Consider the following 115,343-nt stretch of genomic DNA (forward strand, 5'->3'; position numbering starts at 1 on the left):
CTTGCAGGTTCTCGAAGCGCTGAAAAGCCTCGATGATGTGGCCTTCGTGCGCTATGCGTCCGTGTACCGCGATTTCAGCCATGCGGAAGATTTCGAGAACGTTATCGCGGAAATCAACGCGAAAATTGCGCGCGATACGGATGCCGGAAACTGACCATGACCACCCGCGCCGATGATGAACGATTTATGGCGCGCGCCATCGAAATCTCCCGCCGCCATACAGGTTTGACCGAAACCAACCCCTCCGTTGGATGCGTTCTGGTCAAGGATGGCCAGATCATCGCCGAAGCCGTGACCTCAATCGGCGGCAGGCCGCATGCAGAGCGCAATGCACTGGATATCGCAGGCGAAGCGGCGAAGGGTGCGACAGCCTATGTGACGCTCGAACCATGCTCCCACTGGGGACGAACGCCGCCCTGTGCAAATGCGCTGGTGGAGTTCGGCATTGCGCGTGCGGTCGTCTCGGTGGATGACCCGGATGAGCGGGTCGCGGGGCGTGGATATCAGATACTTCGTGACGCGGGGATATCGGTCGACACCGGCATTTTGCGTCAGGAAAGTGAACGGGCGCTGGCGGGCTATCTGACACGGAAGATCAAAAAACGGCCGCACGTAACTTTGAAGCTCGCCGTGTCTGCCGATGGAATGATCGGTCGCAAAGACGAGGGGCAGGTTGCCATCACCGGCCCAGAAGCGCGACATGCCGTGCATGAGTTGCGGGCGCGCTGCGACGCGATACTCGTTGGCATAGGCACGGCGCTTTCTGACGATCCTGAGCTTAACGTCCGCATTTCGGGCATGGAACATCATTCGCCGGTGCGTTTCGTGCTGGACCGGCGGCTGGATTTGCCGCTGGCGTCGAAGCTGGTGAAGACGGCCCACACTGTGCCGACCGTTGCCGTTGTGATACCGTCTGCCGCGCTGCCGGTTAACGTCGCCGCCAGTGATCCTGAAGAGATTCAGCCGATTGATCAAAAGCGAGTCGGATTGAGTGGGGCAGGCGTGGAAATCCTCGAAGTGACCGACCTCGACGATTTTCTGCTGACCCTCGGTGCGCGGGAAATGTCCGAGCTTCTTGTCGAAGGCGGCGCGGTCGCTGCACGTGCCTTTCTCGGAGCCGGACTGGTCGACCGTATTCTTCTGTTTGAAAGCCCGGTCATAATCGGTGAGGACGGTATTGAAACGCCGCTGAAGCGCGCCGATATCCCGCAGGATTATTACTTTATCGGCGAGACGACTTATGGTGCGGATCGCTGTTTCGATTATGAAAGGCCGCTTTGATGTTCACCGGTATCGTCACTGATGTTGGAACTGTTTCGCAATTGCAGCCCCTGCCCGAAGGCGTGCGTCTGCGCGTGGCCACGAATTACGACCCAAAGACTATCGACATGGGGGCTTCAATTTCCCACGGTGGCGTCTGCCTGACGGTGACGAGACTGCCGGAAGACGCCAGCAACGAACGCTGGTACGAAGTTGAAGCATGGGAAGAGGCGCTGCGCCTGACGACAATTTCCGCATGGCAGCAGGGTACGAAGGTCAATCTCGAGCGCGCGTTGAAGATCGGCGACGAACTTGGCGGACACATCGTTTCCGGCCATGTCGATGGCAAGGCAGAAATTCTGTCCGTCGAATCTGAGGGCGAGGCCGTGCGTATCCGCCTGCGCGCACCGGAACATCTGGCAAAATTCGTCGCACCAAAAGGCTCCGTCGCGCTGGACGGCACATCGCTCACCGTCAATGCCGTGGATGGACCGGACTTCGATGTGTTGTTGATCCGCCATACGCTGACGGTTACGACCTGGGGTGACCGCAACCCCGGTGATTTCGTCAATTTCGAAGTCGATACGATGGCCCGCTATGCGGCACGCCTTGCGGAATTTCCGTCGAAGTAGGATGGTGACGACAAGCAGTGCTTGAACGCGCTGCACCGCCCCGGAGCGCAATATGCCATCTTATGAACTGCTTGCGGCTTTCTTTGTAACGACTGCTCTTTTCGCGTACATTCCCGGACCCGCCATGCTTTATGCCGCGGCGCAGACCATGGCGCGGGGGCGGTTTGCCGGGTTGATGGCGGTTCTTGGCATTCATGTTGGTTGCTATGTTCATATTTTTGCAGCGGCGGCGGGGTTGTCGGTTCTGTTCCAGGCGGTGCCGTGGCTCTATCTTGCCGTGAAGCTTGGAGGCGCCTGCTATCTGATCTGGCTCGGCTTTTCGATGCTTCGCTCGAAGCTTGAAGATGGGATGGCGAGCGTCATGATCGAGCCGAAGTCGGCCAGACGGGCTTTTGTCGACAGCATTATCGTGGATATGTTGAACCCTAAGACCGCACTGTTCTTTCTGGCGTTTCTGCCGCAATTCGTCGATCCCGCAGCGGCATTTCCGGTGTGGCTGCAATTCCTGATCCTCGGCGTGGCGGTGAATTTCATTTTCTCCTCAGCGGATCTGTTGGGTGTTCTTCTGGCAGGCGCGATGGTGGGACGATTGAAGCGGTCGTCAGTAGCGCAGGCGCTTGCGCGGCGCGCGGCGGGCACGGTTTTGATGGGGCTTGGCGTTCATCTGGCGCTGCAACGGGGCTGATCGACGGGTCTGAACACGCGACCAAACGCCGCCCAGGCAGCAGCAATGCATTAAAAATACTTGCCAAGCGCTGCAAGCCATGGTTTGACCGCGCCAAAAGCCGGTATGATCGGCGTAAGCTTCAGGAAACTCCCATGTCCAAGCCCCATCTTCTCATCGTAGAAGCTCGTTTTTATGACGATATGGCCGATGCACTGCTCGATGGCGCAAAGTTTGCGCTCGAAGAGGCTGGCGCCACCTATGACATCATCACCGTTCCCGGCGCGCTGGAAATCCCGGCAGCCATAGCCATGGCGCTAGATGGCGCAGACAATGGCGGCACGGAATATGATGGCTTCGTCGCACTCGGCATGGTCATTCGCGGCGAGACCTATCACTTCGATATCGTTGCGAACGAATCCTCACGCGCCATCATGGACCTGACCGTCAGCGAATCGCTTGCCATTGGCAACGGCATTCTGACTGTCGAGAATGATGAGCAGGCTTGGGCACGCGTGCGCCGTTCGGACAAGGACAAGGGCGGCTTTGCTGCCCGTGCGGCGCTGACCATGATCGAACTCAAGAAGAAGCTGGGTGGTTGATAGCATGACGAGTGTCGAAAACGGCGCAGAGCCGCGTCAGCCTTCCATCAAGCCGGTCAACCAGCGCGGGGCCGCACGCCTCGCAGCCGTGCAGGCGCTGTACCAGATGGATGTTGGTGGCACTGGCGTCATGGAAGTGGTCGCCGAATATGAGGCGCATCGTCTTGGCAAGGAAGTGGATGGCGAGACCTATCTCAAGGCCGATCCGTCCTGGTTCCGCTCCATTGTTTCCGGCGTCGTGCGCGATCAGACCAAAATCGACCCGCTGGTACGTTCCGCTCTTCAGGAAGACTGGCCGCTGTCGCGCCTCGACACCACGGTTCGCGCCATCCTGCGCGCTGGCACCTTCGAAATCCTTGAGCGCAAGGATGTTCCGGTCGCCGTGATCGTGACCGAATACGTCGAAATCGCCCGCGCATTCTTCGAGAATGATGAGCCGAAGCTCGTCAATGCGGTTCTCGATCGTATTGCCAAACAGGTGCGCGGCGAGGCCAAGCGCTGATAAAAATGGAATGAGGAAGACATGAGCGCGGTATCGGTTGCTGGTCTTGAAGGCCAACTTTCTGAGGCTAAGCGCAATGTCTTTCTCCTGACCATCGCTCAGGCGATCCTTGGTTCTGCCGGGCCTTTGAGCTTTTCCGTTGGCGCGCTGGCGGGCTATCAGCTTCTTGGTGCAGACAAGTCTCTGGCCACCGCTCCGCTCACCGGTTTCAACATCGGCGTTGCCTTCGGTGCCATTGCGGTCGCTCTGGCTGCAAAGTTTCTTGGGCGGAAGGCGGGCTTCGTTCTCGGCGCGCTGCTATGCTCCACAGGCGGCGCGCTTGCAGCAACCGCGCTGTTTCGAACGGATTTCTGGCTGTTTGCACTGGGCCTGATGCTGATCGGGCTCGCGGGTGGCTTTACGCAGAAAATTCGTTTCGCCGCTGCCGATGCATCTCCATCCTTCTACAAGCCCAAGGCAATCTCTTGGATTCTGGCGGGCGGGGTGGTCTCCGCAATCGTCGGGCCTCAGCTGGCCATTTTCGGCAAGGATATTCTTGCCCCGGTCACCTTCTCAGGTGCGTTCATTGCGCTGGTGCCGCTTGGTCTGATTGCCGCTGGCGTCCTCACGCTCCTGAAATTGCCTGAGCCTAAGCAGGCGGTAACGACTGAGCCCGTTCGGCCACTCCTTGAAATCGTCGCAACGCGCCGATTCATAACCGGCATGGTATGCGGCATCGGCTCCTATGCGTTGATGACCTTCATGATGATCGGCGCGCCTCTTGCCATGGTCGTGGGCTGTGGCTTTCCAAGCGAGCTTGCGACGCTTGGCATTCAATGGCACGTACTTGCAATGTTCGGCCCCAGTTTCTTCACCGGCATTCTCATCACGCGCTTCGGGGCGGAAAAAGTCGTGGCCGCGGGCCTCTTCATCCTCATGGCCTGCGCAATCGTGGCGCATATGGGCGTGGAGCTCTGGAATTTTTGGGCGGCGCTCATTCTTTTAGGAGCCGGTTGGAACTTCGGCTTTATCGGGGCAACCTCCATCGTATCTTCCAGTTACCGCCCGCATGAGGCGGACAAGGTGCAGGGCTTCCACGATATCGTGCTGTTCGGCATGGTTGCCATGTCATCCTTTTCGTCTGGCAAGGTCTTCACCTCATGGGGCTGGTCGGTGATGAACCTCGTCATCTGGCCGGTCGCGGGTCTTTGTCTTCTGCTGGTGATGACGCTGATATTCAGCAAAGCGCAAAAACTAAAATCATAAAGATAAGCAACTGCTTGTTGATCTTCGCACTTGACGCGACGCCTTCCGGCAACGCAATCTCCACCCGCATGCCGTTTCTTCCTTGGGAGGGGAACAAATGGCTCACCTTGGCGTAAGGCGCTTTGCGCCTCACGCCCCGCATGTGGTTTCGCCCGCCGGGGAGGGAGTTGAGGACCCGGCACAATGGGAGGTAAGTGCGAATGACCGTCATTGCATTGGTAATTTTATGCGGTGCCCTTTCTATCGCTTATGCGATTTGGGCAACGAAAAGCGTTCTGGAGGCCGATGAGGGCACAGAGCGCATGCGTGAAATAGCAGGCTATATTCGTGAGGGCGCGCAGGCTTACCTCACCCGTCAATATCTCACCATCGCAATTGTCGGTGTAATCGTCACGATAGCGGCATGGATTCTTCTCTCAGCCGAAGCTGCTGTCGGTTTCGTTATTGGTGCCGTTTTGTCGGGCGCTGCCGGTTTCGTCGGTATGCATGTCTCGGTCCGGGCCAATCTTCGCACGGCGCAGGCCGCTTCTCACAGCCTTGCGGCAGGCCTCGATATCGCGTTCAAATCCGGCGCGATTACCGGCATGCTGGTTGCCGGTCTGGCACTGCTCGGTGTCTCCATTTACTATTTCATTCTCACCTCGGTTCTCGGTCACCCGACCGGCTCTCGTGACGTGATCGACGCGCTGGTGTCGCTCGGCTTCGGCGCATCGCTGATTTCAATCTTCGCCCGTCTCGGCGGCGGCATCTTTACCAAGGGTGCGGATGTCGGCGGCGATCTTGTCGGCAAGGTTGAGGCGGGCATTCCAGAGGATGACCCGCGTAACCCGGCCACCATCGCCGATAACGTCGGGGACAATGTGGGCGATTGCGCAGGCATGGCAGCGGACCTGTTCGAGACCTACGCCGTCTCGGTGGTCGCAACCATGGTGCTTGCCGCCATCTTCTTTGCCGGTGCGCCGGTGCTGGAAAGCGCGATGCTCTATCCGCTTGCCATTTGCGGCGTTTGCATCCTCACCTCCATTGCCGGAACGTTCTTCGTCAAGCTCGGCACCAACAACTCCATCATGGGCGCGCTTTACAAAGGCCTCATCGCCACTGGCGTCTTCTCCGTTGCGGGCCTTGCGGTTGCGACATTCCTCACCATCGGGTGGGGATCGATCGGCACAGTAGCGGGCAAGGATATCACCGGTACGAACCTGTTCTTCTGCGGCCTTCTTGGCCTGCTGGTGACGGCGCTGATCGTGGTGATCACCGAATATTATACGGGCACGAACAAGCGTCCGGTCAACTCCATCGCCCAGGCCTCCGTCACTGGCCACGGCACCAACGTCATCCAGGGTCTGGCCGTTTCTCTCGAATCGACGGCGCTGCCCGCCATCGTCATCGTCGGCGGCATCATCTCGACATACCAGCTTGCGGGCCTCTTCGGCACGGGCATTGCCGTGACGGCGATGCTTGGGCTGGCGGGCATGATCGTGGCGCTTGATGCCTTCGGCCCGGTGACGGATAATGCCGGTGGTATCGCTGAAATGGCGGGTCTGGACCCTGATGTACGCAAGGCAACGGATGCGCTGGATGCGGTGGGTAATACCACCAAGGCGGTGACCAAGGGGTATGCCATCGGCTCTGCCGGTCTAGGCGCTCTGGTATTGTTTGCAGCCTATTCGAACGACCTGTCCTACTTCGCTGCGAACGGGGAAACCTATCCTTACTTTCAGGGAATAGGTGAAATCTCCTTCAGCCTTTCCAACCCTTATGTGGTAGCCGGTCTGCTGTTCGGCGGTCTCATCCCATATCTCTTCGGCGGTATTGCCATGACTGCGGTTGGCAAAGCGGCGGGCTCCATCGTCGAAGAGGTTAGGCGCCAGTTTCGTGAAAAGCCCGGCATCATGCAGGGCACGGAAAAGCCGGATTACGGCAGGGCCGTGGATTTGTTGACCAAGGCGGCCATTCGCGAAATGGTCATTCCATCCCTGCTGCCGGTTCTGGCGCCCATCGTCGTCTATTTCGGCGTGCTGCTGATCTCCGGCTCCAAGGCCTCGGCCTTTGCAGCCCTCGGTGCATCGCTGCTGGGCGTCATCATCAACGGTCTGTTCGTGGCCATCTCCATGACCTCCGGTGGTGGCGCGTGGGATAATGCCAAGAAAAGCTTCGAAGATGGCTTCGTGGACAAGGACGGCGTTCGCCATGTGAAGGGTTCGGAAGCGCACAAGGCTTCGGTAACCGGCGATACGGTGGGTGATCCCTACAAGGACACGGCTGGCCCGGCAGTGAACCCGGCAATCAAGATCACCAACATCGTGGCACTGTTGCTGCTGGCGATTTTGGCTGGGTGAATGGTTGGCGCAAACGGCTGTCCGTGAAAGACAGCACCAGCGTCGTGTTCGGGCAAAGGCGATACTGCCTTTATCACGACTTTGACCGGGGCAATCCGTTCCAGTCTTGTCGCCGCGAAAACGCGCGGCGCTGGGACCACCGACTTCAAAGCCGGGGAAGGGAGCATCCATTTCGGAAAGTTTCAGCGCACACTTTTTACCGAGACTTCAGGTTGGCAATACCGCGTTTCTCGCGAGCCATGCCGTCATAGCCTTTTCAGCTTCAGCTCGCGTAGGCGTACCGATGCGCCCACCGAAAACCCTGCACTTCAACGCGGCAGCGACAGAGGAAAGCTGAATGGCCGCCCGGCTTTCCATTCCCTCCGCGATGGTCAGCGCAAACGTGCCGTGGAACACATCGCCCGCCGCAAGCGTATCGACAGCCTCGATTTTCATCGTGGACTGGAAATTCACTTCTGGATCACCCGGTTCGGTCCAATAGCAGCCAAGCGGGCCAGCGGTGACGGCGATAAAGGTTTGCGGGTAGCGCTGATGCAGCACCGGCAGCATCGCGGGGACTTCGGAAAGGCCGGTCAGGCGTTCTGCGGCGGGTTCAGAGAAGATGATGTGGCTTGCGGAGGGGGCGAGCTTTTCCAGCGTTTCGACCGGTGCGACGTCTCCGTCCAGAATTGCGGGCTTGCCCAGCGCGCGGGCGACGGTCAGCACATCCAGCGCCAGTTCCGGCCAGCGCACATCCACCAGCACGGCATCGAAAGGCGCGATATCAGCCTCTGTACAGGAGTGTTTGGTCTCATGAAGCTTGTGATCGTAGAAGGGTACGATCAGCCGCTCTCCCCGGTCATCGATGATGATGGTGGAGAGCGCCGAGCGGGCACCTTTCGCCACGGTCATGCCTGACGTGTCGATGCCGCTTTCCGAGAGATCACGCAGGATTCGGTTGCCGGTTTCATCGTCACCAACCGCACCCCAAAGGCTTGCGCGCCCGCCCATGCGGTGAACGGTATAGGCCGCACTCGATGCCATGCCCTCGGCAATCTGCACCATCTCATAGGGCAGGACCTTGCCTTGGCCGGTGGGCATATCATGCACGCGAAATAGCGTGTCCAGCACGGCAGCGCCTACGCATAATACGTGCTTGCCGTGGTTCTGATCTTCACTTGTAACTGTCATCAAAATTCAGATTCGCCTGCCTGTTTCCTTGTCGAAGAGGTGCACGGAAGCGGCATCGATGGCAACACGAACCGTATCGCCAAAGCGGATATCCAGCCGCTCGCGGAACAGGCAGGCGATCTCTTCGCCTTCGCAATTCAGCTTGGCGTAGATTTCCGAGCCGGTGCCTTCCACCAGTTCGACGCGTCCTTCGATGCCGGTATCCGCAGCGCGGATATGTTCCGGACGAATGCCGTAGACCAGATCGCGACCGCCTAGTGCTGCCGGGTCGGCAGTCGGTGGCAGCGGCAATGTTACGCCCTTGGCCGTGCGGAACACGCCTTCCTCGACGCGCCCGCGAAGGAAATTCATGGCGGGCGAACCGATAAAGCCTGCAACGAAGAGATTGGCCGGACGGTCGTAAAGCTCCAGCGGCGCGCCGATCTGTTCGATCAAGCCATTATGCAGAACCACGATCTTGTCAGCCATGGTCATGGCTTCGACCTGATCATGCGTCACATAAATGGTGGTCGTGCCGATGCGCTGGTGCATGGCCTTGATCTCGCCGCGCATCTGCACACGCAGCTTGGCATCGAGGTTCGACAGCGGCTCATCAAAGAGGAAGACCTGCGGATCGCGCACCAATGCGCGGCCCATGGCGACACGCTGGCGCTGACCGCCTGAGAGCTGGCGTGGATAGCGATCCAGAAGCTTTTCCAGACCGAGAATGCCTGCGGCTCTGTCTACTTTTGTCTTCGTCTCCGCAGGATTTACCTTCTTGAGTTTGAGCGCAAAGCCCATATTTTCCTGTACCGTCATATGCGGATAAAGCGCGTAGTTCTGAAACACCATGGCGATATCGCGGTCACGGGCGGGGAGGTGGCTGACCTCGCGCGCGCCGATGTGGATTTCGCCATCGCTGACCTCTTCCAGCCCCGCAATCATGCGCAGAAGGGTGGACTTGCCGCAGCCGGATGGGCCGACGAGCACGACGAATTCGCCGTCACGAATATCGATATCGATGCCGTGGATGACGTTGACCGAACCGAAGCGTTTTTGAACGTTTTGAATATTGACCGGTGCCATGATGTTTATCCTAGATTTCGTTAGCCGCCCTTGACGGCACCTGCGGTAAGTCCTGCGACGATCTGCTTCTGCGCGAACATGGTCAGCAACAGAACCGGCAGCGTGACGATAAGCGCTGCGGCAGCCAGCGGGCCCCAGCTGACCTGTTCGAAGGACAGCATGTTGTAAACCGCGACCGGAAGCGTGCGGGTTTCACGGCTGGCAAGCACGATGCCGAAAACGAAGTTGTTCCATGAGAAGATGACGGCGAGAATGAAGGACACCACGATACCGGGTTTGGCGATGGGTAGCGCGACGAGGCGGAACACCTGCCACGATGATGCGCCATCGATGCTGGCAGCTTCTTCCAGTTCCTTCGGTGTCGTTTCGAAGTAACCGATCATGATCCAGACCACGATTGGCACCGTCACCACCAGATGGATGATGATCTGCGGCCACAGCGTGCCTAGCAGGTTCAGCCATTGGAACAGCAGAAACAGCGGAATGAGGAAGGAGAGGCCGGGCGTCATGCGCGCAATCATGATGACGATGGCCGCCTTCTCAGCCTTCAATCGCGCGATGCCGTAACCTGCGGGAACGCCGATGACGAGGGCGAGGAAGGTGGCCGCGCCCGTGACCAGAACGGAATTCCAGAAGTAGAGGAAGAAGTTGTTCTCCTCGAACACCTTCACATAATTCGACCATGCGAAGCGTTCCGGGATGAGGATCGGCGGATAGGCGCCGTTGTCGATTTCGAATTTCAGCGACAGCGAGATCATCCAGAGAAAGAACAGGATGACGGGCGAAATCATCACCAGAGCGACGAGAAACAGGCTGATGCGGTCTATGGTTTTGCGGGTCATCAGCGGTCCTCCATCTCGTTCCACTGGGTGCGCGCCCGGACCATCAGAAGAACGAAGGACAGCGCGATGATGACGATGAAGAAGACGACAGCCATGGCCGAGCCGTAACCGATGTCGTAATAGGCGAATGCCGTGTTGTAGAGGTAGATGTTGATCGTTTCCGATGCCGTACCGGGTCCCCCTTGAGTCATCGCATAGATGATATCGAAGCTTTTGACGGCATCGATGGAGCGGATGATGACGGCGATCATAAGAAACGGCGCGATCATCGGCATGGTGAGGTAACGAAACTTCTGCCAGGCATTAGCGCCATCGATTTCCGCACTTTCGTAAGGCTCACGCGGCACGGCGGCGAGGCCACCCAGCACGATGAGCATGACGAGCGGCGTCCACTGCCATGTTTCGACCAGCACCAGCGACTGGATGACGGTGGACTGGTTATAGATCCACTCCAGTGGACCGATACCGATGAAGGACAGGAGATAGTTCAGCACGCCAAGCTGCGGGTGGAACATCATGGTCCAGACCAGCGCGATGGCGACCGGAGTCGCCATCATCGGCATGACGAAAACGCCGCGCAGAAAACCGCGCAGCGGGAACTGCGCATCGAAAACAAGGGCGGCCAAGGTGCCGAGAAACAGCGGTGCAATAACCGACAGCGCCGTATAGACCAGCGTATGCCACATCGATTCCCAGAACCGGGCATCGCTTGCCAGACGGATGTAGTTATAGAGACCGATGAAACTCTGCTCCTGCCCGAGCGTCCAGCGCTGCGCGCTCATCCACAGGGTAAAGACCCATGGAAAAACGATGACTGCGGCGATGACGACGAGTGCCGGAATAACGAAGGGCCAGTAGTTGGGAGCAAGCCGCGTGGGCTTGCTCCTTCTGACGACCTTTGTTGTCTTGGCGACATTTTCGATGCTGACAGACACTATTATCCCTCGCTGCGTGCCAGAACAGGCGTGAACTGTTCCGTCGCCTTCTTCAGTTCTTCGGCAGGATCAGCGCCGCCGATCATGTTGGTGAGGCCAACGCCATAGATGTCGCGGAATTCCGTGACGGGAATGATGACCGGCAGTGCGAGCTTGGAAACCTTGCCCGAGCCGACCACGGCATCCAGCCACTCGCCCGGCATTTTCACGCCTGCGCGAACCTTGGCGTCTTCCAGAATGGACTGGCGGAACGGCACACCGGCACCGGCCTGCAGCAGACGTGCGCCCATTTCATGCGAAATCGCCCACTGGCAGAAGAGGTATGCGGCTTCCTTTTTCTGGCTGGCTTCGACTACGCCGAGACCGTCACCGAATGTACCCGCGGCCTGCTGTGCCGGGCCCTTTGGCATGACGCCGTAGCCCGCCTTGCCGACCACGCGGGATTTTTCCGGGTTTTCGATTGGCGGTGCAAAGCCGACGCCATCGAACCACATTCCGATCTTGCCCTGAAGGAAGGCGGACTGTGCTTCGGCCCAGTTGAAACCGGAGACGCCGGGAGGTGCGGACTTGGTCATCAGGCGCTGATAAAGCTTTGCCGCCTCAACCGCTTCCTTGGTCTGCGTGTCGATCTTGCCGTCCACGATCGGGGTCGCGCCGTAACCCAGCATCAGCGAGGTCCAGACCGGCGTGTTGGCATTCTTCAGGCCACGGGCGACGAAACCGTAAGTGTTGGTGGACGGATCGGTCAGGGCTTCAGCCGTCGAGACCAGTTCTTCGAAGGTCTGCGGATATTTCAGGCCCTTGGCGTCGAACAGTTCCTTGTTCCAGTAGAGGATCCAGTAATCCACCGAGAAGGGCAGCGAGCGCAGAACCCCGTCGCTATCCTTGGCGAACTGCATGCCTGCCTCGGCGAAATCGCTTTCGACCAGAGACGGATCGGTCAGCGACGGGTCTTTCATGAAGCCGCTGATATCGGCCAGCCACTTGCCCTTTTCGAACTGCCGCTTCTGAACATGGTAGCTGAGGTGAACTACGTCGAAGCTCGGCTTGCCGGAAGAAAGCTCGATGACGACCTTCTGGCGCTGCTGCTGCTCAGGCGTCGCCTCGGCATTGACCTTGATGCCGGTCAGCTCTTCGAATTCCTTGATGTATTTCAGCAGGGTTTCGCTGCGCGGGCTCTTGACCAGATTGACCTCGAGCGTGGTGCCTGCATGCTTCTTCCAATTGACCGCCGCCGATGCGGAGCGGACGCCGAAGGCGGCACTTCCGGCAACGGCCGCTGTTCCGGCTAGAAAGCTCCGGCGTGTTGGATTGATGAACGAATGCGTCATTTTGTTTCCTCCTCTGGATTGCCGGAAAATCTCCTCACCCCCGGCCTCTATTAAACTCCTAGACCGCCAAGGCCCGGTCCCTCGCATTGCGAATGTGGGCGACGAGCCTTTCGACAGCGTCTTCGACGGATCGTTTCTCGATGGCTTCGAGAATAGTCAGATGCTCCACCATCACCGACTTCACATGACCCGCGATGCGGAAGCGCTCCTGATTGATGAGGCGCATCTTGATCGAATTGACGCGATAGGCGTTCGAAATGATCGAATTGCCGAGCGAGTCGATGAAGGCATCGTGCATGCCCCAATCGACTGCCTGAGCCCTTGCGTCCAGTTCAGGCGAGCCATGACCGCTATTCGCCACTTCGGCGATATCGCGGTGTTCTTTCAGCATGGCCGCGATGGTTTCGTCGGAGGCCGTTCGCGTAAAGATCGCGACGGCCTCCTTTTCAAGAAAGATGCGAAACTGAAAGGCTTCGCGGATCAGGTTGATATCGATATGGGCGACCTGAAGCCCGCGCTGGGGGACTGTCTTGATCAGCCCATCCGCCTCCAGCCTTGGGATCGCCTCCCGGATTGCGCCGAGTGGCAAGCCCGTTAGTTCCACCAGACGGCGCTGCGAGATGAACTGGCCGGGGCGAACATCGCGCGCGAGAAGGTGATGCGTAAAACTTTCATACGCCTTTTCCCGCAGGGTTGTCTGTTCGCCCGTGTCTTCCATATCGATCCTTCTCACGCAGCCTTGCGGCTGAACAGCGACTCGAATGCCGCTACGATCGTTGTACGATCTTCTGCGGAAATGGAAACCAGCGGTGGACGAACTGTGTGCCAGATGGCTTCGTCCGTGACATGCGACACAAGCACTTTGACAGCGGGTGTGACGGGATATTTCAGCAGTTCGGCGACAAGATTCTGAACCCGTGCATCATCCTTGCCCTCGACCGCCATGGCCCGAACCTCTGTGGGCAGGAAATTCGCGACGCCGGAAATGGCACCCTGTCCGCCAAGCCGGACGCCCTGTGCCAGATGGCGCTCGTCGCCGATCAGAATGATAAGATCGTTATGATCGTTCAGCAGACGCTGCGTGTGCGGCCAGTCGCCAGAAGAATCCTTGACGCCAACCACGACTTTCGGAAACGCGGTGCGCAAACGACCGACGAGCTCTACAGATAACGCCACCATGGTTACGGAAGGGATGTTGTAAACGAGTACATCCCGCGCGCCGGAGCCGATCTGTGCGAAGACCGATGAGAACCATTCGAACAGGCCGTCGTCGCTGACATTCTTGAAATAGGAGGGCGGGGCGAGCAGGATGTTGCGAACGCCAGCGTCCAGCGCAGCGCTTGCTTGGTCTGCTGCGTCCTGAGCGGAATCGACGAGCACGCCAACGACGATCTTCTGAGGCTCGACACCTGCTGCAAGCATCGCCGACAGAACCTCTGAACGCTCACGGTTGCCGATCGAACTTCCTTCGCCGGTGGTCCCGAAAAGGGTAACGCTGTCGCAGCCGGAGCAAAGAACGCGCTTTGCCTGCGCCACCATCACGTCAACGGCTATTTCGCCATCCTGCAAGAATGGTGTGGTGAGTGCTGCCGAAAGGCCAAATTTCTGCGTCAAATGCCTGCTCCTCCAAAACTGACCATACAGTGATACGGTATTAACATGTTAGTTGTAAAGACAGAATTTTCTCATGATCGCTCACATTGTTGATACGTATCCGCGAGGTTCATTCTAATCAGATCAGGCTTTGAGGAAGCGCTCGAAACGAAAGAGCGGAAATTTCGTTCAGGGCCCCGAAATGCGTGGCAAGCGGGTAACAGCGGCATGGAAGCTTGTGAAAATTCGCTTTGGAAGCCAGCTTGGCAATATGTGATTAACCTTTATTTTTTATCTCATTTGCTGTGCCAATTGTCCGTTTATGATGAGTGTACAGGCTGCCATGCATTTTCCCCGTTCAAATTTCAATAATTCCGTCAATGCCATAGAAGGGGTAGATGCCGCACAGCAAGATCAAGGGCCCACTACCGCTCAACCGCTGCCTGCGTTTACGCAAGCGCAACGCGCGGTAATGGGGCACAACGCGGACCAGATCGCCGCCAACGCGATCGAGGGTCGCGCGGATATGCCCGGCTGGCAGAATGCCTTTACGCTTGGGCCTAATGTCCGTTTTTCGCGAACGCCGCAGAATATCGTCGCCGGTAAGAAGACCACAAGCGACCCCGCGCAGGCCGAGTATCAGGCGGAGCAAGCCTTGGTGGCACCTGCGGTTGAGGTGCGCGCTGTCGATGTAGTAGCTCCCACGCCCACTCCCGTTGAGCGCCGTATCGCAAAGCCTGCCGTATTGCCCCAGCCGCCGGGTGCGACGGGCGCGCGGGCGCTGAGCTATCGTCTGCGTCGTGAACTTGCCTTGAGGCAGCAGCAGGAGATTGAGCAATCGGCACAGATTAAGGCTTTGCCAGTTTCTGCCGAGGTTGATGCTTCCTCTGAAAGCACACAGATCGACGTAGCATGTTTCCCCTCCGATGGCGGGAAGCAGCAGTCGGTGAACGTTCCGGCATTCGCCACATTATTGTCCGACGACATGTTCTGGGAAGCGATGGCATTGGATGTCGCCAACGAAATCGTGCCTCCCTCGCAGCCCTTGCGCCTTGCCGAATTGGCGCGAGCGAAGGCACAGCGCAACACCGTTGCCCCGGTTGCCGTACCCGCACCGCAGATAGAAGTGCGCAGGGCGCAGGTGCTGCGCCAACCGGCTTTGCCGACGGTACAAGTGCAGCAACAACGACAGCAGCAGATGGCCTCTGAACGTCCGGCTTTCGTCGCTCAGGAAGGCTCGGCCATCGCGCTTTATCGTGAAGTCGGTGTACGTAGTTATGCGGAAGCGACTGCCGAAGAGGTTGAAGTCGTTCAGCCAACCCGGGCTGTCGAGGCAATTCTGCCCGCAGTCGAACCGGTCGAACAGCAGCCAGCCATCGAAATCGTGGACGCGGTACAGACGCGCCGCGAGATGCGCACGGTTGCGCGCAACAATCAGCCTATGTTTCTTGATGCGCCGGTGTTCAGCGAGGGCGAGTATGAATATCCGCCCATCGACCTCTTGCAGCAGCCACAGGTTCAACAGACCACGACCATGACCCCGGAGGCGCTGGAGCAGAGTGCTGGCCTTCTGGAAAGTGTTCTGGAGGATTTCGGCATCAAGGGCGAAATCATCGACGTACGCCCTGGCCCGGTTGTTACGCTTTATGAGTTCGAGCCTGCGCCGGGTGTAAAGTCCTCACGCGTCATCGGTCTGTCGGACGATATCGCCCGCTCCATGTCGGCGCTGTCTGCTCGTGTGGCTGTCGTACCCGGTCGCAATGTCATCGGTATTGAGCTTCCGAATCCTGTTCGCGAGACGGTCTATTTCCGTGAGCTGATCGAGTCTCACGACTACGCAGAGACCCGGATGAAGCTTGCGCTCTGCCTTGGCAAGACCATCGGCGGTGAGCCTGTGGTGGCTGAACTGGCAAAGATGCCGCATCTGCTGGTTGCCGGTACGACCGGTTCGGGCAAGTCGGTTGCGATCAACACCATGATCCTGTCGCTTCTGTATCGCCTGAAACCGGAAGAGTGCCGTCTCATCATGGTCGATCCCAAGATGTTGGAGCTTTCCGTTTATGACGGAATCCCACATCTTCTAACGCCAGTCGTTACCGACCCCAAAAAGGCCGTGATGGCGCTTAAGTGGGCCGTGCGCGAGATGGAAGACCGTTATCGTAAGATGTCGCGTCTCGGCGTTCGTAATATCGACGGCTATAATGCCCGCGCAGCTTCGGCCCGCGCCAAGGGCGAGACGGTGATGTGCAATGTCCAAACCGGGTTCGACCGCGCAACCGGCGAAGCTGTCTACGAGCAGGAGGAAATGGACCTCACGGCGATGCCATACATCGTCGTCATCGTGGACGAAATGGCCGACCTGATGATGGTTGCGGGCAAGGAAATCGAAGGCGCGATCCAGCGTCTAGCGCAGATGGCGCGTGCCGCCGGTATCCACCTCATCATGGCCACGCAACGCCCATCGGTCGATGTAATTACCGGCACGATCAAGGCGAACTTCCCGACGCGCATATCCTTCCAGGTCACGTCCAAGATCGACAGCCGTACCATTCTTGGTGAGCAGGGCGCGGAACATCTGCTGGGGCAGGGTGATATGCTGCACATGATCGGCGGCGGTCGCATCGCGCGTGTCCATGGCCCGTTTGTTTCCGACGAGGAAGTCGAAAAGGTCGTGGCGCATCTGAAGACTCAGGGTCGTCCAGAATATCTCGGCACAGTTACCGAAGACGCTGACGAAGCCGAAGAGGGTGAAGAAGACGATAGCGCTGTTTTCGATAAGACTGCGATGGCCGATGACGACACCGCCGATCTCTACGAGAAGGCCGTGAAGGTCGTTCTTCGTGACAAGAAGTGCTCCACGTCCTACATCCAGCGCCGTCTTTCCATCGGCTACAATCGTGCTGCATCGCTCGTAGAGCGGATGGAGCAGGAGGGAATCGTCGGCCCCGCAAATCATGTGGGCAAGCGCTCGATCATAGTGGGTGAGCGCGATGCTCACGAAGTGCCGGGTGCGGGGGACTGACCCCCGACATATGCTGACTAATCAAAAAGGGCGGGCCCGAAACGAGGCCCGCCCTTTTTGTATCGACCAGCAAACTTCAATGATAAGGCATACTATACCGGGCTATCTCGCGGCTATCATGCGGGGCGCAGAAGCGCGGACTTTGGAAAGTAGGGGGAGAATTTTTCCTGAAATTTCTCGTTTGGTACGGGACGTCCGACGAAGTAGCCCTGTACGTGGTCGATCTGCATCTCTTCCATCAACTTCAACTGCTCCGCAGTTTCCACACCTTCTACAAGGATTTTCGGACCACGGTTTCTTATCAACCCTATTATATCCCTCAACATCGCTTTGCCTTTGGGTGTCGAGCTGTCATGGAGAAACGAACGATCGATCTTGACCGTATCGAACTCGATCAACCGTAGCCACGAGAGACCTGCAAATCCTGTTCCGAAGTCATCTAGCCAAATCTTGATGCCAAGCGTCTTGAGGTCGTTGATGCAGCGAAGCACCTCCGAGTTCATGTCCATCTCGAGACCTTCAGTGATCTCGAACGCAAGGCGGCCTCCCGATACTCCCAATTCACCCAATATGGCGGCGACCGATGTTGCAAATGCCGGATTGTTCAACTGGATAGGGGATACGTTGACGCTGAGAACGCCAGCCCGGTCGCAAGTCAAAATACTTTCGCAGGCTGTTCTGATGGCCCAGAGGCCGAGTTCCATGATGGCACCCGTCCGCTCTGCGATGGGTATGAAGATGCTCGGTGGGACCATCGTTCCGTCTAAAAGCCTTAAGCGCATCAGCGCTTCCGCGCCTTCGATCCTATTCGCCGCCAAGGCGCGGATAGGCTGATAGACGAGGGAGACCAGATTCTGCTCGATGGCGACATTGAGCAGGGCAGCCACGTTTTCCGTATCGTCGCTGGTCAGTGGATCGTTCGGGTCGAACAGTTTCACTGTGTTGCGACCGTTCTCCTTCGCAAGGTAAAGAGCTCGGTCTGCTTCATGGATCACGCGTTCAAGCTTTGGCTCCGGCATTGCACGGGTGAAGGATGCGCCGACGCTCACGGTGATGATCGAAGTTCCATCACGTCTTCGTTCATGAGCCAGGCAAAGGCCTTCGACAGTCTTGCGAAGTGTTTCTGCAATTTTCTCGATATCGCGCAGTTTGGTGAAGCGCGCCAGTGCGATGAATTCCTCACCCCCATAGCGCCCGATCACGGCATCGTACCGGCTCATGCTCGACTGCAATGTCTGAGCGACCTGCACGAGGCAGCGGTCACCTTCCTGATGCCCATAGTAATCATTGTACTTCTTGAAGAAGTCTACATCGATGAGAAAGACGGCGAAGTTCCGGTCTGCTTTCAGCCATTCGCTCCAGAGCTGACGCAACCGGTTATCGATAGCGCGTCTGTTCTCCACACCTGTCAGAGGGTCGGTATTGGAGAGGCGAAGCAGTGCCTTGCCGCGATCTTCCGCCTCCTTTTGCTGAACCTTGGCTTCCATTGCGTTGAGGAAGACATGGTAACGTTCACGGTTAAGTCGCAGGTTTACATAGGACGTAAACATGAAGCAGGAGAGATAAAACGTGCCAAAGGCTATCTGATAATAGATGTCTTCAGAAAATTGGCTGAGAGCTATGAAATATATCGCCAGAATGAGGCTGGATGCTATCAGGGATAGTTTGAAGTTGAAGGTAAAGAAGAGATTGGCGCCCATCATGAATATGGCACCAAAAATCATGTAGTACGACATATTGGTGACGTGACTGGTCGTCATGGCCGGCAAGAGCCAAGCAATATAGCTCATCACCAGCGCCGCTGCGCAGCAAATGTCCAAGTGGTCGGTCTTGACCGATGAACGGATTTGCATCTCCAGAATCATGAGCCCTACGGTTACCACGACGAAGCGAACGAAAAGTGTGTGGATGAAGACGTCTGGAATGAGGAGGGCGTCCGTTATCGAAAACAGGAGATAGATCGGCGCTGAGGCCCACAACCCACGCCGGATAGCCAGTCGCCTTTTCGTGTCTGCTTCTTCCAGGAATAATGAGCGCATGGCATCGGCCGATCTCTTTCGAGAAGCGTCCGCATGTAAATCCATCTCAACCACGTCTGTTATACTGTGCTTCATGCACTGATCCATAGGTTGCAATAATCTCGAGCAATTGCCTTTTGTTCTTATCTGTCATGTTGCCATGGCGTCATTGCACCATGGTTGTTCCAAGGCTCCAACCGAGCGCCGCACTATAGTTCAGTCCGGATTAAGTTTGTTTGAATGCGCCCCCGGACAATTGCGGCATTAGATTTACCTTAAACGCACCTACCTAGAAATAAATTCCCCATACGTAAGTTTTCACTGCTTGCGCCACTCGTCATAACCTGCAAATTATTATAGCGTTAACAATGTGTTAATTAGGAGATATGCTAGTGTCCCAGCTCAAGAATATTTTATTCGATGGAGAGAGTCTGATCACTCCAGAAGCAATATCAGAAGAAATTTTTGCTAAACGAGACGCGCGATTTCACGAGCAACGATCCCTCGGACAAGCAGAGCTTGTTCTCATTCTCAATTTGGCACAACAGCAATTTCTTAGGGGAAATTCGCCGGCAGAAATTATACATGCAGTCGCGAAAAGATTGCATGATCTGCGTAAAAAATACTATTCCAGCGTGTGGGGTGAGTTGATTCCGATCGCTCAACATCATCCTGTCGCCGAATATCTCCTTCAAGATCCTTTCAGCAACTGGTCGTTCGTAAAGCCAAGAGGCTATTCCGGCGACGCGCAGCTTCTGGATTTCATCTACGGGCATGAAAGTATTTCCGCTAAGGTGACGGCAGCATCTCCTCTGGGTGCTGCGCTTTATGAATGCACGCGCAACTCCTTGTCCTCCGCTGCTGTGCGTGAGCGCCGGGATATTCTAACGCGCTACGTCGATCATTTTGCTGCACAAAATGGCCCCGGGACCGAAATCCTGACCATCGCGGCGGGGCACCTTCGGGAAGCCAATCGCTCCGAGGCTCTGGCAAATGGGCAGGTCAAACGGTGGGTAGCGCTTGATCAGGACCCTATGAGCATCGGCGCCATAGCCCGCGACTTCGGTGGCACTGCTGTTGAAGCTGTCGATGGGTCGGTTCGTGGCCTTCTGGGTCGCAAGCACGAACTCGGTCAGTTCGACTTCGTTTACGCTGCGGGCCTTTATGACTACCTTGCAGACAAGGTGGCAATCACGCTGACACAGCGTTGCCTGGATATGCTGAAGCCCGGCGGCACTTTCCTGTTCGCCAATTTCGCCGAAGGTATCGATGACGATGGTTTCATGGAAACGTTCATGAACTGGGCACTTTTGCTGCGTTCTGAGGTGGATATGTGGAATATCATCAACGCCAGCACCGGAAATGATGGTTTCGAAGCGGAGGTTTTCCTCGGCGAGAACCGCAACATCGTTTATGGGGTCATTCGAAAACTGTCCTGATTGGACAGGCCGTCGATTTTAGGGCTGCAAGGCGCTTTCTGCCCTTGCGGCTTTTTCATTTTGCGGTGATTTCTCTCTGTAACGAAGCGCCGTGGACTGATTTGCACTGGCATGATTTGGAGTGAATAATGGAAAAGACGCGTTACTATTCCGACTTTGGCGGCTTGCCAGGGCAGACGGAACTTCTCTCGAGCAAAGCGGTCTTCACGGACGCTTATGCCGTCATTCCAAAGCGAGTCATGTCCGATATCGTCACCAGCGTTCTTCCGCACTGGGAGAACACGCGGGCGTGGATCATTTCCCGGCCCATGACCGGCTTTTCCGAGACCTTTGCGCAATACGTCATGGAGGTGCAGCCAGGTGGCGGTAGCGCACAGCCTGAACCCGATGCACGTGCGCAGGCAGCGATCTTTATGGTCGACGGTGAGATGACGATCACCTTTAATGGTGAAACACATGCCATGCGGTCCGGTTCTTTCGCCTATATTCCTGCAGGAAATGGGTGGTCGCTGCACGCGAAGGGTTCCTCTCCGGCAAAGTTTCATTGGGTGCGGAAGGTGTTCGACGTCGTGGACGGTTTAGACTTGCCGCCCGCAATCTTTACGCATGAAGACGAGCATGAAATGTCCGCAATGCCGGACACGGATGGCAAATGGGCCACGACGCGGTTCATAGACCCTGCCGATGGTCGCTATGACATGCACCTTAACATCGTTACGTTCCAGCCGGGCGCGACAATTCCCTTCATGGAAACTCACGTCATGGAACATGGGCTTTTCGTGCTGGAAGGCAAGGCTGTCTATCGCCTTAACAATGACTGGGTGGAAGTGGAAGCGGGCGATTTCATGTGGCTTCGCGCTTTTTGCCCGCAGGCCTGTTATGCTGGCGGTCCGGGACGCTTCCGCTATCTGCTCTACAAGGATGTCAACCGCCACGTCAAACTATGGTGATGTTCCGCGCGCTGCAATAAGTGAGCTCTTATTGAGTGTTCTCTAAAAATGATTAGGGTGCAGAAAACTGCTTCGTCACGTTTTAAGAGCCCTTCAGAGTAGATATCATGACACCAGAACTGGACGCTAATATTTTCGCCTTGGCCCCCGTTGCCATGTGGGTCGAGGATTTTCGGGCGTGAAGCGTCAGTTCGATGCCTGGCGAGCAGAGGGTGTAACTGATCTTCGTGAATTCCTGCGCGCGGATATTTCGCGCGTTGCGGAATGTTCCCGGAAAATTCTTGTTGTCGAGGTCAATCCGAAAACACTGGAGCTATTCGAGGCTCGGGATTTCGACCATCTGATCACAAACCTGCATCGCGTCTTTCGAGATGACATGCTTGAAAGCCACATCAACGAGCTTTCTTGCCTCTGGGATGGCGAGGTTAGCTTTTCAGGTAACGCGGTCAATTATTCTTTGAGCGGAAAACGGCTCGATATTCAGCTTCGAGGCGCAGTAATTCCAGGCCACGAAGAGACACTGGACCGTATCCTGCTAACCACAGAGGATGTAACCGACCGAGAACAGTCCCGCCGACAGGAAGCGAGACACCGACTCTATGCCGAAGGTATGTTCGAGCATTCCCCGGTATCGCTTTGGGTGGAGGATTTCAGCCATATCAAGCGGTTGATCGATGACATCAAGCAGCGCGGGATCGTTGACTTCCGCGTCTTCATGGATGTGCATCCGGAGTTCGTTCGTCAATGTATGAGTGAAATTCGGGTGGTGGACGTGAACAAAGCCACGCTCGATCTTTTCTGTGCGCCGGATCGTCAGACGCTTCTGCAAAATCTCGGCGTGATTTTCCGCGACGAGATGCACAAGCCGTTCCGTGAGCAGCTGGTTGATTTGTGGAGTGGTCATCTTTTTCATCAGCGCGAAGTGGTTAATTACGCTCTGGATGGTTCGGAACGTCACGTATTGCTGCAATTTTCCGTCTTGCCCGGTTACGAGCACGACTGGTCCCTCGTACAGGTCGCGCTGACCGATATCACTGCGCGGAAGAAGGCGGAGGCTTACCTCGAATATCTCGGCAAGCATGATGTCCTGACGAAGCTTTATAATCGCGCATTTTATACCGATGAGTTGAACCGGCTGGAACGAAATAGTCTGCGGCCAGTCTCAGCCATCATCATCGATCTTAACGGATTGAAAAATGCCAACGATACGCTGGGACACGATGCTGGAGACATGTTGTTGCGCCGTTTGGGCGAGGTCCTGAGCGGCGTTGTCTCGCCGCCCAATCATGCGGCAAGGATCGGCGGAGACGAATTTGCGATTCTGATGCCGGGTGCGGACAGGAATGCAGCTACGACGATGGTGGATACCGTCCACGAGCTTTTGAAAATCAACAACCAGTTCTATTCCAACGCCCCACTTGGCATTTCGGTTGGCGTTGCGACGATTGAGCCGGGCGAAACGATGGAGGCGATGATCAAGCGGGCCGATCTCAATATGTATGAGCAGAAGAAGGCTCATTATGTCGCGCTGGCCAGACGCGCCGACCTCGCATCCAGCAGCAGCAGAAAAGCAGGAATTTAAAAGCCCTTCCAGATTTCCCCGCGAAGTGCAGGAAAATCTGGAGCCGTCCAAGCTATTACACGAGCAAATCCTGCGATTGCGCGTTTTGTTGTACGTTCGCTGTTGCAGGGTCGTCCAGCGAATAGGCATGAATGTAATCGATCTTCATTTCCGATCCGTTCGGTAGGCCGTTTGTCGGTGTGCCAGCCATGCCGCCTATGGCGAGATTGACCAGCATATACATCGGGTCATGCATATCTGCGGGTGTATCGATCTGCGCCACGGCAACATCATCGAAATACCATGTGATGTGCTGCTCATCCCACAAGAGCCCGTAATTATGGAAACCGGCAGTGCTCGCGACGCTGATATTGTTGATCGTCGATGTCTGTTCACCCGACGCACTGGAGTGGGCGGACATGATCAGGGTGTTGGGATTTTGACCACGCATTTCTATGACGTCGAGCTCCGGCGGCCATTTTCCGTCCGTGGGCAACAACCAGAATGCGGGCCACGCTCCCTGCTCACCGGGCATATCGGCCCTGATTTCAAAATAGCCATAGGTTTGCGAAAAGGATGGGTGAGTGGTCAACATGCCCGACGTGTAATCATAGCCGTTGACAGCGTCGGAGATCGCATCCGGTGTTGGCGCCGCCCGGATCGTCAGAACGCCGTCGCTAACAGAGAAAGGGTTCACCGAAGCCGTGGGCTGGTAAGCGGGATTGATATACCACTGCTTTTCGGAGTTGGTGTGCAAGCTTCCGCCCTGTTCTCCCGCCCACCAGAATTTTGGTTCCCACACGCTGCGCGTCCCGTCGCTCAGCGATAGCGAATTGAACTCATCTGAAAACGTGGATGAAAGCTTGGAACGGTCGAGACTTAACTTGAACTGATGGGCACTGAGATCATTCGATGAGGTGTTTGCGAGCACGATGCTTTCACCATTGTCGAAGTTGAGCCAGAGATCATTTCCTTTTTGCGTGGCACTGCTCATCAGTTGGTCGAACGACGTTACCCCATGGCCATCGAGACGAATGGTGTCGTCTGCGCCAAAGTCGGTAATCAAATCCGTACCATTGCCTTTTTTGAAAACAAACGTGTCGGCGCCACCGCCGCCGATCAGAACGTCATTGCCTGCGCCACCGTCTATCGTCTGGCTGCCGGTACCGCCGGTGATGATGTTGTCCAGTTCGTTACCGAAGGCGTGTCGCCCATCTCCCGTCACGACAAGATTTTCAAAATTGTCGGGAAGCGTGTAGCTCATCCAGGTATTGATGGTATCCGTACCACTATCCGGCGCCTCAATGGCTCGGTTGATTGAGGAATAGAGGTAGTAGATATCGTCTCCGCTGCCGCCGTGCATCGTCACATTGACGCTGCTATCGCCCCACATGGAATCGTTGCGGCTTGTCCCATAAAGATCGGGACCGGACCCTGTCGCTGAGAAAAAGCCGGTAGAGGTGTCGCTGTAAAAGAGCTGCTTGCCAAGAGCATTCGTAACCGATCGTGCCATGGAAAAACCTCCTGTTGAGACTGACCTCCCTCAAATTCCTCCGAGCAGAAGTGTAACAGGCGGCGCGTGGCTAAATAGGGCGAAAATGCGATAAATCAGTCGTAGCTACCGGCGAAATCTAACGGGTACGTCGTCGTAAAGATGCAGGATTTACGGCTTGCGGTGTCGAGCTGGACTTCAGATCGAGGAGCCGCCAGTCAAATCTGGAAACCTAATTTCTAGTTCAGCAATCGTGCCCCATCTCGTTCTTAAATAGCGCTGCCCCTCGAGGCGGATAATGCCGCAAAGACTGCCCGTCGTGGCAACCTGACCCTTCTTCAAGCCGCCGAGGTGATCTATCGGCAAGTTGGCATATGCCAGAAGCGGAGCGAGGGCATCACCCTGCGGATGTTTTGGAATGGCTGCGAAAAGAATACCGTCATCCCCCTCGATCTCAAGCGGCGGCAGTTCCGCACCCTGGCTGAGAAGACGGTCAACCCACTCGGCTTCGATCTGCGGACCTAGCACGAAGGAGTGATTTCCCAGCCTGTCTGCAAGAAATAAAGGAAATGGAGCCTTGTTCTCTTCCACCAGCCGATAGCTGACGAGTTCCAGGCCCAGATGAACGGAAGCGATACGATTGACGATATCCTCGCGGACGTAGGGCATCGTTGGCTCCGGTTTCGGAATGTCTTCCGCCAGAACGAAACAAATCTCCACTTCGACTGCGACCACGCCCGGTTTGGGAACGATGAAATCTGTTTCTGAAGTGATCTCGAACAAATCCAGAAGCGGTGCCGCAACCGGTCGAGTGTTATTGATTGCGACTTTCCAGCCAGACACGCCCTTGCCGATTGCTCCAGTTGCTATCGCCTGGGCGGCCATTCCAGCCTCCAGGCTTTCCGGCAAAAGCCCCGCCTGTTCCAAGTTGGAAACAGGCAGCGCCGATTGCTGCTTTTCAGCTTCGGCCAGGAGGACGCCAAGTCTGATGTTCGCCTCTGTCATCGTGGTCATGTGAAATCCTCCCGCAAAGTCACCTGAGCGTTTCATTGCAGGCATTTCCGAGAGTGGCAAGGCATGTGGTTGCATGGTGCAGCAAATAGTTCAGCGACCAAACACCTTAATGAGGAGTGACGCCGGTCTCACATTGAACTGCCAACAGTTCATACATTGTGGTTGCGTTTACCATTCCACCGAATGATTTCATGTCATGACGATGAGGGATCAATATTAAAGCTTAAATTAAAACCTGAGCCTGTAATTTCCGCGCAAAATATGGGGAAGGTTACGGGCCACATGGTCTTGCATGAAAACGGAATAGAAAAGGCGAGCGAGGAACCACTGCAACGCCGCACCAAGGTGGTGTGGTACCACTCACTGTTCTGGAAAATCACCGTCTTTCTCGTATCAAGCATCGTCCTGGCCTATCTCATCGGTGCAGCGGTCGGATGGTTGATGGTGGAGCGGGATTCGCTCGACCAATGGCGGCGGGAAGCCGAGTTGAACGCGCAGGTAACCACCTCGGCGGTCCGCAGCATCTACACCTTCATTGCAATCGAAAGTAATGAGGCTGGCCAGATCACAAAAATCGTTAGCGAGCGTCCGCTCGGGGACGATGCCTCCATCCTCGACACCGGTTTCAATCCTTCCGATGTACTAGGCCTCGCGGCTGCTCAGACGAAAAACAACGTTTGGCTTTTCCAGAAGGAAAGCGGTTCAAAGGAATTCTCCAGTTCTGCTGATGCCTTTGGCACTGCGCGACAGGCGACATTGACGTTACCATCATCTGCCGTATCTGATAGGTTTTTCGTCGGATTTGCAGATTTGGGCGATGTTCGCCATTTCATCGCATTTGTTCCAGTCGTCGGTCCAAAGGGGGAGCTTCAGGGTGCCCTTGTGACATCCATCGGACAGGCTTCGGTTCTTTTTGAAAGCCAGACAAGGCTGCTGCAGAATTCGCTGGTGTTACTGCTTACGATACTGATCGTGACCGGTGGTGTCGTTACGCTGATCATGCGCAAGTTGTTCACACCTGTGCCATCGCTTATCGAGGCACTCAGCCGTATTGCCCATAACGATACCCAGTCGGTTACCCCATTTCAGAAGCGAAATGACGAGATAGGTCGTTTTGCTGTTGCGATCGAAATGGTGCGCGAAGCCGTTGCCGAACGCGAAAATCTTCGTCAGGTGCGCGATGTCGCCATACAGATGGAGCATCTCGCTCACCACGATACACTGACCGGCCTTCCAAATCGTGCTTTCTTCAACAAGCGTCTTGAGGAAGAGATCAAGGGGCTGGGGGCCGGCTCTCGTTTCAATATCATGTTGCTGGATCTGGATCGGTTCAAAGCCATCAATGACGGTCTGGGACACGCAAGCGGAGACGCGCTGCTGGTCGCCTTCGCCGACCGGCTATCTTTGTTGCTGGGACCGCACGACATGGCCGCGCGGTTGGGGGGAGACGAATTCGCGGTACTGCAAATGGTTCGGAAAGATCCAGTTCCAGAAGCCAGCCGCTTATCCAAGGCGATTATCGAGGCCGCATCGCGTCCCTTCTCTCTGCTGGGTAAGGAAGCCCTGGTGGGAACGAGCGTCGGCATTTCGACTGCACCGTCACAGGGGCAGGACGTTTCGGAGCTACTGAGGAACGCTGACGTTGCACTCTATTGTGCAAAATCAGAAGGACGGGGAACTTTTCGCTTTTTCAAGAGCGGAATGGAAATGTCCAAGGACCGCGAAAACATTCTTCAGCAGGATATCGAACTGGCGCTGCAGCGGGGAGAGTTCGAGCTTCACTATCAGCCGATCTTCTCCTTCAGCGATCCTCATCCCGTCGAATTTGAGGCTTTGATCCGTTGGAAACATCCGGTGTCGGGATGGATATCGCCCGTCGACTTCATTCCCATGGCGGAAAAAAGCGGCCAGATCGTTGCGATAGGAGAGTGGGTCTTGCGCAGGGCATGTGCAGATGCAATGCGTTTTCCCAACAATGCTCGCGTTGCCGTCAATGTCTCTGCGGTCCAGCTTCAGCAGGGCGATTTTGGTGCAAAGGTGAAAGCTGCGCTTCAGCGCTCCGGGCTTGAATCATCCCGTCTTGAAATCGAGCTGACGGAGACCGTTCTTTTATCCGAGGCCGTTGCAATGAATACGCTGTCGGAAATCAGAGAGCTTGGTGTGGACATCGCACTGGATGATTTTGGAACAGGCTATTCCAGCATCAGCTATCTGATGGCTTTGCCGATCAGCAAGATAAAGATTGACCGAAGCTTCGTCGCGGATGCCCAATCCCGAGAAGGAAACCGAGCAATCGTCCGCGGAATAGTGCGTCTCGCGGAAGGGCTCGGGCTCAAGACGACCGCGGAAGGCATTGAGACGCAGGCGCAGCTTTCATTCATGCGCGCGGCAGGGTGCGACCGTGTGCAGGGGTATCATCTGGGCCGCCCGATGAAAATCACAGAGGTCGAAAGTCGCTACCAGCCATCGGCTGGACGAAAAATCCATCGCTAGGAGCGCGTGAAATGCAAAATCATTCAATGTGGCATGTGCCGCGAAAGTGCCTTTCACTGTTGACGCTGCTACCGATAGCGACCGCGCTATTGCTAACTCCCGTCCGAGCCTCGGACGTCAAAAGCCCGACCTTGGAGCGAATTAGAGAGACGAACACCATCGTCATTGGTCACCGGGAAGACGAGGTTCCTTTTGCCTATAGAGCGCCGAACGGGAAGGTGATCGGCTATTCCGTAGAAATTTGTGAGTATATAGCGGACCATATCAAGAATGAATTGAAGCTGGACAGGCTTGATATCGCTTATCTCACCGCAACAACGGCCACACGGTTTTTGCTCGTAAAGGCAGGCAAGATCGATCTCGAATGCAGTGCCACGACCAATACCGCGGAGCGCCGCGGGCTGGTAGAGTTTTCCTATCCGCACTTCATAACGGCCACTCGATTTGTATCGAAGGCTTCCAGTAATCTTCATCGGATTCGCGATCTTGCCGGGCGGACGGTGGCGTCCACCACCGGCACGGTAAATATAGAGCAGCTTCAGAACCGCAATCGAGCGGATGGCCTCAATATTTCTGTCCTTCTCGCAAAGCGGAATTCGGAAGGCTTTACCATGGTTGAGACCAATAGGGCGTCCGCTTTCGTCATGGATGGCGTCCTTCTTGCAGCGCAGGTCGCATTTTCAAGCGCTCCGAAAGACTATGTTATTTCCGAGGAAACATTCGGTTCTCCTGAACCCTATGGGATATTGATGCAGAAGGACGATCTTGCCTTCAAGAAACTGGTAAATGAGGCGCTTCATCAGCTCTTTGTCAGCGGTGAGATCAGTCGCATCTACGACAAATGGTTCATGTCGGCTATTCCACCGGATGGCCGTAATTTCAACCTTCCGCTCTCACCGGATTTAAGAGCAGCCTTCAGCGAGCCGAAGGAGTACCTGCAATGATTGCCCGGGCGTTCGCATTGTCAAAACTCTGCATCGGGCTCTCTACATTTCTTATAAATGTAAGTGTGAGCCATGCAGAATTCGACACGCCCACTCTCCAGAGGATTACAGAGACCGGAAAAATCCGGATTGGTTATGGCGTTACTGCACCGTTCGCGTTTCAAACGTCTGACGGTGAAGTGGTTGGATACTCGATCGACATTTGCAGGCGTCTGACGGAAAGGCTGAAGGACCGATTGCAGCTTCCCGCCATCGAAATCGACTTCGTTCCGAGAACACCAAGCAATCGCATTCAACTGTTGAATGACGGTCTCATTGATATCGAGTGCAATGCCAGCACGAATACCGAGGAGCGGCGTAAAAGCGCCAGCTTTTCCTACAGTCATTTCTATAGCGCCAGCCGATATGTCTCGCTTGCGAAGAATGGGCTTTCGGCATTGGATGACCTAAAGGGGCGCTCCGTCAGTGTGACGTTGGGAACGGTAAATGTCGGAGAGATCAACGAAGTCAACCGAGCCCGGAAGCTGAATATGTCGCTTGTGCCAGTCGAGGCCATTCAGGCCGCCTTTGATATGGTATCGGACGGGCGGGTATCGGCCTTTGCGATGGACGAGGTGTTGCTCAGCATGATGATCGCACAATCCGGCGCGGCCGAAAATTATCGGTTATCCTCGGAAACTGTGACGCCTACACAGCCATTCGGCTTCATGATGCGCCTGAATGACCCCGCTTTCACCCAGGCTGTGAACGAGGAACTGCGGGTTATCTATGGCAGTGCTGAAATGGCCGGGATTTATCGACGCTGGTTTGAAGAACCAATGCCGTCACTCAACCTCAACCTCCATATGCCTATGAGCGACAGATTGAGGGCCAACTTCGAAAATCCAGAAGCTCCTTAAGGCGAAAACTCAGGAACCATTGTTTTAGGGGTCGCGTTCCTCTTGGAGAAGGCGCGCCATGAAAGGCATGGAAGCGGCAGGTTCGGGGTAACGTCGATGGCGTGTTCACCCAAAGAATATTTGAACCTAATACCGTTTCGCTGGTTCGGTGCGCTCCATTGATCTCGCCACGGAGGTAGACACATGGAAAAGACCGAGACGCGAAAGCTCGCCGAGGAATATATGCTGCTCGGAGGCACACGTCAGGTAATGATCGATGATAACAAGACATTTGTTCGTCAGTACGATCATGAGCCGGAAGAGGCAGAACAATTCTGGCAGGAGCACATCGCGCCTCTCGATAAAGCGCGACGCGATGACGTCGAGTTCTTCCTGCCGTCTGCAAATTCAGACCAGTCGGAATAAATCCCACCCCTAACGAACCACTCAAAAAGGAGAAAGCCATGACGGCTATCAACTCTGCGAAAATCGTTATACTCGCGACCGATGGATATGAGCGTTCGGAACTTCGTGTTCCCTATGAAGAACTCCGAAAAAGAGGTGCCGATGTCAAAATCGCCTCCGTGAAAGAAGGTCAGATCAAAAGTTGGGATGACACCGACTGGGGCGATTCCATTGCTGTCGATCTTTCAGCAAAGGATGTTCACATCGAGGATTTCGATGCGCTTGTTCTTCCCGGTGGTCAGATCAACCCCGACAAGCTTCGAGCCGACGAGGATGCAATGCGTGTCGTGAAGGAATTCGTCGATTCTGGTAAGGTCGTTGCTGCTATCTGCCACGCCCCCTGGCTGCTGATCGAAGCCGGCGCGGTAAAAGGTCGTGAGGTGACCTCGTTCGGCTCCATCAAGACCGATGTCGAAAACGCTGGTGGCATCTGGAAGGATGAAAAGGTTGTAACCGACAAGGGTATCATCACTTCGAGGTCTCCAGACGATCTAGACGCCTTTGTCGCAAAGATCGTGGAAGAGGTTGAAGAGGGACAACACGACCGTCGCGCCGCCTGAGAACTGTCTGCTTTTCTGGAACGGGAGCCGCTGCTTTTGTCAGCGGCTTTTGTTCGTCTGCGGCAAACTTTCGATATTCACCGTCCACAATGCGACGTCGCATGGGGCTGCGGGATGCCTTTCGCTGTATTTCGAACAGATTCGCTGCAGTTTTTACTTTTTAGACGGCTTTAACTAACCAATACACATAAGAGATCGTTAATTTGCATCGATTGGCGGAATAATACTTTTTTAGAAACCTGTTCGTGTTTTGTCTCGATTAAATCAGCTGTAGGTCTCCGCATTCCTACGTTCCATGGGTCTCTAGCCCGTCCGGGTTAATTCGCCATATTTGCGCCGCAATTCAGTCATTATTGCGTCGCTTTAAGCGATGAGATTGCTCACTTTCCGGCTTAAGATTAATTTTTCTCCATAAACCTCACGTCTTTTTTTAATTGTCTTAGTGTGCGATGCCGTAAATTTGCTGCACCGCACAATAAGCTTTATGCTCTTGATGTTGAAGTTTTTGATTTGATGTCGACCATTTTTTTCAGAATTCTTAGAAATCTATAAGAAGATATGGAGTATAAATTCTCCATTTATACATAATTATTGCGAGGCTTGCGCTGGGCGCATGGTTCTCTTCCAAAATGCTTTTTGATTGAGCAGTTTGAATATTAGTTTGAAAACTTTTGTGAGGAATTTGGTTCCTGGTCGGAATGCAGCGCGAACACTGCTGCCTCACAAAAAATTTAAAAGCACCAAATTCCGGCCACACCCGTCCTGTCTGATCTAACTCGAATTGACGCGCCCAACGGGTACCGACCATCGCAAAACATAAATGGAGTTCTCTCTATGAAGTCCGCGACTCGATCGGCTGTTTCGCCGCTTGTTAGCTCTGACGATATTGACGTCAGCTTTCCGATCGGAGGAATCGCAAAACGCAGTTTCGATGTAACATCGGCTGTGCTTGCGCTTCTCGTGCTTAGTCCGATATTTTTGATGATCATGGCCCTTGTGAAGTTTTCGGACAAAGGGCCAGCATTTTATGGGCACCGCCGTGTCGGCCATAATGGTCGTACGTTCCATTGCCTGAAGTTCCGCACCATGGTCATGAATGGTGACGAGGTTCTGCGCCAGTATCTCGCTTCCAACCCTGAAGCGGCTGATGAATGGAAAGCCACCCGCAAGCTCAAGGACGACCCTCGCGTCACTGCGATTGGAACCGTTCTGCGTAAGCTCAGCCTTGATGAGTTGCCGCAGCTCATTAACATCATTCGTGGTGAGATGAGTGTTGTCGGTCCGCGTCCTGTCGTGGACGAGGAGCTGAACTACTATGAAAATGCTGCTCGCTATTATCTTAGCACGCGCCCTGGATTGACCGGGCTGTGGCAGATCAGCGGTCGCAACGACGTGTCCTATAAGGCCCGCGTGGATTTCGACACGCAGTACGTCCAGAACTGGTCCATGATGCAGGATATGGCTATCATCGTTCGCACGGTGCCTGCTGTCTGCATGTCGCGCGGAAGCTATTGAACCAACTCCCATGGTTCTGCGTTTCGACGCGTATTATTCACGCCGCTCATGAGCGGCGTCTGCGACTGGAGTGATCCGGTCGCAGCAGGGTTGTGAATAAGCAACTGTATTTATGGAGTTTCATATGGTTGGCACTGCCGCCGATTTTTACAGTCATTTATGGCGCAAGCTTCCAGCGTTGGCTGTAGCAGCCACCTTGGTTTTCACCGGTCCGATTCACGCTTTCGCTCAGGATTCACAATATCGTCTCGGTACGGCAGACAAACTGCGGATACGCGTGGCCGAATGGCAACCTGCAGATGGCACCGTACGCAATTGGGATGTCATCAACGGCGATTATTCTGTCGGGTCTTCTGGTTCCCTTTCTCTCCCATTCATCGGCCAGCTCGATGTGGAAGGCAAGACGACAGGTGAGGTCGGTGAAGAAATCGGAAAGCAGCTTCAAAGCAAGTTCGCCTTGCGTAATCTGCCATCGGCATCCGTCGAGGTTTCACAGTTCCGCCCCGTCTTCCTGACTGGTGATGTGCAGACGCCTGGAGAATATCCCTATGCACCCAACATGACGGTGCTAAAGGCCGTCAGCCTTGCAGGCGGTCTGCGCCGTTCCGACGCGGGACAGCGCTTCGCACGTGACTTCATCAATGCCCGAGGCGACGCTGCCGTCTACGACGACCAGCGCGGTCGTCTTCTGGCGCGACAGGCGCGACTGGTGGCTGAGGTCAGCGGCAACAAGGAAATTGCAAAAACGTCAGAGATGGAGAAAATCCCCAACATCGATGCACTTCTCGAAAGCGAAAGTTCGCTTATGAAGTCTCGAACCGAGCGTTATACGCTGCAATTAAAAGCCCTGGCTGATCTTCGCCAGCTTTTGGAAAGCGAAGTCGAGTCGCTTCAGAAGAAATCCGAGACCCAGCAGCGCCAGCTGCAAATTGCTCAGGAGGACCGTGAAAAGGTCAATCGCCTGAACGAACAGGGCCTTGCGCTTGCACAGCGCCGCATTTCTGCTGAAGAACGCGCGGCGGAAGTCGAGTCCAACCTTTTGGATATCGACACAAATGCCTTGCGCGCAAAGCAGGATATCAACAAGGCCACGCAGGACGAGATCAATCTGAAAAACGATTGGGAAGCCCAGCGCTCCAAGGAACTTCAAGACACCCGGGCGGAATTGCAGAAGCTTTCCCTTCAGCTTTCCACCAGCCGCGAGCTGATGTCCGAAGCTCTGGCACAGTCTGCCGAAGCTCTTCGCTTCGATCCATCGGGCAAGTCCGCCTCCATCAGCTATGTCGTCGTGCGTGAGGAAAGCGGGCAGTCGAAGGAAATCAAGGTTGAGGAAAATACCGCGCTTCAGCCCGGTGATGTGGTGAAGGTTGCCTCCGAAGTGCTGATGCAGTGAGGCCTTCATGCGGATTGCAAAATCGGCTCTGATCGATCCCGAAAGAAACGAGATTTACGGAATGGCGGCCATTGCGCTGTCATTCTTCGCCTTCGCGTATTCTTCGCGCTTTGGGCAGATTTCGATCCTTGCCTACTACGCAGTCTGGTTTCCCTTGGTGCTCGTAGACTACAGGCGGGTGCTCGGTAATTATTTCCGCTATCTGTGGATTTTCGCCTTCGGCATTCTGGCCGTTCTCTCCAGCTTCTGGTCGGACGCGATGTCGGTTACGATGCGCGCTTCGATCCAGTACATGACGCATATCGTTTGCGCGTTGATCGCCATGCGCGTCATCTCCATTCGCACGCTGACGCGGGGTGCGCTCATAGGCATCATTGTCGTGCTGCTCTATTCGCTCCTGTTTGGCATCTATCTTTTCGATGCTCTGGATGGCACCTACAGTTTTGTGGGCGCGTTTTCTTCCAAGAACCAGCTCGGCTTTTATGCCTCTCTCGGTGTGCTGTTTGCGGCGGCATCCGTTCTGGTATTGCGCCAGCGTGGCATATGGCTTGGAATTGCAGGTTTCGCGGGGCTGATTTCTGCCTACAGCCTGCTTGCATCGCAATCCGCCACCTCGGCCATCACAACCGCGGCAGTCGTAGGAATGATTGTCGGCTTTCTGCCGCTCTGGATGCTTTCTCCGGCCAATCGCAAGATGTTCTTTTTCGTCCTTGTCGGTGCCGGTGGTCTAGTAGTGGTTGCTGCCTTGCAATTCGGTTTGCTGGATGCGGTTCTCGGCATTTTCGGCAAGGATTCTACGCTGACGGGGCGGACATATCTCTGGCAGCAGGGAATAGAAGCTGCCGCGCATGCCCCAATTTTTGGCGTGGGTTATCAGGGTTTCTGGGTGCCAGGCTTCTTCGATGCCGAGCGTCTGTGGGATGATTTCTTCATCACAGGTCGTACCGGCTTTCATTTTCACAACACCTATATCGAGGTGGTGGTTGAAAACGGCTTCGTTGGTCTGGTGCTGTTGTGCATCATTCTTTACGGAACTCTTCTAGGTCATCTTCGCAGGCTGTTGATGCATAAGCAGGATCCACAAGCGCTTATTCTGTTCGCCTTGTGCGCGCTGTTCGTCGTGCGCTCATTCGTGGAGATCGATATTATTTTCGCCTATCAGATTGGTTCCTTCCTGCTTTTCTACGCGGCTGGAAAGCTGAGTTTGCCTGTGCGTTCAGCGAGCAGGGCAGGGGCTTTCGCGCCTAATGTTCCGATGCGGCCGATTGCTGGAAGCTGAGCGAAGCAAAAGTTTTCGTTCCATCCACAAGAGTCCCAGCAGGCCTTGTTGACTCTTTGCTGAAATTGGAACAAAAAGTGAACATGAGATTTTAGCGTGGAATGCTTTTAGAAGTTTCGTGTCATGCAGAAGCGCGCAGAACAGCTTGTCGTGGAGGAGTTGCGGGAAAGACTGGAGAGGATCACACACGGACCTTCCAGACAACAGGAGATTCTGCCTTTTGATCTGCCCGTTATCGATGATCATCTACCCGGCGGTGGCCTGAAACTTGGTAGTCTTCATGAGGTGAGCGGTGGTGGAAACGGCGCAGCAGATGGAGCGGCTTCCGCCTTGTTCTGTGCAGGCATCGCGGCGCGGCTCAAAGGCAAGGTTCTGTGGTGCGTCACACGACCGGACCTTTTCATGCCAGCATTGAAACAAGCCGGACTTTCTCAAAACAGGCTCATCATCGTTGAGTGCCGTGATGAAAAAGGCGTGCTGGATTGTTTCGAGGAAGGGCTGCGCTGCAATGGTTTCGGTGCCGTGGTCGGTGAAGTTTCTAAGCTTTCCATGACCATGTCGCGCCGCCTTCAACTCACGGCGGAAGCATCTGGCGTGGCAGCACTTGCGCTTCGCCGCTGGCGCCATCCCTCCGGTGCTGCCGATTTTGGCCAGCCGACCGCTGCGGTCACCCGTTGGCGCATTTCCACGCGGCCATCATCACCGCTGCCTGTCAAAGGGGTGGGGCGGTCGCGGTGGTTTTTAGAGCTTTTGCGCTCTCGAGGTGGTGAGACATTCGAACTTGAAGTGGAAGCCTGTGATGCAAAGGGTCGTCTCGCTATTCCTGCCGACATGGCAGACGGATCGATACCGAAGGGCGCTTGGCAAGCAGGCGCCACCGCTTGATCGACCAGTCGTCATGATCGCTCGTCAAGGCAGCCGCCGCATCGTTGCGGCGCTGGATATCGCCGCGCTGAAAGCTGGGCTTCGGCTCGGAATGCCTGTCAGCAAGGCGCAGGCTATTTTGCCCGGCTTGATCGTTGAGGAGTTGAAGCCGGAGGAAGATGCCGAAGCTCTCCGTCACCTCGCTTTCTGGTTCCTGCGGATTTATGCCCCCATCGTCGCCCCGGATGCGCCAGATGGGCTGGTGCTCGATACAACCGGGGCCGATCATCTGCATGGCAATGAAAAGCTCATGCTGACGGGTATGATAAATCGTCTTCACGCTCTCGGCTTTGCGGCTCGCGCCGCAATCGCTGAAAGCTGGGGTGCAGCCCATGCAATGGCTCGATTTGGGTCTGAAGCTGCAACCATCGTACCGCAGGGAAATTCCACCTCCATGCTCGCGCCCCTGCCGCTTGTCGCCTTACGGCTGGATGCGCGCCTGGTTGCCGACCTGAAAATAATGGGTTTCCGACGGATATCAGAACTGGCAGCAGCACCCCGCGCGCCCGTAACCCTGCGCTTCGGCCCGGAAGTGGGACGCAGGCTGGATCAGGCACATGGCATTCTTTCCGAGCCCATTGAGCCAATCCGCGTTGCAGAACTGGTGGAGGTCCGTCGCTTCTTCCCTGAGCCGATTGGCGCTGCTGAGACCATTGCCCGATACACGAAAAAGCTAGTCGAGCAGCTTTGTCTCGGGCTGGAAAAGCGTGGACTGGGCGCGCGACGGGTGGATCTCGTCTTCCATCGTGTCGATAGCGGTTTGCAGGCCATCCGGGCAGGCACATCGAAACCGGCACGGGACGTCAAGCAGCTGACGCGTCTTTTGACGGACCGTATCGATACGGTCGATCCCGGTTTCGGTATCGAAAAGATGACGATCACCGCCACTCATGCCGAGCCGCTGATGGCAGGGCAGGCGCGTTCCAATCTTCTGGACGAGGCGAGAGCGGATATAGGGGAGACCGTGGATGTCATCATCAATCGCGGGCATAAGGTCTATCGTTACGCAGCCGTGCAAAGCGATGTGCCGGAGCGTTCCGTGCAGGCAATTCCGGCGCAGGCAGCGGAAGACGAAATCGGTTGGCCAGACCATTGGCCGCGCCCGGTTCGGCTGCTTTTCAAACCGGAACCCATCCAGACCGTGGCGCTGCTGCCCGACCATCCGCCAAAAAGTTTTACATGGCGCGGTGTACGACATCTGGTGAAGCGTGCCGATGGTCCGGAGCGGGTGTTCGGTGAATGGTGGAAGCGCGACCGCGAACTGACCGCAGTACGCGATTATTTCCGCGTCGAGAACGAAAGCGGCGAACGGTTCTGGATTTTCCGCTCCGGTGACGGGGAACATGCCGAAACCGGCTCTTTGAACTGGTTCATGCACGGGTTGTTCGGATGAGCGAGAAGGTCCGCTATTCCGAGCTTCAAGTTACTTCGCACTTCTCTTTTCTGCGCGGTGCCAGCTCCTGCGAGGAGCTGTTTGCGCAGGCGAAACTGCTTGGGATAGACGCACTCGGTATTGTAGACCGCAATACCCTGGTTGGTATTCCACGCGCTTATGAAGCGGCCAAGCATCAAGGTATTCGCTTGGTCATAGGGTGCAGGCTCGATCTTGCGGACGACATTTCCGTCCTCGTCTATCCAACCGATCGGGCTGCATATGGACGATTGTGCCGCCTGCTGACCTTTGGAAAAAAGGATAGCAAAAGTGGCAAATGCCATCTCACCTGGGGCGATCTCGTTGCTTATGGTGAAGGGCTTCTCGTCATTCTTCTTTCGGATTTGGCAGATGAACGACTGTTGACGCAGTTGCGGCGCCTGAAGACGGATTTTTCGGACCGGGCCTATCTGGCGATGAATCTTCGCCGCAGGCCGAATGATCATCTGCGTCTGCATGAACTTTCCAACATGGCGTTGAGGGAGGGCGTGCCGACTGTCATCACCAACGACGTGCTTTTCCACCATCCGGACCGTCGCATGTTGCAGGATGTCGTGACCTGCATCCGCCACAACTGCACGATCGACGATGCTGGTTTCCGGCGTGAGAGGCACGCGGATCGGTATCTCAAGCCACCGGAAGAAATGTATCGGTTGTTCTCTGCCTATCCCGAAGCGCTGGCGCGGACGCGCGAAATCGTTCGGCGCTGCAAATTTTCGCTTAAAGAATTGGAGTATCAATACCCTAACGAAATAAATGAGCCTGGGCTGACAGCGCAGAAGGCCTTGGAAAAATTCGTTTGGGACGAGGTGCCGGAACGCTATCCAGAGGGCCTGCCAGAGAAGGTGGAAAAGGCGCTCAAGCACGAGTTGGCGATCATCGCCAAGAAAAAGTACGCCCCTTATTTTCTGACGGTTAACGCCATCGTTCGTAAAGCCAGAGAGAGGAAAATTTTATGTCAGGGGCGTGGTTCTGCGGCCAATTCTGCTGTCTGTTTCGTATTGGGCATTACTGCCATTGATCCAAAGGAAAGCGACCTTCTTTTCGAGCGCTTCGTTTCCGAGGATCGTGACGAGCCGCCGGATATAGATGTCGACTTCGAACATCAGCGCCGTGAAGAAATCATTCAGTGGATCTATGAACACTACGGACATGATAAGGCAGCCTTGTGCTCAGTTGTTAGCCGCTATCGCGGAAAGGGTGCCATTCGAGATGTCGGCAAGGTGCTGGGCCTGCCTGAGGATTTGACCAAGCTCATGTCCTCGCAAATCTGGTGGTGGACCGAAGGTGTAGGGGCTAAACAGGCAAATGAACTCAACATCAACTTAGATGACCGCCGCGTGCGGCTGGCGTTCGATCTCGCCCAACAATTGATTGGCACTCCTCGCCATCACAGCCAGCATCCAGGCGGTTTCGTGCTGACTCATGACAGGCTTGATGAACTCGTTCCCATTTTACCTGCCGCCATGGATGATCGGCGTATCATCGAATGGGACAAGGACGATATCGAAACCGTAAAATTCATGAAGATGGATTGCCTTGCGCTTGGCATGCTCTCCTGCATGCGCCGCGCTTTCGATCTGCTGGAGGAGCGTGAAGGCAAGAGGTACGAACTAAAAACGATACCGCTGAATGATGGCCCTACCTACGATATGATCTGCAGGGCGGATACGATTGGCACCTTCCAGATCGAAAGCCGGGCGCAGATGTCCATGCTGCCGCGGCTGAAACCGCGTGAGCTTTATGATCTCGTCATTCAGGTCGCCATCGTCCGACCAGGTCCAATTCAAGGGGATATGGTGCATCCCTATCTGCGGCGACGGGAGGGAAAAGAGGAAGTTGTTTATGAGCGACCGGAACTTGAACAGGTTCTCAAGAAGACACTGGGCGTTCCTCTTTTTCAGGAACAGGCAATGCGTGTGGCAATCGAATGTGCAGGATTTACCGCGAACGATGCGGATCGACTGCGGAGGGCCATGGCAACATTCAAGAATGTGGGAACGATCACCGAATTTAGGGAAAAGCTCATAAATGGTTTAGTGAAGAATAAATTCAGCAAGGAATTTGCAGAGCGCCTTTTTAAACAGCTCGAGGGCTTCGGCAGTTACGGTTTCCCGGAAAGCCATGCCGCATCCTTCGCTCTGGTCGCCTATGCCTCATCTTGGGTCAAATGCCACCATCCCGACATCTTCTGTGTTGCGCTTTTGAACTCCCAGCCCATGGGCTTCTACGCGCCAGCGCAGATCGTGCGGGATGCGCAAAATCATGGCGTGGAGGTGCGCCCGGTCTGTATCAATAGCAGCCGTTGGGATTGTCTGCTGGAACCACTGGGCAAGGAACGAGGTGCCGTGCGGCTTGGAATGTGTTTGGTGAAAGGTCTTTCCGATAAGCAGGCGGCTCGTATCATCGCTTGCCGGGAAGAAAGCCCCTTCGTTTCCATCGATGATCTCTGGCACCGTGCCGGTGTCAGGACGGAGACGCTGGTTTCTTTGGCTGAAGCCGATGCCTTTCTCCCGTCATTGGGGCTTTCGAGGAGGCAGGCATTATGGGCCATCAAGGCTTTGCGCGATGAGCCTTTGCCGCTCTTCGCCGCTGCGGCGCGAGAGCAGAAGAAACCTATCAATGAGTTGGACGAGCCAGAAGTCGCACTTCAGCCCATGACGATGGGTGGCGAGGTGGTGCAGGATTACGGCCATGTCGGGCTGACCTTGCGGCAGCACCCCATGGCCTTCTTGCGGCAAGATCTTGCTCGCAAACGCATCGTTACTTGTGCGCAAGCTACCAACACGCGGGATGGTGGCTGGATAGAGGCGGCCGGGCTGGTGCTTGTTCGCCAGCGCCCCGGTTCCGCAAAGGGTGTTATTTTCGTGACGATGGAAGATGAGACAGGCATTGCCAATGCCGTCGTTTGGGCGAAGACGTTCGAAAAATATCGACGCGCTTTGCTGGGTGCCAGCATGGTGGGAATTTACGGAAAAATCCAGCGAGAGGGATCGGTCGTGCATCTGGTCGCGCACCGGATCACGGATCTGTCCGATATTCTGAAAAGCGTTGGCGAGCGCGAAAAACCTTTCCCGTTACCCCATGGCAGAGGGGATGAGTTTCATCGGGGCGTGCCGGAAGATCCTCGAGTTCTGGCCAGGCGGAAAGCTCTTGCTGAAAATGATGACGGTGAGGCGCATATCACGGTGAAAGGTCGGAATTTCCACTGATTGCGATCAGGATTCTCTGACTGCGCCTCGGGTTCGTTCCTTACCGACCTCAATAACATGGCGCATGGATTTTACCGCTGCATCTTCATCTCGCGCTGCAATGGCGTGGACGATGCGCAGATGGTTAGAGGCGATTTCAGAAATGGTTTCGGGTGCGGAAGCCGGTGATGAAAGCTTGAAGGATATGGCAAGTGCTGCCTCGATCAAGCCGCTGGCCGAGCGCATGAATGGGTTGCCGGAAATGCGCGCCACCGCAAGATGGAATTCGAGATCCACCTTGGCGATGCTTTCGGGCGTGTGGTTGAGATTATCGAACTTGGCGGCTATGACGTAAAGCGAAACGATATCTTCGTTGGAGGCTTCTCGGGCCGCCGCAGCAGCAGCCGAAGGCTCCAGTGCCAGGCGAATTTCTGCAAGATGCTCGATGAATTCGGGGTCTATGCCCGCATCGCACCGCCAACCCAGTACGTCCGGGTCGAAGAAATTCCAGCTTGCCTTGTCCAGTACGCGGGTGCCGACCTTTGCTTTCGGTTCAACCAGCCGTTTGGCGGCGAGCGTCTTCATGGTTTCGCGCAAGACGGTTCTGGAAACACCGAAGCGAAGCGACAGTTCAGCATCGTTGGGCAGAAGCGAACCTTCAGGTATGCGGCCGGAAACAATGGCGCTGCCAAGCTCAGCCACCACATGAGCGTGGCTGCTGCGGCGTTTTCGCCCTGTTATCGTTGTTTCCAGCAGACCCAAAAACGCCCCCGTCAAAATTAACTCGTTGTTTTATCGCATGCGTAAAACCGTTTCGCACTCTTGCTGGAAATGCTCTAAGCCGGATGAGCTTCCGCCAGTCGCCTGTTTGAATACCAGATGATTGCGCGTTGCAATACGATGAATATGAAGAGCAGTATGCCGATGACGATTTTCGTCCACCATGATGACAGTGTGCCGTCGAACACAATGTAGGTCTGTATCAGGCCCTGTATCAGAATGCCTACGAATGTACCTGCTACAAGTCCCGTGCCGCCCGTAAGAAGCGTACCGCCAATCACGACTGCGGCTATCGCATCCAGCTCCACGCCAACGGTTGCCAGCGAATAGCCTGATGAGGTGTAGAGCGTATAGACGATGCCCGCGAGGCCCGAAAGAAAGCCGGACAGTGCATAAATACCAATCGTCGTCTTGCCGATAGGTACGCCCATCAGTTCGGCTGATTGCTGGTTTCCGCCAAGCGCATAGACGTTTGCCCCGAAGCGCGTGCGTGCGGCAACAAGCATCCCTACCGCAAAGACGATCAGCATGAGAATGGCCAGTGCTGTCAGCCTGCCGCCACCGGGGAAGCGGAAGTAGAAGCCTTGTATCGCATCGATCACCGGATGCGAGATGGGTACGGATGCAGTGGAGATGAGATAGGCCGCGCCACGCGCCAGAAACATACCCGCAAGCGTGACCACGAACGGCGGTATGGCAAGGAAATGGATCATCGCTCCCATCAGGCAACCGAACACGGTTGCGATGATAAGGACGACCGCGAAGGCGAGCAAAGGATTGACCCCATAGGAGCCAACCAGCACCGCCACGAAGACGCTTGTAAAGGCAATGACCGAGCCGATCGAGAGGTCGATACCTCCAGAAAGGATAACGAAGGTCATGCCGACCGCCGCGATCCCGAGGAATGCGTTGTCCGTCAATAGATTGCCAACGACGCGTGTGGACAGCATTGCCGGATATTCCACCACGCAAAGGGCGTAGGCGATGATGAAGATCGCGAGCGTTGTGAGGAAGGGTAGGTTGCGGGTGTGGATCATCGCGCGGCTCCCTCCTTGTTTATGCCGTGGGTGGGCGTTGGTTCTGTCTGGCGCTTCGAGAATTTGGCGAAACCTATCAGGGTCATCAACGCCGGTGATTGCAGTGTCAGCACCACGATGATGATGCCTGCCTTGATGATCAGATTGAATTCCGGCGGGAAGCCTGAAACCAGAATGCCAGTATTGATGGTCTGGATAATCAGCGCGCCGATGAGCGAAGCGGTGATCGAAAATCGCCCGCCATTCAGCGACGTGCCGCCGATGACGACGGCCAGAATGGCGTCGAGTTCCAGCCAGAGGCCGGCGTTGTTGGCGTCTGCGCCGCGGATGTCGGCGGTCACGATCATACCCGCAACGGCGGCACAAAGCCCGGACACGGCATAGACGAAGAACAGCAGGAATTTGGCGCGTACACCGGCGAGCGCTGCGGCGCGCCGGTTTATTCCCGTTGCCTCGATCAAAAACCCGAGTGCGGATTTGCGCACGAGCAGACCGACGAGCAGTGCTGTCAGAACCCAAATGATGACCGGCAGCGGAATGCCTGCAAATGCACCTGAGCCGATGGCAGAGAAGCTGTCATTATTGAAGGTGAGAATGACGCCTTCGGTGATCAACTGCGCGATACCGCGTCCCGCGACCATGAGAATGAGTGTGGCGATGATTGGCTGGATATCGAGGAGCGCAACGAGGATGCCGTTCCAGATACCGCAGGCAATGCCAACTGCAAGTGAAGCCGCGATGACGACGGGAATCGAGTGGCCGTTCGCAATCAGGGTGGCAGCTACCGCGCCGCAGATCGCGATGACGGCACCGATGGATAGATCGATGCCCTTCGTGGCGATAACCAGTGTCATGCCGATGGTCAGCAGGGCAACGGGTGCGGCGCGAACCAGAATGTCGATGAGGCTACCATAGAGGCGACCATTCTGGAAGGAGACGTTCAGAAAGCCGGGCGATATGATGGCAATGGCGGCCAGTATGATGAAGAGCGCGATGATCTGCGGGGCAAGCCGTTTCAGCCGGATGGAAATGCTTCTGGTCATGCCGCCTCCACACGTGCAGCATTGGCTATCGCCTGCATGATGTTTTCCGCGCTTACTTCATCGCCCTTCAGTTCTGCCACGTGGCGACGGTCGGAGAGAACGATGACGCGATGGGCAACGACGGTCAGTTCCTCAAGCTCGGAGGAGATAACGATCAAAGACATACCTTCGGAACAGAGCCTTTCGATCATTTTCAGGATCTCTGCATGCGCACCAATATCGATGCCGCGGGTCGGCTCATCGAGAATGAGCAGGCGCGGATTGGTGGCAAGCCAACGCGCGAGAATGGCCTTTTGCTGGTTTCCGCCGGACAGGAATTTTATCGGGCGTTCCGGGTCTGCGGGACGGATATCGAGCGACTTGATGAAGTCTCCGGCGAGCGCCGCCTTCTGGCGTTTCGAAAGCGGACGCATCCAGCCCTGACGGGCCTGAAGAGCGAGCGCGATGTTATCGGAAACGGAGAAATCGCCAATGATGCCATCCGTCTTTCGCTCTTCTGGGCAGAAGCCGAAGCCCTGTTCGATGGCTGATTCCGGCGATAGAATGGAGACCGTCTTGCCGTCGATGGTCGCATTACCACTTTCTGGTCGGTCTATGCCAAAGAGCAGAAAAGCGGTTTCGGTACGCCCGGAACCGAGCAGCCCGGCAATGCCGACCACCTCGCCGGGGCGAATTTCCAGATCGAATGGTTCTACGCTACCGCGTTTTCCGTAACCTTCAAATCGGATCGGAGATGGACCGCTTGCGACGCTTTGTTCATCGACCTGTCGGTTGTGTGTGACGTTTTGTAGCTCGCGTCCCAGCATCATGGAAATGAGCTCGCCGCGCGGCAGCTCTGAGATCGCGCGTGTTCCAACCAGCTTGCCATTGCGCAGAACCGTGACCCGGTCCGCGATGTCGTAAACCTGGTTGAGAAAGTGAGTAATGATGACGATGCCAAGACCCTCGGCGCGGAGCTGCCTTAAAACTGCAAACAGCATTTCGACTTCATGGCTGTCGAGGCTGGCGGTGGGCTCATCCAGCACAAGAACCTTGCCGGAAAGATCGACGGCGCGAGCAATCGCAATAATCTGACGGATGGCGACGGAGTAGCTTGCCAGAAGCGCATCCACATCAATCGTGAGGCCGTAACGCTCTAGAAGGGCGCGAGCGTCTGCACTCATTCGACGCTTGTCGATCAGCCCGAAACGACTTGGTTGCCGCCCGAGAAACAGGTTTTCGGCGACTGTCAGGTTTTCCAGAAGATTGACTTCCTGATAAACAGTGCCAATTCCCAGCGCTTGCGCTTCTCCCACATTTGCCGGCGAAATTTCGTCGCCCGCAAGACGGATCGCACCACGATCGCGCGTGTAAACACCGGTCAAAATCTTGATAAGGGTGGATTTACCAGCGCCATTTTCGCCCAGAAGCGCATGGACTTCGCCTGCCCGTAACGTGAAATCAACGTTGTCGAGGGCAGTGATGCCAAGGAAGGACTTGCCTATGGCACGCGCTTCCAGAAGATTGACCTGATCGGACATGTTGCAGTTTCCGCATGAAAAAAGCCGGGCCAAGCAACCCACGCGCCATTTCTGAAGTGGGAACAAGCTTTCCCAAACTAGACGTCATCCTCGGGCTTGACCCGAGGATCCACCACCGAGCCATGGATCCTCGGGTCAAGCCCGAGGATGACGAAGGGATAGATTTGCATCCTTGTCGGTAGTGTACGAAGCGGCGCAAAGGGACGCCGCTTCGTTGGGATCGCCTTAGTAGCCGAGGTCTTTCTTGGATTCATAGACCTTCATCGGATCGTCAGAAGCCGTGTAAAGCTTGGATTCCGTCTGAATCCATTTTTTCGGCTCCTTCTTATCCTTGAGATAGGAATCGAGGGCATCAAAAGCAGGGCCTGCCATATTAGGCGTCAATTCGACCGTTGCGTTGGCCTCACCGGCGGCCATGGCCTTGAAGATATCCGGCACAGCGTCGATTGAAACGACCTTGATATCGGTGCCGGGTTTCAGTCCAGCTTCCTTTATGGCCTGAATCGCACCCACTGCCATGTCGTCGTTATGGGCATAGACGGCACAGATATCCTTGCCGCCATTTTCAGCCTTGATGAAGCTTTCCATGACTTCCTTACCCTTGGTGCGGGTAAAGTCACCGGTCTGCGAACGCACGATCTTGATGTTGTTGTGCGAAGCGATAGCTTCTTCGAAGCCCTTCTTGCGGTTGATCGCGGGCGATGAGCCGGTAGTGCCCTGCAGTTCCACGACCTTGCAATCCTTGGAACCGACATCCTTGACCAGCCAGTCACCAGCGACCTGGCCTTCGTGAACCTGATCAGAGGTTACTGCTGTGAGATAAAGGCTGTCCGGCGCGTCGATCTGGCGGTCGAGCAGGATGACGGGAATGTTCTCTTCCTTGGCCTCCTTCAGAACGGCGTCCCAACCGGTTGCAACAACCGGCGCAATCAGAATGGCATCAACACCCTGTGCGATGAAACCGCGCACGGCCTTGATCTGGTTCTCCTGTTTCTGTTGAGCGTCTGCGAATTTGAGCGTAACGCCGCGCTTTTCAGCCTGTTGCTTGGTGACGGTGGTTTCCGCCGCGCGCCAACCCGACTCAGAGCCGATCTGCGAGAAGCCAACCGTCAGTGATTTCGCTGAAACGCCGGATGCAAGGCACACGGAAAACGCGACGGTGACCGCCGCAAGTGCTTTTCTCATCTTAATCCTCCCAGAGATGAAGTCAGCATGACGATGTGATTTGAGCATATAGTATTATTCTTGGGAAGAGATTTTTTAGCGATTTGTTAAATTTCCAACGCAGCGTGGGAATGATGAATTATAAATATCTATAATAATCAATGCCTTGTTTATTATTTAAATTTTTCTGTCGGCGGTCTCATCTGTGGAATGCTGAGCTTGACAATGAGGCAGACGGCAAAATAGTAATATGAATAGGAAAATCAGGGCTGCGACGTTGGTTGTGGTCGATAATTGCCGTAGATAAAGGCAAGAAAAGAAAACCTGAGGCAGGAAATACCGTGACAATCGTTTCTGACTGCTATTATGGGATGTTCGATTCCGAACGATGTCCCTGGGGTGGAAGGCGACTATGCTTAAGGCTTGTGACCGTCTGGATTTCTTTTTCGCCTCTTATCATAAGCTCGTCGCAATCCTGTTGTCCTACCCGTGCGCCATTTCCGGCTGGAGACCAAACCAATGACAGATCAGAACAATCTACCCGCAACCAAAGGCAAGCTGCGCTCGCGTGCGTGGTTCGATAACCCCGCAAACGCAGATATGACGGCGCTTTATCTAGAGCGTTACATGAATTTCGGTCTCAGCCAGGCGGAATTGCAGTCAGATCGACCTATCATCGGTATCGCGCAGACGGGTTCGGATCTGTCACCCTGCAACCGCCACCATCTTGAACTCGCTCATCGTCTTCGTGAAGGCATTCGTGAAGCCGGTGGTATTGCCATCGAATTCCCGGTTCATCCTATTCAGGAAACCGGCAAGCGCCCAACAGCCGGTCTTGACCGTAACCTTGCCTACCTTGGCCTCGTTGAAGTTCTCTACGGCTATCCGCTGGATGGCGTCGTGCTGACCATCGGCTGCGACAAGACCACGCCTGCCTGTCTTATGGCGGCGGCCACCGTCAACATTCCGGCCATCGCCCTTTCAGTCGGCCCAATGCTCAACGGCTGGTTCCGTGGGGAGCGCACCGGCTCCGGCACCATCGTCTGGAAGGCGCGCGAACTTCTGGCGAAGGGTGAAATCGATTACCAGGGCTTTGTGAAGCTCGTTGCATCGTCAGCCCCGTCTACCGGTTACTGCAATACCATGGGCACGGCAACGACGATGAACTCGCTGGCCGAAGCGCTGGGCATGCAGCTTCCGGGCTCTGCCGCAATTCCGGCACCTTACCGCGACCGCCAGGAAATCTCCTATCTCACCGGCCTTCGCATCGTGGAAATGGTCAAGGAAGATCTCAAGCCTTCCGATATCATGACCAAAGATGCCTTCATCAACGCCATCCGCGTCAATTCGGCCATCGGCGGCTCCACCAATGCGCCGATCCATCTGAACGGTCTTGCCCGCCATCTCGACGTCGAACTGACGGTCGATGACTGGCAGACCTATGGCGAAGAAGTCCCGTTGCTGGTTAACCTCCAGCCAGCCGGTGAATATCTGGGTGAAGATTATTATCACGCAGGCGGTGTTCCCGCCGTCGTCAACCAGTTGATGAACCAGGGTCTCATCATGGAAGACGCGATGACGGTAAACGGCAAGACCATCGGCGAAAACTGCCGTGGTGCGATCATCGAAGATGAAAAGGTCATCCGTCCATTCGATCAGCCTCTGAAGGAACGCGCCGGTTTCCGCGTTCTGCGCGGCAATCTGTTCTCGTCCGCGATCATGAAGACGAGCGTTATCAGTCAGGAATTCCGTGATCGTTACCTTTCGAACCCGAACGACCCGGAAGCCTTCGAAGGCAAGGCGGTCGTGTTCGATGGACCGGAAGACTACCATCACCGCATCGACGATCCGTCGCTCGGTATCGATGCGAACACGGTTCTGTTTATGCGTGGTGCAGGCCCCATCGGTTATCCGGGTGCTGCGGAAGTGGTCAACATGCGCGCGCCGGATTACCTGCTAAAGCAGGGCGTCACCTCGCTGCCATGCATCGGTGATGGTCGCCAGTCCGGAACCTCCGGCAGCCCGTCGATCCTCAATGCTTCTCCGGAAGCGGCGGCGGGCGGTGGTCTTGCTGTGCTGCAAACCGGTGACCGCGTTCGCATCGACGTAGGTCAGGGCAAGGCGGATATCCTGATTTCAGGCGAAGAACTGGCGAAACGCTATGAGGCTCTCAATGCCGATGGCGGCTACAAATTCCCGGATCACCAGACGCCATGGCAGGAAATCCAGCGCGGCATCGTCAGCCAGATGGAAACCGGCGCGGTGCTTGAGCCTGCGGTGAAGTATCAGCGCATCGCACAGACCAAGGGTCTGCCGCGCGATAACCACTAATTTGGGTTTATAAACGTGAAGCCACCGTCTGAATTTCAGGCGGTGGCTTTTCTATGCGGCACCGTGTCTGCACGGTGAAAGAGCCTTTCAAAATTAAGGACTTGATCGCGTTGGATTCCCGATCAGGTCCCGGATGACAAAGGTCAGCTTCCGGCCTATCGTTTTTCGCCGCTCAGTCCGAGTGAAAGACCGTAATTGCCGCGTCGCCTTTTATTTTAACCGCGGAAAGACGACCGGTCATGAATGCGCCGGTATCGACGTTCAGCCTGTTATTGACCAGCGCAACCTGTCTGATCGGCGTGTGTCCATGGACTGTCAGGAACGGGTTAGCGACGGTCGGCGCAGCCTGCTCGTTTGGCCGAATCCATAGCAGATGCTTGTCCAGTTGCTGCTCCAGCGGAACGCCGTTGACCACACCTGCGTGGACGAAGCAGAATCCCGGTATCGATATCAGCGAGGGCAGGGAGGCGATGAAATCGATGTGCCGTTGTGGAATGTGTTGCTGTATGAGTGCGCGCAGGTGACGACCATCGGAAGGTATCTCGCGCATTCCATAGGATCGCAAGGTCTCCCCGCCGCCGAATTCGAGCCAGAGATGATCATGCGAGGGGTTACGGATGAAATCCAGCATCGTTTCCTCGTGGTTCCCCGCAAGGCAGTATCGCTGAAGATTGCCGCGCATCGGCTGAATGAGCTCTTCGAGAACCAGTGCTGATCTCGGGCCGCGATCCACATAGTCCCCGAGCATGATCAGGCATTTCGAACCACTTTCCTGCTCCGCGTCGGCTTCGATCTTGCTTTGCAGGGCGTGAAGCAGGTCAAGGCAGCCGTGCACATCCCCCACTGCGTAGACGACATCCGGTCGTTCCGAGGAAAACAGTTTCTGTCGCATGTCGATTACCGTATTCTGGAGGAGCATTTATCATACGGTATGGTCCATCGAAATTAATCTAACATTTACGACCAGACTAATTACTCTTCCCTAAAACTGTCTATTTTCCATGTAGTTTCATGGGTGCGCTCAGCAAACGAGGGAGGAAGGAAATGCCGCTGCAAAACCGGGTTGATCCATTCGGGGACGTTCTTTCCCTGCCTCTTCGTGGGCTATTTACGGGAAATCGCGGTATCATTCATGATCCCGAAACGAAAACACTGACCTCCAAGCGCTGGACATCAAAAGCATGGTTGATATGCAGTTGCACTTATAAAGATGTGCGCCGCAATGTCATGGCGACCAGAAGCTGGACGGAGCTGTTCTTCTTCGATGAGGCAACGGCGCTTGCCGCAGGGCACCGGCCCTGCTTTCTGTGCCGCCGGGAAGAGGCGGGACAGTTCAGGGCGGCATGGGCAGAGGGCAATGGCCGGACGCGACCATCGGCCAGTGATATCGATCGCGTTCTGCATAAAGAGAGATTGCAGTTGAAGAAGAAGCGGTTAAACGTTCTGCTTTCTACGCTTGATGAACTGCCGGATGGAGCAATGATCGCTTCGGATAAAAACGCCTATCTAGTAGCTGGCGGCGAAGCATTTCGCTGGACGCCGGAGGGCTATCAAAGAGCTGGAAATTTACCATTCATCGAAGGTTTGTTGACGCCGCCATCCACTCTCAGAACCCTTGCCGCAGGTTACCAGCCGGTGCTTCATCGTTCGGTAGAAACGGCAAGCCGGAAGGCTGCATGATGATGGCTGACCTGTTTGCGGGGCTGGAGCCTTCTCAGCCGTCGCGTGAAGAGATGGCCGAACAAGCAGTGCTTATGCGCAGCTTCGCATCCTCGGGCGCCGAAGATTTCCTCGATGAAGTCGAGCATATTTCCCGGCTTGCGCCCTTTCGGAACATGGTTACGCCGGGCGGGTTTCCCATGTCGGTCGCAATGACCAACTGCGGCGACTTTGGCTGGGTTACTGATCGGCGCGGTTATCGATACGAGCGGCTCGATCCAACAACTGGTAAAGCGTGGCCATCAATGCCGGAACATTTTTTGTCGCTCGCCATCGATGCAGCCAAGCAAGCGGGGTTTCCTCACTTCGTTCCGAACGCCTGTCTCATCAACCGTTATCAACCCGGTGCTAAGATGGCGTTGCATCAGGATAAGGACGAGAAGGACTTTGCCAACCCGATTGTCTCTGTTTCGTTAGGTTTGCCCGCGACGTTTCAGTTTGGCGGTATCAATCGCAACGATCCGGTGCGCAAATACCAGCTTCAGCACGGCGATGTCGTGGTGTGGGGCGGTCCATCGCGGCTGTTTTACCACGGCGTATTGACGTTGAAGGATGGAATTCACGAGCGGACAGGGCGCTTCCGCTACAACCTGACCTTCCGGTATGCGGGGCTATAGCAAGCCCGAAACTCGGTCACTCTTTTTGACGAAACTCCAGATGTCCTTGCTGATTGCTGCTATCTCTGCGATCGACTTTTCCAGAGACTTTATTTCCTGATCGTCTACCGGCTCGACCTTGCCATAGCGAACCTGTTTGTCGTCCTCCACCAGCCGCATGAGCTGCGTGCTGGAGATGTCGCCGTTTTCATCGAAAGAGTAGATGCAGTGATTGTACTTGTTGCGCATCTTCGACTCTTTTTTCAATCGCGCCATGGCACCCAGCACTTCCTTTCGGTCAGCGGCTGATGTGGAGCGGAGCTTGGCGAGGCGCTCGACGAGATCGATACGGGCGCGGGTGGTATTCAAGGTCAGGAAAACGACGACCGCCCCTTCTTTGTCTACCTTCAACAAGTGGGCTATGACGTAAATCAGCAGACTTTCGGTGTTCGTCCAGACGTAGTTCAAACGACCGACAAGCAATAAAACCTCGGACATTGCCGCCATGACGCCCCTCCATCCACGTTTCAAAACATGATAACGCGGATGAAGGGAAATACCATTGCTCCGTTCGAGCTACCTTTCCTTGAAAGCGCGCGACATGCTGTCTTCGATCGGTTTCACGAGATAATCGAAGAAAGTACGAGAGGAGGTCTGGATCAGCACATCTGCTGGCATGCCAGGTACAGGGTGGAAACCATGCACCTTGGCAATTTCTTCGTCTGGAATCTGGACGCGGACAATATAGACATCCTTGACCTGCAAGCCTGCATTTTCTTCGATGCTATCGGCAGAAACGTAAAAGACGTTACCGGTCAAAACCGGTGTCGTGCGGCGGTTTAGGGCGGACAGGCGGATTGCTGCTGTTTCTCCCTCATGCAGTTGGTCGATGGAGGTTCTCAAAACCTGGGCTTCGATGATGAGCGGCACATGGGCTGGCAGGATTTCCATGATCGGTTTGCCTGTCGTGATGACGCCGCCAGCGGTATGGTAGTAGGAGCGGATAACCGTTCCGTTGACAGGAGAGCGGATCACCGTCCGATCCAGAACCTGCGCTGCCTCGCGCAATTGCTGGCGAACACTGTCGAGATCCGATTCCGCCGTTTCAAGAGCATCCAATGCCGCCTGCTTGTTGGAGTTGACGGCGATAACCGCTTCTTGACGGAATTTGGCGATCTCCGCATCACTCTGGTTCATTTCGCCATCAAGCCGGGCGATGTCACCCATGGAATCCGCGATGGCCCGTTCAAGCGCAAGGATGTCCGTCTTGCGAATGACGCCTTCCTTGGCAAGCTGTGCCTTGGAATCACGTTCCTGAATCAGAAGCGCCTGTTGCCGTTCAAAGGCTGCTTTCTGGCCCTGATAGCCGGTATAACGAAACTCCAGAGATTTGATGTTCTTCTCTGTGAGGTTAAGTTGTTCCTCAAGCTTATTAAGCTTGCTGTGAAAAACAACGTTTTGGCTCTGGATAATAGAGTTGATGTCGGGATCGCTGGCCTCAGCCATGACGATGTCAGGGACTTTGAAGGACTTGTCGCCCTGTGCTTCCGCCCGCAGACGGGTGACTATGGTCTCAAGGCGAAGCTGTTTCAGTTTTAACATGCGTTCGCTGGATAGTGCCGCTGTCTTGTCCAGGGTCAGAAGCACATCGCCTTCCTTCACCACGTCACCTTCGCTGACCATCATTTCCTTGATAATGCCGCCTTCAAGGTGCTGCACGACCTTGTTGTTGCCGGTGGCAACGAAGCTGCCTTGAGCAATGATAGCTGAGGAAAGTGGCGCGGTGCCTGCCCAATATCCGAAGCCGCCAAAAGAGGCGAAAAGGACGGCGAGGCCGGTGACGCTGTAAACCCTGATAGAGCGCGGCACTTCGCTATACCACTCGATCTGACCCTGCTCATCCGTCTTGTTCTTTTTTCCGAAAAGCATTGTTTTCAACCCTCTATCTGCGGAGATTGATCACCTGGCTGAGCTTTGTTGCCGGAAAGTGCCTTCAGCACATCCATGCGTTCGCCAACATCGCGACCGAGCCGTCCTTCAGGATCATGATCTTGTCTACGCATTGCAAAAGGGCTGGTCTCTGTGTGATCGTAACCGTGGTGATGCCCTGCTTCTTGGCGTGAAGCAGTGCTTTTGCCAGCGCCTGTTCGCCCTGCGTGTCGAGATTGGAGTTCGGCTCGTCCAGGACCACGAATTTCGGATCTCCGAAGAAGGCGCGGGCAAGGGCGATGCGTTGTTTCTGTCCGCCGGAGAGCGGAGCGCCATCTGCAGCGACGACTGTTTCGTAGCCCTGCGGGAAACCGGCGATCAGTTCATGAACATCCGCCAGCACGGCAGCTTCGAAGATTTGCCGATCCTCCACATCGTCGCGCATTCGGCAGATATTGGCCTTGATCGTGCCGGGGAAAAGCTGCACGTCCTGCGGCAGATAGCCTATGCTCTCACCGAACTGGCGCTGATCCCAGTTACGCAGATCCATCAGATCGAGGCGCACATTGCCGGAGGTGGGTAGAACGGAGCCGACCAACATCTTGCCGAGCGTGGTTTTTCCGGAGCCGGAATTGCCGATAATGGCGAGGGATTCTCCCTTTTTGAGCGAGAAGGAAATCCCGTTCAGTATCACCTTCTTCTGGGGAGGCGGAACGAATAGAATGCGCTCGACGTCCAGCCGTCCTTCCGGGTTGGGCAGGCGCAGGCGGGGAAAGTTCAGCGGCGAATTGATTAGCAGCTGTTTGATACGCCCATAAGCGGAGGCGGACTTGTTGAACTGGTGCCAGCCTTCAATGGCGCCTTCGATTGGGGCCAGAGCGCGACCGGACACGATGGATGCGGCAATCACCATGCCGCCCGTCAATTCACCGGATAGGGAAAGATGCGCGCCCCAGCCAAGCAGCGCGATCTGCGTTATCATGCGGCAGGCCTTGGAAACGCCTGAGAAGATGATGTTACGATCCTGCGCGGCGACATGCGATTTCAGCGAGCCTGCGGTTTCCCGGCCCCACATTTTCACAGCCTCGGGGATCATGGCCAGAGCATTGATGATCTGCGAGTTGCGCGACATGCTATCGAGATGAAAATTTGCACGGCTGATATAGCCGTTGGCTTCCGCAAACTGTTTCGCCGTAAACTTCTGGTTCAGCCATGCGATGAGGAATAGCACGGCGCAGCAGGCCATGATGATGATGCCGAGATGCGGGTGGACGAGATAAACCACCAGGACGAAGAGTGGCATCAAGGGCGCATCGAGAAAGGCGATCAGCGTGCCGGATGTAAGAAATGACCGGAGTTGCTGAAGGTCCTGTAATATCTGATAATCCTTGCCGCTCCCATGCAGCGACGCGCGCGCTGCGGCACTGAGAATAGGAGCACCAAGCTGCACCTCCAGCTCCACCGCGGTCCTCATCAGAATGAAGCGGCGGATGGAATCCATGAAAGCCTGCAGCAACACCGCGCCTACTACTGCGATGGTGAGCATCACCAGCGTATCCATGGAACGGCTGGTCAGAACGCGGTCGGAAATCTGGAAGAGGTAGAGCGGTATTGCTAAGAGGAGAATGTTGATGGCGATGGTGAAAAGCATAACGATGACCATGTTACGCCGAACTGCGGCAATGCCCTTTGCAAGGCTTGCTGCAAAGTTCACTGGTTCACTACGCTTGTGAAAGCCGCTGTGGCTTCCATCACCCCCGCCACCCCCACCGCCGCCATTCAATTCTGGCGTCCTGCCGTTTCCGCCACCGCCATTTAGTGGGCGGCGTTCGTTTTCGCGTAATGGGCCATTGTTGTTGTCGATGGTTTTTACGAACGGAATTTCAGGCGGCGATTTCAGATCGGCCTTGTTGCTGGGCGCATCGCGCATGACCGGTTGAACGTGCGGCACGTCTTTACCCGCCTCCAATCGCTCCTTTGTATGTATGCGAGGCTCAACACGCTGAACCATTTGCTCGGGGGGGGCCGGGGGAGTGGAAAGCTGGCGCAGGTTTTCGACGGCATCGTTGATCGCGGCCACGCAGGCTTCTGCCGCGTTTTTACCGCCGTCGCCGTTCTTCCCACTCGCCAGGTCTACGACCCGGCCTTGCTCGATTTTGTTTCTGGAAATGTGATCCATTTTTTGTTCCCCTGGGACGCCGTTTTTAGGCAACGGCTGTTTGCATGACGTCGACCGGATGGGCCTGCGACCAGGAAAGGTCGTGTCCAGAGGTTATGACGGCGTCTGCGCTGTGGTCTGTCGATGTGTGGTCGTCACCGAGAAAGGCGATGACTTCATTTGCTAGTGGCGCGCCCGCTGGATGAGGCTGGGTGGCATCGTTTTCAATGATGCCGCCCTGGATGAGAACCGCATCCGAATAAAGATGACCGGCCACATAGGTTGAGCCGCCGAAGCTGTCGTAATCGACGATCTGGGCTATGTTGACGACAGCGTTGCTGCCGGTATCGATATGAACATCGGCATGCTCATTGTTCGCCAGAACTTTTGAGGCAGCCTGCGTCACATCATCGGCGTCGCCCAGAACGCTTACCTGTTTAACGTAGGTGACGTCGTAGAGATTGCCGGTAATGTAGAGGACGTTGAGGCCGGAATAGCCCGCGAAATTTGCATCATGTGCAAGTCCCGCTGGCATATTCGGGTCCCTGTCGTTGATCGCATTGACGGTGTCGTGCATGTAATCCGGCACGGCGGCGAAGCGGTCGTTGCCCCCGACATTGTGGATCGAAGCTTCATTCCAGATGAGGTTGTTGCCGGACTGCACGATGCTGCCGGTGCCCGAACCGTCCAACGAATGGATCGTGTCATTGTCGTAGAGCACGGAAAGTTGAGAGATCATGTTCATGTCGATGACGTTGCCACCGACGATGACGAGATCATACTGCATGCCGATGCCGAGAAACTTGGCAAGGTCGAGAACGCTGTTGCCTCCGGTCAGCACGCTTGCATCCGCGCCGGATGTGGTAACGGTCATCGTGTCGTTGTCGGAAACGAAGTGATATTGCTCGATCCAGTGGACGAAGGACACATCGCCTTCGACATAGCTCACGCGCCATGCGTTCGGAAATATCGTTGTATCCTTGGCATCATCTGCATGGCTTGCGTCGGAACTGCTTTGCCAAGTGGTCCGCTCGAACGACGCGATGTTGTTTGCGACGGTTGCGGCGTGATCTTCCTGTCTGGAAAACACCGAGCCTATTTCGTCGTGATCGCTGTAGACATAAGACTGCGTGATCGCGTCGATCTGATGGTAATTGCCCATCACCGCCATGACGGGCGAGATGATGCCGGTTTCCGTTACTGCGACGACATTCGCGACGAAGTTGCCGCCTGCCGCGACATCGAGCTTGTTGCCAGCCGCGCTGTGGTCTTCCAGCGGAATGTCGCTTTTCTCAGGCTCTGACGCCGGTTTGGCGATGCCCCGGTCGGGCATGTAATCATTGACATCCGGGTGAGCGCTCACAAGCGCGCCGTTCATATATGTGCCGCTGATGGAATGATCTGCCAGCACAAAGTCCTGGTTGGCACGTGTTCCAAGCGAGGCGATATCATGTTCTTGCGCGTTCTCTACATAATCATGCACCGTTTTGGCGATGGCCTGTACGCCGTCATAAGTGTCCGTGCGGTGGAACGTGCTGAATGGGGTGAACTGCTGGGCTTCGTTATAGAACTCCGTGGTGCGAAGTGTAACGAAGGTCGTATCGCGGGTCGTGTTCGGACCATCCGTCATGTTCAGATAGTCGTCATCGAACAGCAGGTTTACCTGTGACAGATGGGCGATTGTGGAGCCGGGACCGGCGAAGAGTTGCAGTTCCTGCGGTTCTTCGTAAGAGAAGCCGCTGCCCTGTGGATTGAAATGAGGCGCAATCACCGCTTTGGATGCGATCTCGGAAAGCCTGCGGAGACTGGCTTCAAAAGTTTGGGCCAGATGGCTGGCGCCATGTGAGTGATGCAAGCCGTCATGCGGGGCGCGATATTTTACGCCGGGCTGGTAATCCTGAAGCTCGGTACCGTCGATCTGATAGGGAATATCGGTGTCGTGCGACGATGGAAGGCCGTGAGGGTTGTCTATCGCATGGCCCTCGATATATCGCGCGTGCAAGCGGGCTTCTTCGGTTTCCGCGTCGAACAGCCCGATAAAATGGGCGATCATGTCTGTGATTTTATCAGTATACATGATTGATCCTCCTCTCGAACACGCTGATCACGTGCCGCCTGAGAGGACTGGATCTGCCTCACACTGCGCGCACGTCAGCCTGTCTTCCGGCGTTCAAACCGGAAACTGCACCGGCGGATGCCGGTGCAGTCTTGTCGCTTGGAGAGGAAATAATCAGGCGCCGCCGTCTTCGCCCACATGGTGGGAGTCGCCGCCGATGACGCTGCCATCGAAGGAGTTGGTGAGGAGGTTCGCACCCTGCACCAGTTCCAGATGGTAACCGGAGTTCGCGAGGATTGCCGAAGCGTTCGTGGAACTGGAGCCGGTAATGTCGTCGTGGGCCTTGAGGTCCCAACCCTTTCCGTCCATATCCACGCCTTCTGCACCCGTTGCCGAGCCGCCATTGGCGGAGAGCTGGTTGTTTGCGCCCTGGTTATCCATGTTGACGTTGTAGGCGTAGTCCTGATCGGCGATGTGGTTGGCCTGAACAAGGCTGAATGCCGAGTCGTTGCCATCGCCATTCAGCGAGTTATTGAGGATGCTGTCGACATTCAGGGAGAAGGAGAAGTCGTCACCGATATTGAAGGTGAGGTCACCGCCTGCAACACCGAGATTTCCGATGTCCTTGACATGTTCTATGGTCGAGAAATCGGTATCGGTCTTTGAGAAAGCGGTATTGAAGCTGTCAGACGTCGTTTTGATGTCCGTGTCCGTATTGGAGTAGCTGAAGCTCTTATTGTCGACGTCCGTGTGGGTGATTGTTTTGTTGTCGCTGTCGCTGATGCTTGTTGATTTGGAATCGTAGCTCCAGTCGTAATCGCTCTTCACATGCGTGTCGTTGTCATTGACTGTCGTGTTGTTCGAATTGGTCGTCGTGTTGGTGTCGACGTCGGTATGCGTCTTGCTATCGTAATTCCAGTCGTAGCTATTGTTGCGGTCGTCACCGTTATCGGTCGCGACCTGGACCTTCGCATCAACATCCAGATTCTGACTATTGTCTTGGGTGTTGTAGGTATTGTCGCGATTTCCGCCATTGCCGACGCCGACATTGCTGTCTTCTACAGAGCTGTCATTTGTCGCTGTGTTGGCAAAGCCATCTGCGAGCGCACCGATTTTGGTGATGTCGTCGCCACTAGCTTGTTGTGGATGATTTCCCATTTCGTACCCTCCGAAAAAGTTCGGAGCAGCTTTTCGAAATCCCTCTCATCTTAAATGGGATTTTGCTCGCGCTCACTCCGATTGTTTCACACGGTGCAGACGTACACACTACCTCTCGCCTGCGGTTTGATCGGCCCTTTCAGGGCTCTCTGCTTTTGGGATGTGCGCAAGACGCAATAAATTAGACATGCGCGTATCCATTCTCCATCGCGAACGATGCAGGCTGTATGCTTCAGTTGTCTGGTCTTTTGCCGGTTTCCACTTGCAGCAACGCAAACACAAAGTTCTGCTCGGAAGGCCGATCAGTTGCGCTTCGTGGCAACGGCGCTGAATGTGTCGAAGTTGCCCGCTGGTTTCTAGCTGCTAAATGGGATTAAGCACGGCGGAAGAGGTGAGATGAGCCGACATCTATCGCTCCATCACCGTGCGGAACGGTGCACGAATGATACATTTCTGCAACACGATGTTAGGCCTAAAACCAACTGTCAAAAGCGAAATAAAAAATCATAAGCACAACCAAAGGATAATTTAGAATTAAAACAAAACCAAAGGCTTTTATTTTTAATATGTATTTTTCAGTATCCTTAATTAGCCCATCTTTCATCCCTGTTTTTGGCGCATTTTTTTTCGCTAATATGTGCCGTAACCCTTTCGGGCAATTTATTTTGTAGAAATTTTGTACTAGTTTTCGTGATTAATAAATAACTAGCGGTAGCTGTCCGCAACATCACTAGCCCACAGAAATTCTCGTGTGTGTTGAATGTTCCTGCAAGAATAAAACTAATACAACTGCGTAACGCTACAGGGAGGCGTATATGTTCATGGTTGCGTCCAGAGTAATAGATGCGAAGCAGACCAAGCCACTCATGACAAATGGTACAATCCTCGTCGTTGCAAATGCAGATCTTTTTTCCGAATGTCTTGTTGAGGCATTGGGAAAAAAATTTCCTGCCTGCGACGTTGTCAGCGCCGGCCCATTCGGCACCGTTCCGGATGGTTATACTAAGGATGTAAAGCTCGTACTTCTTTATCGTTTGTCTGGCTCTAGGCTGAACGAGCTTCTCGGAGAGCTTCAACTGAAGCATCCAGATTCGCAGATCGCTCTCGTCATCGACGCAATCGACATGATCGAGGCTTATCTCAAGCAACTGGTGGAAACCCGTATTATTGACGGCGTGTTGCCTCTCAATCTAAGGTTGGACGTCTTTATGGCGGCTGTGGACCTGCTGATCAAAGGCGGAGAGCATTTCCCGTCCGCTCTTCTTGGCAGGTTGACCGCAGGCCCTGAAGTGTCTTCCCGCACGGTTTACGATGCCCGTTCGGTGGTCGCAAATCGCGCAGATGCACTGGCTGCAAAAAAAGATGAGTTCTCTGCACTTACAACGCGTGAAGTGCAGATACTTGATCTGCTATGCAAGGGTACGCAGAATAAGATCATAGCCGACCGGCTTCATCTCTCCGAAAACACGGTTAAAGTTCATGTTCGAAACATTTATAAGAAGATGAATGTTCGCAACAGAACCGAGGCTGCATCCCGCTTCTTCCATAAGGATGACGGGGCTGCTGAAGGCGTAAAGTGGCGCAACTGACGCTATGGTGACTGCAAGGGCTAAACGGCAGCGCAAAGATACTGCCGTTTAACGTGTGATTGCATCCATATATTAACCCTAAATGCGCTTTGGGCTTTTCGCACGGCTTAAGTTTACCTGTCGTTTTCCGGTCGCCTGTAGTTTTTCAGGCAAACAGGATCGGAAAAATAATGCAAACCACGCTCAAGGCACAGACGACCTACAGGCAGGATCGCCGGACGGAGTTCAACTCCAAGCTTGCAGCAGCTCACGCACGCATCGAGAAGAGATTTCTGGATGGCGGCGCGGTCCTTGTTTCCGTAATGGAAATTCTCAACGATCTCATAGGCATTCTTGATGGCATGACCGCCACGTTTGACGGCAAGACGGCGAATGCTGCCGCGTCAGGCCTGCACACAACAATTGCCAATCTCGCAAACCTTCCCGAGACCGAACAGAAGCGCCGAGAAGGCTTTGAAGCTTTGGCAAGCATGTGTGCCGCGACCGGGGAGCACATCCAAGATATTCATGAAACGATCCGTTATCTGAAAACCTTTGCAGTCACAGTCAAGATAGCCGGAGCGGGCCTTTCGGAATTCGCGGGCTTTGCCGACGAGATACGCGAGCGTATTCAATCCGGTGCCGATGAGGTCGGACGGTTTGCGGCAAATCTTGAAGCTATGCGTCTGCAACTGACAAAAGCCCGGTCCTTCTCGACGTCTACGTTGGCGGATTTTAGTGCTACAATTCCGCAAATTATTGCGGGATTGAACGAGAACTCGGGCCGAATAGCGTCTCAGCATAAGGAAATGGCGGATGTTGCCGCCCAGGTTAAAAAGATTGCGCAGGGAGTGCAGGGAAAGATCGCGTCCGTCCTATCTGCCTTGCAGATCGGCGACATCACCCGTCAACGTATCGAACATATTCAAAGCACTCTTGCTCATCTTGAGGAGTTCGTTGGTTCAAACGAGGGTAGGGGCATCAGCGCCGCCGAGCAAGAAACGCTTCATGAAGCCGTCATGCAGCTTGCTTGTGCGCAGATGGATGAGACGGCTGCGGATTTTCAGAAGCAATGCAGCAAGATATTCACCAGCATATCGAGTTTTACGGACGATGCCGCCCGCATACTTTCAATGCGTGACCAACTGTTGGAAAACACATCCAGCGGCGACGCCAATATTCTTTCATTGATGGAAAAAGATATCCTGGAAGCCTGCAAACTTGCCGAGCGCGTTCAGGGAAGCAGCGCCGATGCGGACGAGGTCGTATCGTCTGTAACCCAAAGGGCGCAGGATTTGCTCAGGGGTATAGAAGTCCTTCGTTCGATCAAGATCGATATTCACTATATGGCGCTGAATTCCAATCTTCGCTGCTCCAAGCTGGGTGATGAAGGTCGCTCCGTCAATGTCGTGAGCGGTGAAATGCGTGTCTTCGCAGCCAAACTAGAGACACCGGCGGATGCCATCGTGGATGAGCTCCAACGCGTGGAGGCAGCAACTCAGACACTGGTAAAAGGAGGGCAAGGCCTTTCCGCAGATATCAGCATACCTCTCCATGAGGCGCTGGAGTCAATCAGGCTGGCGAAGTCTCAGATAGACGATGGAATGCAGGCTTTGGCTGAGGAAGGTCAAGCCGTATTCAGCCGGATTAGCGCAGCCGTCGTCACCTTGGATTTCGAAAGTGAACTCGGGGCGACCATCAGCGAGTGTTGCGGAATTGCGGCCCAGCTTTCTCAAGGCTTTGAAGCAGACGTTTCTGATTTTGCCGACAGAATAGAACCGCTTACAAGTCGTATCTTCAAGCTTTACACGATGTCGCAGGAACGTGACGTTCATCTGCGCTTTTTTCCGCCAGGTGCGTCCTCGTCTAGCCCCACAATATCATCTGTATCGTCGCCCGTGGAGGATGACGATGATCTTTTCGCCGATGCTTTATTCTAAAGCACGCCGCATAAATGTGTGCAGTCGCTCTGTAGGATCTTGGTGTGCATCGGCCCCGGTGCAAAAAAACTAGGAACGAATGGGTTTCCTGAACATTTTCTCCCTTGTAAACACAAGATAGGAGGAAATGTCCCATGTTTTCTGCAACAAGCATCCGCGAACATATGGACGTTATTGCTGCCGATGGTAGCCACGTCGGCACTGTGGACCATATGGAGGGCGAGAGCCGTATCAAGTTGACCAAAAACGACGCCGCGGATGGTAAGCACCACCTTATCCCGCTGGATTGGGTCGATCATGTCGACGCGCATGTTCACCTTAGCAAATCGGCTTCAGATGTTCGCAACGGCTGGGAAACGGTGAACTGAGCATCGTTTGTCTTAAGACGAAAAATGCGGCCCTAGAGCCGCATTTTCATTTGTTCCTACGATACCAGTCCCGGCGCTTCCATTCCGGTGCGCTCGACATATTCCTTATAACCACCACCGTATTCATGGATCCCATCGGGGGTCAGTTCCAATACTCTATTGGAAAGCTCCGCAAGGAAATGGCGGTCGTGCGATACGAAGAGCATCGTCCCCTCATATTCCTTCAGCGCCTTGATGAGCATTTCCTTGGTGTCGAGATCAAGGTGGTTGGTCGGCTCATCCAGCACGAGGAAGTTTGGTGGATCGAACAGCATTGCCGCCATGACAAGGCGAGCCTTCTCACCACCGGAGAGAACGCGGCACTTCTTCTCCACGTCATCGCCAGAAAAGCCGAAGCAACCGCAAAGCGCGCGAAGCGGTGCTTGACCGGCCTTTGGAAAACGCTGTTCCAGCCACTGCAAAATAGTGCTGTCACCATCAAGCAAATCCATTGAATGCTGCGCAAAGTAGCCAAGCTTGACGCTCGCGCCAATCGTGACACTTCCATTATCCGGCTCGGTTGTTCCGGTCACAAGTTTCAGAAGGGTAGATTTACCAGCGCCATTTACGCCCATCAGGCACCAGCGTTCCTTGCGCCGAACCATGAAGTCCAAGCCCTCATAGATCGTGCGGCTACCATATGCCTTATGGACCTGCTTGAGTGAAACGACATCTTCCCCGGAGCGTGGCGCCGGCAGGAATTCGAATGAGAGCGTTTGCCTGCGGCGCGGCGGCTCCACGCGCTCGATCTTGTCCAGCTTCTTCACGCGGCTTTGCACCTGAGCCGCATGAGACGCGCGCGCCTTGAACCGCTCTATGAACTTGATCTCCTTGGCAAGCATTGCCTGCTGGCGCTCGAACTGCGCTTGCTGCTGCTTCTCGTTCTGCGCTCGCTGCTGTTCGTAGAACCCATAATCCCCAGTATAGGTTATGAGCGAACCGCCATCGATTTCGATGATCTTGTTCACGATGCGGTTCATGAACTCGCGGTCGTGCGAGGTCATCAGCAGTGCGCCATCATAGGTTTTCAGAAAATTTTCGAGCCATATCAGGCTTTCGATATCCAGATGGTTGCTCGGTTCGTCGAGCAGCATCACATCTGGTCGCATCAGGAGAATGCGGGCCAGCGCAACGCGCATCTTCCAGCCGCCTGAAAGCCTGCCAACGTCGCCGTCCATCATTTCCTGGCTGAAACTCAAGCCCGCCAAAACTTCGCGGGCACGACCTTCGAGGGAATAACCATCCAGCTCTTCGTAGCGTGCCTGCACCTCGCCATAGCGCTCGATGATTTCGTCCATCTGGTCGAGTTGGTCCGGGTCGACCATGCGGGCTTCAAGCTCGCGAAGCTCTGCGGCGACGACGCTTATTGGACCTGCACCTTCCATGGCTTCCGCGACCGCGCTGCGCCCGGACATTTCGCCAACGTCCTGGTTGAAATAGCCGATAGTGATATTCTTTTCAGCCGCGACCTGCCCTTCGTCTGGCAACTCCTCACCAGTGATCATTCGAAAGAGGGTTGTCTTGCCTGCGCCGTTCGGGCCGACGAGGCCAACTTTCTCTCCGCGGTTCAGCGCAGCCGAAGCTTCGATGTAGAGAATGCGGTGGCTGGCGGATTTGCTGATATTTTCGATGCGGATCATGGAGCGGAAGACCAAAGGATAGAGGACGTTGCGCCCCTATGCCACGGGCGATACCCCGATGTCACCCGTTGATTGGCTCCACTACCAAAGATGTGGGCGTATCGATGTCGTTAGACCCACAAATGGGAAGCCACCGGGTTCGGCGCTTCCCATTTACGTTGCCCTTGGGAGGTGTCAGGCTTGTGGCTGTTTGGTCTTGCGCAGGTAAGGCAAAACAGTATCAAAGGAGCCGAAACGCTTGATCGCATCTTCGTTCGATACCGCGGCAGTGATGATGACATCGTCGCCCTGTTGCCAGTTGGCTGGCGTCGCCACCTGATGTTTGTCCGTCAGCTGAATGGAGTCGATGGTGCGCAGGATTTCATCGAAGTTGCGGCCCGTCGTCATTGGATAGGTGAGGATCAGCTTGATTTTTTTATCGGGGCCGATAACGTAAACAGAACGAACCGTCGCATTATCGGCAGGGGTACGGCCTTCGGAACTGCTGCCCGCGTCGTCCGGCAGCATGTCGTAAAGTTTCGCTACTTTCAGTTCCTTGTCGCCGATCAGCGGGTATCCGACTTCGAAACCAGTCGCGGTCTTGATGTCTTGCTTCCACTGGTCATGGCTCGCGACAGGGTCAACTGAAATGCCGATGACCTTGACGTTGCGTTTCTTGAATTCCGCATCGAGACCGGCCATTGCGCCGAGTTCTGTTGTGCAGACCGGCGTAAAATTCTTGGGGTGGGAAAACAGGACAGCCCAGCTGTCACCGATCCAATCGTGGAAATTGATCTCGCCTTGTGTCGTTTCTGCCGTAAAATCTGGCGCGGTCTGATTGATACGCAACGTCATTGCCTGCTCCGAAAATAGCCTAGGCGTCGATATTGTCTCCTACCACCGGCTTTGTCGCCAAACGTTCGTCTAGAACTGACGACGGTCAGGAAATAGAATTCCTCTGACGGCCAACACCCGCAATATTTTGCTCAAAGGCTTTTTGGGAATTGCAAGTTTGGCTACCGGCCGGATGGGGCGGCCGGTAGCTTTCAGTATTACCCGTCAGGAAATGACTGGATCGAGTGAGCCAGACGCGTAGCGCTTCGCCATTTCCCGCAGAGGTACAGGCGTGATTTTATTGGCCTGCCCAGCAGTTCCGAATAGTTCGAAGCGTTCCTTGCAAAGCTTGGTCATCGCGTCGCGCGCGGGCTTCAGATATTTGCGAAGGTCGAACTCGGCTGGCTCTTCCGTTAGGACACGACGGATCTGACCGGTGATCGCCATGCGACAATCCGTATCGATGTTGATCTTGCGCACGCCATTCTTGATGCCGTGCTGGATTTCCTCGATCGGTACGCCGAAGGTTTGTTTGATTGCGCCACCATAGGCGTTGATGATGTCCTGCAAATCCTGCGGAACAGTAGAGGAACCATGCATCACAAGATGCGTGTTTGGCAGCTTGCGGTGAATTTCCTCGATGACATTCATGGCCAAAACGCTGCCATCTGGCCTGCGCGTAAATTTGTACGCACCGTGGCTGGTTCCCATTGCAACGGCCAGGGCGTCGACCTTGGTTTCGCGGACGAACTTTACTGCCTCATCGGGGTCGGTCAGCAACTGGTCGTGGGACAGAACACCTTCGGCGCCATGGCCATCTTCAGCTTCGCCCATGCCGGTCTCGAGAGAACCGAGAACGCCCAGTTCACCCTCTACGGAAATGCCGCCGTAATGCGCCATCGTGGTGACCTGACGCGTAACGCCGACATTATACTCCCAGTCGCCGGGCGTCTTGCCGTCTGCCTTCAGCGAGCCGTCCATCATGACCGAGGTAAAGCCCGCCTGAATTGCCGTCATGCAGTTGGATGGCTCATTGCCATGATCGAGGTGAACGCAAACGGGAATGTCAGGATAAATTTCCACGACCGCATCCATCATGTGCTTGAGCATGATGTCGTGCGCATAGGCGCGCGCGCCACGGGAGGCCTGCATGATGACAGGAGCGTTTGTCGCGCTTGCCGCATCCATGATGGCAAGAGCCTGTTCCATGTTGTTGATGTTGAAGGCAGGTACGCCATATCCATATTCAGCCGCGTGATCGAGCAACTGACGGAGCGTTATTCGAGCCAAGGTATTTCCCCCTTTAAAAATTCCGTTTGGTAACCACCACTTTGAAGTGGTAGTCGTCCTGATCGCTGTCACCAGTCTATCGCTAGAGCGGCAAACGACACTATTGTCGCGACGGCGATAAGTATCCAGCCTTTTTTGATAATTTTCATTTCCATAAAAGCGATTTTGCGTAACACTAGCGTTCGGAGCATCGTGCGATGCGGTCCCTCGCATACTTCCATAATTGATAATGTACGGCAGATTTCTATCCGCTGTGATCAAAACAGAGAGGGCTGTCGTAGTTGGGCAAAAACCGGTCGTTTTCCGCGCAGGTTGCGAGCCTTGTTCAAGCCATCATCCTTAAGAACTTGCAAAAGACAAGGGTTGAGACGGGCGGTTGCGGCGCGCTCGATCTTTTATAAAGAGCCGCCAATAAAGGGAACTTGAGATGAAGAAACTGCTTGCATCGACCTGTCTGATGTTCGGTTTGCTTGGTGGCGGCTATGCTGCAAGCGCCGCCGAATGCGGGAGCCCGACCATCGCCAGCATGAACTGGCAGAGCGCCGAAGTGCTCTCCAATATCGACAAGATCATTCTCAACGAAGGCTTTGGTTGCAGCGCCGACATCACCATCGGCGACACGGTTCCAACTATTACCTCCATGGTGGAAAAGGGTCAGCCGGATATCGCTCCAGAAGCCTGGGTGGACTTGCTTCCGGATATCGTCAAGCGCGGTATAGAGGAAGGCAAGCTGGTCAAGGCTGCAACGGCCCTGCCGGATGGCGGTGTCCAGGGCTGGTGGATTCCGAAATATGTTGCGGATGCGCACCCCGACATCAAGACCATTCAGGATCTTCTCAAGAATCCCAAGCTCTTTCCCGACCCTGAAGACTCAAGCAAGGGCGCTATCGTCAATGGCCCGCAGGGATGGGGTGGCACCATCGTTACATCGCAACTCTACAAGGCCTATGGCGCCGAGAAGGCTGGTTTCAACCTGATCGATAGTGGCTCTTCTGCAGGTCTCGATGGTTCCATTGCAAAGGCCTATGAGCGCAAGCAGCCCTGGGTCGGTTACTACTGGTCTCCAACTGCGCTGCTCGGCAAGTACGAGATGGTCAAGCTCGGTCACGGTGTTCCTGCCGACCCGGCGGAATGGAAGCGTTGCAACACGGTTGCCGATTGCCCTGATCCAAAGCCGAACGACTGGCCGACCGACAATGTCGTTACCCTAGTATCCAAATCCTTTGCCGATAAGGCCGGACAGGATGTCATGGGTTATCTCGATAAACGTTCATGGAGCAACGAAACCGTCAACAAGCTGATGGCGTGGATGACAGACAATCAGGCGACTGGTGAAGACGGTGCCAAGCATTTTCTGAAGGAAAGCCCGGACGTCTGGACGAAGTGGGTTTCCCCTGAAGTTGCAGAAAAGGTCAAGGCTTCACTCTGACGTTTCCCCGGCACCGGATTTTCCAATCTGGCAGCCTGCGAATGGGACATGCGGCACGAGACGTCGCCGCATGTTTACGCACACCTGGCGAAAGCCATGTTGAAGGGGATATAAATGGACTGGTTTTACACGTTTCCGCACATGGATGACGACGCGCTCCGCAACCTCAAGAAGGTGATTGATGACACCTTCCGCGAATTTACGCGTGCCTGGGGCGGGACAATCGAAAGCTTTTTCTCGCCATTGCAGCATTTTCTGATTTCGGCAGAGCGTTTCATGACGCAAACACCCTGGCCGATCATCATTCTTATTATTCTTGCCATTGCCTGGTTTGCCAGCCGCAGCGTGAAAATCGTAATCGGCTGTCTCGTTACGCTGCTCGCCATCGGCTACTTCGACATGTGGCTGGATACCATGCGGACGATCTCGATGATTTTTGTCTGTACCGTACTTTCCATCGTCATCGGCCTGCCGATGGGTATCGCCATGTCTCGGTCCAATCGCTTCCAGCGCGTGGTCAATCCTGTGCTGGACGTGATGCAGACCATGCCCAGCTTCGTCTATCTTATTCCGGTCGTCATGCTGTTGGGCATCGGCAAGGTGCCGGGGCTTATCGCCGTCGTAATTTATGCCATTCCACCCATGATCCGCCTGACTGACCTCGGTATCCGCCTGGTGGATAAGGACGTGCTAGAGGCGGCAGACGCCTTCGGTTCGAACGGCTGGCAGAAGCTCTTCAAGGTCCAGCTTCCGCTGGCGCTGCCGACCATTATGGCGGGCATCAACCAGACGATCATGATGGCGCTTGCCATGGTCGTTGTCGCCTCCATGATCGGTGTTCAGGGTCTCGGTCAGCCGGTTTTGAAAGCTATTGCCAACCAGTATTTCACTCTCGGCATATTCAACGGCCTTGCTATCGTCGGCATCGCCATAATTTTTGATCGTATCAGCCAGGCCTACGGCAAACGGCTCCAGAAACATCAGGAAATTGCCCATGGCTGAACATGCTTTCGGCGGCATCAAAATCCGCAACCTTTACAAAATTTTCGGCGGAAACCCTGAAGCCCATGTAGATGCCGTGCGCAATGGACTGACAAAGACCGAACTGAACGATCGGCACGGCCATGTTCTGGGCCTGCGGGATATCAACATCGATATCCCCTCCGGCTGCATTCAGGTCATCATGGGTCTTTCGGGTTCTGGCAAGTCCACGCTCATCCGGCACATCAACCGCCTGATCGATCCGACTGCGGGCGAGGTTCTGGTTGACGGTGTGGATGTCGTGAAGATGAACCCGACCGAACTACGCGAATTCCGACGACACCAGACGGCGATGGTGTTCCAGAAATTCGCCTTGCTGCCGCACAGAAACGTTCTCGACAACACGATTTACGGCCTTGAAGTTCAGGGCATGCCACGGGAAAAAAGTGTCGAAATCGCCATGGGGTGGCTGGCCCGCGTCGGTTTGAAGGGCTTCGAACAGAAGTATCCGAACCAGCTTTCGGGCGGCATGCAGCAACGCGTCGGTCTTGCGCGGGCTCTCTCCAACGATGCCCCGGTTCTTTTGATGGACGAAGCTTATTCTGCTCTCGATCCGCTGATCAGAACGGACATGCAAACGGTACTTCTGGATATTCAAAAAGAGATAAAGAAAACCATCGTTTTCATTACGCACGATCTCGACGAGGCGTTGCGACTGGGAGATCAGATCGCTATTCTGCGGGACGGTGAGGTTATTCAGCAGGGTACGCGTCAGGATATCGTACTGCGCCCTGCTGATGAATACATCGCAAACTTCGTCAAGGAAGTGAACAGGGGTCGCGTTATCAATGTCGACGCCGTCATGACGTCCGATCGATCAGGCAGCGCAACGGGCGGCTGGTCTATCCATGAAGAAACCAACGTCGAGGATGCCGTTCGCGTTGTCACGGCGAGAGGTCTGGAGGAGGCGGTCGTCGTCAATGCTGCCGGCGAAAAAGTCGGCGTGGTCAGCCTTCGTCAGCTTGCCAGCGCCATGGTCAATGCGCCCGGCGCGTCCGAAGCGCACGTTGAGAGGCCGCAAATAAAGGGTACGGCTGCCTGATAGCTGAACAGAGTGTTCACCATCTTCACCGGGCATTCTATTGGATTGCGCATTATATGTTCCGGCAACGGACAAGATTGCTCAATCAGGTAGATGACAATGAAGAAAATTGGTTTTCTCTCCTTCGGTCACTGGGGTCCTGGGCCCCACTCCCACGCACGCTCCGCCAAAGATGTTTTACAGCAGTCCATCGAGCTTTCAGTGGCTGCGGAAGATATCGGTCTGGATGGGGCATATTTCCGCGTTCACCATTTTGCACGCCAGCTGGCGTCGCCATTTCCGCTGCTGGCCGCGGTCGGTGCGCGCACGAGCAAAATCGAAATCGGCACGGCCGTCATCGATATGCGTTACGAAAATCCGCTTTACATGGTGGAAGATGCAGGTGCCGCGGATTTGATCTCGAATGGTCGTCTCCAGTTGGGATTGAGCCGCGGCTCGCCCGAACAGGTGATCGATGGGTGGCGCTATTTCGGCTATCGGCCCTCGGACGGTAAAAGCGACGCGGATATGGGCCGCGACAGCGCGGAGGTGTTTCTCGAAGCGCTGAAAGGCGAAGGCTTTGCCGAACCAAATCCGCGTCCCATGTTTCCAAATCCGCCTGGACTTTTGCGATTGGAACCGCATTCCGAAGGGTTGAGGGAAAGAATCTGGTGGGGTGCCAGTTCCAACTCCACCGCCATCTGGGCCGCGAAGCAGGGAATGAACCTGCAAAGTTCGACATTGAAGACTGACGAAACAGGTGAGCCGTTCCATGTCCAGCAGGCAGCGCAGATAAGAGCCTACCGCGATGCCTGGAAGGAAGCGGGACATACGCGTTCGCCGCGTGTTTCAGTCAGCCGCAGCATTTTTGCGTTGGTGGATGACCGGGACAGGGCGTATTTCGGTGGTAGTAAGGACCAGGATAGCATCGGCTATATCGAAGCCGACACGCGAGCCATATTCGGCCGATCCTATGCCGCAGAACCCGATGTTCTGATTGAAGAACTGGCGAAGGATGAGGCAATCGCCGAAGCCGATACCCTATTGTTGACGATTCCGAACCAACTGGGTGTGGAATACAACGTGCATGTGCTTGATGCGATCCTCAAGCATGTTGCACCGGCACTCGGCTGGCGTTGATCTTGGAATAAAATATTGAAGCCGGAGCCGCGTTGGCGGCACCGGCTTATACCGGTTCGCGCTTATAGAGCCGCCGCTTGTCGCTTTCTGTGCTGTTACATTACGAGACACAATAAGAGGCGAACTTCCATTTTGTACTTGAGCGTCGCCGCTGTGTACTCCGCTGTCTCCCATTTCCGTGCAGTTTATGTATTGTTCTAGAAAGAGAAGCATTTGTTCTATCGTAATTTTAGAAAGCGTAAATTAGATAATTAGAAGTATATAAATGAATATATTTTAGAATATTATATTATTTACATTATAATTTCGGTTAAACATCGATTAAAGAATGTATATTGACAATATAAATGCTCAAAACTACCAATTTCACATTCAATTTTCTTTGGGAAGGAAATGACATGGCGGTGGAATCGATCAGTTCAAGCCTTGGAAATGTCGGTTTAGATGCCGTCGATGCGGACAAGAAGGCGTCAAGTCTCTCCAAGGACGCGTCGGGGAAAATTTCCCCCGAAATGGAAAGCGAGATCATAGACTCGTTTTTGCCGGGCATGATTACCAATCAGCTGATGCTCAATGGCCAACTTTTTGATTTCGCCAAAGAAGCGATCAACGAAGCGGATTCTGAATAAGCTGCATCGGCATGGGCCCCGCGAGTATCGAGTAGGAGTTGCCGGTGAGCGATGGATATCTTCCGCAAGGCATTGCGCCTGTTTCAGGTGGTTTCGATACGAAGCCGAACGTTGCTGCTCAGTTTGATGATGCCTTCATCTCTTCTCCTACCGCGGAGTCGGCGTCCAAAGCCGATGTTGCCAGTATCGGTGATACGCAGCAGCGACGGATTTCTCCTTTCGATACGACAAGCGTCGTGACGAATGATCGCTCAAACCACAGCGTGAGCGGTTTGAGTTCCGGCGAGCATCCAGGTTCGTTTCCGATTTTTCAGCGATTGACCTCGCTGTTTTCTTTGCCGGAGAGCAAGCGCTCAAGTGAGATGTCCAGCGGTGCCGACGATGGCGAAGTGTCGCCGAAAACGGGCAGGGCTATGCTGGAATTCGAGAAAATGCAGCAGGTCTCAGTGGGTTACGCACTCCTCTCCTCGCTCACCCAATCGGTCCTGTCTTCCATGAAACGTCTGACTCAGGGGCAGTAGAATGGGGGTCGGGGGATTATCGCGGGCAATTTGCGCTCTGGGACTGACGCTTTCGCTCGCAGGCTGTTCGGAAGACTTCATCGGAAACTTAAGCCAGCGCGACATGCTGGATGCGCAGGTGTTGCTGGAGCGGTCGGGTATCGACGTTGTTGCAACCAAGGGGGAAGACAATCGCTACAGCCTATCCGGAGATGCCGCTGATCGTGTGAAGGCTCTGGAAATTCTGACCAGCCAGGGTTTGCCGCGCAGTGAATTTCCCTCTGTCGCGGAAGTCTTCCCCGGTAGCGGCTTTCTGGTGACGCCATTCGAGCAGAAGATCCGAATGCGCTACGCAATCGAGCAGCAACTTTCAGAAACCCTTATGGCTCTGGAAGGCGTGTCGGACGCTCGTGTCCATGTGGTCCTGCCGGAAGACAACGGTCGCGGACTGATCAAGGAAAAAGCGCGTGCTTCAGTCCTTTTGACATATCGGGATGGGGCGGATGTTGCCGCCATCGAGACACGCAGCAGGGCTTTGGTCGTAAATGGTGTTCAGGGCCTTTCCTACGAAGACATTTCGGTCGTTGCCAGCCCGCGTCAAATTGGAATGGACCCGATCCGGTCAACGCCTGCCACGCCGGCTCAGCCTTCTGAGGTGGTTGATGGAGAAGGCTGGTTTACGTGGGCCAGCGGATTCAGCAAGCAGGGATTGTTGATCACTTTCGCTCTTTTGCTGGCTATCGGCGCTGGTTTTCTGCTGCTCATGCCGCGCCGTGAGGAAAACCCGTGACGGAGAAAGCCCAGCATGATTTTTCACGATTGCCTTCGCCGGTCGCTCTTGCCCGAGAGAAGCGGAGACTGGTGGCGTGTGCCAAGCTTCGCAATGTATCCCTCTTTCAAAGCGTTCCTGAAACGCTACGCCACAGAATTAAAAGTTCACCACGTCTGTCTCATCGCCTCTACGGCATTCTTGTCGCGGAACTTGGCCAGCCAACGCTTTCCTCGGTAGGAGCCAGAAATTTTCATCTGATGCCGGAGCTGGAGCTGGAGAGAGTTTCGCTCTTGCTAGGCCTTTCATATGATTTCGCACTGCGCGGCGGTGCGATAAGGGGCGCTGTCCTGGAAAGCGTCGGCACATTCTGCAGCGCTGAAACGGTCGCCAAGGCCCTGCATTACGCCGCAGGTTTTCCATTATCGTTCCCTCCAACTGATTTGGAGCCGATTACCGAAACGGCGCTTTTGTGCAACGGCTGGAGCCTGCTGCGCCTTTGGGCTGGCGCGGAGAGGATAAATCCCGCTTGGCGCATCTGCGATGCAAAAACGGTCGGAGCGACGTTGGGCTCAGTCCATCGTAACCTAGCCTGCGAACTCGCAACAGTAATTCTAGCTGATGCGACGCTCCATGGGCAGGAGGCGTAATGTCCAGGATCATTCGCGCGGAAGATTTCGCTCATGTCTACGAGGCGGAGCGGCTCGTTGCGGCGCTGGAAAAGCGAGCCGCCGGTTTGGAGGAAGAGCGCAGGTCTGTTCTCGAAGTTGCGCGCGCAGAGGGTTTCGCCGCAGGGCGTCGGGATGGCTTTGAATTTCTAGCCGCTCATCTCGGCGAAGCGCTCGGAAAGGCCGAGCGTGAGCTTAAAGATATGGAAGAGCGGATTGCTACGGTTGTTTTCCAGGCAATCGGACTAATCCTTGCGGATTTTACGCCGCAGGAGCGCTATCGCCAAATGGTAACGCAGGCTGTTCGGGATGAGGCGGCATCTTCGAGTATAGTTGTAAAAGTCTGCGTCGAGGATCATGACATCGTCAGCGAAGCGCTGAAAGACGTACATCCCAACATCTCTGTGCTGACGGACCAGTATATGGCGCCGGGCGAAGTTGTTCTGGAAGCCGAAGGCACGCGCAAGCACATCGGTCTTGCAGATCAGCTTGCGCGTCTTGTGGAAGCCATCAATCGTGGCTGACCTTCTCGCGAAGCTCGAACAGGCAGTAAGCGCCGTCGACACGCGACGAAGCGGCGGGAGGATCAGCAGCATTTCCGGCTTGTTGGTGCGCGCAGAACTCCCTTTGGTCCGTGTGGGTGAGCTTTGTGAGTTGTACGAGCCTGGCAAAGGCACGATCGGCTTCGCTGAGGTGGTCGGAATAGACGGCGACGTGGCGTTGCTGTCGTTGCACGGAGAAACGCGCGGTCTATCAATGCGGACCGAGGTCGTTCCTTCGGGGCGTGAACCGAGCATTGAAGTGGGGGACTTTCTGATCGGCGCTATCATCGATGCGCATGGTCACATCGTTCGCCGTGCTTTCGGAACCTCAGGGCTGTCCAGCAGATCATTCCGCTCACTATATGGTAGTCCGGTCGATCCGCTATCGCGTAAGCCCATTTCCCGCACCTTTGTGACGGGCGTCACAGCAATCGATGCGATGTTGACCTGCGGCGAGGGCCAGCGCGTCGGAATATTCGGTCCTCCCGGTGCGGGCAAATCAACGCTTATTTCCGAAATCATCCAAAACACCCAAGCCGATGTCATCGTCTGCGCGCTGGTGGGGGAGCGCGGGCGGGAAGTTGGTGAATTCGTGCAGCACAATATGCCCGATGCTCAGCCATCGAAAATGGTGCTGGTTTCGGCAACCTCCGACCGGCCCGCTCTGGAGCGATACAAGGCGGTTCTGACGGCAACGGCTATTGCCGAGCATTTTCGAGATGAGGGAAAAAGCGTTCTGCTGGTTATCGACAGTGTAACCCGCGTTGCGCGCGCCATGCGCGAAATAGGACTGGCATCTGGCGAGCCGCCTGTTAGGCGCGGATTTCCGCCCTCCGTATTTGCGGCCCTACCGCAAATCTTTGAGCGAACCGGTAACGGCGTGTCGGGCTCGATAACCGCATTTTATTCAGTTCTGGTCGAGGGTGCAGACAACGAAGATCCGATAGCGGAAGAGTCGCGGTCGCTTCTCGACGGCCATATTGTGCTGTCGGAACGCATCGCCAGATCGGGCCAGTTTCCTGCAATCGATATTCTGCAAAGCAGAAGCCGCCTGATGAGTGCTGTCACTTCAACCCGACACCAGACGGCAGCCAACCGGATACGTTCGCTCATGTCTACCTATAGCGATGTCGAGCTGCTGATACGTGTCGGCGAATACAGGCAGGGTAACGATCCTGACGTCGATGAAGCGGTCGCAAAAAGGGACGCGATTAACGCCATGCTATATGACGGCAAAGGCGGCACCCGTTCCTTTGAACAGATCGTGGACGCGGTCGAGGGTCTGGCGCAATGACGGCAAGGATCGCACTGAGTTTCGAAGATGCCGGGCTGCCGCTGGACCGTCGATTTGCCGAGAAAAAGCCGTGGCCGCTTCTGACGGGAGCGGAATGGATTTCAATTCGCCCGATGCGTATCGAGCTTGCCGCGGAGAGCATCACCGATCCAGTCTACATAAGGGCTCGCATTGGTGATGACGACATAGTGGTGAAGCTGTCGCATAATAGCCTGACTTTATTGTGCAATCGGCGCGAACCGGGGCTGGATTGGCGCAATGTCCATTCACAGATCAAGCCTCTGGTTCTTGAATGCATTTTGCAGAACGCCTTCACGAAGCTGGAGGAAATCTGCGGCTGCACAATCGAGATAACCGACGTTCAGGACGACGATCCTTCAGGTTTTGCTACCAATTTTGCCTGTGAAATCGAAGTGGATGGTATCGCTGTTCCGGCGGGTCTGCTGGTTTCGCCCGCGCAACTCGGCAAGCTTCAAAGATGGCAACACAGTCTACCCGGGGTCATGCCCTCGGTACTCCATATTCCCATTAATATACGCCACGGTAGCGCAACGATTTCCAGTGCAGAACTACGTTCGTTGCGCATCGGAGATGCGATCGTGCTGGGTGTTGCCTATGAGGCAGCGCCCGTTTGGGCCGTCACCGGCGAGCGTTTCCTGGCAGAGGTGACCGAGCAGGACGATGGCTTGCGCCTTTTGACCCCACTTCTCTCAATTCCCCCCAGTTCGATGAGGCATTTGATGGCGACGTCTGACGATCAGGAACATCATATTCACCCGGTGCAGGGTGCGGTTGGCGACATTCCGATCAGACTTGTTTTCGACGCCGGCCGCATCGAGGTCCCCCTCTCTGAACTGGAGGGTATCGGCGTAGGGCACGTCTTCGACATCGGTCGCCATCCATCCCGCAGCGTCGATATCGTCGCTCAAGGCCGTATTATCGGACATGGCGAAGTCGTTTCCGTAGAGGGCCTCACCGCCGTCCGCATCACGGCGCTCAACCCCTGATGGACTCTGGATTTCCCATTAGCCAAAGCCTTGCCGCGTTGTCGATCATTTCGATATTGCCCGTCATCGCTGTCATAGCCACGTCTTTCACGAAGATTTCCGTCGTTTTGCTGATCGTTCGGAACGCTATCGGTATACAGCAGACACCGCCAAACCTGCTGGTATTCGCCATCGCAATCGTCCTGACGGTCTTCGTCATGGATCCGGTGTTGCGCGAAAGCTGGCGGCTGCTTCTGGTTCACTCCGCAGATTTCTCTGCTGCTGGCACGATGGCCGAGGGTTTTTCCAAGGTTTCGGAACCGCTCAAATCCTTCATGCTCAGATATTCCGATCAGGAGGTCCGCGATTTTTTCGCCCAGGCATCGAAACAGGTTTGGCAGGGTGCGGAAGCAAATGCGGCCGGGCCAGACGATCTGACGGTACTTGCACCTAGTTTTCTGGTCTCAGAACTAACCCGCGCCTTCGAAATCGGCTTTCTGATCTATTTGCCGTTCCTGATGATCGATTTCGCCATTTCCGCAATTCTGGTGTCTCTGGGTATGCAGATGATGTCGCCCACCGTGGTCTCCACGCCTGTCAAATTGCTGCTGTTCGTATCCATCGATGGATGGCGCAGGCTGCTAGAAGGTCTGGTACTGACCTATGCGACTTGAGGGAATGCGCATATGAACAGCGACCAGATGGTGGCAGAAATCAGCATGTCTGCCATGGCCACTTTCGCGCTGGCTGGGCCGCTGTTGATACTCGCGGCGGTCATTGGCCTGTTGATAGCGGTGTTTCAGGCTGCGACTCAGATTCAAGAGCAGACCATCGCGCAAATCATCAAGATCGGACTGATCTCGGCGGCTTTGCTGTTTTTCGGACGGGCGCTTGCAACCCCTTTGATCGAGCATTCCATTCACATTCTCAACGACTTTCCTAACATGGTTCGTTGAGCGATGGGGGCGGGGCAGGCTGTCGATGTCAATATCGCCGTGCCCGCGGCCCTCATGCTGGGCGCCGCCAGAGCGCTTGGCATCATGGTCATCTTCCCGATTTTTTCGCTCTTCAATATCGCTGGAATATTAAGGTTTGGTCTTGCCATCGGCCTGTCGGCGCCTTCGTTGATGGTGGCTTACACCTTCATCATGAAAGGGCAGGTGACGTATTTCGACCTGTCGTTTCTGTCCGTAAAGGAATTCGTTTTCGGCTTTGTGCTCGGCATCGGGCTTGGAGTGCCTTTCTGGGCCGCGCAGGCAACAGGTGATATGACCGATGTCTATCGCGGGGCGAATGCCGCGAACCTGTTCGATCAGGTCAACGCACTAGAGACCGCACCATTAGGTTCGTTGCTGATGTCGATTGCTCTGATGCTCTTTATCGGAGCAGGTGGCTTGGTCGATCTTATCTCTATCTTCTATATGTCTTTCAGCTTCTGGCCTCTGTTGGCCGCCTTCCCTCGATTGCCTGAAGCGCCACTCGTTCCGATGATCCAGATTTTCGCCAGTATCTTCAAAGCCGGTGCAGTCCTCGCTTCGCCTTTCATTATCGTGGCAATGACAATCGAACTTTCATTCAGTTATACGGCTAGATCGGCGAGGCAATTGCAATTGAATGATGCCTTGCCGGTCTTCAAGAATCTCGCGGTTTTGGTTGTCCTTGTCGTTTACACCATGTTCATCGGCAGTTACTTCCACGAGACATGGACGAGTGGATTTACGCAGGTAAGATCCATGCTGGAGGTCGATCTTGGCAAAGAATGACGACACGGAAGAAAAGTCACTACCGCCCAGCCAGATCAAGCTCAATAAATTGCGCCGTGATGGGCAGGTCGCCCGCTCGAAGGATTTGCCAGCAGCCGTCTCGGTACTCGCCATCACATGCTATCTCGTCTGGATGAGCCAGTCGATCCTGCAGAGCTTCGCTCATTTCTTCGAAGCTCCACTGTCAGTTTTGCCGCAAACTGGGCGAGAGTTCGATATCGGTTACTTCGGTGCCCTGGTCCGATCTTCGGCAGTTGAGCTGTTGTTGATGGTCGCCGTTCCTGCGGCCCTCGGTGTCGTTGCGGTCATCGTTACCGCTATCATCGATGGGCAGGGTCTGTTGATGTCTATGAAGCATATGAAACTGGACTTCAATCGGATGAACCCCGCCGAGGGTTTCAAGAAAATGTTCTCTTTTTCCAGCATCATAGAGTTCGTGAAAAGCATGGTGAAGTTTGCCGTATTGACGACTGCCGGTGCCGCGACGCTCATCTATTTTCTCAACGCCGTTTTCTGGTCGCCACTTTGCGGTGCCGAATGCAGCCTTGCCGTCTCCAGCTATCTTATTGCGACGATGGTGGTTATCGTTTCCATCATCATCGTCATTGCGGCTGCTTTCGATATCCGCATCTCCAGAGGCCTGTTCCAGCGCGAACACCGGATGACGAAAACAGAATCCAAGCGAGAGCAGAAGGAAACCTACGGCGACCCGCACGTCCGCTCGGCACGCAGGCGAATTGGCAACGAAATCCGGCGGGGATGAGCTTGCGCATAAAAAATCGGGGCGGAAAACCGCCCCGATGAATGTTATTAAGAGTCAAAGGCTTATTTCTGCCAGCTCTTCACCAGTTCATCGTAATTAACGGTAACTGGCTTTTCCTTCTCGTTCTGGATCTTTAGCTGCGGTGCAAGGTGGCCCTTGGATACGGCATCCTTGTTCCAGTATTCGAGATCGTGCTCTTCAGCCAGCTTCGGACCCTTGTCGCCCTGAACGCCTGCGCGTTCCAGACGCTGCATGACCTTTTCCTGTTCTGCGCAAAGCGAGTCCATGGCTTCCTGTGCGGTCTTTGCGCCGGAAGAGGCATCACCCACGGCCTGCCACCACAGCTGCGCGAGCTTCGGATAGTCAGGAACGTTGGTGCCGGTCGGAGACCACTGAACGCGGGCAGGTGAACGATAGAACTCGATCAGACCGCCGAGATCTTTGGCGCGCTTGGTGAAGCTCTCGTGGTTGATGGTCGATTCACGGATGAGCGTCAGGCCGACATGAGCCTTCTTCACGTCCACGGTTTTGGAAGTGACGAACTGCGCATAGAGCCATGCAGCCTTGGCGCGGTCAGTCGGGGTGGACTTCATCAGCGTCCATGAACCCACGTCCTGATAGCCGAGCTTCATGCCGTCCTTCCAGTAAACGCCGTGCGGGGAGGGTGCCATGCGCCATTTCGGCGTGCCATCCTCGTTGACGACGGGCAGACCTTTCTTGACCGCATCTGCGGTAAAGGCGGTGTACCAGAAGATCTGCTGCGCGACTTCACCCTGCGCCGGAACCGGGCCGGACTCGGAGAAGTTCATGCCCTGTGCTGCCGGAGGAGCGTATGCCTTCAACCAGTCGAGATATTTTTGGATGGCGTAAACGGAGGCAGGGCCGTTTGTATCACCGCCGCGTGCAACGCAGGAGCCGACCGGCTGGGACTTTTCGTTGACCTTGATGCCCCATTCATCGACGGGTAGACCGTTTGGCAGGCCTTTGTCGCCGTTACCGGCCATGGAAAGCCATGCATCGGTGAAGCGCCAGCCGAGAGATGGGTCCTTCTTGCCATAATCCATATGGCCGTAGACCTTCTTGCCGTTGATTTCACGGCCGGTGAAGAATTCGGCAATGTCTTCGTAAGCAGACCAGTTGACCGGAACGCCAAGATCGTAGCCGTACTTGGCCTTGAAGTCGGCCTTGTTCTTGGCATCGTTGAACCAGTCATAACGGAACCAGTAAAGGTTCGCGAACTGCTGGTCGGGAAGCTGATAGAGCTTACCATCCGGTGCCGTGGTGAACTTGGTGCCGATGAAGTCCTTCAGATCGAGACCGGGGTTGGTCACGTCCTTGCCTTCGCCTGCCATCCAGTCGGTGAGGTTGCGCACCTGCTGGTAGCGCCAATGGGTACCGATCAAGTCACTGTCGTTGACGAAAGCGTCGTAGATGTTTTCGCCGGACTGCATCTGCGTCTGCAGCTTTTCAACGACGTCACCTTCACCGATCAGGTCGTGGGTGATCTTGATACCGGTGATTTCCGAGAATGCCTTGGCCAGCACCTTCGATTCATATTCATGCGTCGTCAGCGTTTCCGAGACGACCTTGATATCCATGCCGGCGAAAGGCTTCGCGGCATCGATGAACCATTGCATTTCCTTTTCCTGGTCCGCACGGGAAAGGGAGGAGAGGTCGCCCACTTCCTTGTCGAGGAAGGATTTCGCCTCGTTCATGCCAGCGTGAGCCACGCCGGTAATTGCCAGCAGCGCCGCTGCTGTCGTTGTCAGAAGATGCATTCGCATTTTAGTCCTCCAATTTTGCGATTGCTTCAGATGCATTTCGCCGGGTCGTCCTCCGTCCCGGTATGTCGTCGGCAGCTATACGAAGCGGAACACGCCAATCGCATAGACCACCGAAAGAGCGAGCGCCCACCACAGGCCGGGGCCGACAAAGCCGAGCCAGGCAAGATTGATGAAGGCGGAGCCGAGCAGCGAAACGAAGAGCCTGTCTCCCCTCGTCGTTTCGAACCGAAGAATGCCGACGCGCGGATTGCCGCCGGGCGAGAAATACTCCCACACCGCCATTCCAATTAGCAGGGCAAGGATCGTCAGGAAAAACAGCGCCGTAGGCAGCGTCCATGCCATCCAGGAAAAATTCATCGAAGCTTCTCCTTGTTAGACGCGGCCCAGGGCAAAGCCCTTGGCGATGTAGTTGCGGACGAAATAGATGACGAGCGCGCCGGGAATGATGGTGAGTACACCGGCGGCGGCCAGCACGCCCCAGTCCATGCCCGAGGCAGAGACGGTTCTGGTCATCGTCGCTGCAATCGGCTTTGCGGCGGTCGTCGTCAGCGTTCTCGCCAGCAGCAGTTCGACCCACGAGAACATGAAGCAGAAGAAGGCAGCAACACCGATGCCGCTTGCAATCAAGGGCATGAAGATTTTTACGAAGAAGCGCGGGAAGGAATAGCCGTCGATATAGGCGGTCTCATCGATTTCCTTCGGAACGCCGGACATGAAGCCTTCCAAAATCCACACCGCCAGCGGCACGTTAAACAGGCAGTGGGCGATGGCGACTGCGATATGCGTGTCGATTAGGCCGAATGCCGAGTAGAGCTGGAAAAAGGGCAGGGCAAAGACGGCGGGCGGTGCCATGCGGTTGGTCAGCAGCCAGAAGAACAGGTGCTTGTCGCCAAGGAAGCGATAGCGAGAGAAGGCATAAGCCGCCGGAAGCGCTGCCGCCACCGAGATGATCGTGTTCAGCACCACATAGATGATGGAGTTGATATAGCCGTTATACCAGGACGGATCGGTAAAGATGATCGTGTAATTGCGAAGCGTCGGGTTCTGTGGCCACAGCGAAAAGGCCCCCAGAATTTCAGCATTCTCCTTGAAGCTCATATTCACGAGCCAGTAGATCGGCAGCAGCAGGAAGAGGATGTAGATCGTCGGGATCAGAAAGGAGAAGCGGGACATGGTAGAATTGCTCATAACGTTCTCCTTTCTTACGCGTCTGCGTCGCTGTTGGTCATGACGGTGTAGAATATCCACGACAGGGCAAGGATGATCAGGAAGTAGATGATCGACATTGCCGCAGCTGGTCCCAGGTCGAACTGACCGACTGCCATTTTCACGAGATCGATGGACAGGAATGTCGTGGAGTTGCCGGGACCGCCGCCGGTGACGACGAAGGGTTCGGTGTAGATCATGAAGCTGTCCATGAAGCGCAGCAGCACGGCGATCAAAAGCACGCGTTTCATCTTTGGCAACTGGATGAAGCGGAACACCGACCAGCGAGAGGCGCCATCGATTCGTGCTGCCTGATAATAGGCGTCAGGGATCGAGACCAGACCGGCATAGCACAGCAGCACGACCAGGCTCGTCCAGTGCCAGACATCCATGATGATGACGGTCGCCCATGCATCGACGGGATCTTGGGTATAGTTATAATCGATGCCGAGCATGGAGAGATAGTGGCCGAGAAAGCCGATATCGACGCGTCCGAATACCTGCCAGATGGTGCCGACCACGTTCCACGGAATGAGAAGCGGCAGCGCCATCAGCACGAGGCAGACCGGTACGCCCAGGCCCGTCTTCGGCATATTCAGCGCAATCAGAATGCCGAGCGGAATTTCGATGGCGAGAATGACGAGCGAGAAGATGAGGTTGCGCATCAGCGCATCCCAGAAGCGGGGCGAGTGTAGCATCTGCACGAACCAGTCCGTGCCTGCCCAGAAGAACTCGTTATTGCCGAACGTATCCTGAACCGAATAGTTGACGACCGTCATGAGCGGGATGACCGCCGAAAAAGCGACGAGCACCAGAACCGGAATGACGAGGAACCAGGCCTTGTTGTTGACTGTCTTTTCCATGGCTCAGGCTCCTGTGCCGACGCGCCAGCTATCGGCATAGATGCCGATGGCTTTTGGATCGAAGGTGACGCGCGGCTCGGCTGGAATTTCTCCGTCTTCAGGAACGACGATGGTCAGCGGATGGCCAGCGAAGCTGGAGCGCACGACCTTCTGACGCCCGATATCCTCAACCTTGTTGATGGATACCGGCATGCCTTCGCGCCCAAGCGAGATGAATTCGGGTCTGATGCCGAGTTCCGTTTTCGCGCCCGACTCGAAAGCCGGTGCCGAGGTAAGCGCGATATTCTGATCGCCAATCTTTGCCTGTGCGCCGTCAAGCGAAACCGGCAGCACATTCATGCCCGGTGAGCCGATGAAGTAACCGACGAAGGTGTGGCTGGGGCGTTCGAAAAGCTCGGCCGGCGTGCCGATTTGCACGATCTGGCCGTCATACATGACGACCACCTTGTCGGCGAAGGTCAACGCTTCCGTCTGGTCATGCGTCACATAAACCATGGTGAAGCCGAACTGGCGGTGCAGGCGCTTCAACTGCGAGCGCAGGACCCACTTCATATGCGGATCGATGACGGTCAGCGGTTCATCGAAGAGAATGGCGTTCACGTCGTTGCGAACCAGTCCGCGACCGAGTGAAATCTTCTGTTTCTGATCGGCGGTCAGTCGGCGCGCGCGGCGCTTCGCCATCGAGCCGAGGTCGATCATCTCCAGAATTTCGTTGACGCGACGGTCGACTTCCGTTTCCGCCACACCGCGATTGCGCAAGGGAAAAGCCAGATTGTCATAGACCGTCATCGTGTCGTAGATGACGGGGAACTGGAAAACCTGCGCAATATTGCGCTGCTCCGTCGGCAGGTTCGTTACATCCTTGCCATCGAACAGAATGCGCCCGTCGGATGGATTGATAAGCCCGGAAATGATGTTCAGCAGGGTCGTCTTGCCGCAGCCGGAAGGGCCGAGCAGGGCATAGGCACCGCCATCGCTCCACTCGTGGTTCACTTCCTTCAGGGCGTAATCATTGGCCGCTTTCGCTTTGGCATTATAGGCGTGGCGGATGTGGTCGAGACTGATACGTGCCATGTCTCTGTCTCCTCACGCGGCAGCTTGTTGCGGGGTGGCAAGGGAACGGCCATTCACATCGAAGGCCATCAGGTGACGGGTGTCGAGATAGATGTCGATCTGCCGGTCCGGCTCGATATCGAGAATGCCGCGCGTCAGCATGACCCAGCGGTGGCCGGCAAAATTCAGATGGATGAAGCTTTCCGAACCCGCAATTTCAGAGACCAACGTCTTTGCTTCGAGCTTTACCGCAGCACCGTGGGTCGGCGTTGGATAGAGATGGTGAGGATGAAACGCCACTGTGACCGGACCGTCCGCGATGCTTGCAAGATGCGGCGGTACCGCAAAGACCTGAGCGCCATTATGTAGGAAAGAACCGCCATTCTTCGTCAGTTCTACGATATTCAGCGGCGGGTCGGCAAATGTTCTGGCGGAAACGAGATCGACCGGGTTGCGATACATGTCGATGGTCGGGCCATATTGTGTGATGCGGCCCTGATGCATGGTCGCGGTATTGCCGCCGAGTAGAAGAGCTTCTGATGGCTCCGTGGTTGCGTAAACGAAAATCGCGCCAGACGAAGCGAAAATCTTCGGAAGTTCTTCGCGCAATTCCTCACGCAGCTTGTAGTCGAGGTTGGCGAGCGGCTCGTCCAGAAGAACGAGGCTTGCATTCTTGACAATGGCGCGCGCCAGCGCGGTACGCTGTTGCTGACCACCGGATAGATTAAGTGGTGTGCGCTCCAGATAGGGCGTCAGCTTTAACAGATCGGCAGCTTTCCGCACCTCACGATCGATCGTCGCGCTATCCTTCTTCGCAATCCGCATGGGGGAGGCGATGTTTTCATAAACGCTGAGTGCAGGATAGTTGATGAACTGCTGGTACACCATCGCAACGCTGCGGTCCTGCACGCGTTTGCCGGTGACATCTGTTCCGTCGAAATGGAGCGAACCTTCGGTCGGCTTGTCCAAGCCAGCCATCAGCCGCATCAGAGAGGTTTTGCCGGACAATGTCGGGCCAAGCAGGACGTTGAGCGTGCCCCGCTTGAGTGTGAGACTGGTGGGGTAAATATGGTATTCACCACCCACCATCTTCGCGATGTTGCGCAATTCAAGCATTCTGTCCTGTGGCCTCCTCCAACCAGCAAGATGTCTGCGTCAATTTTCAGTATGCGGTGCCCGTCAGGGCGGTATTATCAGGCAGCTTTTGCCGTCAGGTAGTTTTCAAGTGCGGCAGCTTCCTGCTTGGAAAAATGCAGGCCCTGCTTCGTTCTACGCCATAAAATATCGTCGCTCGTTCTGGCCCATTCTTGCTGGATGAGCCATTCCACTTCCCGTTCATAAAGATCGCCGCCGAAATGCTGTCCAAGTGCCTCCACACTCTTTGCGTCACCCAGAAACACAGTAGCTTTTGTGCCATAGAGCCGCACGAAACGGCGCGCATGACGGTCGGAAAGAAAGCCATAGCGGGCCTTCAACTTACTGACTTCGGCGTCATATCCAGTCGGCGCAAAATCGCCGCCGGGCAGCGAGCTTTTGGCAGTCCAGGGTGAACCCTTTTCGCCTATGCCTTCGCCAATCTTTTCCAGTGCATGCTCGGCAAGTCGGCGATAGGTCGTCAACTTGCCGCCGAAGACGTTCAGAAGCGGAGCGTCACCGGACGCATTTTCGAGCTTCAGCACGTAATCGCGGGTTGCTTCCTGAGCCTTGGAAGCGCCGTCATCATAAAGAGGCCGAACGGCAGAGTAGGTCCAGACGATATCGTCTTTCGTCACCGGTTCTGCGAAATATTCGCTTGCGGCTTTGCAGAGATAATCCGTTTCCTCGTCGCTGATCTTCACCTGCGACGGGTCACCAAGATAATCCCTGTCCGTGGTACCGATCAGGGTGAAATCCGTCTCGTAAGGAATTGCGAAGATGATGCGGTTGTCTGGATTTTGGAAGAAGTACGCACGCGGATCGTTGAACTTCTTTTTCACGATGATGTGGCTGCCTTGAACCAGACGCACATTGTGCACCTGATTGCGCCCCGCCGCGTTGGAAAGAACATTATCGACCCACGGGCCGGAGGCGTTGACTAGCATGCGGGCCTGCACGCTTTTCACCGCGCCACTTGCCATGTCTTTCACGTCGATATTCCAGAGCCCGTTTTCACGGCGAACGGACGTTACCTTTGCGCGGCTCATGATGTCTGCGCCACGATCTGCGGCATCGCGGGCGTTCAACACCACCATCCGGGCATCGTCCACCCAGCCATCGGAATATTCGAAGGCTTTGGTGAAGAGTGGTTTTAGCGGCTTGCCAGCAGGATCGCGCCGCATGTCGAGCGACTTCGTTGCTGGCAGAAGCTTGCGACCGCCGAGGTGATCGTAAAGGAACAGTCCAAGACGGATAAGCCAGGCAGGACGAATACCGCCCTTGTGGAACGGCAGGACAAAGCGCATTGGCCAGATGATGTGCGGCGCCATTGCCCAAAGCACTTCCCGCTCCATCAGTGCTTCACGCACGAGGCGGAATTCATAGTGCTCGAGATAACGAAGGCCACCATGGATAAGCTTGGTCGCGCCGGAGGAGGTGCCGGAAGCAAAGTCGTTCATTTCGGCCAGCGTCACGGAATATCCACGGCCTGCCGCGTCACGCGCAATGCCGCAGCCGTTGATTCCACCACCGATCACGAAAATATCGCGAACTTCCTGCCCCGACACGCTTTCCACTCCCTGATGCCTGCTGCTTGAGCGGCTTCTTATTCTTCAATTCGAAAGTTGAATGCAGTTAAAGCGAAAATAAATCGAATGTCAAACGAATGCTTAACACATCTTCACGAAAAGGTGTCACGGGTCGGTTTCAATGAGATTCACCTCGTTTTCACGGCATATCGCTTTGATCGCCGGGACCGGACAGTGATCGGTTATGAAGGTGTGAACCTGTGAAAGATGGCCGATGCGCACCGGTGCTGTGCGGTCGAATTTGCTCGAGTCGGTGACAAGTATGACGTGGCGTGCATTGGCGATAATGGCCTGCGCAACCTTCACTTCACGAAAATCATAGTCCAGCAAGGCGCCGTCATTATCGATTGCGGAAACGCCGATTACAGCGAAATCGACCTTGAACTGGCGAATGAAATCAACTGCCGCTTCACCGACGATGCCGCCATCGGTGCCGCGCACCACGCCGCCCGTGATCACAACTTCGATGGAAGGAAATATCCTTAACCTGTTGGCAACATTTATATTATTTGTGATAACCATCAGCTCGTGATGATCGAGTAACGCTTCCCCTACGGCTTCTGTCGTGGTCCCGATGTTGATGAAAAGCGACGACTTGTCCGGAATGAGTTCGGCGGCCGCGCGCCCTATCGCCTGTTTCTCCGATGCTGCAATCGAACGCCTCGCCTCGTATCTGACGTTTTCGGTACCACTCGGGAAAATAGCGCCTCCGTGTATTCGATTGAGTGCCTTTGCTTCACAAAGGTCGTTGAGATCTTTTCTGATTGTCTGTGGCGTAACCGAAAAACGTGCCGCAAGTTCTTCGACCAGCACGCGACCCTCGGATTTGGCAAGATCGATGATCTCGATCTGCCGTGGCGAGAAAAACATCGATGATCCTCCGCTGCGACCGATCCGCCTCGGCCGGTTTCGTTTTCTTTCACTTTTGCAGAAAAGCGAAAGTGTAACAAGTCAGTTTCCTTGCGGTGATGGGATGGAACCTTCGGAACGGACGATACCTATAAATTTCGCGCTTGTTTCTGTCTCATTCGCGCCATTTTCCACAGCTTCGAACAGATAGTTGAGCACGGATCTGTCTGTCAGCCGGACTGGATTGCAGACTTTCTATCGTTATAATTTCGTTGGTCTTTTCGCGGCTCCGCTTCCGGAAAATCGCTCTTCGCTTGACGTTCTTAGAATCCCCGAATTTGACCGGGCGGAAAATATTGGGGTTGCGCCTTTCGCTAATTTATCCTTGTCTGCGGTCTCTCAAAACGATTGGGGAATAAAAAAATGCTTTCTATAAAAACAACAACGCGCGCCGCACTCCTGCTAGGCTCGCTTCTGATTGGCGCAAGTTCAGCACTCGCAGAAACCGTTCTGCATCGAGGCAATTCCGGCGAGCCGCAGACGCTCGATCAGGCGCAGACCTCGATCAACATCGAAGCTTTCATCCTGAAAGACCTTTATGAAGGTCTCACCATCTATGACGCTGCGGGCAAGATCGTTCCCGGTACGGCGGAAAGCTGGACGCTCTCTGATGACGGCACCGTCTACACATTCAAGCTGCGCGCAGACGCGAAGTGGTCTGATGGTACGCCGGTAACGGCTGGAGACTTCGTCTTCTCATACCAGCGCGTCGAAGACCCCAAGACGGCGGCGAAATATGCCAACATTCTCTACCCGATCAAAAATGCGGAAAAGATCAACAAGGGTGAAGCCAAGGTTGAAGAACTCGGCGTAAAGGCCGTGGACGACAAGACGCTTGAAGTTACGCTCGAGCGACCGACCCCCTTTTTTCTTGAGCTTCTCGCCCACCAGACCGCACTTCCTGTTTCAAAGGCAAGCGTCGAAAAGAACGGCACGGATTTCGTCAAGCCGGGCACTATGGTGTCTAACGGCGCTTACAAGCTCGAAGCCCATGTCCCGAATGACAGCCTGACGGTCGTCAAGAACACCAATTTCTGGGACGCTGCAAACACGAAGATCGATAAGGTGATCTTTTATCCGATCGATGATCAGGCTGCGTCCGTTCGTCGCTTCGAAGCGAAGGAAATGGACCTCGCCTATAACTTCTCCGCAGACCAGATCGACCGACTGAAGAAGTCCTACGGTGAACAGGTTCACGTCTCACCGACGCTGGCGACTTACTATTACACCTTCGACACGCGCGAAGCGCCTTACAACGACGTTCGCGTTCGCCGCGCCCTTTCCATGGCCGTCGACCGCGACTTCCTGGCCAAGGAAATCTACAGCGGTTCGCAGGTTGCTGCTTACTCCATGGTTCCTCCAGGTATGGATTCCTATGGCGATCCTGCAAAAGCAGATTTCGCAACGCTGTCCCAGCTGGATCGTGAAGACGAAGCTTTGAAGCTGATGAAGGAAGCCGGTTACGGTGAAGGCGGTAAGCCGCTCTCTATCGAAATCCGTTACAACACGAACCCGAACCATGAACGTGTTGCCACCGCCGTTGCTGATATGTGGAAGAACACCTTCGGCGCCAAGGTCTCGTTGGTGAACCTCGACGTTGCCTCGCACTACGGTTACCTGCAGGAAGGTGGCAAGTACAATGTCGCGCGTGCCGGCTGGGTTGCTGACTATGCGGATGCGGAAAACTTCCTCGCGCTCTCTGTCTCTTCCAACAAGACCTTCAACTATTCCAAGTTCAACAACGCGGAATTCGATACGCTGATGCAGAAGTCTTATGAGGAGAAGGATCCGGCAGCTCGCTCCAAGTTGCTGCATGACGCCGAAACCATCCTCATGAAGGAACAGCCGGTTGCTCCGCTGCTGACGCAGGCAGACCTTTGGCTGGTTTCCAACCGCGTTAAGGGTTGGGAAGATAACGCTGCGAACGAACACCTCAGCCGCTTCCTGAGCGTTTCCGAATAAGCAGCAGTATTGGCACGGTGGGCAAAACCACCGTGCCATGCCGGAGCCCTGAAAAACTATGATCTCATTTATTCTGCGCCGTTTGGCGAGCGCCGTGCCGACGTTGTTTATCGTCGTCACGATTTCGTTTTTCCTGATGCGTTTTGCGCCGGGCGGTCCGTTCAACCTTGAACGCCCCCTGCCACCGCAGACCATGGAAAACCTGATGAGAACCTATCATCTGGACGAACCATTATGGCGCCAGTACCTCATCTATATAGGCAACGCCGTCAGCGGCGATTTTGGCCCGAGCTATATCTATAAGGATAATACGGTTGCCGAGTTGATCGGCAAGGGACTGCCATACTCACTGGAACTCGGCTCATATGCCCTGCTTCTGGCGCTCGTTGGCGGCATTCTGACCGGAACGCTGGCAGCGCTTCGACAGAACAGCGTCTTCGATTTTTCAATCATGTCGATCTCGACGGTTGGTATAACCGTGCCGAACTTCGTGGTTGCGCCGGTTCTCACACTGATTTTCGCGGTCATTCTCGGACTTCTGCCAGCGGGTAGCTGGGGCGACGGTTCTGTGCGCTATCTCATTTTGCCGATGATCGCTCTCTCACTGCCACAGCTTGCGGTGATTGCCCGCCTTACGCGTGGCGCAATGATCGAAGCTCTGCGCATGGATCATATTCGTACCGCAAAGGCTTATGGTCTACCCGCGCGCAGCGTGGTTGTCCTCCATGCCATGCGCGCTGCCATGCTGCCAGTCGTGTCGTATCTTGCACCCTGCGCCGCAGCGCTTTTGACAGGTTCAGCCGTTATAGAAACCATCTTCACCATTCCAGGTGTCGGCCGCTATTTCGTGCTGGGCGCCATTAATCGTGACTATACGCTGGTCATGGGAACCGTCGTTCTCATCGCCATCTTCGTCATTGTTTTCAATCTTGTGGTCGATATTCTTTACGGCCTTCTTGATCCGAGGGTCAGACATGACTGATATCCCCGGCACCATTGCACCTGCCGCTACGGTCAAAAGCCGAAGCCTCTTCCAGCTCGCAGCCCTGCGCTTCCGCCGCAACAAGGCGGCGATGGCCGGTTCCATCATGCTGGTGCTGATCACCCTGTTTTCGTTTATGGGACCGCATTTTCTCACCCATACTTACGATCAGGTGTTTTCGTCCTATGTGTCCGTTTCTCCGAGCCTTGAGCCCCGGCCGGACGTGAACAACCTCCAAGACGTCATGGAGGATGTTGCAGCACGAGCGCGGGTTGAATTGAAGGAATTTGCCGTTGAAGGCCAAACCTTCACCGCAACCGTGACATCCTCCAACGAGATCGACCCGCGCACCACCCGTTATTTCGACCGTGCCAACGAATTCGAAAATACCAAGGTCGTTGCCACGGAAGATGAAGGGCGCACGCTAAAGCTCGAAGGCGATGTGAACCGCGAATACTTCTTCTTCGGCACCGACAGCAACGGGCGCGACCTTCTCGCGCGCGTCATGCTCGGCGGCCAGATTTCCATCGCGGTCGGCGTACTCGCCAGCCTCGTTTCGCTCGGCATCGGCGTCGTTTATGGCGCGACTGCGGGCTACATCGGCGGTCGTGTCGACAACGTCATGATGCGTTTCGTGGAAATCCTCTATTCGCTGCCCTTCGTGTTCCTCGTCGTCGTCCTCGTCGTGTTCTTCGGGCGCAGTTTCATTCTCATCTTTCTGGTGATAGGTGCGGTGGAATGGCTGGACATGGCGCGTATCGTGCGTGGCCAGACGCTTGCACTGAAACGGCGCGAGTTCGTGGGTGCGGCTCAAGCCCTGGGTCTTACCGACTGGCAGATCATTCGCCGCCACATCATCCCAAACACCATCGGCCCCGTTGTGGTGTTCGTTACGGTTGTCGTGCCGAAGGTCATTCTTCTGGAAAGCTTCCTCTCCTTCCTCGGTCTCGGTGTTCAGGCACCGTTGACGAGCTGGGGGGCGTTGATTTCGGAAGGCGCGCAGAATATCCAGTCTGCGCCGTGGCTGCTGATATTCCCGGCGACCTTCTTCGTACTGACGCTGTTTTCGCTGAATTTCGTGGGTGACGGGTTGCGCGATGCGCTCGATCCAAAGGATCGCTGACATGGACAAGACATCTGAAACAATCCTGACAGTTCGCAATCTCAAGGTCGATTTCACCACGCCCGATGGCACGGTGAATGCCGTGAAAGGCATCGATCTTGATGTGAAACAGGGCGAAACCCTTGCCGTCGTCGGTGAGTCCGGGTCCGGCAAAAGTCAGACGATGATGGGTATCATGGGGCTGCTCGCCTCCAATGGTCAGATTCATGGCTCGGCGAAATATCGCGGACGTGAACTCGTCGGTCTGCCGGTGAAAGCACTCAACGACATTCGCGGCGCAAAGATCACCATGATCTTTCAGGAGCCGATGACGTCGCTCGATCCACTTTACCGTATCGGTGCGCAGATCGCCGAGCCGATCATCCATCATCGCGGAAGCGGCAAGAAGGAAGCGCGCGCTCGTGTTCTGGAACTTCTCAAGCTGGTCGGAATTCCTGACCCTGAACGTCGTATCGACAGCTATCCCCATGAGCTTTCCGGCGGTCAGCGTCAGCGCGTCATGATCGCAATGGCGTTGGCGAATGAGCCGGACATCCTGATTGCCGACGAGCCGACCACGGCGCTTGACGTGACCATTCAGGCACAAATCCTCGATTTGCTGAAGTCGTTGCAGCAGCGCTTCGGCATGGCGGTTGTGCTGATCACCCACGACCTCGGCGTCGTCAGGCATTTTGCTGACCGGGTTGCCGTGATGCGCCGTGGCGAAATCGTCGAGAAAGGCACGACCGAAGATATCTTCGAGCGCCCGCAGGCGGATTACACGAAGATGCTTCTTGATGCCGAGCCGAGCGGTCACAAGCCGCCGGTTGGCAGCGAGGCTCCTGTCGTTCTTTCCGGTCAACGCGTCACAGTGGATTACGAAATCCCCGGGGGGCTCTTTTCCAAGGCCAGCGCCTTTCGCGCGGTAGATGGCGTTAATGTCAATCTGCGCCAGGGCCAAACGATCGGCATCGTCGGGGAGTCGGGATCTGGAAAATCCACGCTTGGACGTGCGCTTTTGCGTCTCGCCCCCGCAAGCGGTCGCATCCTGTTCGGAAAGCAGGACATTTCGCGACTGGACAGAAAAGCCATGCGTCCGCTACGGCGTCAGTTGCAACTTGTGTTTCAGGACCCTTATGGCTCGCTCTCACCGCGCCAGACAGTGGGCGAAATCATCACTGAAGGCCTCTTCGTGCATGAGCCACAGCTGAGCCGCGCCGAACGCGACAAGCGGGCGATCGAGGCGTTGACGGAAGTCGGCCTCGACCCCGCGGCGCGCAACCGTTATCCGCACGAGTTTTCCGGCGGCCAGCGCCAGCGCATCGCTATTGCCCGCGCGATCATTCTCAAGCCTGATGTCGTTATTCTCGATGAGCCGACGTCGGCCCTCGACCGTTCCGTGCAGGGGCAGGTGATCGACCTGTTGCGTGAGCTGCAGAAGACGCACGGCCTATCCTACATCTTTATCAGTCACGATCTTTCCGTCATCAAGGCTATTTCGGACTATGTGATCGTGATGAAGGACGGAAAGATCGTAGAGGAGGGCGAAACCGACGCGATCTTTAACGATCCGGCGGCAGAGTATACCAAGACGCTCATCAAATCGGCCTTCACTGCGGATGCCGCAGCCTGAGAAGCAATGGGCCTTGCTGATTTTGCAAGGCCCTAACAGGCCCTTTAAAAATATGATATTCTAACTCAAGTAATTGTAGATCGGTATAACCGCTGCTATAGCGTATGCAACTCTGCACCTTATGCAGGTATAAGTCGCATTTGAAATTTTGCCGGTTCAGGCAACGGTAGTCGGTATTCACCAGATGGGCATACGGGAAGACGATAAGCGTTATTCGGTTTACGCCGCGCACCGCCTTGACCTCATCCGCTATGCCACGCCTATTCTGGGGTCGCGCGAAGATGCAGAGGAAATTGTTCAGGAAGCCTTCCTGAAGTTCGTGCCGCAACAGGCCGAGACGCCGCATTCTCTGAAAGCCTATCTCTTTCGCATTGTCCGCAATCTGGCGCTCGATGTGCGCAAGCGGCGGCGTTACGATCTGCGCGAGAGGCCGGACGACACGCCTTTCTGGGGATTGCCGCAGGACCACCGCACACCGGAAGATCATGCGCTTTTCTGTGATGAGGTGAGACAGGTCACCAGCATTTTAGCGACTCTGCCGGAAAACGTGCGGGTGGCGCTAGAGATGCATCGTTTCGGTGGCTACGGGCTTGAAGAGATTGCCAAGCATCTCGGCACATCCGTTGCCAGCGTTCACAGGCTGATAAGAACCGGGCTTGCGGAAATAGCGAGACAATTGACATGAAAATGCAGCGTCTTCGTAAATCCGTGAAAAATTACCCAGCCCAAATCGTCTCTTTCATCAAAGGCTTTAGAATGCAGGCAATTCGGGCAGAAGCGAGCTTCCATGTTGGTTGAGGGTGACAAACATATGCGGGATGGAAAGCGCGTCGATCTCTTCGATGAGGCTGCCGACTGGTTCATGCGTCTGGAAAACAATGATCAGGATGCGCTACTGCTCGCGGATTTCGCTTTATGGCTGGACACAAGCTCTGACCATCGCCTTGCATGGGAAAAGACCTGTCGCGTGTGGAGTGCGCTAGGATCGTTCGAAGTCACCGAGCCGGTGAGGGATCATCCTGCCATCAGTCCATCGGCCATGCCGCGCCGTCGAAGCGGCGTTGTTCGCCGCAGATTTTCACGGGCTGCAAAGGGCGTCGCCGTTCTTACTGTACTCTGTCTTGGCATCTTGGTTTGGCCAGATGCAAGCCTGCGTCTGTGGGCCGACTATGTGACTGCAAATATGGAAACCCGGACGATAGCGCTTCAGGACGGCACCCAGGTCACGCTCGCACCGGAAAGCGCAATCGCCATCGATTATCAACCTGGCAGGCGCGGGGTCACGCTGCTGGCCGGCGAGGCCTATTTCGATGTGAAAAAGGATGAAGACCAACCCTTCACCGTTCAAGCCCGGGACATGAAAGTCGAGGTTCTCGGTACTGCTTTCGATATTCAAATGTCAGAGCAAAAAACGAGTGTTGCTTTGGAGCGTGGCTCAGTGCGGGCAACTGTCGGTGATGGAACATCCATGCCGCCCCAATTACTGGCACCCGGAGAAAGAGTGGTGCTGGACGAGGTTTCAGGGGGGATTCAGCGGCAGAATATCGATGTCGCTGAGATCGCGGCATGGCGGCAGGGCCAGCTTTATGTCGTCGATGAAACTGTCGGGAGCGTTATCGATATGATCCGTCCATACCATCCGGCCTGGATTTCCATTCCTGATTCAACCTTGGCAAACAGCCGCGTCACAGGCTTTTACAATCTGGCCAAGCCCGATGAAGCAATTGAGGCACTTGTCAGTCCATATGGCGGCAAAATTCGTGCCGTGGCGAATACTGCACGCATTGTCTCCCGCTTCTGATCTAAATAAAATCATTTATTTTCAAGTGTTTATGATTTATCCGACTTTTCTCTGAAAAAAACTCACGCCCCGCTCGTCTTTTTGTTGAATGTAAAAATCAACATTTGTTATGATGGCATTGGGACGGGGTATTATGGGGTACGGGTACGCAGCGCAGACGAAAAGGCGGGCTTCACTAAAAGCAGGCCGTCGCTTTTTCCTCTTGGCTGGAACGGCAGTGGCCGTAATTTTAGGAAGTGTCGACACTCAGGCGCAAACCAATGCATCGGCAGAAGCGTCACAGCCGCAGAGACGTGCATTCAACATTCCGGCGCAGCCGCTTTCAGCAGCCGTCGGTACATTCGGACGTCAGTCCGGCTTGCAGATCACTCTGGCTGCTGCAAATGCAGGAAGCGTGCGCACGAACGCGATCACGGGTAGCTTCACGGCAAGGGAAGCACTTTCCCGTCTGCTGGACGGCACCGGCGTCGCTTACCGCCTGTCCGGAAGCAGCGTCATAATCGGCAGCACCGCAACAAGCTCTTCCGAAGTATCCGCGGATGGCTCGACCGTTCTGGAAACCATTGTCGTCAGCGGCAAGACGGACCGCAATGCGGCAACGGGTTCTGGCTTTCAGGGAACTCCGGACTGGGTTTATGAAACGCCAGCGAGTGTGAGCGTGGTTTCGCAGGAGGCGATACAGAATTCAGGAGCACGCAGCGCGCGCGACGTTCTTGATCATGTTGCTGGCGTTCAGGTCAACCGCTCTGAATCACAGAAACCCGGCGTCCAGGTAAATATTCGTGGTCTCCAAGACAATAATCGCGTCGTTTCGATGATCGATGGTGCGCGGCAGAATTTTCAGCGAGCGGGCCACGGTGGCTCCCAACAGGTGTTCGTCGACTCGTCCTTTATCCGCTCCGTAGAGATTGAAAAGACATCCGGCTCAGGTGTCGGTGGCGCAGGGTCTCTCGGAGGTTCTGTCAATTTTCGCTCAGTCAGCGCAGATGACGTTATAATGCCCGGCGAAAAGTGGGGCGGTACCGTAGCCGCTGGTAGCGGCACAAATGCCTTCAATTTCGACGGAAATGCCATCGCTGGCATCCGTTTTTCGGAAGACTTCTCGATCATAGGCGGCGTAAGCCATAAACGGCTGGGAGAGTACAAGGTTGGCTCGCGAAACAGCGAAAGGCTGACGAGCTGGGCGACCATCGTCGGTGACGAGGTCCTCTCAACCGGTTTCGACAGTGTCGGCACCCTGCTTAAGATTGAGGCCACGCCGATAGACGATGTGAAAATCGATGTGAGCTGGATGCGTTACGATATTGATTCTTCGTTGAGCGAAGGCACGCGCATCGACGACGAGGATTATCTCAACAACACGATTTCCTCTTCCCTTTCGTGGGACCCGGAATCGGAACTCATCGATCTCAAGGCGAAACTCTGGCTTTCCGACACGAAGAACGATGAGGTGCGCAATTACCTCGTGCCCGATTCCGTCTCTTACGGGATGAAGAGCTGGGGCGGTAGCATTGAAAATACGAGTCGTTTCGAGCTCCCGGTTGGAGCGCTTTCGCTGAATTATGGCGCGGAGGCATTCCGGGATGATGGTGAGACGGATGCAATATCACGCATCAATAGCTCGGGCATCGATGAAGCCTACGGCTACAAGGGCATGAACCCCTCTGGTCGCGCAGATATGGCAAGTGGCTTCTTTAACGCAACCTTGGAACATGACGAATGGCTCACGGTGCAGGGTGGCCTGCGATATGACCATTATAGTCTTAAGGGTTCGACACAGATCGCTGCCCCGGGCAGGTTGATCGTCGTGAGTCCAGGCGGATGTGACCTGTGGGACGATTTTGATCCAACATTTTGTATCATTCCAATCGACCCGGTTCTGGGGCAGGGCCCTGCGCAGATAAGTAATTTCAATGCCGACAAATCTGGCGGCGCTCTACTCCCTTCGGCGTCGGTCTCGATCAAGCCATTCGATTGGCTCCAACCCTTCGCAACATACAAGGAGAGCTACCGTCCACCGTCCATAATGGAAACGCTAATTTCTGGCGGACATCCAAATACGGATGCAACGGAAAACATGCCGAACCCGAATTTGAGAGCCGAGCAGGGCAAGACATGGGAGGTCGGCGCCAATATCAAGACTGACGGGTTATTGTCGGCAGACGATAGTTTCCGCCTGAAGGCCGTCTGGTTCCGCCGCGATATTAAAGATTACATCGCAATGGCGCGTATCCACTACGAGCCATTCGAGCAAAATTATACCACCAACGTCAATCTCGACGGGACCACGCGGATGCGGGGCCTGGAGCTTGAGGCAAATTATGATGTCGGGTTTGCCTATGGTGGTTTGTCCTATACGCGGACAGATACGGACCTCGCCAGCACGTACACTTATAATGGTCCGCCTGAACTCAATGCGGTCCCGGGTGGTGGCAACATCACTCGCGCGCCCATCATCTTCGTCGCGCCGAAGGAACGCTTTTCGCTGGACGCTGGCGTGCGCATGTTTGACGAGCGCTTCCTGCTCGGTGGACGCATGACCTATGTCCAGCAGACCATACCGACAGTTGGTGTTCTTGCCGGTACCTACACGTCTCCATACAGCTACAGAATCTACGACATTTACGGCTCTTACGCATTCAACGAGAACGCGAAACTGCGTTTTGCGGTGAACAACGTCACCGATGAAGCCTATTGGCCGTCGCTGGGAACAAGTGCGCTTCCTGCGCCGGGCAGAACGTTCACTGCCTCGCTGAATGTGAAATTCTAGCGCCGTTTTCTTGGGGTTTGAAAACCCGACGCCATCGTTACGGTAGCAATATCGTGACCCGGAGGTTCGCTTTGGAAGCGGACAATTAAGCAAAGTGCGAAAGCACAGAACGAAAAGGATCAGGAAATGCCTGTCGTTACAATCAATGCTGCTGCGGGTGCAACCAGCTTCAACCTCGTGCAGAGCCTCACCTCATGGGCCCAAGGGCTTGGAACCTATGTTGGAAATGGTAATCTCGTTACAGCTCCCGCCGGTTCGGGTTATGCCTATACACAATGGGCTGAGGGCGTAGCGGGCGGAAGTGGTGCTATCTTCGACGGCGAGTTCAGTTACGGTGTCGGTGGCGCATTTACCGGTAGCGTCGACAACCTCTACTTTGGCAGCGGCCTTTCTGGTTCCGCAAGCGCCGGCTACAGCCTCGCTAATGTAGGCGTCAGCATCGATCTCGGTGGCGGTGTGCCGGACGCATCTTTCCGTGGCGCCATTTATTCGCTGACGCACAACGCTAATCAAGCCTCCAATCCGCTCTCGAACTTTACCGGCATCACCGCTGCAAGCGGCAATCAGCAGCCGGGTCTGTTTGATTTCTTCGGCAACAGCGGGACAGTTCAAAACGGTACAGCTGGAAATGATGTATTATATAGCTTCGATGGCAACGACACCCTAAACGGCGGTGCTGGGCGTGATCGTTTCGTATTCGATTGGGATATTGACGGCGCTCTTTCAAGCACCATTGGACATGACACGGTTACGGGCTTTACAGCCGGTGCAGGGGGGGACTGGATCGATTTCCGTGGCATTGAAAGCGCTGCATTCGATACGTTTGCAGAAGTTTACGCCGCTTCTTCACAGGTCGGAGCCAACACGGTTATCGATCTGGGTAGCCTCGGTTCTGTAACGCTCGAAGGCGTGACGAAGACTGCTCTCGCAGCAGGTAACTTCTTGTTCACGCCAGCTGCTGCCTTGGCAGAAGCCGCCTGAGGAACGCTGTAGTGTCGCAAGCGCCACAGCAAACGCCGTCGCAGCCTTTGGCTGCGACGGTCGTTTCACCCCTCAGACGAGCGTCTTTTGGAATAGCTCTCATCAGCGGTCTGGTCAATCTGCTCGCATTGACCTCCCCCGTCTTCATGTTGCAGGTTTATGATCGCGTTCTGGCCAGCGGTAGCGTGCCTACGCTGGTCGGCCTGTCTATTCTCGCCGCTGGCATGTTTCTCATTCAGGCCGCGCTTGAAATCATTCGCGCGCGTGTGCTGCTGCGTATCGGCGAACAGTTCGACAACCAATTATCCGGTAATGTCCATAACGCCGTGGTGCGATTACCGCTGTTGACGCGGATGCCGGGCGACGGGCTTCAGCCGTTGCGGGATCTCGATAATGTTCGAGGTTTTCTTTCGAGCCAGGGTCCGACCGCGTTTTTTGATCTGCCGTGGATGCCGCTTTATCTTGGCATATGTTTTCTATTCCATTTCTGGATCGGTATGACGGCGCTTGTCGGCGCCATCGTGCTTGTCGCGCTCACGCTGCTGACGAATGCGATGTCTCAGAAGCCGATCCGCGATACCATCACTCACAACATGACGCGCAATGCTTTGCTTGAAGGCTCACGGCGCAATGCCGAAGTGGTGCAGTCCATGGGCATGGGTCGTCGTATCGCATCCCGCTGGAGCATCACAAATAGCGACTATCTCGCAGCCAACCGTGTCATGGGGGATGTGACCGGCGTTCTTGGCGGTATCTCGAAGTCCCTGCGTGTCATGTTGCAATCTGCCATTCTGGGTGTCGGTGCGTATCTCGTCATTAGGCAAGAGGTTAGCGGCGGTGTGATGATTGCCAGTTCAATCATGATGGGTCGCGCGCTTGCCCCGGTCGATTTGGCAATCGCCAGCTGGAAGCCCTTTCTTATGGCCCGACAAAGCTGGACACGGCTCAAGGATCTGCTTTCCAAAATCCCCGAGGATGCGCCAGTCACCGCCTTGCCTGCGCCGCAAAAAGAATTGCGGGTCGAAAACGCGGTTATTATTCCACCTGGAGAAAAGAAGCCCACTGTCTTGGGTTTGAATTTTGCGGTTAAAGCTGGCAGCGCGTTGGGGGTGATCGGGCCTTCAGGCTCTGGAAAATCAACGCTTTCGCGCATTCTCGTTAACGCCTGGACCCCAGCCTCCGGTAAGGTGCGGCTGGATGGTGCAAGCCTCGATCAGTGGGATCGTGAAGCGCTTGGACACCACATAGGCTATCTTCCGCAGGGCGTGGAGCTGTTCGACGGCACAATTGCCGAAAACATAGCGCGTTTCGAAGAAGAGGCCGATCCTGCGAACATCGTCATTGCAGCACAGGCGGCGGGTGCGCATGAGCTTATCCTGCGTTTCGAGAAGGGTTATGAAACACGCATCGGTGAGGCGGGTTCGGCGCTGTCAGCAGGTCAACGCCAGCGTATCGGGCTGGCGCGGGCACTGTATCGCGAGCCTTTTCTCGTGGTGCTGGATGAGCCGAATGCCAACCTCGATGCAGAGGGTGAAACAGCTGTGGTCAACGCCATCGCCTCCGTTCGCGGTCGGGGCGGAATTGCTGTGGTGATTGCACATCGCCCAAGTGCGATCGGGGTCGTCGATCTGGTGTTGATGATGGATAGCGGGCAGCAAAAGGCTTTCGGTCCGCGCGATGATGTTCTCTCCAAAGTGCTGAAAGGCGGCGCTGCCACGCCGTCTGCGGCTAAGGGTTTTCCCGTTACAGGATATGGGATGAGACCGCTCCGCGCAGTCGCTCAGGTAGCGACAGAGAAGCCTGCCGAAGAGAACGTGGCCACACAGAAGCGGGAGGCAGAGGATGTCAAACACTAAGCCTTACGATGTTTCGAGATCGATCCGCCGCCACCTCATAGCCGGTGTGGTCGTGGGTGTTGCGCTTGTGGGAGGCGCTGGCGCCTGGGCTTCCGTTACCACGCTGTCGGGCGCAGTTGTCGCGCCGGGGCATTTCGTGGTCGATACCTATGTTAAAACCGTGCAACATCCCACCGGGGGCGTCGTCGGCGAAATTCTCGTACGTGACGGGGATGTGGTCAAGGCCGGTGATGTCGTCATGCGGCTGGATGCAACGCAAACGAGGGCCAATCTGGCCATCGTAACAAAGCGGTTGGATGAACTGACTGCGCGACTTGCGCGGCTGGAGGCCGAGCGGGACGATCTGCAGCAGATCACCTTTCCCGAATGGCTTGTTGCGCGCCAGAACGAACCTGACGTTGCTTCTGCCATTCACAGCGAAACGCGACTTTTCGAGTTCCGCAAGGATTCCCGGCAGGGAAAGAAGGCGCAGCTTTCAGAACGGATTGCACAGTTCGAGCATGAGATCGAAGGACTGAAGGCGCAGGAAACAGCGTACCGGGATGGCATAGAGGTCCTCAACAAGGAAATCTCGTCCTTGAGCGGGTTGAGAGAGCAGGGCGTCGTCTCCGATCAACGGCTGAATGGGTTGAAGACCCAAGTTGCGACCTTTGGCGGAGAGCGAGGCGAAAAGATCGCCTATCAGGCGCAGGTCGCGGGCCGCATCTCTGAAACGAAGCTGCAAATTCTCCAGATCGAGCAGGATCTGAAAACCGAAGTGGGCCTCGAGCTGCGAGAAGTTCAGGCGCAGATCGGTGAGTATGTCGAGCGCAAGGTTGCTGCTGAGGACAATCTTAGGCGGATTGATATCGTGGCACCGCAATCCGGCACCGTGCATCAGCTTTCCGTTCACACCGTGGGCGGTGTGGTTACGCCCGCGGAAGCAATCATGTCCATCGTGCCGGAGGGCGATGACCTGGCGCTCGAAGTGCAGATAGCACCGAAAGACATAGATCAGATCACACTCGGGCATAAGGCCGTCTTGCGCATGTCAGCCTTCAGTCAGAGGACGACGCCAGAACTGAACGCAGACGTCACGCGGATCGCAGCGGACCTCACGACGAATGAACGGAGTGGACTATCTTACTATCTCGTCCGCTTGACCGTATCCAAAGATGAACTGGCGAAGCTGAGGGATTTGAGGCTCGTTCCCGGAATGCCAGCCGAAGCAATGATCGAAACCGGGGAACGGACCGCATTATCCTACCTTGCCAAGCCACTGTCGGATCAGATCAATCGCGCCTTTCGCGAGGAATAGGTGGGCGTCGTAGCCTGCCCACTCATTATAGGCACCCGGCTGAACCGTCTCGCGCGCTGCGCTTCAATATCCGGTCATTTCCAGATACCCTTCGCCGGAAACACTTCCTTCAAACTGTATCGGGCCTTCCCAATACGGCGTGGAAGTGGACATCCACGACTGTTCGTTAAGTGGCTTCGTTCGTATATCGAGACCGCGACTTTGGACCTTTACGCTCCACTCAACTGGCACGGATCTGCCCTGCACCTCTGCGCTGCGCAACGGCTCAAGAACCACGTCGTCAGGCGCAAGCGCCGTCGTGCTGCCATCGGGCGAAATCCAATTGCCGGAGATGTAGCCATCGCCTCCGTCCCGAAGGCGAAAGGCCATCAATTTTTCGCCAGTCGCAAGGTGAAGCGAGAACCAGTCCCACCCTGTCTGGTCGGCATTGAGGGGTTGGGAGGACCATTCCCTGTCCAGCCAGGCTTGTCCGCTGACATTCACAGGAAAACCGTTAAGAGTTACGCTTCCGCTGACGGTATAGAACGGCTGAGAGTAATAATAGCTCGCTTGCCCGGCCAGTGATTTTAACGAGTATCCTCTGTCTCCCTGTAAAATAAGGGGGCGCTGCGCCTCGAGATTGAGTTGGTATGAAAAGCTTTCGCCATTGGCGCTCAATGCCAGTCGTTCGATCTGGTCTTGGCTGTCTCCCGTACTTTTCATCCACCAATCATCGATTGTTGCCTCGAATGGCTGAACCTTCACGCCGGCCTGTCCGATACCGCCTCGAGCCAGCCGCTCTGCCACATAATGCTCGTTGACGGTGGTTACGGCTGCATGTCCGATCCATATTTGCGGGTCGGACCAACCCTGTTTTTCGCCCGGTGCGAGAGCCGAACGAAAAAGCGTCCACTGGGCCCCCAGACGCTGGCCGGTTGTCGTCTGGAGATTGGCGGTGACGTACCACCATTCGATCCTGAAGTCGGGATGCGCCCCATGATCGCGAGGAAACTCCAGCACCGTTCCGCGTTGTGGAATGGCAAATCCATCGGCACTTGAGCCAAGCCCCGCGAACCCTTGGGAAAAGCTTGCTATCGGAGTAAGCAGGCAGGCCAGCAGTGTTACTGCGAGCCTGAAAGCGCGGCTATCTCTCATTGGTGAACACCCTCAGCAACTCTGCGGGATCGATCGTCGCGAGCTTCCTGACTGGAATGAGCGCCGAAAGAAGTGCCGCGATAAGTGCCGCGCCGCCTAGCTTCAGCCAATCGACGGGAAACAGAAGCATTGGAAGACGCCAGCCGAAAGCTTCCATGTTGACGACTGCGAGCAATATCCAGGCGAGCAGAAGTCCGACGGGAATGGAAAGAATGAAGGTTGCAAACCATAAGCCCAAAGTCCGTACCATCTCGAGGACTGCAAGATTGCGACGTCTAAGACCCATCGCCCAAAGCGGCGCCAGTTGCGGCAAGCGAAGAGAAGAGAGGGTCAAGAGGCTCGAAAACATGGCAAACCCTGCGATGGCAAGCGTCAGCACGTTCAAAGCACCGGTAACCGCAAATGTTTGTTCGAAAATCGCAGTGGATTGGCGCTTCAGAGTTGCCTGATTGACGATGTTTGCCTCCGGCAGTCCAAAGTCCTCGACGAGATGCTGCCTTAGTTTGGGGAGCCTGCCCGGATCGATCCTCACCCCATAGCGAAGTTTTGGCGCATCGGGGTAAAGTTTCTTAAACGCCGAAAGGCCGATCATGATTTGACCATTTGGATTGCCATAGTCGGAGAAAACACCGACAACATGGGCCTTTAAGCCACCCGGCAACGCCAGTGTTTGGCCCATTGCCGCCTTACCGGCACGCCAAAGCTGTTCGTTGACCAAGGCTCCGGTGCCAGCTGCAACCTCATCCCATACGTTTGGAGAACCGGCGATCAAAGGCCAGTGATCGCGATAGGTGGCGTCGTCGGCGATGCCGAATATCTGTGTGCGCTGGCCCGAGATCTCCGTTTCAATATTCCAGATCGGTAGCACCGCATCGACGCGATTTGGCAGCCAGGCCCGCAAGCGCGTAGCTTCTTCCTCGTTGCGTGCCGTTATATAGACCTCTGCGGCCAGACGCTGATCGAGCCAACCGAGGAAAGTCTCACGAAAACTGGAGACCATGGTCGTGACGCCGATATTGGTGGAGAGAGCAAGCAGCAGCGCCATCAATGCCAAAGATAATCCCGGTAGTTGTTGTCGGGTATCGGCCCAGAACCAGCTGCCAATTACGGACTTCGAAACATTCGCACAAACTTTTATCGTAAGGGCAAGCAGCGCGGGCAGCACCAGCGCTGCACCGAGAAGCAAACCTCCGAGAACTGCAAAGCCGGAGTAGAGACCGCTACCAATCAACCCGAAAGCCGCCGAGCAACACAGTAGAAGCTCACCTGTTATAAGCTGAAGCTGAAGCCATCTGGCGGAGGCCAGTTGCCACGCGCGTGGCTGTGCTGACGCAAGAATTGGCATCTTCCATAGTTGCAGTAGGCTTTGGGCGGAAGCGAGAAGGGTTCCGATCAGGGCCATGCCGAGACCGGCAAGCCACCACTCCCAGCGCACCGATATGGCATCGGGCAGGCTCGCTCCATAAAGGCCTTGCAGGGTGATGGCGACACCCGGCAACAGGGTAGATGCGATGAGATACCCAATGATGATGCCGATCAGGCCCGAGATTAAAGCAAAGAGCATTATCTCGGTCAGTAGTATGACGGTCAGTGAGGATAATGACACGCCAAGCGATCTCAATGTCCTGAACGTGCCGCGACGCTGCTCAAAGGAAAAGCCCGTCGCGGAATACACGATGAAGAGCCCGACGACGAAAGACAAAAAGCCAAATGCCGTGAGGTTCAAGTGAAAGCTATCCGTCAGCTTCGCAATACCCGGTTCGCTGCCAGCATCCAGCACCGCCAGTTCCGGGGTTAATGTTCCGATCGGGGTCAATCCGAACCTCTGTTTCGGTGCGATTATCAACCTGCTTATCGCACCACCTTTTTTAAGCAGGCGGTCCGCAAGCGCGATATCGACGAAGGCGGAGTCGTCCGGGATATCCCTGTCGATCTTGATTGGGATATCTGTGAGTCCTTCGAGCTTCGCGGACGTGGCTGGCGACAGGATCAGAAGGCCGGAAGGTTTCATGAAGGCGATAAGATCCGAAGCACTTGAAATCTTTGGTCCCATGTTGCCGTATGGAATAGTCAACGGGTCTATTCCGATAAGCCGGATACGGGCTTGGCCAAATCTGTAACTTCCCTCGATGACCGGCGAAACGTTCCAACCTGACCGCCGGAGCAACGCGTAGGACGCAACCGAAATTTCACCCCCATCTTTCGAAACGAGCTGCTCAAACGTGTTCTGTTCCAGCACTTTCGCTGCGCGTGCATAACTTGCCCGTGCCTCCGCGTTGATGGCTTGAACCCCGGTCCAGAGCGCGGTCGCAAGCGCAACACCGAGTATGAGTGTCACAAACTGGAGCGGCTTGTGACGCCAATGGGAGAGGGGTGCAGCAAGAACGGTCAGATGCATCCTGAAACCCTGCCGCCGGTCAAGACGACACGACGATCCAGCTTTGCGGCAAGTCTTGCTGAATGGGTGACAAGCAAAAGCGCCATTTTCGCCGATCTCGTAAGCTCGAGCATGATGTCCAGCACATTGTCGGCGGTGGTCTCATCGAGATTTCCTGTCGGTTCGTCGGCAAGAACCAGCGGCGGTCTTGCCGCCAGCGTTCTGCCGATGGCGACACGTTGTTGTTGCCCGCCTGAAAGCTGCTCCGGATAACGCTGTAAAAGACTGGCAAGGCCGAGCGCTTCTACAAGCTGTCGTTCCCAGGCAGTATCCACGCGTCCCGCAAGTCTGGCGTGGAAAGATATGTTTGCAGCAACGTCCATGCTCGGTATCAGGTTGAACTGCTGAAAAACCAGTCCCACGCCATGGCGGCGATAGTTGGCCAAACCCTTGTCATCGAGATTTCCGATTTCGAGGCCATCGACCGTGATGGTCCCGCTGTCGGGCTTATCCAGTCCTGCTGCCAGGTGAAGAAGCGTGCTCTTGCCGCTGCCGGATTCGCCAGTCAGTGCGAGGCTTTGTCCCGCGTCCAGAGAGAGGCTGACACCCCGCAGGACAGGGACGGTGCCTTCTGTTGTCTGATAAGACTTGGTGATTTCCGCCAGTGTCAGGATCATCGCATTCTCGAAGGAAATAAGGGGCTGAAGGGCCAACCCTCTTATTGTAGCCTAGTGGCTTCGACCGGATAAGAGTAGCACGAAGTTTCGGGACGATCCGATCCAAAACGCTACGTTGGCATTACAAGAACAGGTCGCAGCTTCAAGCCACCGCTGCTCGATAATAAAAGGCGCGTGCACGTTCGCATAAGGAACCGTGGAGTAAAAAATACGTTATTGCAGCGTGAAACAACGATGTGCCCAGTCAAGGGTACCTTAGGAGGCAACATGCTGAAGGTCATTCAAGTCGCGGGACTTGCCGTTACTATGGCAGTTTCAAGTGTCGCTATGTCGGGCTTTGCGCAAGCGCAGGATGTGGAGCTTCGGCTTGGGCCAGATGGCGTGCGTCCGGTGATCCGCGACCGAGACCGTGACGACCGGAGAGGCCCACCGCGTATGCGCGGCTGCAGCGAGCGCGAAGCGAGAGCAGCAGCTCGTGATTCTGGCCTTCGGGACCCCGAAGTTGTCCGCGTCACGCCCCGCCGTGTGGTTGTCCAAGGCTATACACGTCGTGGCTCGGACACGATTACATTCGCAAATGAGCGCGGTTGCCCTGAAATCTGAAGGTTGAACATGTACGTAAAAACCCGCCATTGGCGGGTTTTTTTGTTGCGGCATTAGGCTACGCGCATGATCCTTTGCCACGCATCATAAGCAGAAAGAACGGTTTCCATCTGCGCCGTATGGCCTGAAATGAAGTCTGCGCCGTAAATGGTTTCGTCCGGATATTCCGTGATCAGCGTCATGGGAACATCATGACGATCGTCAACCGAAGCAAGGCAGGGAAAACCATTGATGATCCGGAATCCGGTTTCCCCGGCGTGGATCTCATAGAGCGCAATCTGTCTGTTGTTATAGTCCAGCAAACCCGGAATTGCGCCGAGGTGCCTCGTGACGGCATTCAGTAAATCCTCAGCTCGAGACTCCCATTCGGCATGGTAACGAGCGATCAGGAAAAAGCCTTTTGGCACCGTCCACATCGCAAAATTGCGAGGGATGTAGCCTGAAAGGGGACGCGTCCATTCATGCGATGGATAGCCGTGCAAATTAACGTGAAGCTGTGCGCCGCTTAAGTTTTGCGCCTGAAAACGGATTTGCTTTTCGTTAATGAAACCGGACGCGGTTGCTTCCGTGCGATACTCCAGATCGTCACCAAGCGCTGTGTAGCGAGCGGCATGGTGCATGTGGCGGGGATTTTCCGCGCACAGTCGCTGATGCAGCGCGTAACCGTCCGGGTTTTCGAGCGGCGAGATGGTGAAATGCGCTTGATTGCGTGCAGCGACAGTTTTGGCGGCGCGCAATGCCCCCGTAACACCAGTCGTCTCATTGGCGTGCTGACCACCGCTGATCATCACGGCGGCATCCGTTCCCTTTCGGTAACGGCCTAATACGGGCCGCCCGGCGCGCGATTTAGCTTCGAATGAAAGGCCTTCGATGGATGCAAGCTCCTCGAAAATCTGGGTGGACGAGAGACGAGATTCTGCGCCGTTAATTTCCTGTGCGGCGCCATCCGTAAAGCCCGTCGAAAGCGGCTTCAATTCGACACGCACCGAAATCTCTCCGTTCGACTGAACGATCTCCGGCACGATCTGACCCGGTTTCAAACCACGGTCGCCAAGCGGCCTACCTGATTTCTTCTGGAAGAACTCGAGCAGCGAGAAGTAGAAATCTTCATGCAGGGCTTCGCGAAGGCTCGTCCGCTCGTCACCAACGGGCAGAGTTTCATCGCCTGCTGGATGGGTTACGCGGATATTCAGCTCTTCAAAGTAAGGTTCATCGTTGCCCCAATCGTAACGCGTGATCGCTTCCATGGTCTGCGCGAAGAGAGCCTCGTAATCTGTTTCCAGCCGTTGGCCTTCGTTCCCATCAATCGCCAGCCAGCCGGTTGGCGACACGCTGGTTTCTCCGGCGAAGTCCGGGTGGACGCGATTCGGCGCGGGAACGACGATCTTGCGTTCACCATCAGCGGATTTCAGCAGAACATCGTAGTAAAATGCATCATCGCTACGGGCGACGAAGTGGATCTTGCGCTCTCCGACCATCGCAGCCAGAGGGTAGGCCTCCAGACGGAAGCGGTTTTCCGGTGCATTCGCGTGGACCGGATAGAAGACTTCGATAGCTTCGACACCTGAAAGATCGATGTGTTCGATAAATGCGTGAAGAAGCGGCTTGTAGGCGCTGAAAAGGCAGCATTTTATGCCTTTTTGAGCCAAGCGGTTCTCGGTCGCGGTACGGCTTGCCCGGTCATCGAATGTCCATGCCTGTAAGCTTTTGCGATTTATGGCCTCAGCCTCGAGCTTATCCAGAGTCCGCTCGAACCGCTTTTCGAAAATCACTGTCATTTGCTTATCTCGATGTCCTGCCGGTGGGGTCCAGGCTGTCGCGCAGCCAGTCGCCGAGGAGGTTAAGGCCAAGCACGGTCAAAAGGATGGCAAGGCCTGGGAAAACGCTGACCCACCACGCGGTTTGCAGATAGGTACGGCCATCGGCCAGCATTCCACCCCAGCTGGGGATGGTGGGGTCCACGCCCATGCCGAGGAAGGTCAGGCTGCTTTCCAGAAGAATGTTGTTGGCGACATTCAGCGTCATCAGCACGATCACCGGGCCGATCAGGTTCGGCAGCAGGTGCTGGAAGATGATGCGCCAGTCTTTCACGCCAATGGCGCGGGCGGAGAGGATGAATTCGCGTTCGCGAAGGCTCAAGACCGAGCCGCGAACGAGACGCGCATATTGCACCCACTGCGAAACGATCAGAAGAATGATCGTGTTCGTCAGGCTGCCGCCGACAATGGCGATGAAGGTTATGGCGAGCAGGATGAATGGCATGGCGAGCTGGATATCGGCAAAGCGCATGACCAGCATGTCCCAGAAGCCGCGATAATAACCCGCGACCAGACCGACGACCACGCCGAAGACGACACCGCCGATAACGGATGTGAAGCCGACGAGAAGCGAAATCTTGCCGCCTGCAACGACGCGCGCCAGCACGTCACGGCCCAGCGGATCGGTGCCGAAAGGGTGGGCGGCATTGGTGAAGGGCTTCGCCAAGCGGGCCATAAGATCGATTTTTTCGGCACCGCCTGGGAAGAGGATGTCCGAAAACAGCACGGCAAGGCAGATAATCGTCGTCAGCGACGCGCCGACGATGAATTCGAAGCTGGAGAAACGCGAAAGGCGAGAGGTTCGGGCAGCCATGGCGATTACTCCGTGCGAATGCGGGGATCGATCAGGCCATAGGCTATATCGATCAGAAGATTGATGCCGACGATCATCAGCGAGAGGACGGTGATGACGCCCTGAAGGACCGGATAGTCGCGCGCACCGACCGCATCGAAGGCCAATGTGCCGAGGCCCGGCCAGTTGAACACGCGCTCGATGACGACGATGCCGCCGAGAAGTCCGCCGAACTGGATGCCGAAATAGGTGATGAGCGGAATGGCGCAGTTGCGCAGCGCGTGCTTGTAGAGAACCTTGTTCTCGCTCAGGCCCTTGGCGCGCGCGACCATGATATATTGCGACCGCAGCGTATCGAGCATGGCGGTGCGCACGAGGCGGACATTCGTTGCGGTCAGAATGACGCCCATCGTTACCGCTGGCATGATGTAGCTCGCGTAACCGACCATGCCGCTTGGCGGCAACCAGCCGAGCGTGATCGAGAACAAGAGCACCAGCATGATGGCGAGCCAGAAGTTCGGGAAGGACAGGCCGAGCAGGGAGAGAACGCGGATCACTTGATCTGCCGTCTTGCCGCGCGATGTTGCCGCCTTGATGCCGAGCGGGATAGAAAGCGCGATGGATACGACCATGGAAATGAAGGCGAGAAGCAGCGTGGCGGGCAGGGCATCTGCGATCAGGCGCGATACCGGCGTACTGCCCGTGAAGCTGCGGCCAAAGTCCAGCGTCACCAGACCTTTCAGGAAGTTGAGATACTGGACGAAGAACGGCTGGTCGGTGCCAAGGGCCGTGCGAATGCGCACCAGATCCTCTTCCGTCATGCTGCCGCCGCCCTGAAACATGGTGACTGCGGGGTCACCCGTCAGGCGGATGGCGAATGAAACGAGAAGTGTGATGGCGATAACGACGAAAATCGCCTGCAACAATCTCTTGATAAGGAAACCGGCCACGTATCTGTCCTTGGTACGAAAGCAATTCCAGTAAAAGTGTAACGCGGTTTTGCGTGCGGAATTGCGTAAAAACAAAGAGCTAGAGAGGTTTGCTTTTCAAAGAAATGCGGAACAGCTCTAGTGGTATGACGCCGCAGCGTATTGCCACGGCGTCAGCATTGGCAATTACTCGACGGTGACGTCGGTCAGCTTCAGGCGGTTGTCTGGCGCAGGTACGAAGCCCTTGACCCTTTTGCTGATGCCGTAGATCGCGTTGGTGTTGTAAAGCGGAAGCTCAAGCGCCTTCTCGGCGGTATACTTGCCGATTTCCTTGAGGATCTTCTCACGCTCGGAACGGTCCGTCAGTGGGCGCTGGGATTCCAGCAGCTTGTCCAGCGTCTCGTCCTTTTCGTATGGGTTCCACTTTTCACCGGAGTGGTACATGGAATAGGCCGTGTTGTCGTAATCGAACGTCCAGCCGCCCCACTTCTGCTGGAACATCGCGCCGGTCTTACCCTGCGGGATGATGTCGTTCAGCAGTACGTTGGTTTCGTAAGGCTTGATGGTGGCGGTGATGCCGACCATCTGGAGGTAGCTGGCAACGACCTGCGCCACTTCGTTCATCGTCGCGTCATTGCCGCGAATGTCGATCTGCAATGTCGCACCCGACTTTACGCCAGCTTCCGCTAGAAGCTTCTTTGCGCCTTCCGGATCATAAGCAACGGGCTTCAGGTCTGGATCGTAGCCGAAGGACAGGGCACTCTGGAAGCTTGCGATTTCCGAGCCCTGACCGGCAAGGATAGACTTGACGATCGTGCCGCGATCCACTGCCATGATGATGGCCTGGCGAACCTTCGGGTCCTTGGTGATGCCGTCGCGCGTGTTGAAGCGCAGCGCATCGACAGTCGGGCCGGGAACGCTGACGATTTCGAGGTTGGAATCGCCCTGCACGACCGGGATCATGCCGATTGGAATGGTCGGCGGAATGACGAGATCGACGCGGCCTGCCTGAAGCTCGGCAACGGCAGTCGCAGGCTCTGCGATGAAACGGTATTCGAGTTCGGAAAGCTTCGGCGCACCGCCCCAGTAATCCGGGTTGGCTTCCAGCTTGATGTTGACCTTCGGTGCATAGGACACGAACTTGAACGCACCGGTGCCGACAGGGTTGAGGTTGAAGTTGTCTTCGCCCTTTTCCTTGATGTATTTCGGCGGAACGATCATTGCGCCGTAACCGGCAAGCTTCGTCAGAAGAACCGGATCGGGCGACTTGAGCTTCATGTCTACCGTGTTTTCGTCCACGATATCGACGCTGGCAATGGCCGTATAGTTGGAACGCTGCGGACCCTTGGCGCCTTCTTCGCCGAGTAGACGGTCGAAGGTAAACTTCACGGCTTCCGCGTTGAAGGGCTCGCCATTGTGGAACTTCACGTTCTGGCGAAGCTTGAAGCGGATACGCTTGCCTTCGTCCAATTCTTCCCAGGATTCAGCAAGGCCGGGAACCAGCTTCAGGTCTGGTCCGCGGTAGGTCAGGCCATCGAAGATATTGGTGGAGACGGCAGCCCACTGCACCAGAAACGTATCTATGGGATCCCAGCTGCCCGGGTCCTGTGGGCTGGAAATCGTCATCTTGCCCGCGGCAAGTGCTGGCGAAGCTGCAAATGCAACGCCGGACAGTGCCAGTGCGGTAAGAGCAGCACTCATTCCCCTTTTGATTTTTCTCATCTTCTGTTTCCTCTTCAGATGGTGTGAAAGGTGGTTTGTTCAGGCACTTCTGGCGATGAAATGGCCCGGATTGATTTCCTCATGGTGAAGGATCGGCGGCTCGTCTCCGACCTTTCGAACCGGGTTCGGAATGTCGCCTTCGATGAGTGTGCTCTTGCGCTCAACCGTCGGGTCGGCGACCGGCACTGCGGAAAGCAGGCGGCGGGTGTAGTCGTGCATCGGCGTCTCGAACACCTGACGGCGGCTGCCCATTTCCATGATCTGGCCAAGATAAAGCACCGCGACCCGGTGGCTCATCTTCTCCACCACGGCCATATCATGGCTAATGAACAGATAGGCGAGACCGCGTTCGGCCTGCAAATCCATGAACAGATTGATGATCTGTGCCTGAATAGAGACATCGAGCGCTGAAAGCGCTTCGTCCGCAATGATGAGCTTCGGATCGGAAGCCAGTGCGCGAGCGATGCAGACACGCTGGCGCTGCCCGCCGGAAAACTCATGCGGATAGCGGTCAGCATGTTCGGATGACAGGCCGACGCGCTCCAGCAATTCATCCACGCGGCGACGAACGTTCTTGGAGCCAAGGATGAGGCCATGCGTGTTGATCGGCTCGGCAATCGAAAATCCGACGGTCTTGCGCGGATCGAGCGAGGCAAACGGGTCTTGGAAGATGTACTGCACTTCCTGCCGGACGCGAAAACGCTCGGAAGCAGACATCAGCGAATAAATCTTGCCATTGAAGGAAATCTCGCCGGATAGCGACTTCTGCAATTGCTGGATCGTGCGTCCAATGGTCGATTTTCCAGAGCCGGATTCACCTACTAGAGCCAGCGTTTCCCCCGGATGGATATCGAAGCTGACATTCTGGACCGCGCTCAGGCGATGTGTTGCCTTGCCGAAAAGGTTCTTGCGAATGTCGAAGCGCACGAAAAGATCGCGTACCGAAAGCAGCGGCGGATCGTCGTAGCGCGCCGTGTGCTGGATACGCTCTTCACCGACCGTCTTCGGTTCGCCATCTTCCAGAACAGTCAGAGGCATGCGCTTGGGGAAATCTTCACCCCTGAGACTGCCGAGTTTCGGTACGGCAGAGAGAAGCGCGCGGGTGTAGGGATGCTTCGGATTGGCAAAGATTTCGCGAACTGGGCCTTCCTCGACCTTCTTTCCCTTCCACATAACCACGACATCATCGGCCATTTCTGCAACGACGCCCATGTCATGGGTGATGAAGACCATTCCCATGCCGAGATCTTTTTGCAGATCGCGCATGATATTGAGGATTTGCGCTTGTATGGTTACGTCGAGCGCCGTTGTCGGTTCGTCCGCGATCAGCAGCTTCGGGCGGCAGGCCAGTGCCATGGCGATCATCACACGCTGGCGCATGCCGCCGGACAGCTGGTGCGGATAGCGCTTTAGAAGTGCCTCCGCATCCGGCAGGCGCACCATTTCCAAAAGGCGCTGCGCTTCCGCCATGGCGGCGGTCTTGGTCAGCTTTTCGTGCAGTTGCAAAACTTCGCAAATCTGGTCGCCAATGGTGAAGACCGGGTTCAGTGACGTCATCGGCTCCTGGAAGATCATTGCGATCTCCTTGCCGCGAATGGCGCGCATGTCCTTTTGCGAAACCTGCAGCAAATCCTTGCCGTTGAAGGTGATGCTGCCGCTCTCGAAGTTTGCGCCCATCATGTCCGCCAGTCGCATGACGGAGAGCGAGGTGACGGATTTGCCGGAGCCGGATTCTCCGACAACAGCAACTGTCCTTCCCGGCGCGACGCTGAAGGAAAGATTTTCCACCACGCGATTGTCACCGAAACGGACCGTCAAATCCAAGACGGAAAGAAGCGGGCTTGAGATATCTGTTGCGTTCGTCACGGTTTGATCTCTACTTTAGAAGGGTATGCCGAAGAGACGCGGCAAATATGTCCGAAAAAATTGTCAGGCCCGACTGCGGAATAATGCCCCTAATTATTTCGGTGAGGTCTTTCTAACATAAACGACAATGTTATCCATATTGTTGATCAATATTTTTTGTTGCGCTCTACAATAATCTTTTCAAGGCGCAAAGGGATTCGGCATCTACCCGGCAGCTCTAACATTTTGCTCGTTCAGCTTGTCCTTACGTTGTATGGCGAGGCATGGTGATCCTGTAGGGAATCAAATGCTTTGGCAAAGCCCGAGCGGGGAAATCGAATGAAGCAGGCTAAACTCGCAAAAACCAATGTCGCCCAATCGGCGACCGGTCAGGAAACGACACTGACGCTGGCTGAAGCGACTGCCGCCGGTATTCGTGAACGCGTCGTTTCCGGTGTTCTGCCGCCCGGTAGTCATTTGTCCGAAGTAGCGTTATGCGAGGAATTGCAGATTTCTCGCAATACTTTGCGAGAAGTCTTTCGTCTTTTGACGAAAGAGGGTGTTCTGCGACACGAGGCCAATCGCGGCGTATTTGTATCGACGCCGAGCATATCCACGATCATGGATATCTATCGGGTGCGGCGTGTCATCGAATGTCCAGCCATAGCCGGAGCGCATGCAAGCCATCCCAGCGTCAAAAAGATGCGCGCGGCGGTCGAAGATGCGAACGCATTTCGTAGCGCCGGAGAATGGCTGCGTGTGGGAAGCGCCGATATCGCCTTCCATTTGGCAATCGTTGAGTTGGCCGATAGCCCCCGTCTATCGGCGTTTTACGCGCAGGTGTCTTTGGAGTTGCGCCTCGTGTTCGGTCTGCTTCGTGACCCTGAATATTTGCATGGTCCCTTTATAGAGCAGAATGCGGCTATTCTTGCTCATCTGGAAAATGGGCAGCCATCGGAAGCCGCCCGACTTTTGGAAGATTATTTACTACGTGCAGAACGATTTATTCTCGCTGCCTATTCGCGGGTGACAAAAGCATAACATCCGGTAGAAACCTGTCTGGCAGCTAATCCGCTTTGGTCATCTTGGTGTCTCAAGAAAAAATGACGGATAAGAAGTTGAATTAGTAATTACTAAATTTAAGGATACTAATGGTATTGATCGAAACGTTATTGTTATCGGGGGTGCTTAGCATTGTTCGCCGTGTTTGAATGTGTTGCAGTACAACATGATCGCCGGATAGTGGTGCTGGCAGGAGTTATTATTCTGCTGGGGATGCTGTCCTGCTTTAACCTCATGCTGCGGGCCGAGGATAGCCCGCCGAAACGACGGCCATACTGGCTGGCAATCGGGGCCTTCGCGTCCGGTCTTAGCGTGTGGGGTACACATTTCATCGCGATGCTTGCATACCAGGGCAGCGTGCCGATTGGTTTCGATTTCCCTTTCACGGCAGTTTCGGCACTTATAGCCGTTCTCGGTTTTTGGATATGCCTTACTGTTCATTCTGAAACGGTCAAATCTCCGGCTGTAGCAGGTGCCATTGTTACGCTAACCGTTGCTGCCATGCATTTTATGGGGATGCAGGGCATGCAGGTTGCCGCGACCGTAAGGTATGAGTGGACGCCTATTCTGGTGGGAACGGTGGTTGCTGCCGCGCTATTTTCGGCGTCGTTCTGGCAGTTCGGGCGTTCGCAGGGCTGGCGGCGCGTAACGTCGTCATCGTTTTTTGCTATAATAGGTGTTCTGGCGCTGCATTTCACAGCAATGTCATCAACCATCCTTTTGCCCGATCCCGGCCTGCAAGGCCCCAGCACTGGTGGGTCTGACCGAATGTTACTGGTCGTGGCAATCAGTGGCGTCACTTTCGCTATTCTTGCGATTACCGCTGCCGCCGCCCTTATCGACCGATATCTCGTCGATCTCAAGGGTTTGGTAGATGCAACCTTGAACGGTATCGCCGTGGTGCGGGACGGTTATATCGTTGAGGTCAATACTCGCTTTGCGGATCTCTTCGAAGATCAGGACACGAGTTTCATCGGACGTAAGGTGGAAGAGTTTCTCCTTGCCGAAGACGGTTTGC

The 115,343-nt window shown here is 55.4% G+C and carries 95 protein-coding genes and 2 pseudogenes (2 of these 97 only partly in view); 57 read left to right on the top strand and 40 right to left on the bottom strand.

Features of this window, described 5'->3' with window-relative positions; translation table 11 throughout:
• The 8 genes from nrdR to G6L28_RS04235 form a co-directional block, all read left to right on the top strand.
• On the top strand, positions 1 to 154 hold the end of the coding sequence (nrdR, locus tag G6L28_RS04200) for a transcriptional regulator NrdR (protein WP_174062544.1). Its footprint begins 326 nt before the window's first position; the window shows 154 of its 480 coding nt (coding positions 327-480); the start codon falls outside the window, past its left edge; the stop codon is at positions 152 to 154.
• A gap of 2 nt (positions 155 to 156) precedes the next feature.
• A complete protein-coding gene (gene ribD, locus G6L28_RS04205) occupies positions 157 to 1,281 on the top strand; it encodes a bifunctional diaminohydroxyphosphoribosylaminopyrimidine deaminase/5-amino-6-(5-phosphoribosylamino)uracil reductase RibD (protein WP_174062545.1) in 1,125 nt (374 codons plus the stop codon).
• The gene (locus G6L28_RS04210) at positions 1,281 to 1,892 is read left to right on the top strand and encodes a riboflavin synthase (RefSeq protein ID WP_174062546.1); all 612 of its coding nucleotides are present in this window, start codon (positions 1,281 to 1,283) and stop codon (positions 1,890 to 1,892) included. The genes ribD and G6L28_RS04210 overlap by 1 nt, the downstream gene beginning before the upstream one ends.
• A gap of 52 nt (positions 1,893 to 1,944) precedes the next feature.
• Positions 1,945 to 2,577, top strand: a complete 633-nt coding sequence (locus tag G6L28_RS04215) for a LysE family translocator (protein WP_174062547.1) — start codon at positions 1,945 to 1,947, stop codon at positions 2,575 to 2,577.
• A 134-nt stretch (positions 2,578 to 2,711) separates the two neighbouring features.
• The gene (gene ribH / locus G6L28_RS04220) at positions 2,712 to 3,158 is read left to right on the top strand and encodes a 6,7-dimethyl-8-ribityllumazine synthase (RefSeq protein WP_027676187.1); all 447 of its coding nucleotides are present in this window, start codon (positions 2,712 to 2,714) and stop codon (positions 3,156 to 3,158) included.
• Between the two features lie 4 nt (positions 3,159 to 3,162).
• Positions 3,163 to 3,660, top strand: coding sequence for a transcription antitermination factor NusB (gene nusB / locus G6L28_RS04225; RefSeq protein ID WP_027676188.1), 498 nt, complete (start codon positions 3,163 to 3,165; stop codon positions 3,658 to 3,660).
• A 21-nt stretch (positions 3,661 to 3,681) separates the two neighbouring features.
• On the top strand, positions 3,682 to 4,905 hold the full coding sequence (locus G6L28_RS04230; protein ID WP_174062548.1) for an MFS transporter: 1,224 nt from the start codon (positions 3,682 to 3,684) through the stop codon (positions 4,903 to 4,905).
• A 200-nt stretch (positions 4,906 to 5,105) separates the two neighbouring features.
• Entirely contained in the window at positions 5,106 to 7,244 is a 2,139-nt protein-coding gene (locus G6L28_RS04235; protein ID WP_174062549.1) for a sodium-translocating pyrophosphatase, read from the top strand.
• A 207-nt stretch (positions 7,245 to 7,451) separates the two neighbouring features.
• On the opposite strand, the gene G6L28_RS04240 is transcribed toward G6L28_RS04235, so the two are convergent.
• The 7 genes from G6L28_RS04240 to G6L28_RS04270 are packed head-to-tail and all read right to left on the bottom strand — an operon-like array spanning position 7,452 to position 14,201.
• Positions 7,452 to 8,414, bottom strand: a complete 963-nt coding sequence (locus G6L28_RS04240) for a sugar kinase (RefSeq protein WP_174062550.1) — start codon at positions 8,412 to 8,414, stop codon at positions 7,452 to 7,454.
• A gap of 6 nt (positions 8,415 to 8,420) precedes the next feature.
• Positions 8,421 to 9,479: an ABC transporter ATP-binding protein gene (locus tag G6L28_RS04245; RefSeq protein ID WP_174062551.1), complete on the bottom strand. Its 1,059-nt coding sequence runs from the start codon at positions 9,477 to 9,479 to the stop codon at positions 8,421 to 8,423.
• 20 nt (positions 9,480 to 9,499) lie between these two features.
• Positions 9,500 to 10,321 carry a carbohydrate ABC transporter permease gene (locus tag G6L28_RS04250; RefSeq protein WP_137395326.1) on the bottom strand — a complete coding sequence of 274 codons (822 nt, stop codon included), beginning with the start codon at positions 10,319 to 10,321 and terminating at the stop codon, positions 9,500 to 9,502.
• Complete coding sequence (locus G6L28_RS04255) at positions 10,321 to 11,259, bottom strand: ABC transporter permease subunit (RefSeq protein WP_174062660.1); 939 nt, start codon at positions 11,257 to 11,259, stop codon at positions 10,321 to 10,323. The genes G6L28_RS04250 and G6L28_RS04255 overlap by 1 nt, the downstream gene beginning before the upstream one ends.
• Positions 11,259 to 12,587, bottom strand: coding sequence for an ABC transporter substrate-binding protein (locus G6L28_RS04260; protein WP_174062552.1), 1,329 nt, complete (start codon positions 12,585 to 12,587; stop codon positions 11,259 to 11,261). The genes G6L28_RS04255 and G6L28_RS04260 overlap by 1 nt, the downstream gene beginning before the upstream one ends.
• A gap of 58 nt (positions 12,588 to 12,645) precedes the next feature.
• Positions 12,646 to 13,305 (bottom strand): GntR family transcriptional regulator, encoded by a 660-nt coding sequence (locus G6L28_RS04265; protein ID WP_174062553.1) that lies wholly within the window; start codon positions 13,303 to 13,305, stop codon positions 12,646 to 12,648.
• An 11-nt stretch (positions 13,306 to 13,316) separates the two neighbouring features.
• On the bottom strand, positions 13,317 to 14,201 hold the full coding sequence (locus G6L28_RS04270) for a dihydrodipicolinate synthase family protein (RefSeq protein ID WP_174062555.1): 885 nt from the start codon (positions 14,199 to 14,201) through the stop codon (positions 13,317 to 13,319).
• Between the two features lie 301 nt (positions 14,202 to 14,502).
• On the opposite strand from G6L28_RS04270, the gene G6L28_RS04275 reads away from it, so the two are divergent.
• Positions 14,503 to 17,202 carry a DNA translocase FtsK gene (locus G6L28_RS04275; RefSeq protein ID WP_174062556.1) on the top strand — a complete coding sequence of 900 codons (2,700 nt, stop codon included), beginning with the start codon at positions 14,503 to 14,505 and terminating at the stop codon, positions 17,200 to 17,202.
• Between the two features lie 116 nt (positions 17,203 to 17,318).
• Here the strand turns inward: G6L28_RS04275 and G6L28_RS04280 are convergent, their stop codons facing one another.
• On the bottom strand, positions 17,319 to 19,316 hold the full coding sequence (locus G6L28_RS04280) for a putative bifunctional diguanylate cyclase/phosphodiesterase (protein ID WP_174062557.1): 1,998 nt from the start codon (positions 19,314 to 19,316) through the stop codon (positions 17,319 to 17,321).
• A 296-nt stretch (positions 19,317 to 19,612) separates the two neighbouring features.
• Between G6L28_RS04280 and G6L28_RS04285 the strand changes: the two genes are divergently transcribed.
• The 3 genes and pseudogenes from G6L28_RS04285 to G6L28_RS04295 all read left to right on the top strand — a co-directional run bounded on the left by G6L28_RS04285 (position 19,613) and on the right by G6L28_RS04295 (position 23,191).
• A complete protein-coding gene (locus G6L28_RS04285; RefSeq protein ID WP_174062558.1) occupies positions 19,613 to 20,659 on the top strand; it encodes a class I SAM-dependent methyltransferase in 1,047 nt (348 codons plus the stop codon).
• 128 nt (positions 20,660 to 20,787) lie between these two features.
• Entirely contained in the window at positions 20,788 to 21,609 is an 822-nt protein-coding gene (locus G6L28_RS04290; protein WP_174062560.1) for a bifunctional allantoicase/(S)-ureidoglycine aminohydrolase, read from the top strand.
• A gap of 107 nt (positions 21,610 to 21,716) precedes the next feature.
• Positions 21,717 to 23,191, top strand: a pseudogene (locus G6L28_RS04295) (diguanylate cyclase domain-containing protein).
• A gap of 55 nt (positions 23,192 to 23,246) precedes the next feature.
• Here the strand turns inward: G6L28_RS04295 and G6L28_RS04300 are convergent.
• Together G6L28_RS04300 and G6L28_RS04305 are read right to left on the bottom strand one after the other, a co-directional pair.
• On the bottom strand, positions 23,247 to 24,683 hold the full coding sequence (locus tag G6L28_RS04300) for a family 16 glycosylhydrolase (protein WP_174062562.1): 1,437 nt from the start codon (positions 24,681 to 24,683) through the stop codon (positions 23,247 to 23,249).
• A gap of 177 nt (positions 24,684 to 24,860) precedes the next feature.
• Complete coding sequence (locus tag G6L28_RS04305) at positions 24,861 to 25,676, bottom strand: 2-keto-4-pentenoate hydratase (RefSeq protein WP_174062563.1); 816 nt, start codon at positions 25,674 to 25,676, stop codon at positions 24,861 to 24,863.
• A gap of 282 nt (positions 25,677 to 25,958) precedes the next feature.
• Here G6L28_RS04305 and G6L28_RS04310 point away from each other — a divergent pair, with 282 nt between their 5' ends.
• The 11 genes from G6L28_RS04310 to G6L28_RS04360 all read left to right on the top strand — a co-directional run bounded on the left by G6L28_RS04310 (position 25,959) and on the right by G6L28_RS04360 (position 40,771).
• Positions 25,959 to 28,169, top strand: coding sequence for an EAL domain-containing protein (locus tag G6L28_RS04310; RefSeq protein ID WP_174062564.1), 2,211 nt, complete (start codon positions 25,959 to 25,961; stop codon positions 28,167 to 28,169).
• Positions 28,170 to 28,180: 11 nt separating this feature from the next.
• The gene (locus G6L28_RS04315) at positions 28,181 to 29,113 is read left to right on the top strand and encodes an amino acid ABC transporter substrate-binding protein (protein ID WP_234902464.1); all 933 of its coding nucleotides are present in this window, start codon (positions 28,181 to 28,183) and stop codon (positions 29,111 to 29,113) included.
• Positions 29,114 to 29,178: 65 nt separating this feature from the next.
• Entirely contained in the window at positions 29,179 to 30,012 is an 834-nt protein-coding gene (locus G6L28_RS04320) for a transporter substrate-binding domain-containing protein (RefSeq protein WP_202033527.1), read from the top strand.
• 183 nt (positions 30,013 to 30,195) lie between these two features.
• Positions 30,196 to 30,417, top strand: coding sequence for a hypothetical protein (locus tag G6L28_RS04325; protein ID WP_174062566.1), 222 nt, complete (start codon positions 30,196 to 30,198; stop codon positions 30,415 to 30,417).
• 38 nt (positions 30,418 to 30,455) lie between these two features.
• Positions 30,456 to 31,016 carry a DJ-1/PfpI/YhbO family deglycase/protease gene (locus tag G6L28_RS04330; protein WP_174062567.1) on the top strand — a complete coding sequence of 187 codons (561 nt, stop codon included), beginning with the start codon at positions 30,456 to 30,458 and terminating at the stop codon, positions 31,014 to 31,016.
• An 834-nt stretch (positions 31,017 to 31,850) separates the two neighbouring features.
• Positions 31,851 to 32,531, top strand: a complete 681-nt coding sequence (locus G6L28_RS04335; RefSeq protein WP_174062568.1) for a sugar transferase — start codon at positions 31,851 to 31,853, stop codon at positions 32,529 to 32,531.
• Between the two features lie 124 nt (positions 32,532 to 32,655).
• Positions 32,656 to 33,924 (top strand): polysaccharide biosynthesis/export family protein, encoded by a 1,269-nt coding sequence (locus G6L28_RS04340; protein WP_174062569.1) that lies wholly within the window; start codon positions 32,656 to 32,658, stop codon positions 33,922 to 33,924.
• Positions 33,925 to 33,931: 7 nt separating this feature from the next.
• Positions 33,932 to 35,203, top strand: a complete 1,272-nt coding sequence (locus G6L28_RS04345) for an O-antigen ligase family protein (RefSeq protein ID WP_174062570.1) — start codon at positions 33,932 to 33,934, stop codon at positions 35,201 to 35,203.
• Between the two features lie 123 nt (positions 35,204 to 35,326).
• Positions 35,327 to 36,088: an ImuA family protein gene (locus G6L28_RS04350; RefSeq protein WP_174062572.1), complete on the top strand. Its 762-nt coding sequence runs from the start codon at positions 35,327 to 35,329 to the stop codon at positions 36,086 to 36,088.
• Positions 36,003 to 37,520 (top strand): DUF6504 family protein, encoded by a 1,518-nt coding sequence (locus G6L28_RS04355; RefSeq protein WP_174062573.1) that lies wholly within the window; start codon positions 36,003 to 36,005, stop codon positions 37,518 to 37,520. The genes G6L28_RS04350 and G6L28_RS04355 overlap by 86 nt, the downstream gene beginning before the upstream one ends.
• Entirely contained in the window at positions 37,517 to 40,771 is a 3,255-nt protein-coding gene (locus G6L28_RS04360) for an error-prone DNA polymerase (RefSeq protein WP_174062574.1), read from the top strand. The genes G6L28_RS04355 and G6L28_RS04360 overlap by 4 nt, the downstream gene beginning before the upstream one ends.
• 6 nt (positions 40,772 to 40,777) lie before the next feature.
• Here G6L28_RS04360 and G6L28_RS04365 read toward each other — a convergent pair whose 3' ends face one another.
• The 5 genes from G6L28_RS04365 to ytfQ form a co-directional block, all read right to left on the bottom strand.
• On the bottom strand, positions 40,778 to 41,512 hold the full coding sequence (locus tag G6L28_RS04365) for a FadR/GntR family transcriptional regulator (protein WP_174062575.1): 735 nt from the start codon (positions 41,510 to 41,512) through the stop codon (positions 40,778 to 40,780).
• A gap of 74 nt (positions 41,513 to 41,586) precedes the next feature.
• Complete coding sequence (yjfF, locus tag G6L28_RS04370; RefSeq protein WP_174062577.1) at positions 41,587 to 42,567, bottom strand: galactofuranose ABC transporter, permease protein YjfF; 981 nt, start codon at positions 42,565 to 42,567, stop codon at positions 41,587 to 41,589.
• Positions 42,564 to 43,610, bottom strand: a complete 1,047-nt coding sequence (locus tag G6L28_RS04375; protein ID WP_174062578.1) for an ABC transporter permease — start codon at positions 43,608 to 43,610, stop codon at positions 42,564 to 42,566. The genes yjfF and G6L28_RS04375 overlap by 4 nt, the downstream gene beginning before the upstream one ends.
• Positions 43,607 to 45,130 carry a sugar ABC transporter ATP-binding protein gene (locus G6L28_RS04380; RefSeq protein ID WP_174062579.1) on the bottom strand — a complete coding sequence of 508 codons (1,524 nt, stop codon included), beginning with the start codon at positions 45,128 to 45,130 and terminating at the stop codon, positions 43,607 to 43,609. The genes G6L28_RS04375 and G6L28_RS04380 overlap by 4 nt, the downstream gene beginning before the upstream one ends.
• Before the next feature lie 225 nt (positions 45,131 to 45,355).
• On the bottom strand, positions 45,356 to 46,315 hold the full coding sequence (gene ytfQ / locus G6L28_RS04385) for a galactofuranose ABC transporter, galactofuranose-binding protein YtfQ (RefSeq protein ID WP_174062580.1): 960 nt from the start codon (positions 46,313 to 46,315) through the stop codon (positions 45,356 to 45,358).
• A gap of 498 nt (positions 46,316 to 46,813) precedes the next feature.
• On the opposite strand from ytfQ, the gene G6L28_RS04390 reads away from it, so the two are divergent.
• On the top strand, positions 46,814 to 48,625 hold the full coding sequence (locus tag G6L28_RS04390; RefSeq protein WP_174062581.1) for an IlvD/Edd family dehydratase: 1,812 nt from the start codon (positions 46,814 to 46,816) through the stop codon (positions 48,623 to 48,625).
• A 172-nt stretch (positions 48,626 to 48,797) separates the two neighbouring features.
• On the opposite strand, the gene G6L28_RS04395 is transcribed toward G6L28_RS04390, so the two are convergent.
• The gene (locus tag G6L28_RS04395; protein WP_174062583.1) at positions 48,798 to 49,517 is read right to left on the bottom strand and encodes a metallophosphoesterase family protein; all 720 of its coding nucleotides are present in this window, start codon (positions 49,515 to 49,517) and stop codon (positions 48,798 to 48,800) included.
• A gap of 152 nt (positions 49,518 to 49,669) precedes the next feature.
• On the opposite strand from G6L28_RS04395, the gene G6L28_RS04400 reads away from it, so the two are divergent.
• Together G6L28_RS04400 and alkB are read left to right on the top strand one after the other, a co-directional pair.
• Entirely contained in the window at positions 49,670 to 50,305 is a 636-nt protein-coding gene (locus G6L28_RS04400; protein WP_174062584.1) for a hypothetical protein, read from the top strand.
• A 2-nt stretch (positions 50,306 to 50,307) separates the two neighbouring features.
• Positions 50,308 to 50,961: a DNA oxidative demethylase AlkB gene (gene alkB, locus G6L28_RS04405; protein WP_174062662.1), complete on the top strand. Its 654-nt coding sequence runs from the start codon at positions 50,308 to 50,310 to the stop codon at positions 50,959 to 50,961.
• Here the strand turns inward: alkB and G6L28_RS04410 are convergent.
• The 5 genes and pseudogenes from G6L28_RS04410 to G6L28_RS04430 form a co-directional block, all read right to left on the bottom strand.
• The gene (locus G6L28_RS04410; RefSeq protein ID WP_174062585.1) at positions 50,956 to 51,447 is read right to left on the bottom strand and encodes a hypothetical protein; all 492 of its coding nucleotides are present in this window, start codon (positions 51,445 to 51,447) and stop codon (positions 50,956 to 50,958) included. The genes alkB and G6L28_RS04410 overlap by 6 nt on opposite strands.
• Positions 51,448 to 51,516: 69 nt before the next feature.
• The gene (locus G6L28_RS04415) at positions 51,517 to 52,869 is read right to left on the bottom strand and encodes an HlyD family type I secretion periplasmic adaptor subunit (protein WP_174062586.1); all 1,353 of its coding nucleotides are present in this window, start codon (positions 52,867 to 52,869) and stop codon (positions 51,517 to 51,519) included.
• Between the two features lie 5 nt (positions 52,870 to 52,874).
• Positions 52,875 to 55,048: pseudogene (locus tag G6L28_RS04420) on the bottom strand (type I secretion system permease/ATPase).
• Positions 55,049 to 55,073: 25 nt separating this feature from the next.
• Positions 55,074 to 57,104 carry a hypothetical protein gene (locus G6L28_RS04425; RefSeq protein ID WP_174062587.1) on the bottom strand — a complete coding sequence of 677 codons (2,031 nt, stop codon included), beginning with the start codon at positions 57,102 to 57,104 and terminating at the stop codon, positions 55,074 to 55,076.
• 153 nt (positions 57,105 to 57,257) lie between these two features.
• Entirely contained in the window at positions 57,258 to 58,241 is a 984-nt protein-coding gene (locus tag G6L28_RS04430) for a fibrinogen-binding protein (RefSeq protein ID WP_174062588.1), read from the bottom strand.
• An 815-nt stretch (positions 58,242 to 59,056) separates the two neighbouring features.
• Here G6L28_RS04430 and G6L28_RS04435 point away from each other — a divergent pair.
• The 3 genes from G6L28_RS04435 to G6L28_RS04445 all read left to right on the top strand — a co-directional run bounded on the left by G6L28_RS04435 (position 59,057) and on the right by G6L28_RS04445 (position 62,117).
• Positions 59,057 to 59,830, top strand: a complete 774-nt coding sequence (locus tag G6L28_RS04435) for a helix-turn-helix transcriptional regulator (RefSeq protein WP_174062589.1) — start codon at positions 59,057 to 59,059, stop codon at positions 59,828 to 59,830.
• A 170-nt stretch (positions 59,831 to 60,000) separates the two neighbouring features.
• The gene (locus G6L28_RS04440; protein ID WP_174062590.1) at positions 60,001 to 61,749 is read left to right on the top strand and encodes a chemotaxis protein; all 1,749 of its coding nucleotides are present in this window, start codon (positions 60,001 to 60,003) and stop codon (positions 61,747 to 61,749) included.
• Between the two features lie 134 nt (positions 61,750 to 61,883).
• Complete coding sequence (locus tag G6L28_RS04445; RefSeq protein WP_174062591.1) at positions 61,884 to 62,117, top strand: DUF2171 domain-containing protein; 234 nt, start codon at positions 61,884 to 61,886, stop codon at positions 62,115 to 62,117.
• Between the two features lie 56 nt (positions 62,118 to 62,173).
• Here G6L28_RS04445 and G6L28_RS04450 read toward each other — a convergent pair whose 3' ends face one another.
• From G6L28_RS04450 to fba, 3 genes are all read right to left on the bottom strand, one after another.
• Positions 62,174 to 63,796 carry an ABC-F family ATP-binding cassette domain-containing protein gene (locus tag G6L28_RS04450; protein WP_174062592.1) on the bottom strand — a complete coding sequence of 541 codons (1,623 nt, stop codon included), beginning with the start codon at positions 63,794 to 63,796 and terminating at the stop codon, positions 62,174 to 62,176.
• Positions 63,797 to 63,970: 174 nt separating this feature from the next.
• Positions 63,971 to 64,630: a peroxiredoxin gene (locus G6L28_RS04455; protein WP_174062593.1), complete on the bottom strand. Its 660-nt coding sequence runs from the start codon at positions 64,628 to 64,630 to the stop codon at positions 63,971 to 63,973.
• A 204-nt stretch (positions 64,631 to 64,834) separates the two neighbouring features.
• Positions 64,835 to 65,899 (bottom strand): class II fructose-bisphosphate aldolase, encoded by a 1,065-nt coding sequence (fba, locus tag G6L28_RS04460; protein WP_174062594.1) that lies wholly within the window; start codon positions 65,897 to 65,899, stop codon positions 64,835 to 64,837.
• Positions 65,900 to 66,326: 427 nt separating this feature from the next.
• On the opposite strand from fba, the gene G6L28_RS04465 reads away from it, so the two are divergent.
• The 15 genes from G6L28_RS04465 to G6L28_RS04535 all read left to right on the top strand — a co-directional run bounded on the left by G6L28_RS04465 (position 66,327) and on the right by G6L28_RS04535 (position 78,444).
• Positions 66,327 to 67,328, top strand: a complete 1,002-nt coding sequence (locus G6L28_RS04465; RefSeq protein ID WP_174062595.1) for an ABC transporter substrate-binding protein — start codon at positions 66,327 to 66,329, stop codon at positions 67,326 to 67,328.
• 114 nt (positions 67,329 to 67,442) lie between these two features.
• Positions 67,443 to 68,330 carry an ABC transporter permease gene (locus G6L28_RS04470; RefSeq protein WP_174062596.1) on the top strand — a complete coding sequence of 296 codons (888 nt, stop codon included), beginning with the start codon at positions 67,443 to 67,445 and terminating at the stop codon, positions 68,328 to 68,330.
• Complete coding sequence (locus G6L28_RS04475) at positions 68,323 to 69,411, top strand: quaternary amine ABC transporter ATP-binding protein (protein ID WP_174062597.1); 1,089 nt, start codon at positions 68,323 to 68,325, stop codon at positions 69,409 to 69,411. Before G6L28_RS04470 ends, G6L28_RS04475 begins: the two co-directional genes overlap by 8 nt.
• Positions 69,412 to 69,510: 99 nt before the next feature.
• Positions 69,511 to 70,530, top strand: coding sequence for an LLM class flavin-dependent oxidoreductase (locus G6L28_RS04480; RefSeq protein ID WP_174062598.1), 1,020 nt, complete (start codon positions 69,511 to 69,513; stop codon positions 70,528 to 70,530).
• A gap of 398 nt (positions 70,531 to 70,928) precedes the next feature.
• Entirely contained in the window at positions 70,929 to 71,159 is a 231-nt protein-coding gene (locus G6L28_RS04485; protein WP_174062599.1) for a hypothetical protein, read from the top strand.
• A 44-nt stretch (positions 71,160 to 71,203) separates the two neighbouring features.
• Positions 71,204 to 71,680: a hypothetical protein gene (locus G6L28_RS04490; protein WP_174062493.1), complete on the top strand. Its 477-nt coding sequence runs from the start codon at positions 71,204 to 71,206 to the stop codon at positions 71,678 to 71,680.
• 1 nt (position 71,681) lies between these two features.
• Complete coding sequence (sctJ, locus tag G6L28_RS04495) at positions 71,682 to 72,449, top strand: type III secretion system inner membrane ring lipoprotein SctJ (RefSeq protein ID WP_174062600.1); 768 nt, start codon at positions 71,682 to 71,684, stop codon at positions 72,447 to 72,449.
• Positions 72,446 to 73,078, top strand: a complete 633-nt coding sequence (locus tag G6L28_RS04500) for a hypothetical protein (RefSeq protein ID WP_174062601.1) — start codon at positions 72,446 to 72,448, stop codon at positions 73,076 to 73,078. Before sctJ ends, G6L28_RS04500 begins: the two co-directional genes overlap by 4 nt.
• Entirely contained in the window at positions 73,078 to 73,620 is a 543-nt protein-coding gene (gene sctL / locus G6L28_RS04505) for a type III secretion system stator protein SctL (RefSeq protein ID WP_174062602.1), read from the top strand. The genes G6L28_RS04500 and sctL overlap by 1 nt, the downstream gene beginning before the upstream one ends.
• Positions 73,613 to 74,932, top strand: a complete 1,320-nt coding sequence (locus G6L28_RS04510) for a FliI/YscN family ATPase (RefSeq protein WP_174062603.1) — start codon at positions 73,613 to 73,615, stop codon at positions 74,930 to 74,932. The genes sctL and G6L28_RS04510 overlap by 8 nt, the downstream gene beginning before the upstream one ends.
• Positions 74,929 to 75,939: a FliM/FliN family flagellar motor switch protein gene (locus tag G6L28_RS04515; protein ID WP_174062604.1), complete on the top strand. Its 1,011-nt coding sequence runs from the start codon at positions 74,929 to 74,931 to the stop codon at positions 75,937 to 75,939. The genes G6L28_RS04510 and G6L28_RS04515 overlap by 4 nt, the downstream gene beginning before the upstream one ends.
• Positions 75,939 to 76,592, top strand: a complete 654-nt coding sequence (gene sctR / locus G6L28_RS04520; RefSeq protein ID WP_174062605.1) for a type III secretion system export apparatus subunit SctR — start codon at positions 75,939 to 75,941, stop codon at positions 76,590 to 76,592. The genes G6L28_RS04515 and sctR overlap by 1 nt, the downstream gene beginning before the upstream one ends.
• A gap of 12 nt (positions 76,593 to 76,604) precedes the next feature.
• Entirely contained in the window at positions 76,605 to 76,874 is a 270-nt protein-coding gene (locus G6L28_RS04525; protein WP_174062606.1) for a flagellar biosynthetic protein FliQ, read from the top strand.
• Positions 76,875 to 76,877: 3 nt separating this feature from the next.
• Positions 76,878 to 77,681 carry an EscT/YscT/HrcT family type III secretion system export apparatus protein gene (locus tag G6L28_RS04530; protein WP_174062607.1) on the top strand — a complete coding sequence of 268 codons (804 nt, stop codon included), beginning with the start codon at positions 76,878 to 76,880 and terminating at the stop codon, positions 77,679 to 77,681.
• On the top strand, positions 77,668 to 78,444 hold the full coding sequence (locus tag G6L28_RS04535) for an EscU/YscU/HrcU family type III secretion system export apparatus switch protein (RefSeq protein WP_174062608.1): 777 nt from the start codon (positions 77,668 to 77,670) through the stop codon (positions 78,442 to 78,444). The genes G6L28_RS04530 and G6L28_RS04535 overlap by 14 nt, the downstream gene beginning before the upstream one ends.
• A gap of 62 nt (positions 78,445 to 78,506) precedes the next feature.
• Here G6L28_RS04535 and G6L28_RS04540 read toward each other — a convergent pair whose 3' ends face one another.
• The 8 genes from G6L28_RS04540 to G6L28_RS04575 all read right to left on the bottom strand — a co-directional run bounded on the left by G6L28_RS04540 (position 78,507) and on the right by G6L28_RS04575 (position 86,943).
• Complete coding sequence (locus tag G6L28_RS04540) at positions 78,507 to 80,228, bottom strand: extracellular solute-binding protein (RefSeq protein WP_174062609.1); 1,722 nt, start codon at positions 80,226 to 80,228, stop codon at positions 78,507 to 78,509.
• Positions 80,229 to 80,303: 75 nt separating this feature from the next.
• Positions 80,304 to 80,585 (bottom strand): DUF2160 domain-containing protein, encoded by a 282-nt coding sequence (locus G6L28_RS04545; protein ID WP_137395525.1) that lies wholly within the window; start codon positions 80,583 to 80,585, stop codon positions 80,304 to 80,306.
• A 15-nt stretch (positions 80,586 to 80,600) separates the two neighbouring features.
• Positions 80,601 to 81,416, bottom strand: coding sequence for a carbohydrate ABC transporter permease (locus G6L28_RS04550; protein ID WP_137395524.1), 816 nt, complete (start codon positions 81,414 to 81,416; stop codon positions 80,601 to 80,603).
• A 14-nt stretch (positions 81,417 to 81,430) separates the two neighbouring features.
• On the bottom strand, positions 81,431 to 82,297 hold the full coding sequence (locus tag G6L28_RS04555) for a carbohydrate ABC transporter permease (RefSeq protein WP_027675246.1): 867 nt from the start codon (positions 82,295 to 82,297) through the stop codon (positions 81,431 to 81,433).
• Between the two features lie 3 nt (positions 82,298 to 82,300).
• Entirely contained in the window at positions 82,301 to 83,371 is a 1,071-nt protein-coding gene (locus G6L28_RS04560) for an ABC transporter ATP-binding protein (protein WP_027675247.1), read from the bottom strand.
• Positions 83,372 to 83,383: 12 nt separating this feature from the next.
• Positions 83,384 to 84,466: an ABC transporter ATP-binding protein gene (locus tag G6L28_RS04565; protein WP_174062610.1), complete on the bottom strand. Its 1,083-nt coding sequence runs from the start codon at positions 84,464 to 84,466 to the stop codon at positions 83,384 to 83,386.
• Positions 84,467 to 84,543: 77 nt separating this feature from the next.
• Positions 84,544 to 86,061, bottom strand: a complete 1,518-nt coding sequence (gene glpD, locus G6L28_RS04570; protein ID WP_425292652.1) for a glycerol-3-phosphate dehydrogenase — start codon at positions 86,059 to 86,061, stop codon at positions 84,544 to 84,546.
• Between the two features lie 117 nt (positions 86,062 to 86,178).
• Positions 86,179 to 86,943: a DeoR/GlpR family DNA-binding transcription regulator gene (locus G6L28_RS04575; protein ID WP_174062611.1), complete on the bottom strand. Its 765-nt coding sequence runs from the start codon at positions 86,941 to 86,943 to the stop codon at positions 86,179 to 86,181.
• Positions 86,944 to 87,345: 402 nt separating this feature from the next.
• Here G6L28_RS04575 and G6L28_RS04580 point away from each other — a divergent pair, with 402 nt between their 5' ends.
• From G6L28_RS04580 to G6L28_RS04625, 10 genes are all read left to right on the top strand, one after another.
• Positions 87,346 to 88,944, top strand: a complete 1,599-nt coding sequence (locus tag G6L28_RS04580) for a peptide ABC transporter substrate-binding protein (protein ID WP_174062612.1) — start codon at positions 87,346 to 87,348, stop codon at positions 88,942 to 88,944.
• Between the two features lie 58 nt (positions 88,945 to 89,002).
• Complete coding sequence (gene oppB / locus G6L28_RS04585; protein WP_174062613.1) at positions 89,003 to 89,926, top strand: oligopeptide ABC transporter permease OppB; 924 nt, start codon at positions 89,003 to 89,005, stop codon at positions 89,924 to 89,926.
• Positions 89,919 to 91,049, top strand: coding sequence for an ABC transporter permease (locus tag G6L28_RS04590; protein ID WP_174062614.1), 1,131 nt, complete (start codon positions 89,919 to 89,921; stop codon positions 91,047 to 91,049). The genes oppB and G6L28_RS04590 overlap by 8 nt, the downstream gene beginning before the upstream one ends.
• A gap of 1 nt (position 91,050) precedes the next feature.
• The gene (locus G6L28_RS04595; RefSeq protein WP_174062615.1) at positions 91,051 to 92,661 is read left to right on the top strand and encodes an ABC transporter ATP-binding protein; all 1,611 of its coding nucleotides are present in this window, start codon (positions 91,051 to 91,053) and stop codon (positions 92,659 to 92,661) included.
• Positions 92,662 to 92,845: 184 nt separating this feature from the next.
• On the top strand, positions 92,846 to 93,346 hold the full coding sequence (locus tag G6L28_RS04600) for an RNA polymerase sigma factor (RefSeq protein WP_174062616.1): 501 nt from the start codon (positions 92,846 to 92,848) through the stop codon (positions 93,344 to 93,346).
• Between the two features lie 126 nt (positions 93,347 to 93,472).
• Positions 93,473 to 94,462 carry a FecR family protein gene (locus G6L28_RS04605; protein ID WP_234902465.1) on the top strand — a complete coding sequence of 330 codons (990 nt, stop codon included), beginning with the start codon at positions 93,473 to 93,475 and terminating at the stop codon, positions 94,460 to 94,462.
• A gap of 217 nt (positions 94,463 to 94,679) precedes the next feature.
• A complete protein-coding gene (locus G6L28_RS04610; RefSeq protein ID WP_337795747.1) occupies positions 94,680 to 97,232 on the top strand; it encodes a TonB-dependent receptor in 2,553 nt (850 codons plus the stop codon).
• A gap of 126 nt (positions 97,233 to 97,358) precedes the next feature.
• Positions 97,359 to 98,213, top strand: a complete 855-nt coding sequence (locus tag G6L28_RS04615) for a hemolysin (RefSeq protein ID WP_174062619.1) — start codon at positions 97,359 to 97,361, stop codon at positions 98,211 to 98,213.
• A gap of 11 nt (positions 98,214 to 98,224) precedes the next feature.
• On the top strand, positions 98,225 to 100,069 hold the full coding sequence (locus G6L28_RS04620; RefSeq protein WP_174062620.1) for a type I secretion system permease/ATPase: 1,845 nt from the start codon (positions 98,225 to 98,227) through the stop codon (positions 100,067 to 100,069).
• Positions 100,056 to 101,366: an HlyD family type I secretion periplasmic adaptor subunit gene (locus tag G6L28_RS04625; RefSeq protein ID WP_174062621.1), complete on the top strand. Its 1,311-nt coding sequence runs from the start codon at positions 100,056 to 100,058 to the stop codon at positions 101,364 to 101,366. Before G6L28_RS04620 ends, G6L28_RS04625 begins: the two co-directional genes overlap by 14 nt.
• A 63-nt stretch (positions 101,367 to 101,429) precedes the next feature.
• Here the strand turns inward: G6L28_RS04625 and G6L28_RS04630 are convergent, their stop codons facing one another.
• Genes G6L28_RS04630 through G6L28_RS04640 form a run of 3 tightly spaced genes read right to left on the bottom strand, consistent with a single transcriptional unit; the run spans position 101,430 to position 105,554 of the window.
• Positions 101,430 to 102,500 (bottom strand): lipocalin-like domain-containing protein, encoded by a 1,071-nt coding sequence (locus G6L28_RS04630; protein WP_174062622.1) that lies wholly within the window; start codon positions 102,498 to 102,500, stop codon positions 101,430 to 101,432.
• Positions 102,490 to 104,898, bottom strand: a complete 2,409-nt coding sequence (locus G6L28_RS04635) for an FtsX-like permease family protein (RefSeq protein WP_174062623.1) — start codon at positions 104,896 to 104,898, stop codon at positions 102,490 to 102,492. Before G6L28_RS04635 ends, G6L28_RS04630 begins: the two co-directional genes overlap by 11 nt.
• Positions 104,889 to 105,554, bottom strand: a complete 666-nt coding sequence (locus tag G6L28_RS04640) for an ABC transporter ATP-binding protein (protein ID WP_174062624.1) — start codon at positions 105,552 to 105,554, stop codon at positions 104,889 to 104,891. The genes G6L28_RS04635 and G6L28_RS04640 overlap by 10 nt, the downstream gene beginning before the upstream one ends.
• 267 nt (positions 105,555 to 105,821) lie before the next feature.
• On the opposite strand from G6L28_RS04640, the gene G6L28_RS04645 reads away from it, so the two are divergent.
• Complete coding sequence (locus G6L28_RS04645) at positions 105,822 to 106,157, top strand: hypothetical protein (protein ID WP_174062625.1); 336 nt, start codon at positions 105,822 to 105,824, stop codon at positions 106,155 to 106,157.
• A 53-nt stretch (positions 106,158 to 106,210) separates the two neighbouring features.
• Here G6L28_RS04645 and G6L28_RS04650 read toward each other — a convergent pair whose 3' ends face one another.
• The 5 genes from G6L28_RS04650 to G6L28_RS04670 form a co-directional block, all read right to left on the bottom strand.
• A complete protein-coding gene (locus G6L28_RS04650) occupies positions 106,211 to 107,935 on the bottom strand; it encodes a M14 family metallopeptidase (RefSeq protein WP_174062626.1) in 1,725 nt (574 codons plus the stop codon).
• A 4-nt stretch (positions 107,936 to 107,939) separates the two neighbouring features.
• Entirely contained in the window at positions 107,940 to 108,788 is an 849-nt protein-coding gene (locus G6L28_RS04655; protein WP_174062627.1) for an ABC transporter permease, read from the bottom strand.
• A 5-nt stretch (positions 108,789 to 108,793) separates the two neighbouring features.
• Positions 108,794 to 109,717, bottom strand: a complete 924-nt coding sequence (locus G6L28_RS04660; RefSeq protein ID WP_174062628.1) for an ABC transporter permease subunit — start codon at positions 109,715 to 109,717, stop codon at positions 108,794 to 108,796.
• Between the two features lie 165 nt (positions 109,718 to 109,882).
• Positions 109,883 to 111,418: an ABC transporter substrate-binding protein gene (locus G6L28_RS04665; protein WP_174062629.1), complete on the bottom strand. Its 1,536-nt coding sequence runs from the start codon at positions 111,416 to 111,418 to the stop codon at positions 109,883 to 109,885.
• 39 nt (positions 111,419 to 111,457) lie between these two features.
• Positions 111,458 to 113,284 carry a dipeptide ABC transporter ATP-binding protein gene (locus G6L28_RS04670; protein ID WP_174062630.1) on the bottom strand — a complete coding sequence of 609 codons (1,827 nt, stop codon included), beginning with the start codon at positions 113,282 to 113,284 and terminating at the stop codon, positions 111,458 to 111,460.
• A 318-nt stretch (positions 113,285 to 113,602) separates the two neighbouring features.
• On the opposite strand from G6L28_RS04670, the gene G6L28_RS04675 reads away from it, so the two are divergent.
• Both G6L28_RS04675 and G6L28_RS04680 read left to right on the top strand, forming a co-directional pair.
• Positions 113,603 to 114,304, top strand: coding sequence for a GntR family transcriptional regulator (locus G6L28_RS04675; protein WP_174062631.1), 702 nt, complete (start codon positions 113,603 to 113,605; stop codon positions 114,302 to 114,304).
• Positions 114,305 to 114,457: 153 nt separating this feature from the next.
• Positions 114,458 to 115,343 carry the 5' end (the start) of an EAL domain-containing protein gene (locus G6L28_RS04680; RefSeq protein WP_174062632.1) on the top strand. Its footprint extends 1,448 nt past the window's final position, so 886 of the gene's 2,334 nt are visible here — the first part of the coding sequence; its start codon is at positions 114,458 to 114,460; its stop codon lies off the right edge, out of view.

The organism is Agrobacterium larrymoorei, assembly GCF_013322225.1.
GTDB lineage: Bacteria > Pseudomonadota > Alphaproteobacteria > Rhizobiales > Rhizobiaceae > Agrobacterium > Agrobacterium larrymoorei_A.

Excerpts from the sequence above, each read along its gene's own strand:
- ribD (WP_174062545.1), top strand. The coding sequence starts at position 157 with ATGACCACCCGCGCCGATGATGAACGATTTATGGCGCGCGCCATCGAA.
- G6L28_RS04210 (WP_174062546.1), top strand. The coding sequence starts at position 1,281 with ATGTTCACCGGTATCGTCACTGATGTTGGAACTGTTTCGCAATTGCAG.
- G6L28_RS04215 (WP_174062547.1), top strand. The coding sequence starts at position 1,945 with ATGCCATCTTATGAACTGCTTGCGGCTTTCTTTGTAACGACTGCTCTT.
- ribH (WP_027676187.1), top strand. The coding sequence starts at position 2,712 with ATGTCCAAGCCCCATCTTCTCATCGTAGAAGCTCGTTTTTATGACGAT.
- nusB (WP_027676188.1), top strand. The coding sequence starts at position 3,163 with ATGACGAGTGTCGAAAACGGCGCAGAGCCGCGTCAGCCTTCCATCAAG.
- G6L28_RS04230 (WP_174062548.1), top strand. The coding sequence starts at position 3,682 with ATGAGCGCGGTATCGGTTGCTGGTCTTGAAGGCCAACTTTCTGAGGCT.
- G6L28_RS04235 (WP_174062549.1), top strand. The coding sequence starts at position 5,106 with ATGACCGTCATTGCATTGGTAATTTTATGCGGTGCCCTTTCTATCGCT.
- G6L28_RS04240 (WP_174062550.1), bottom strand. The coding sequence starts at position 8,414 with ATGACAGTTACAAGTGAAGATCAGAACCACGGCAAGCACGTATTATGC.
- G6L28_RS04245 (WP_174062551.1), bottom strand. The coding sequence starts at position 9,479 with ATGGCACCGGTCAATATTCAAAACGTTCAAAAACGCTTCGGTTCGGTC.
- G6L28_RS04250 (WP_137395326.1), bottom strand. The coding sequence starts at position 10,321 with ATGACCCGCAAAACCATAGACCGCATCAGCCTGTTTCTCGTCGCTCTG.
- G6L28_RS04260 (WP_174062552.1), bottom strand. The coding sequence starts at position 12,587 with ATGACGCATTCGTTCATCAATCCAACACGCCGGAGCTTTCTAGCCGGA.
- G6L28_RS04265 (WP_174062553.1), bottom strand. The coding sequence starts at position 13,305 with ATGGAAGACACGGGCGAACAGACAACCCTGCGGGAAAAGGCGTATGAA.
- G6L28_RS04275 (WP_174062556.1), top strand. The coding sequence starts at position 14,503 with ATGATGAGTGTACAGGCTGCCATGCATTTTCCCCGTTCAAATTTCAAT.
- G6L28_RS04280 (WP_174062557.1), bottom strand. The coding sequence starts at position 19,316 with ATGAAGCACAGTATAACAGACGTGGTTGAGATGGATTTACATGCGGAC.
- G6L28_RS04290 (WP_174062560.1), top strand. The coding sequence starts at position 20,788 with ATGGAAAAGACGCGTTACTATTCCGACTTTGGCGGCTTGCCAGGGCAG.
- G6L28_RS04300 (WP_174062562.1), bottom strand. The coding sequence starts at position 24,683 with ATGGCACGATCGGTTACGAATGCTCTTGGCAAGCAGCTCTTTTACAGC.
- G6L28_RS04305 (WP_174062563.1), bottom strand. The coding sequence starts at position 25,676 with ATGACCACGATGACAGAGGCGAACATCAGACTTGGCGTCCTCCTGGCC.
- G6L28_RS04310 (WP_174062564.1), top strand. The coding sequence starts at position 25,959 with ATGGTCTTGCATGAAAACGGAATAGAAAAGGCGAGCGAGGAACCACTG.
- G6L28_RS04315 (WP_234902464.1), top strand. The coding sequence starts at position 28,181 with ATGCAAAATCATTCAATGTGGCATGTGCCGCGAAAGTGCCTTTCACTG.
- G6L28_RS04325 (WP_174062566.1), top strand. The coding sequence starts at position 30,196 with ATGGAAAAGACCGAGACGCGAAAGCTCGCCGAGGAATATATGCTGCTC.
- G6L28_RS04330 (WP_174062567.1), top strand. The coding sequence starts at position 30,456 with ATGACGGCTATCAACTCTGCGAAAATCGTTATACTCGCGACCGATGGA.
- G6L28_RS04335 (WP_174062568.1), top strand. The coding sequence starts at position 31,851 with ATGAAGTCCGCGACTCGATCGGCTGTTTCGCCGCTTGTTAGCTCTGAC.
- G6L28_RS04340 (WP_174062569.1), top strand. The coding sequence starts at position 32,656 with ATGGTTGGCACTGCCGCCGATTTTTACAGTCATTTATGGCGCAAGCTT.
- G6L28_RS04345 (WP_174062570.1), top strand. The coding sequence starts at position 33,932 with ATGCGGATTGCAAAATCGGCTCTGATCGATCCCGAAAGAAACGAGATT.
- G6L28_RS04350 (WP_174062572.1), top strand. The coding sequence starts at position 35,327 with ATGCAGAAGCGCGCAGAACAGCTTGTCGTGGAGGAGTTGCGGGAAAGA.
- G6L28_RS04355 (WP_174062573.1), top strand. The coding sequence starts at position 36,003 with ATGCAAAGGGTCGTCTCGCTATTCCTGCCGACATGGCAGACGGATCGA.
- G6L28_RS04360 (WP_174062574.1), top strand. The coding sequence starts at position 37,517 with ATGAGCGAGAAGGTCCGCTATTCCGAGCTTCAAGTTACTTCGCACTTC.
- yjfF (WP_174062577.1), bottom strand. The coding sequence starts at position 42,567 with ATGATCCACACCCGCAACCTACCCTTCCTCACAACGCTCGCGATCTTC.
- G6L28_RS04375 (WP_174062578.1), bottom strand. The coding sequence starts at position 43,610 with ATGACCAGAAGCATTTCCATCCGGCTGAAACGGCTTGCCCCGCAGATC.
- G6L28_RS04380 (WP_174062579.1), bottom strand. The coding sequence starts at position 45,130 with ATGTCCGATCAGGTCAATCTTCTGGAAGCGCGTGCCATAGGCAAGTCC.
- ytfQ (WP_174062580.1), bottom strand. The coding sequence starts at position 46,315 with ATGAGAAAAGCACTTGCGGCGGTCACCGTCGCGTTTTCCGTGTGCCTT.
- G6L28_RS04390 (WP_174062581.1), top strand. The coding sequence starts at position 46,814 with ATGACAGATCAGAACAATCTACCCGCAACCAAAGGCAAGCTGCGCTCG.
- G6L28_RS04395 (WP_174062583.1), bottom strand. The coding sequence starts at position 49,517 with ATGCGACAGAAACTGTTTTCCTCGGAACGACCGGATGTCGTCTACGCA.
- G6L28_RS04400 (WP_174062584.1), top strand. The coding sequence starts at position 49,670 with ATGCCGCTGCAAAACCGGGTTGATCCATTCGGGGACGTTCTTTCCCTG.
- alkB (WP_174062662.1), top strand. The coding sequence starts at position 50,308 with ATGGCTGACCTGTTTGCGGGGCTGGAGCCTTCTCAGCCGTCGCGTGAA.
- G6L28_RS04410 (WP_174062585.1), bottom strand. The coding sequence starts at position 51,447 with ATGGCGGCAATGTCCGAGGTTTTATTGCTTGTCGGTCGTTTGAACTAC.
- G6L28_RS04415 (WP_174062586.1), bottom strand. The coding sequence starts at position 52,869 with ATGCTTTTCGGAAAAAAGAACAAGACGGATGAGCAGGGTCAGATCGAG.
- G6L28_RS04425 (WP_174062587.1), bottom strand. The coding sequence starts at position 57,104 with ATGTATACTGATAAAATCACAGACATGATCGCCCATTTTATCGGGCTG.
- G6L28_RS04430 (WP_174062588.1), bottom strand. The coding sequence starts at position 58,241 with ATGGGAAATCATCCACAACAAGCTAGTGGCGACGACATCACCAAAATC.
- G6L28_RS04435 (WP_174062589.1), top strand. The coding sequence starts at position 59,057 with ATGTTCATGGTTGCGTCCAGAGTAATAGATGCGAAGCAGACCAAGCCA.
- G6L28_RS04440 (WP_174062590.1), top strand. The coding sequence starts at position 60,001 with ATGCAAACCACGCTCAAGGCACAGACGACCTACAGGCAGGATCGCCGG.
- G6L28_RS04445 (WP_174062591.1), top strand. The coding sequence starts at position 61,884 with ATGTTTTCTGCAACAAGCATCCGCGAACATATGGACGTTATTGCTGCC.
- G6L28_RS04450 (WP_174062592.1), bottom strand. The coding sequence starts at position 63,796 with ATGATCCGCATCGAAAATATCAGCAAATCCGCCAGCCACCGCATTCTC.
- G6L28_RS04455 (WP_174062593.1), bottom strand. The coding sequence starts at position 64,630 with ATGACGTTGCGTATCAATCAGACCGCGCCAGATTTTACGGCAGAAACG.
- G6L28_RS04465 (WP_174062595.1), top strand. The coding sequence starts at position 66,327 with ATGAAGAAACTGCTTGCATCGACCTGTCTGATGTTCGGTTTGCTTGGT.
- G6L28_RS04470 (WP_174062596.1), top strand. The coding sequence starts at position 67,443 with ATGGACTGGTTTTACACGTTTCCGCACATGGATGACGACGCGCTCCGC.
- G6L28_RS04475 (WP_174062597.1), top strand. The coding sequence starts at position 68,323 with ATGGCTGAACATGCTTTCGGCGGCATCAAAATCCGCAACCTTTACAAA.
- G6L28_RS04480 (WP_174062598.1), top strand. The coding sequence starts at position 69,511 with ATGAAGAAAATTGGTTTTCTCTCCTTCGGTCACTGGGGTCCTGGGCCC.
- G6L28_RS04485 (WP_174062599.1), top strand. The coding sequence starts at position 70,929 with ATGGCGGTGGAATCGATCAGTTCAAGCCTTGGAAATGTCGGTTTAGAT.
- sctJ (WP_174062600.1), top strand. The coding sequence starts at position 71,682 with ATGGGGGTCGGGGGATTATCGCGGGCAATTTGCGCTCTGGGACTGACG.
- sctL (WP_174062602.1), top strand. The coding sequence starts at position 73,078 with ATGTCCAGGATCATTCGCGCGGAAGATTTCGCTCATGTCTACGAGGCG.
- G6L28_RS04515 (WP_174062604.1), top strand. The coding sequence starts at position 74,929 with ATGACGGCAAGGATCGCACTGAGTTTCGAAGATGCCGGGCTGCCGCTG.
- sctR (WP_174062605.1), top strand. The coding sequence starts at position 75,939 with ATGGACTCTGGATTTCCCATTAGCCAAAGCCTTGCCGCGTTGTCGATC.
- G6L28_RS04525 (WP_174062606.1), top strand. The coding sequence starts at position 76,605 with ATGAACAGCGACCAGATGGTGGCAGAAATCAGCATGTCTGCCATGGCC.
- G6L28_RS04530 (WP_174062607.1), top strand. The coding sequence starts at position 76,878 with ATGGGGGCGGGGCAGGCTGTCGATGTCAATATCGCCGTGCCCGCGGCC.
- G6L28_RS04540 (WP_174062609.1), bottom strand. The coding sequence starts at position 80,228 with ATGCGAATGCATCTTCTGACAACGACAGCAGCGGCGCTGCTGGCAATT.
- G6L28_RS04545 (WP_137395525.1), bottom strand. The coding sequence starts at position 80,585 with ATGAATTTTTCCTGGATGGCATGGACGCTGCCTACGGCGCTGTTTTTC.
- G6L28_RS04550 (WP_137395524.1), bottom strand. The coding sequence starts at position 81,416 with ATGAGCAATTCTACCATGTCCCGCTTCTCCTTTCTGATCCCGACGATC.
- G6L28_RS04555 (WP_027675246.1), bottom strand. The coding sequence starts at position 82,297 with ATGGAAAAGACAGTCAACAACAAGGCCTGGTTCCTCGTCATTCCGGTT.
- G6L28_RS04560 (WP_027675247.1), bottom strand. The coding sequence starts at position 83,371 with ATGGCACGTATCAGTCTCGACCACATCCGCCACGCCTATAATGCCAAA.
- G6L28_RS04565 (WP_174062610.1), bottom strand. The coding sequence starts at position 84,466 with ATGCTTGAATTGCGCAACATCGCGAAGATGGTGGGTGGTGAATACCAT.
- G6L28_RS04575 (WP_174062611.1), bottom strand. The coding sequence starts at position 86,943 with ATGTTTTTCTCGCCACGGCAGATCGAGATCATCGATCTTGCCAAATCC.
- G6L28_RS04580 (WP_174062612.1), top strand. The coding sequence starts at position 87,346 with ATGCTTTCTATAAAAACAACAACGCGCGCCGCACTCCTGCTAGGCTCG.
- oppB (WP_174062613.1), top strand. The coding sequence starts at position 89,003 with ATGATCTCATTTATTCTGCGCCGTTTGGCGAGCGCCGTGCCGACGTTG.
- G6L28_RS04590 (WP_174062614.1), top strand. The coding sequence starts at position 89,919 with ATGACTGATATCCCCGGCACCATTGCACCTGCCGCTACGGTCAAAAGC.
- G6L28_RS04595 (WP_174062615.1), top strand. The coding sequence starts at position 91,051 with ATGGACAAGACATCTGAAACAATCCTGACAGTTCGCAATCTCAAGGTC.
- G6L28_RS04600 (WP_174062616.1), top strand. The coding sequence starts at position 92,846 with ATGGGCATACGGGAAGACGATAAGCGTTATTCGGTTTACGCCGCGCAC.
- G6L28_RS04605 (WP_234902465.1), top strand. The coding sequence starts at position 93,473 with ATGCGGGATGGAAAGCGCGTCGATCTCTTCGATGAGGCTGCCGACTGG.
- G6L28_RS04615 (WP_174062619.1), top strand. The coding sequence starts at position 97,359 with ATGCCTGTCGTTACAATCAATGCTGCTGCGGGTGCAACCAGCTTCAAC.
- G6L28_RS04625 (WP_174062621.1), top strand. The coding sequence starts at position 100,056 with ATGTCAAACACTAAGCCTTACGATGTTTCGAGATCGATCCGCCGCCAC.
- G6L28_RS04630 (WP_174062622.1), bottom strand. The coding sequence starts at position 102,500 with ATGAGAGATAGCCGCGCTTTCAGGCTCGCAGTAACACTGCTGGCCTGC.
- G6L28_RS04635 (WP_174062623.1), bottom strand. The coding sequence starts at position 104,898 with ATGCATCTGACCGTTCTTGCTGCACCCCTCTCCCATTGGCGTCACAAG.
- G6L28_RS04640 (WP_174062624.1), bottom strand. The coding sequence starts at position 105,554 with ATGATCCTGACACTGGCGGAAATCACCAAGTCTTATCAGACAACAGAA.
- G6L28_RS04645 (WP_174062625.1), top strand. The coding sequence starts at position 105,822 with ATGCTGAAGGTCATTCAAGTCGCGGGACTTGCCGTTACTATGGCAGTT.
- G6L28_RS04650 (WP_174062626.1), bottom strand. The coding sequence starts at position 107,935 with ATGACAGTGATTTTCGAAAAGCGGTTCGAGCGGACTCTGGATAAGCTC.
- G6L28_RS04655 (WP_174062627.1), bottom strand. The coding sequence starts at position 108,788 with ATGGCTGCCCGAACCTCTCGCCTTTCGCGTTTCTCCAGCTTCGAATTC.
- G6L28_RS04665 (WP_174062629.1), bottom strand. The coding sequence starts at position 111,418 with ATGAGAAAAATCAAAAGGGGAATGAGTGCTGCTCTTACCGCACTGGCA.
- G6L28_RS04675 (WP_174062631.1), top strand. The coding sequence starts at position 113,603 with ATGAAGCAGGCTAAACTCGCAAAAACCAATGTCGCCCAATCGGCGACC.